111 protein-coding genes, 2 tRNA genes, 1 rRNA gene and 1 pseudogene (1 of these 115 only partly in view) are annotated in these 113,406 nt (G+C 60.3%); 55 read left to right on the top strand and 60 right to left on the bottom strand.

Translation table 11 applies throughout. From position 1 onward, the window contains the following. The first annotated feature begins 54 nt into the window (after window positions 1–54). From rrf to MJP36_RS26635, 4 genes are all read left to right on the top strand, one after another. Window positions 55–170, top strand: a 5S ribosomal RNA gene (rrf, locus tag MJP36_RS26650). Between the two features lie 151 nt (window positions 171–321). Beyond that, entirely contained in the window at window positions 322–981 is a 660-nt protein-coding gene (locus MJP36_RS26645) for a paraquat-inducible protein A (RefSeq protein WP_060754755.1), read from the top strand. Further along, entirely contained in the window at window positions 968–1,591 is a 624-nt protein-coding gene (locus MJP36_RS26640) for a paraquat-inducible protein A (RefSeq protein ID WP_060754756.1), read from the top strand. The genes MJP36_RS26645 and MJP36_RS26640 overlap by 14 nt, the downstream gene beginning before the upstream one ends. Continuing rightward, window positions 1,584–3,887, top strand: a complete 2,304-nt coding sequence (locus MJP36_RS26635; RefSeq protein ID WP_060754757.1) for a PqiB family protein — start codon at window positions 1,584–1,586, stop codon at window positions 3,885–3,887. The genes MJP36_RS26640 and MJP36_RS26635 overlap by 8 nt, the downstream gene beginning before the upstream one ends. A 186-nt stretch (window positions 3,888–4,073) precedes the next feature. On the opposite strand, the gene mksF is transcribed toward MJP36_RS26635, so the two are convergent. From mksF to mksB, 3 genes are read right to left on the bottom strand one after another with little or no spacing between them, the layout of a single operon-like run. After that, window positions 4,074–6,914, bottom strand: coding sequence for an Mks condensin complex protein MksF (mksF, locus tag MJP36_RS26630; RefSeq protein ID WP_060754758.1), 2,841 nt, complete (start codon window positions 6,912–6,914; stop codon window positions 4,074–4,076). Further along, a complete protein-coding gene (gene mksE / locus MJP36_RS26625; RefSeq protein WP_060754759.1) occupies window positions 6,911–7,618 on the bottom strand; it encodes an Mks condensin complex protein MksE in 708 nt (235 codons plus the stop codon). Before mksE ends, mksF begins: the two co-directional genes overlap by 4 nt. Then, window positions 7,608–8,885, bottom strand: coding sequence for an Mks condensin complex protein MksB (gene mksB, locus MJP36_RS26620; protein ID WP_060754760.1), 1,278 nt, complete (start codon window positions 8,883–8,885; stop codon window positions 7,608–7,610). The genes mksE and mksB overlap by 11 nt, the downstream gene beginning before the upstream one ends. Before the next feature lie 187 nt (window positions 8,886–9,072). Between mksB and MJP36_RS26615 the strand changes: the two genes are divergently transcribed. Then, a complete protein-coding gene (locus MJP36_RS26615; protein ID WP_090366982.1) occupies window positions 9,073–9,816 on the top strand; it encodes an energy transducer TonB in 744 nt (247 codons plus the stop codon). Continuing rightward, on the top strand, window positions 9,809–10,261 hold the full coding sequence (rimI, locus tag MJP36_RS26610; RefSeq protein ID WP_090366980.1) for a ribosomal protein S18-alanine N-acetyltransferase: 453 nt from the start codon (window positions 9,809–9,811) through the stop codon (window positions 10,259–10,261). The genes MJP36_RS26615 and rimI overlap by 8 nt, the downstream gene beginning before the upstream one ends. Before the next feature lie 54 nt (window positions 10,262–10,315). On the opposite strand, the gene MJP36_RS26605 is transcribed toward rimI, so the two are convergent. Next, on the bottom strand, window positions 10,316–10,720 hold the full coding sequence (locus MJP36_RS26605) for a serine kinase/phosphatase (RefSeq protein WP_244384431.1): 405 nt from the start codon (window positions 10,718–10,720) through the stop codon (window positions 10,316–10,318). A 139-nt stretch (window positions 10,721–10,859) separates the two neighbouring features. Between MJP36_RS26605 and can the strand changes: the two genes are divergently transcribed. After that, window positions 10,860–11,504 carry a carbonate dehydratase gene (gene can, locus MJP36_RS26600; RefSeq protein ID WP_010213394.1) on the top strand — a complete coding sequence of 215 codons (645 nt, stop codon included), beginning with the start codon at window positions 10,860–10,862 and terminating at the stop codon, window positions 11,502–11,504. Here the strand turns inward: can and MJP36_RS26595 are convergent. The 4 genes from MJP36_RS26595 to MJP36_RS26580 form a co-directional block, all read right to left on the bottom strand. Continuing rightward, the gene (locus MJP36_RS26595; RefSeq protein ID WP_060754764.1) at window positions 11,501–12,025 is read right to left on the bottom strand and encodes a hypothetical protein; all 525 of its coding nucleotides are present in this window, start codon (window positions 12,023–12,025) and stop codon (window positions 11,501–11,503) included. The genes can and MJP36_RS26595 overlap by 4 nt on opposite strands. 146 nt (window positions 12,026–12,171) lie before the next feature. Beyond that, the gene (locus MJP36_RS26590) at window positions 12,172–13,341 is read right to left on the bottom strand and encodes a hypothetical protein (protein ID WP_244384430.1); all 1,170 of its coding nucleotides are present in this window, start codon (window positions 13,339–13,341) and stop codon (window positions 12,172–12,174) included. A gap of 122 nt (window positions 13,342–13,463) precedes the next feature. After that, window positions 13,464–15,164 carry an acid phosphatase gene (locus tag MJP36_RS26585; protein ID WP_244384429.1) on the bottom strand — a complete coding sequence of 567 codons (1,701 nt, stop codon included), beginning with the start codon at window positions 15,162–15,164 and terminating at the stop codon, window positions 13,464–13,466. A gap of 140 nt (window positions 15,165–15,304) precedes the next feature. Beyond that, window positions 15,305–16,723 carry a short-chain fatty acid transporter gene (locus MJP36_RS26580; protein ID WP_161548344.1) on the bottom strand — a complete coding sequence of 473 codons (1,419 nt, stop codon included), beginning with the start codon at window positions 16,721–16,723 and terminating at the stop codon, window positions 15,305–15,307. A 186-nt stretch (window positions 16,724–16,909) separates the two neighbouring features. Here MJP36_RS26580 and MJP36_RS26575 point away from each other — a divergent pair, with 186 nt between their 5' ends. Then, window positions 16,910–18,199, top strand: coding sequence for an MFS transporter (locus tag MJP36_RS26575; protein WP_060754768.1), 1,290 nt, complete (start codon window positions 16,910–16,912; stop codon window positions 18,197–18,199). A gap of 3 nt (window positions 18,200–18,202) precedes the next feature. Here MJP36_RS26575 and MJP36_RS26570 read toward each other — a convergent pair whose 3' ends face one another. Then, window positions 18,203–19,573 (bottom strand): GntT/GntP/DsdX family permease, encoded by a 1,371-nt coding sequence (locus MJP36_RS26570; RefSeq protein ID WP_060754769.1) that lies wholly within the window; start codon window positions 19,571–19,573, stop codon window positions 18,203–18,205. Window positions 19,574–19,789: 216 nt separating this feature from the next. Here MJP36_RS26570 and MJP36_RS26565 point away from each other — a divergent pair, with 216 nt between their 5' ends. The 4 genes from MJP36_RS26565 (at window position 19,790) to MJP36_RS26550 (ending at window position 26,304) form a co-directional block, all read left to right on the top strand. After that, a complete protein-coding gene (locus MJP36_RS26565; RefSeq protein ID WP_090366966.1) occupies window positions 19,790–20,695 on the top strand; it encodes a cation diffusion facilitator family transporter in 906 nt (301 codons plus the stop codon). Window positions 20,696–20,803: 108 nt separating this feature from the next. After that, on the top strand, window positions 20,804–22,024 hold the full coding sequence (locus tag MJP36_RS26560; RefSeq protein ID WP_244384428.1) for a TolC family protein: 1,221 nt from the start codon (window positions 20,804–20,806) through the stop codon (window positions 22,022–22,024). Window positions 22,025–22,044: 20 nt separating this feature from the next. Then, window positions 22,045–23,151: an efflux RND transporter periplasmic adaptor subunit gene (locus tag MJP36_RS26555; protein WP_244384427.1), complete on the top strand. Its 1,107-nt coding sequence runs from the start codon at window positions 22,045–22,047 to the stop codon at window positions 23,149–23,151. 18 nt (window positions 23,152–23,169) lie between these two features. Further along, window positions 23,170–26,304, top strand: a complete 3,135-nt coding sequence (locus tag MJP36_RS26550; protein WP_244384426.1) for a CusA/CzcA family heavy metal efflux RND transporter — start codon at window positions 23,170–23,172, stop codon at window positions 26,302–26,304. Window positions 26,305–26,314: 10 nt separating this feature from the next. Here MJP36_RS26550 and MJP36_RS26545 read toward each other — a convergent pair whose 3' ends face one another. The 3 genes from MJP36_RS26545 to MJP36_RS26535 all read right to left on the bottom strand — a co-directional run bounded on the left by MJP36_RS26545 (window position 26,315) and on the right by MJP36_RS26535 (window position 30,027). Next, a complete protein-coding gene (locus MJP36_RS26545; protein ID WP_244384424.1) occupies window positions 26,315–27,700 on the bottom strand; it encodes a heavy metal sensor histidine kinase in 1,386 nt (461 codons plus the stop codon). Beyond that, complete coding sequence (locus MJP36_RS26540; protein ID WP_060754775.1) at window positions 27,697–28,371, bottom strand: heavy metal response regulator transcription factor; 675 nt, start codon at window positions 28,369–28,371, stop codon at window positions 27,697–27,699. The genes MJP36_RS26545 and MJP36_RS26540 overlap by 4 nt, the downstream gene beginning before the upstream one ends. Before the next feature lie 336 nt (window positions 28,372–28,707). After that, on the bottom strand, window positions 28,708–30,027 hold the full coding sequence (locus MJP36_RS26535) for an OprD family porin (RefSeq protein WP_244384422.1): 1,320 nt from the start codon (window positions 30,025–30,027) through the stop codon (window positions 28,708–28,710). 225 nt (window positions 30,028–30,252) lie between these two features. On the opposite strand from MJP36_RS26535, the gene MJP36_RS26530 reads away from it, so the two are divergent. The 3 genes from MJP36_RS26530 (at window position 30,253) to MJP36_RS26520 (ending at window position 32,638) form a co-directional block, all read left to right on the top strand. Next, window positions 30,253–30,585, top strand: a complete 333-nt coding sequence (locus tag MJP36_RS26530) for a DUF2790 domain-containing protein (protein WP_060754777.1) — start codon at window positions 30,253–30,255, stop codon at window positions 30,583–30,585. Window positions 30,586–30,687: 102 nt separating this feature from the next. Continuing rightward, window positions 30,688–32,004: a methyl-accepting chemotaxis protein gene (locus MJP36_RS26525; RefSeq protein ID WP_090366959.1), complete on the top strand. Its 1,317-nt coding sequence runs from the start codon at window positions 30,688–30,690 to the stop codon at window positions 32,002–32,004. Window positions 32,005–32,056: 52 nt separating this feature from the next. After that, window positions 32,057–32,638, top strand: coding sequence for a flavin reductase family protein (locus MJP36_RS26520; RefSeq protein ID WP_161548337.1), 582 nt, complete (start codon window positions 32,057–32,059; stop codon window positions 32,636–32,638). A gap of 130 nt (window positions 32,639–32,768) precedes the next feature. Here the strand turns inward: MJP36_RS26520 and MJP36_RS26515 are convergent, their stop codons facing one another. Continuing rightward, window positions 32,769–33,578: an AraC family transcriptional regulator gene (locus tag MJP36_RS26515; RefSeq protein ID WP_060754780.1), complete on the bottom strand. Its 810-nt coding sequence runs from the start codon at window positions 33,576–33,578 to the stop codon at window positions 32,769–32,771. A gap of 190 nt (window positions 33,579–33,768) precedes the next feature. On the opposite strand from MJP36_RS26515, the gene MJP36_RS26510 reads away from it, so the two are divergent. The 4 genes from MJP36_RS26510 to ddlA all read left to right on the top strand — a co-directional run bounded on the left by MJP36_RS26510 (window position 33,769) and on the right by ddlA (window position 36,419). Then, complete coding sequence (locus MJP36_RS26510; protein ID WP_090366957.1) at window positions 33,769–34,332, top strand: DUF2975 domain-containing protein; 564 nt, start codon at window positions 33,769–33,771, stop codon at window positions 34,330–34,332. Window positions 34,333–34,339: 7 nt separating this feature from the next. Further along, the gene (locus tag MJP36_RS26505; protein ID WP_161548336.1) at window positions 34,340–34,561 is read left to right on the top strand and encodes a helix-turn-helix domain-containing protein; all 222 of its coding nucleotides are present in this window, start codon (window positions 34,340–34,342) and stop codon (window positions 34,559–34,561) included. 80 nt (window positions 34,562–34,641) lie between these two features. Then, window positions 34,642–35,280: a LysE family translocator gene (locus tag MJP36_RS26500; RefSeq protein ID WP_205345172.1), complete on the top strand. Its 639-nt coding sequence runs from the start codon at window positions 34,642–34,644 to the stop codon at window positions 35,278–35,280. Between the two features lie 44 nt (window positions 35,281–35,324). After that, window positions 35,325–36,419, top strand: a complete 1,095-nt coding sequence (gene ddlA / locus MJP36_RS26495) for a D-alanine--D-alanine ligase (RefSeq protein ID WP_244384420.1) — start codon at window positions 35,325–35,327, stop codon at window positions 36,417–36,419. A 27-nt stretch (window positions 36,420–36,446) separates the two neighbouring features. Here ddlA and MJP36_RS26490 read toward each other — a convergent pair whose 3' ends face one another. The 8 genes from MJP36_RS26490 to MJP36_RS26455 form a co-directional block, all read right to left on the bottom strand. Next, a complete protein-coding gene (locus MJP36_RS26490) occupies window positions 36,447–36,761 on the bottom strand; it encodes a helix-turn-helix domain-containing protein (RefSeq protein ID WP_090366954.1) in 315 nt (104 codons plus the stop codon). Between the two features lie 71 nt (window positions 36,762–36,832). Next, complete coding sequence (gene pgeF / locus MJP36_RS26485) at window positions 36,833–37,558, bottom strand: peptidoglycan editing factor PgeF (RefSeq protein WP_244384418.1); 726 nt, start codon at window positions 37,556–37,558, stop codon at window positions 36,833–36,835. A gap of 21 nt (window positions 37,559–37,579) precedes the next feature. Continuing rightward, window positions 37,580–39,409 (bottom strand): gamma-glutamyltransferase, encoded by a 1,830-nt coding sequence (gene ggt / locus MJP36_RS26480; protein ID WP_244384416.1) that lies wholly within the window; start codon window positions 39,407–39,409, stop codon window positions 37,580–37,582. Between the two features lie 36 nt (window positions 39,410–39,445). Further along, complete coding sequence (locus tag MJP36_RS26475; protein ID WP_244384414.1) at window positions 39,446–40,225, bottom strand: PhzF family phenazine biosynthesis protein; 780 nt, start codon at window positions 40,223–40,225, stop codon at window positions 39,446–39,448. A gap of 94 nt (window positions 40,226–40,319) precedes the next feature. Continuing rightward, on the bottom strand, window positions 40,320–41,153 hold the full coding sequence (locus tag MJP36_RS26470; RefSeq protein WP_244384412.1) for an EamA family transporter: 834 nt from the start codon (window positions 41,151–41,153) through the stop codon (window positions 40,320–40,322). Window positions 41,154–41,361: 208 nt separating this feature from the next. Then, window positions 41,362–42,636 carry a glycoside hydrolase family 68 protein gene (locus MJP36_RS26465; RefSeq protein WP_060754790.1) on the bottom strand — a complete coding sequence of 425 codons (1,275 nt, stop codon included), beginning with the start codon at window positions 42,634–42,636 and terminating at the stop codon, window positions 41,362–41,364. Between the two features lie 427 nt (window positions 42,637–43,063). Further along, a tRNA-Met gene (locus tag MJP36_RS26460) sits at window positions 43,064–43,140 on the bottom strand. 224 nt (window positions 43,141–43,364) lie between these two features. Then, a complete protein-coding gene (locus MJP36_RS26455) occupies window positions 43,365–43,916 on the bottom strand; it encodes an RNA polymerase sigma factor (RefSeq protein WP_060754791.1) in 552 nt (183 codons plus the stop codon). A 262-nt stretch (window positions 43,917–44,178) separates the two neighbouring features. Here MJP36_RS26455 and sctW point away from each other — a divergent pair, with 262 nt between their 5' ends. Genes sctW through sctU form a run of 11 tightly spaced genes read left to right on the top strand, consistent with a single transcriptional unit; the run spans window position 44,179 to window position 54,319 of the window. Further along, entirely contained in the window at window positions 44,179–45,243 is a 1,065-nt protein-coding gene (gene sctW, locus MJP36_RS26450) for a type III secretion system gatekeeper subunit SctW (protein ID WP_244384410.1), read from the top strand. Further along, on the top strand, window positions 45,240–47,333 hold the full coding sequence (gene sctV, locus MJP36_RS26445; RefSeq protein ID WP_060754793.1) for a type III secretion system export apparatus subunit SctV: 2,094 nt from the start codon (window positions 45,240–45,242) through the stop codon (window positions 47,331–47,333). The genes sctW and sctV overlap by 4 nt, the downstream gene beginning before the upstream one ends. A 34-nt stretch (window positions 47,334–47,367) precedes the next feature. Further along, on the top strand, window positions 47,368–48,267 hold the full coding sequence (locus MJP36_RS26440; RefSeq protein ID WP_178126859.1) for an FHA domain-containing protein: 900 nt from the start codon (window positions 47,368–47,370) through the stop codon (window positions 48,265–48,267). Then, window positions 48,264–49,622 carry a FliI/YscN family ATPase gene (locus MJP36_RS26435; RefSeq protein ID WP_060754795.1) on the top strand — a complete coding sequence of 453 codons (1,359 nt, stop codon included), beginning with the start codon at window positions 48,264–48,266 and terminating at the stop codon, window positions 49,620–49,622. Before MJP36_RS26440 ends, MJP36_RS26435 begins: the two co-directional genes overlap by 4 nt. Then, a complete protein-coding gene (sctO, locus tag MJP36_RS26430; RefSeq protein ID WP_090366946.1) occupies window positions 49,609–50,037 on the top strand; it encodes a type III secretion system stalk subunit SctO in 429 nt (142 codons plus the stop codon). Before MJP36_RS26435 ends, sctO begins: the two co-directional genes overlap by 14 nt. Continuing rightward, a complete protein-coding gene (locus tag MJP36_RS26425) occupies window positions 50,034–50,495 on the top strand; it encodes a type III secretion system HrpP C-terminal domain-containing protein (RefSeq protein WP_060754797.1) in 462 nt (153 codons plus the stop codon). The genes sctO and MJP36_RS26425 overlap by 4 nt, the downstream gene beginning before the upstream one ends. Continuing rightward, a complete protein-coding gene (locus tag MJP36_RS26420; RefSeq protein WP_060754798.1) occupies window positions 50,492–51,505 on the top strand; it encodes a FliM/FliN family flagellar motor switch protein in 1,014 nt (337 codons plus the stop codon). Before MJP36_RS26425 ends, MJP36_RS26420 begins: the two co-directional genes overlap by 4 nt. After that, entirely contained in the window at window positions 51,502–52,155 is a 654-nt protein-coding gene (sctR, locus tag MJP36_RS26415; protein ID WP_244384408.1) for a type III secretion system export apparatus subunit SctR, read from the top strand. The genes MJP36_RS26420 and sctR overlap by 4 nt, the downstream gene beginning before the upstream one ends. A gap of 7 nt (window positions 52,156–52,162) precedes the next feature. After that, the gene (gene sctS, locus MJP36_RS26410) at window positions 52,163–52,426 is read left to right on the top strand and encodes a type III secretion system export apparatus subunit SctS (RefSeq protein ID WP_060754800.1); all 264 of its coding nucleotides are present in this window, start codon (window positions 52,163–52,165) and stop codon (window positions 52,424–52,426) included. A 10-nt stretch (window positions 52,427–52,436) separates the two neighbouring features. Then, window positions 52,437–53,225 (top strand): type III secretion system export apparatus subunit SctT, encoded by a 789-nt coding sequence (gene sctT / locus MJP36_RS26405; RefSeq protein ID WP_244384406.1) that lies wholly within the window; start codon window positions 52,437–52,439, stop codon window positions 53,223–53,225. After that, window positions 53,222–54,319, top strand: coding sequence for a type III secretion system export apparatus subunit SctU (gene sctU / locus MJP36_RS26400; RefSeq protein WP_060754802.1), 1,098 nt, complete (start codon window positions 53,222–53,224; stop codon window positions 54,317–54,319). The genes sctT and sctU overlap by 4 nt, the downstream gene beginning before the upstream one ends. A 1-nt stretch (window position 54,320) precedes the next feature. Here sctU and MJP36_RS26395 read toward each other — a convergent pair whose 3' ends face one another. The 18 genes from MJP36_RS26395 to MJP36_RS26310 form a co-directional block, all read right to left on the bottom strand. Next, window positions 54,321–54,692 (bottom strand): transcriptional regulator, encoded by a 372-nt coding sequence (locus MJP36_RS26395; RefSeq protein ID WP_104995450.1) that lies wholly within the window; start codon window positions 54,690–54,692, stop codon window positions 54,321–54,323. Next, complete coding sequence (gene hrpT, locus MJP36_RS26390; protein WP_060754804.1) at window positions 54,689–54,892, bottom strand: HrpT family type III secretion system protein; 204 nt, start codon at window positions 54,890–54,892, stop codon at window positions 54,689–54,691. Before hrpT ends, MJP36_RS26395 begins: the two co-directional genes overlap by 4 nt. Beyond that, window positions 54,889–57,021, bottom strand: a complete 2,133-nt coding sequence (gene sctC, locus MJP36_RS26385; RefSeq protein WP_244384403.1) for a type III secretion system outer membrane ring subunit SctC — start codon at window positions 57,019–57,021, stop codon at window positions 54,889–54,891. The genes hrpT and sctC overlap by 4 nt, the downstream gene beginning before the upstream one ends. Window positions 57,022–57,035: 14 nt before the next feature. Next, a complete protein-coding gene (locus MJP36_RS26380) occupies window positions 57,036–57,443 on the bottom strand; it encodes a type III secretion protein (RefSeq protein WP_161548323.1) in 408 nt (135 codons plus the stop codon). Next, window positions 57,430–57,666 carry a hypothetical protein gene (locus tag MJP36_RS26375; protein WP_104995453.1) on the bottom strand — a complete coding sequence of 79 codons (237 nt, stop codon included), beginning with the start codon at window positions 57,664–57,666 and terminating at the stop codon, window positions 57,430–57,432. Before MJP36_RS26375 ends, MJP36_RS26380 begins: the two co-directional genes overlap by 14 nt. A 104-nt stretch (window positions 57,667–57,770) precedes the next feature. Next, window positions 57,771–58,331 carry a type III secretion system stator protein SctL gene (gene sctL, locus MJP36_RS26370; protein WP_244384400.1) on the bottom strand — a complete coding sequence of 187 codons (561 nt, stop codon included), beginning with the start codon at window positions 58,329–58,331 and terminating at the stop codon, window positions 57,771–57,773. A 7-nt stretch (window positions 58,332–58,338) separates the two neighbouring features. Then, window positions 58,339–58,920 carry a type III secretion protein gene (locus tag MJP36_RS26365; protein ID WP_234016604.1) on the bottom strand — a complete coding sequence of 194 codons (582 nt, stop codon included), beginning with the start codon at window positions 58,918–58,920 and terminating at the stop codon, window positions 58,339–58,341. Beyond that, entirely contained in the window at window positions 58,913–59,686 is a 774-nt protein-coding gene (sctJ, locus tag MJP36_RS26360; protein ID WP_090366930.1) for a type III secretion system inner membrane ring lipoprotein SctJ, read from the bottom strand. The genes MJP36_RS26365 and sctJ overlap by 8 nt, the downstream gene beginning before the upstream one ends. Before the next feature lie 7 nt (window positions 59,687–59,693). Beyond that, on the bottom strand, window positions 59,694–60,056 hold the full coding sequence (locus MJP36_RS26355; protein WP_244384395.1) for a hypothetical protein: 363 nt from the start codon (window positions 60,054–60,056) through the stop codon (window positions 59,694–59,696). Between the two features lie 418 nt (window positions 60,057–60,474). Then, the gene (locus tag MJP36_RS26350) at window positions 60,475–61,389 is read right to left on the bottom strand and encodes a sigma 54-interacting transcriptional regulator (protein WP_104995456.1); all 915 of its coding nucleotides are present in this window, start codon (window positions 61,387–61,389) and stop codon (window positions 60,475–60,477) included. 325 nt (window positions 61,390–61,714) lie between these two features. After that, window positions 61,715–62,815, bottom strand: coding sequence for a redox-regulated ATPase YchF (gene ychF / locus MJP36_RS26345; RefSeq protein ID WP_060754813.1), 1,101 nt, complete (start codon window positions 62,813–62,815; stop codon window positions 61,715–61,717). Window positions 62,816–62,837: 22 nt separating this feature from the next. After that, window positions 62,838–63,422 (bottom strand): aminoacyl-tRNA hydrolase, encoded by a 585-nt coding sequence (gene pth / locus MJP36_RS26340; RefSeq protein WP_003171596.1) that lies wholly within the window; start codon window positions 63,420–63,422, stop codon window positions 62,838–62,840. 166 nt (window positions 63,423–63,588) lie between these two features. Then, window positions 63,589–64,185 carry a 50S ribosomal protein L25/general stress protein Ctc gene (locus tag MJP36_RS26335; protein WP_060754814.1) on the bottom strand — a complete coding sequence of 199 codons (597 nt, stop codon included), beginning with the start codon at window positions 64,183–64,185 and terminating at the stop codon, window positions 63,589–63,591. Between the two features lie 137 nt (window positions 64,186–64,322). Next, on the bottom strand, window positions 64,323–65,264 hold the full coding sequence (locus MJP36_RS26330) for a ribose-phosphate pyrophosphokinase (protein WP_003171603.1): 942 nt from the start codon (window positions 65,262–65,264) through the stop codon (window positions 64,323–64,325). Window positions 65,265–65,310: 46 nt separating this feature from the next. Then, window positions 65,311–65,385 (bottom strand) — tRNA-Gln (locus tag MJP36_RS26325). A gap of 37 nt (window positions 65,386–65,422) precedes the next feature. Then, window positions 65,423–66,226, bottom strand: coding sequence for a 4-(cytidine 5'-diphospho)-2-C-methyl-D-erythritol kinase (gene ispE, locus MJP36_RS26320; RefSeq protein WP_218580446.1), 804 nt, complete (start codon window positions 66,224–66,226; stop codon window positions 65,423–65,425). Window positions 66,227–66,275: 49 nt separating this feature from the next. Beyond that, window positions 66,276–66,893, bottom strand: a complete 618-nt coding sequence (gene lolB, locus MJP36_RS26315; protein WP_244384393.1) for a lipoprotein insertase outer membrane protein LolB — start codon at window positions 66,891–66,893, stop codon at window positions 66,276–66,278. Between the two features lie 4 nt (window positions 66,894–66,897). After that, on the bottom strand, window positions 66,898–68,622 hold the full coding sequence (locus tag MJP36_RS26310) for a tetratricopeptide repeat protein (RefSeq protein WP_090366918.1): 1,725 nt from the start codon (window positions 68,620–68,622) through the stop codon (window positions 66,898–66,900). Between the two features lie 182 nt (window positions 68,623–68,804). Here MJP36_RS26310 and hemA point away from each other — a divergent pair, with 182 nt between their 5' ends. The 6 genes from hemA to MJP36_RS26280 all read left to right on the top strand — a co-directional run bounded on the left by hemA (window position 68,805) and on the right by MJP36_RS26280 (window position 74,172). Then, window positions 68,805–70,094: a glutamyl-tRNA reductase gene (gene hemA / locus MJP36_RS26305; RefSeq protein WP_060754818.1), complete on the top strand. Its 1,290-nt coding sequence runs from the start codon at window positions 68,805–68,807 to the stop codon at window positions 70,092–70,094. Next, a complete protein-coding gene (gene prfA / locus MJP36_RS26300) occupies window positions 70,091–71,173 on the top strand; it encodes a peptide chain release factor 1 (protein WP_060754819.1) in 1,083 nt (360 codons plus the stop codon). The genes hemA and prfA overlap by 4 nt, the downstream gene beginning before the upstream one ends. Continuing rightward, window positions 71,174–72,004: a peptide chain release factor N(5)-glutamine methyltransferase gene (gene prmC, locus MJP36_RS26295; RefSeq protein ID WP_104995458.1), complete on the top strand. Its 831-nt coding sequence runs from the start codon at window positions 71,174–71,176 to the stop codon at window positions 72,002–72,004. Then, a complete protein-coding gene (locus tag MJP36_RS26290; RefSeq protein WP_104995459.1) occupies window positions 71,998–72,753 on the top strand; it encodes a molybdopterin-synthase adenylyltransferase MoeB in 756 nt (251 codons plus the stop codon). Before prmC ends, MJP36_RS26290 begins: the two co-directional genes overlap by 7 nt. Beyond that, complete coding sequence (gene murI / locus MJP36_RS26285) at window positions 72,746–73,540, top strand: glutamate racemase (RefSeq protein WP_090366911.1); 795 nt, start codon at window positions 72,746–72,748, stop codon at window positions 73,538–73,540. Before MJP36_RS26290 ends, murI begins: the two co-directional genes overlap by 8 nt. A gap of 113 nt (window positions 73,541–73,653) precedes the next feature. Next, window positions 73,654–74,172, top strand: a complete 519-nt coding sequence (locus MJP36_RS26280; RefSeq protein WP_060754823.1) for an acyloxyacyl hydrolase — start codon at window positions 73,654–73,656, stop codon at window positions 74,170–74,172. Between the two features lie 311 nt (window positions 74,173–74,483). Here MJP36_RS26280 and MJP36_RS26275 read toward each other — a convergent pair whose 3' ends face one another. From MJP36_RS26275 to MJP36_RS26225, 11 genes are all read right to left on the bottom strand, one after another. Further along, window positions 74,484–74,789: a YkgJ family cysteine cluster protein gene (locus MJP36_RS26275; protein WP_060754824.1), complete on the bottom strand. Its 306-nt coding sequence runs from the start codon at window positions 74,787–74,789 to the stop codon at window positions 74,484–74,486. 54 nt (window positions 74,790–74,843) lie between these two features. Further along, a complete protein-coding gene (locus MJP36_RS26270) occupies window positions 74,844–75,335 on the bottom strand; it encodes a DUF2878 domain-containing protein (protein ID WP_244384392.1) in 492 nt (163 codons plus the stop codon). Beyond that, entirely contained in the window at window positions 75,328–76,599 is a 1,272-nt protein-coding gene (locus tag MJP36_RS26265) for an SAM-dependent methyltransferase (RefSeq protein WP_198761603.1), read from the bottom strand. The genes MJP36_RS26270 and MJP36_RS26265 overlap by 8 nt, the downstream gene beginning before the upstream one ends. Beyond that, on the bottom strand, window positions 76,586–77,395 hold the full coding sequence (locus MJP36_RS26260) for a DUF1365 domain-containing protein (RefSeq protein WP_244384391.1): 810 nt from the start codon (window positions 77,393–77,395) through the stop codon (window positions 76,586–76,588). The genes MJP36_RS26265 and MJP36_RS26260 overlap by 14 nt, the downstream gene beginning before the upstream one ends. Then, window positions 77,392–78,639 carry an NAD(P)/FAD-dependent oxidoreductase gene (locus MJP36_RS26255; RefSeq protein WP_244384390.1) on the bottom strand — a complete coding sequence of 416 codons (1,248 nt, stop codon included), beginning with the start codon at window positions 78,637–78,639 and terminating at the stop codon, window positions 77,392–77,394. Before MJP36_RS26255 ends, MJP36_RS26260 begins: the two co-directional genes overlap by 4 nt. Continuing rightward, window positions 78,636–79,418 carry an SDR family NAD(P)-dependent oxidoreductase gene (locus MJP36_RS26250; protein ID WP_060754829.1) on the bottom strand — a complete coding sequence of 261 codons (783 nt, stop codon included), beginning with the start codon at window positions 79,416–79,418 and terminating at the stop codon, window positions 78,636–78,638. Before MJP36_RS26250 ends, MJP36_RS26255 begins: the two co-directional genes overlap by 4 nt. Continuing rightward, on the bottom strand, window positions 79,415–79,837 hold the full coding sequence (locus MJP36_RS26245) for a nuclear transport factor 2 family protein (RefSeq protein WP_104995464.1): 423 nt from the start codon (window positions 79,835–79,837) through the stop codon (window positions 79,415–79,417). The genes MJP36_RS26250 and MJP36_RS26245 overlap by 4 nt, the downstream gene beginning before the upstream one ends. Then, window positions 79,830–81,272, bottom strand: a complete 1,443-nt coding sequence (gene phrB / locus MJP36_RS26240; RefSeq protein ID WP_244384389.1) for a deoxyribodipyrimidine photo-lyase — start codon at window positions 81,270–81,272, stop codon at window positions 79,830–79,832. Before phrB ends, MJP36_RS26245 begins: the two co-directional genes overlap by 8 nt. Next, window positions 81,273–82,202, bottom strand: coding sequence for a MerR family transcriptional regulator (locus MJP36_RS26235; RefSeq protein ID WP_060754832.1), 930 nt, complete (start codon window positions 82,200–82,202; stop codon window positions 81,273–81,275). Between the two features lie 5 nt (window positions 82,203–82,207). Further along, entirely contained in the window at window positions 82,208–83,167 is a 960-nt protein-coding gene (locus MJP36_RS26230) for a YbgA family protein (protein ID WP_244384388.1), read from the bottom strand. Window positions 83,168–83,279: 112 nt separating this feature from the next. Continuing rightward, on the bottom strand, window positions 83,280–84,266 hold the full coding sequence (locus MJP36_RS26225; protein WP_104995467.1) for an NAD(P)/FAD-dependent oxidoreductase: 987 nt from the start codon (window positions 84,264–84,266) through the stop codon (window positions 83,280–83,282). 226 nt (window positions 84,267–84,492) lie between these two features. Between MJP36_RS26225 and MJP36_RS26220 the strand changes: the two genes are divergently transcribed. Beyond that, window positions 84,493–85,392 (top strand): TIGR01777 family oxidoreductase, encoded by a 900-nt coding sequence (locus MJP36_RS26220; protein ID WP_244384387.1) that lies wholly within the window; start codon window positions 84,493–84,495, stop codon window positions 85,390–85,392. A gap of 14 nt (window positions 85,393–85,406) precedes the next feature. Continuing rightward, complete coding sequence (hemH, locus tag MJP36_RS26215; protein ID WP_244384385.1) at window positions 85,407–86,429, top strand: ferrochelatase; 1,023 nt, start codon at window positions 85,407–85,409, stop codon at window positions 86,427–86,429. Between the two features lie 6 nt (window positions 86,430–86,435). Here the strand turns inward: hemH and MJP36_RS26210 are convergent, their stop codons facing one another. The 3 genes from MJP36_RS26210 to algW form a co-directional block, all read right to left on the bottom strand. Next, on the bottom strand, window positions 86,436–87,155 hold the full coding sequence (locus tag MJP36_RS26210; RefSeq protein ID WP_244384381.1) for a DUF4198 domain-containing protein: 720 nt from the start codon (window positions 87,153–87,155) through the stop codon (window positions 86,436–86,438). Window positions 87,156–87,167: 12 nt separating this feature from the next. Continuing rightward, complete coding sequence (locus MJP36_RS26205) at window positions 87,168–89,264, bottom strand: TonB-dependent siderophore receptor (RefSeq protein ID WP_244384379.1); 2,097 nt, start codon at window positions 89,262–89,264, stop codon at window positions 87,168–87,170. 110 nt (window positions 89,265–89,374) lie between these two features. Then, entirely contained in the window at window positions 89,375–90,529 is a 1,155-nt protein-coding gene (gene algW / locus MJP36_RS26200) for a Do family serine endopeptidase AlgW (RefSeq protein ID WP_104995472.1), read from the bottom strand. Window positions 90,530–90,632: 103 nt separating this feature from the next. Between algW and MJP36_RS26195 the strand changes: the two genes are divergently transcribed. From MJP36_RS26195 to cysN, 3 genes are all read left to right on the top strand, one after another. After that, complete coding sequence (locus tag MJP36_RS26195; protein WP_060754840.1) at window positions 90,633–91,391, top strand: Nif3-like dinuclear metal center hexameric protein; 759 nt, start codon at window positions 90,633–90,635, stop codon at window positions 91,389–91,391. 227 nt (window positions 91,392–91,618) lie between these two features. Then, a complete protein-coding gene (gene cysD / locus MJP36_RS26190) occupies window positions 91,619–92,536 on the top strand; it encodes a sulfate adenylyltransferase subunit CysD (RefSeq protein ID WP_060754841.1) in 918 nt (305 codons plus the stop codon). Between the two features lie 9 nt (window positions 92,537–92,545). Further along, window positions 92,546–94,444, top strand: coding sequence for a sulfate adenylyltransferase subunit CysN (gene cysN, locus MJP36_RS26185; RefSeq protein WP_161548302.1), 1,899 nt, complete (start codon window positions 92,546–92,548; stop codon window positions 94,442–94,444). Window positions 94,445–94,544: 100 nt separating this feature from the next. On the opposite strand, the gene MJP36_RS26180 is transcribed toward cysN, so the two are convergent. From MJP36_RS26180 to MJP36_RS26170, 3 genes are read right to left on the bottom strand one after another with little or no spacing between them, the layout of a single operon-like run. Continuing rightward, window positions 94,545–95,444, bottom strand: a complete 900-nt coding sequence (locus tag MJP36_RS26180) for an acyltransferase (RefSeq protein ID WP_060754843.1) — start codon at window positions 95,442–95,444, stop codon at window positions 94,545–94,547. Beyond that, a complete protein-coding gene (gene pta / locus MJP36_RS26175) occupies window positions 95,445–97,544 on the bottom strand; it encodes a phosphate acetyltransferase (protein ID WP_060754844.1) in 2,100 nt (699 codons plus the stop codon). Window positions 97,545–97,604: 60 nt separating this feature from the next. Then, window positions 97,605–97,898 (bottom strand): DUF3565 domain-containing protein, encoded by a 294-nt coding sequence (locus tag MJP36_RS26170; protein ID WP_081087021.1) that lies wholly within the window; start codon window positions 97,896–97,898, stop codon window positions 97,605–97,607. Window positions 97,899–97,912: 14 nt separating this feature from the next. On the opposite strand from MJP36_RS26170, the gene MJP36_RS26165 reads away from it, so the two are divergent. Then, window positions 97,913–98,398: an FKBP-type peptidyl-prolyl cis-trans isomerase gene (locus MJP36_RS26165; protein WP_060754845.1), complete on the top strand. Its 486-nt coding sequence runs from the start codon at window positions 97,913–97,915 to the stop codon at window positions 98,396–98,398. Between the two features lie 181 nt (window positions 98,399–98,579). Here MJP36_RS26165 and rpsT read toward each other — a convergent pair whose 3' ends face one another. Then, entirely contained in the window at window positions 98,580–98,855 is a 276-nt protein-coding gene (rpsT, locus tag MJP36_RS26160; protein ID WP_244384377.1) for a 30S ribosomal protein S20, read from the bottom strand. Window positions 98,856–99,108: 253 nt separating this feature from the next. On the opposite strand from rpsT, the gene murJ reads away from it, so the two are divergent. The 6 genes from murJ (at window position 99,109) to ispH (ending at window position 106,624) form a co-directional block, all read left to right on the top strand. After that, the gene (murJ, locus tag MJP36_RS26155; protein ID WP_090366879.1) at window positions 99,109–100,647 is read left to right on the top strand and encodes a murein biosynthesis integral membrane protein MurJ; all 1,539 of its coding nucleotides are present in this window, start codon (window positions 99,109–99,111) and stop codon (window positions 100,645–100,647) included. 119 nt (window positions 100,648–100,766) lie between these two features. Further along, window positions 100,767–101,705, top strand: a complete 939-nt coding sequence (ribF, locus tag MJP36_RS26150; RefSeq protein WP_060754848.1) for a bifunctional riboflavin kinase/FAD synthetase — start codon at window positions 100,767–100,769, stop codon at window positions 101,703–101,705. Between the two features lie 14 nt (window positions 101,706–101,719). Beyond that, window positions 101,720–104,551: an isoleucine--tRNA ligase gene (gene ileS, locus MJP36_RS26145; protein ID WP_060754849.1), complete on the top strand. Its 2,832-nt coding sequence runs from the start codon at window positions 101,720–101,722 to the stop codon at window positions 104,549–104,551. Next, entirely contained in the window at window positions 104,544–105,053 is a 510-nt protein-coding gene (gene lspA, locus MJP36_RS26140; RefSeq protein ID WP_060754850.1) for a signal peptidase II, read from the top strand. The genes ileS and lspA overlap by 8 nt, the downstream gene beginning before the upstream one ends. Window positions 105,054–105,060: 7 nt before the next feature. Continuing rightward, entirely contained in the window at window positions 105,061–105,498 is a 438-nt protein-coding gene (fkpB, locus tag MJP36_RS26135) for an FKBP-type peptidyl-prolyl cis-trans isomerase (RefSeq protein ID WP_174554049.1), read from the top strand. Window positions 105,499–105,676: 178 nt separating this feature from the next. Beyond that, the gene (gene ispH, locus MJP36_RS26130; RefSeq protein ID WP_060754852.1) at window positions 105,677–106,624 is read left to right on the top strand and encodes a 4-hydroxy-3-methylbut-2-enyl diphosphate reductase; all 948 of its coding nucleotides are present in this window, start codon (window positions 105,677–105,679) and stop codon (window positions 106,622–106,624) included. On the opposite strand, the pseudogene MJP36_RS26125 reads toward ispH, so the two are convergent. After that, a pseudogene (locus MJP36_RS26125) lies at window positions 106,578–107,157 on the bottom strand (GspH/FimT family pseudopilin). The gene ispH and the pseudogene MJP36_RS26125 overlap by 47 nt on opposite strands. A 203-nt stretch (window positions 107,158–107,360) precedes the next feature. Between MJP36_RS26125 and pilV the strand changes: the two are divergent. From pilV to thiO, 5 genes are all read left to right on the top strand, one after another. Further along, window positions 107,361–107,846, top strand: coding sequence for a type IV pilus modification protein PilV (pilV, locus tag MJP36_RS26120; protein ID WP_060754854.1), 486 nt, complete (start codon window positions 107,361–107,363; stop codon window positions 107,844–107,846). Beyond that, window positions 107,843–108,550 carry a PilW family protein gene (locus MJP36_RS26115; RefSeq protein WP_161548298.1) on the top strand — a complete coding sequence of 236 codons (708 nt, stop codon included), beginning with the start codon at window positions 107,843–107,845 and terminating at the stop codon, window positions 108,548–108,550. Before pilV ends, MJP36_RS26115 begins: the two co-directional genes overlap by 4 nt. Window positions 108,551–108,557: 7 nt before the next feature. Continuing rightward, complete coding sequence (locus MJP36_RS26110) at window positions 108,558–109,088, top strand: pilus assembly PilX family protein (RefSeq protein WP_244385666.1); 531 nt, start codon at window positions 108,558–108,560, stop codon at window positions 109,086–109,088. 12 nt (window positions 109,089–109,100) lie between these two features. Further along, a complete protein-coding gene (locus MJP36_RS26105) occupies window positions 109,101–109,502 on the top strand; it encodes a type IV pilin protein (protein ID WP_060754857.1) in 402 nt (133 codons plus the stop codon). A 62-nt stretch (window positions 109,503–109,564) separates the two neighbouring features. Then, window positions 109,565–110,674 carry a glycine oxidase ThiO gene (gene thiO / locus MJP36_RS26100; protein WP_104995481.1) on the top strand — a complete coding sequence of 370 codons (1,110 nt, stop codon included), beginning with the start codon at window positions 109,565–109,567 and terminating at the stop codon, window positions 110,672–110,674. Here the strand turns inward: thiO and MJP36_RS26095 are convergent. Together MJP36_RS26095 and MJP36_RS26090 are read right to left on the bottom strand one after the other, a co-directional pair. Then, on the bottom strand, window positions 110,661–110,894 hold the full coding sequence (locus tag MJP36_RS26095) for a PP0621 family protein (protein WP_060754859.1): 234 nt from the start codon (window positions 110,892–110,894) through the stop codon (window positions 110,661–110,663). The two genes, thiO and MJP36_RS26095, sit on opposite strands and share 14 nt — an antisense overlap. A gap of 126 nt (window positions 110,895–111,020) precedes the next feature. Continuing rightward, entirely contained in the window at window positions 111,021–112,046 is a 1,026-nt protein-coding gene (locus tag MJP36_RS26090; protein ID WP_090366860.1) for an outer membrane protein assembly factor BamD, read from the bottom strand. A gap of 149 nt (window positions 112,047–112,195) precedes the next feature. On the opposite strand from MJP36_RS26090, the gene rluD reads away from it, so the two are divergent. After that, complete coding sequence (gene rluD, locus MJP36_RS26085; RefSeq protein WP_090366858.1) at window positions 112,196–113,158, top strand: 23S rRNA pseudouridine(1911/1915/1917) synthase RluD; 963 nt, start codon at window positions 112,196–112,198, stop codon at window positions 113,156–113,158. Next, window positions 113,155–113,406: the start of a peptidoglycan editing factor PgeF gene (gene pgeF / locus MJP36_RS26080; RefSeq protein ID WP_104995483.1), read on the top strand. It continues 474 nt past the right edge of the window; 252 of the gene's 726 nt are visible here — the first part of the coding sequence; the start codon lies at window positions 113,155–113,157; its stop codon lies beyond the right edge, outside the window. The genes rluD and pgeF (MJP36_RS26080) overlap by 4 nt, the downstream gene beginning before the upstream one ends.

The following is a 113,406-nucleotide window of genomic DNA, read 5'->3' as shown; positions in this document are numbered from 1 at the left end:
CATACCCAATTTGCTGAAGCGAAGCCGACTGGCTGCGACTCAGTACCCGAATTTCTTGACGACCATAGAGCATTGGAACCACCTGATCCCATCCCGAACTCAGCAGTGAAACGATGCATCGCCGATGGTAGTGTGGGGTTTCCCCATGTGAGAGTAGGTCATCGTCAAGATTAAATTCCGAAACCCCATTTGCGAAAGCAGATGGGGTTTTGTTTTGGGCGATCGAAAATTCACCGGCACTCCCCGACAAATTTGCACAGTTATTTCTGAACCAGGCCACTAGAATAGGCACCTAACCATTTTTAGAGTCTGAGCCCTACTATGCCCGATCCGGTTGATACCCTTGAGGTGTCGGATTTACCGCTGGACGATCTGGTGGCATGCCATGAGTGCGACTTGCTGATGCGTAAACCGGTACTCGCCATCGGTGAGAAGGCCCAATGCCCACGCTGCGGATACGAGTTGTACGCTCATCGCCACAATGTCGTGGAGCGAAGCCTTGCCTTGGTAATTGCCGCGCTATTGCTTTACATCCCCGCGAACTTTTTACCTATCATGCAGCTCAATCTACTCGGGCAATCCTCCGAAGATACCGTCTGGACTGGCGTCGTCGGTTTGTTTGATACCGGCATGCAAGGCGTCGCGGTGGTGGTGTTCCTGTGCAGCATGGGCATTCCCCTGCTCAAATTGCTCTGCCAGTTGGCCGTGCTGCTCAGCATCCGCTGGAAGGTCGGCCGCAGCTATGGGTTGTTGCTCTACCGCATTTACCATCATCTGAAAGATTGGGGGATGTTGGAGGTCTACTTGATGGGCGTGCTTGTGGCGATCGTCAAACTCGCTGACATGGCCTCCATCACAGTCGGCCTGGGGCTCGTCTGTTTTGTCAGTCTATTAATCGTTCAAGTGCTGCTTGAGGTGGTGATGTCGCCCCATCAGATCTGGCAGGCGCTGTCTGGAGAGGATGATCATGCGAGCGATTGATGCAGGTATTCTGATTTGTACCGAATGCCACGAACTGAACAAGCAAGACCCGGACACCGATGAGCAGCTGTGCACGCGTTGCGGTGCGCTTATCCATGCCCGTCGCCCCAACAGCCTGGCGCGCACATGGGCATTGCTGATGACTGCGGCGATCCTGTACATCCCCGCGAACCTATTGCCGATCATGACCATCAATACCCTCGGCCAGGGCGACCCCAGCACCATCATGGCCGGCGTGATCCAGCTGGTGCAGCACGGTATGTACCCCATTGCGGCCGTGGTGTTCATCGCCAGTATCCTGGTGCCCACATTCAAGTTGGTGGGTATCGGTCTGTTACTGTTTTCGGTGCAGCGCCATCAACCGCTGTCCGCGCAACAACGCATTATCATGTACCGCTTCATCGAATTCATTGGCCGCTGGTCCATGTTGGATATCTTCGTGATCGCCATCCTGGTGGCGGTTGTAAACTTTGGCCGGCTTGCCAGTGTCGAGGCTGACCTCGGCGCTGCAGCGTTCGCCAGTGTGGTGATCTTGACGATGCTTGCCGCAGTAACTTTTGATCCCCGACTGATTTGGGATAACACGGAGTCGGACGACGACCATGAGTGATTTGCCTAAAGCTAAAACCCGCCCAGCCTCCAACTGGTCGGCCATTTGGGTGTTGCCCCTGATTGCCCTGATCATCGGTGGCTGGTTGGGATGGCGTGCCTATAACCAACAGGGCATCGAGATCCAAGTCCGTTTTGAAAGCGGCGAAGGTATTCAGGTCAACAAGACCGAAGTGGTCTACAAAGGCATGACCGTGGGTAAGGTCAAAGCCATGGCTCTGGATGACGAAGGCAGCAATCGCGGTGTGATCGCTACCATCGAAATGAACAAAGACGTTGAGCAGTATCTCAAGACCAACACGCGTTTCTGGCTGGTCAAACCCAGCGTCAGTCTTGCGGGTATCACCGGTCTTGAAACCCTGGTCTCAGGTAACTACATCGCTGCCAGTCCAGGTGATGGTGAACCCACTCGCAAATTCAAGGCGCTGTCTGAAGAGCCACCGTTATCTGACGCCAAGCCCGGTTTGCACTTGACCCTCAAGGCCGATCGACTCGGCTCGCTGAATCGTGGCAGCCCGGTGTTCTACAAGCAGATCCAAGTTGGCCAGGTCAAAAGCTACCTGCTCTCCGAAGACCAGAGCACCGTCGAGATCAAGGTCTATATCGAACCGACCTACGCCCACCTGGTGCGCAAACATACGCGGTTCTGGAACGCCAGTGGCATCAGCATCGACGCCAACCTCTCCGGCGTAAAGGTGCGCAGCGAATCCCTCTCCAGCATCGTTGCCGGCGGTATCGCCTTCGCCACGCCGGAGAATCGCAAGGACAGTCCGCCGACCGACCCGAGCCTGCCCTTCCGTCTGTATGAGGATTTTGATGCGGCCGCGGCCGGTATCAGGGTCAAGGTCAAACTGACCGATTTCGAAGGCTTGCAGGCTGGACGCACCCCCGTCATGTACAAAGGTATCCAGGTCGGTAGCCTGAAAACCCTGAAGATCGATCCAAGCCTCTCCAGTGCTAACGCTGAACTGACCCTCGATCCGCTCGCTGAGGAATACCTGGTGCAGGACACCCAGTTCTGGGTCGTCAAGCCGTCCATCTCACTGGCGGGCATCACTGGTCTGGAAGCCTTGGTCAAAGGTAACTACATCGCCATCCGACCTGGCGATAAAGGCGGCGCGCCACAGCGCGAGTTCACTGCTCGTGCCAAAGCTCCGCCGTTGGACCTGCGCTCCCCAGGCCTGCACATGGTGCTGCTCACCGATAGCCTCGGCTCCCTGGATGTGGGCAGTCCGATCCTCTACAAACAAGTCAAAGTCGGCTCGGTGCAGAGCTACCAGTTCTCCCGCAAGAACAAGCAGCTTGTGATCGGCGTTCACATCGAGAAGGAATACGAAAACCTGGTCAACGGTTCGACGCGCTTCTGGAATGCCAGCGGCGTCACCCTGACTGGCGGTCTGACCGGCGGCATCCAGGTCAAGAGTGAGTCGCTGGCCAGCCTGATGGCTGGCGGTATTGCTTTCGAAACCCCGGAGCCCAACGTACCCCTGAAAAGGCGCATTCCACGTTTCCGCCTGTTCGCTGACCGTGACGCGGCCAATCAGCATGGCACCCTGGTGACCATCAGGGTTGATCGTGCCGATGGACTGCGCCCGGGCACACCGGTACGTTTCAAGGGACTGGATGTGGGCAAGATCGAGAGCGTTGACCTGAGTGCCGACATGCAATCGGTATTGCTCAGCGCACGTATCACCCAAGTGGCCGATCGGATCGCGCGCGCAGGCAGCCAGTTCTGGGTGGTCAAGCCTGAGCTGGGCCTGATGAAAACGTCGAACCTGGAAACCCTGGTCACCGGCCAATACATCGAAGTGCAGCCGGCGGCGAAAAACGCCACTGCGCAAAAGAGTTTCGTCGCGCTGGACCAGCCTCCTGAAACCGCCCACCAGGAGGCTGGCCTGAGCCTGACACTCAGCGCCGCCCGCCGTGGTTCGTTGAAGGAAGGGGTGCCGGTCACCTATCGAGAAGTCACCGTCGGCAAGGTCACGGGTTACGAGTTGGGCCAGACCGCGGACCGTGTCCTGATCCATATCCTGATCGAGCCCAAGTACGCGCCACTGGTACGTAGTGGCAGCCGTTTCTGGAACACCAGCGGTTTTGGTGTTGACTTCGGCTTGTTCAAAGGCGCTACCGTACGTACCGAGTCCCTGGAAACCCTGGTTGCCGGCGGTATTGCTTTCGCGACTCCTGACGGCGAGCGCATGGGCAACGCCGCACGACCACAGCAAACCTTTGCGCTGTTCGACAAGTTCGAAGATGAATGGCTGACCTGGGCGCCTAAGATTCCTCTGGGCAAGTAGACCGAGGCGCTGCCTTTCGCGAGCAAGCCCGCTCCCACATTCGCCCGCATTCCTACAGCGAACACTCGGTCAACTGTGGGAGCGGGCTTGCTCGCGAAGAGGCCTCCAAGGGCTCCACGCTACTCAAAACCATAAAAAAGGCCGCGATCCATCAGATCGCGGCCTTTTGCGTTTCAGCGCAGTGGATTAAACCTCATCCAACTCCGGCTCGTCCGCCTGCACGTTCATCGTTGCCTTCACCACATCGTGACGACGGATGTACTTCCAGTCCGCTTCATCGATGTAGATGCCGTTCGGCCCGCTGCCGCCTTCAAGGTCAATCGCCACCTGGGCGGACACCTGCGGCTTCACACTCGCCAGGATCGGTACGAAGCCCAGCTGCAAGCTGGTTTCCAGCAGCGCGGCCTGGTTCTTCTCGTCGATGTCCGCCGCCTCGTCGAGGTAGTACGGCAAGCGCACGCGTCCGGCCTGGTCGCGGTCCATCAAGTGCAGCAACAAGTACATGTTGGTCAGCGCCTTGATGGTCATGGTGGTGCCGTTGGACGCCGCGCCGTCGATGTCGGTGTGAATCACCGGTTGGCCGTGCACCTTGGTGATCTCGAACGCCAGCTCGAACAAGTCCTTGAGGCCCAGCTGGTTATGGTTGGCGGCTACCAGGCGTGCCAGGTATTCCTTGGCCTCTTCGTTCTTGTTGTCCTGCTCGGCGCTCTGGCTGAGGTCGAACACCGACAAGGTTTCGCCTTCCTCATACTGACCGGCACTGTGGATGATCTGGTCGATATGCTTGAGCGCCTCCTTGTTCGGCGCCAACACGATGCGAAAGCTCTGCAGGTTGGACACCTGACGCTTGTTGATCTCGCGGTTGAACAAGGCCAACTGGTGTTCCAGGCTGTCGTAGTCACTACGGATATTGCGCAGGGTACGTGCGATATCGGTGACCGCCGCACGGCGCGCCTTGCCCAGTGTCAGGGCTTCGTCGGTACGGTGCGCATAGGCGTTGATCAACAGTTGCAGGCGGCGTTCTACGTCATCTTCGCTGTCGAACTTGGCCACGCCCTTGAGGCGTACCTGCGCATACAACGCTTCGATCTGGCCATCGGCGCGCAGCAAACCTTGCCAACTGTCCTGGTAGTCATTGAGCAGTGGCAGCAGGTTGTCCATGGAGTCGTCGACCGGGTCCATGAACGGCGTGCCGAACGGCAAGTCCGCCGGCAGCAGTTGGCGACGGCGCAAGGCGTCATCCAGCGTACGCTGCTTGGCTTCCATATCCGCGATCTGACGGCCGACCAGTTGCAACTTGGCCGACAATTGCTGAACGCGCTCGGTGAAGGCATCGCTGGAGCGTTTCAACTCATCCTGGGCGGCTTCCATCTGCGCCAGGCTTTCCAGTTTTTCGCCTTCTTCGGCACTCAGGGTTTGCGTACGGCGGAAGTCTTCCAAGGCCTTTTGCGCATCCAGCACTTGCTGGTACAGCGCTTCGGTCTGGGTCTTGCTCGCCGCGCGGTCAGCAGCGACCGCCTGTTGCGTCTTGAGCTGCTTGAGTTCTTTTTCCAGGCGTTCTTTCTGGTCACGCAGTGCTGCGCGATCCGCCAAGGCTTGCAACGCCGGTGGCTCGATGTGGGAGATGTCGATGGACAGCCCCGGCACTTCGAAGCGCTCGCCCTTGAAGCCGTCGAGGATCTGCTCCAGGGATTTGACCCACTGGCCGTCCTCGTCCAGCGTGATGCCGTGCTCACCCAATGGCAGGCTGAACAGCGAACTGTTGAACAGGCGCATCAGACGTTCGACATCCTGCTGCGAGAACTCTTCACGCAGTTTGGCGTAGCTGTTGTTGTCTGCGTGGTCGAGCTGCTGCCTGACCGACTTCAAGCGTTTTTCAAGATCCCGCAGACGCTCGTCCAGATCCTCGGCGCTGAATTGTCGCGACTGCGCCAGGGCACCGGCCAATTCATCGTGGGCATCCTTGGCCGCCAGCAGTTGCTGCTCCAGCACCTTGACGTCATTGACCAAGGCAAAGCGATGCTTGAGCACCGACAACTCGCCCAACCAGCGCTGAATACCGCTGATCTCCCGCTCCAGGCGCATCAGCTCCTGGGTGCCGCCGCGCTGGTCGTTCTGCAGTGCGTCCTGCTCGTTGCGGTAGTGCTCGGCCTGGATCGTCAGTTCTTCCTTGCGCGCACTGGCGTAATCCGACCAAGTGCCCAGCAACGAATCCAGCAACGGCGACAGGCGATGCAGTTTGCCGCGCAGGATATCGCGCTGCTTCACACCATTGGACAGTGCCTCGACCAAAGGCCCGGCGGCCACCAGCGAGTTGTAGTCCTGTTCCATGCGTCGTACATCACGGAAGGCCTCTTCGCATGCAGCGATGTAATCGACACTGCCGGAACGCAGGCTGTGTTCGAACGCGTCGAGGAACAATTGCTTGAGCTTGGCCGCGGTGATTTCGCGCATGTGCAGCAGGTTGATAAACAGTGCCCGGAACGTCTTCAGGCTCTGCTCGCTGGTGGAGCGTAGCGGAATCAGGGTCAGGTCCAGTGGGATCGACGTATGGCCGCCCACCAGCAGGCGACGCAGTTCATCGGGCTTGAGTTCATAGGCTTTCAGGCCTTCGCGCTCAAGGTTGGTGAACAGCTCTTTCTGGCGCAGGCAGGTATCGTTTTTCTGGTAATGGGCCAGGTCCAGCTTGCCGGCATAGGCAAAGAACTGGTGGCCGAAACCGCCCCCCGGGCCACGTCCGACCACACCGATCACGTGGGGGCCGTGAGGCAGGGAGACTTCCACGAGGATGTAGCTGGTGTCACTGGCGAAGTAGAAGCGCCGCGATTGTTCCAGGGTGTACTTGCCGAAACTCATGTCCGACATGCGCGCCAGGATCGGGAACTGCAAGGCGTTGATCGACGCGGATTTGCCCAGGTTGTTCGCGCCATAGACCGACAGCGGTTCTTCCAGTGGGAACAAGCCCAGGCTGTAGCCGGCGGTGTTCAATAGGGCGAAGCGGCGGATGCCGTAGCGTTCCTTGCTCATGCGTCGGTCTCCTGTTCTTCTGCAATGGCACGAGCCAGGGCGTCTTCTTCGCTTTCTTCGGTAAAGTCACTGAGGTCCAGCGGGTCATCGGTTTCCAGCAGTTTTTCATCGCTGTCTTCGTCGATGATCACCGGTGCCGGCAATGGCAACACGCTGTGGATGCTGGCGGCCAGGTCGCGATCCTGCTGTACCGACAGGCACACATCAAGGAAACGGTGCATCGGCGGCAGGAAGCGGTACACGCCGTTGTCTTCGCTGGCAAAACCCAGTTGGGTCATGCGGCGCATGATTTTCTCTTCGAGTTCTTCCTGGGTCTGCACTTCGGCCTGGATAAACAGGTCGCGGTACTTCTCCAGCAACGACGGCAGCTCATCGCGGCCCAGGCTGCCACCGTCCAGCACGGCGATCGGGTCGCGGCCCTGGTCGGCCAAATGTTCGACGATGATGAAGGTGAACAACGCCAGGCGCTGCGCGGTCTTGTTCACTTGCGCGGCGGCCACGGCGGTGTCCGGCACGAAATAGTAGAAACCCCGGGTGTCGCATACCAATTCAAAGCCCAGGGCCTTGAACAGCGTGCGGTACTGGTCCTGGAAGTTTGACAATTGTGCATACAGTTCAGGGTCGCGGCGGCTGACGTGGTAACCCTTGAACAGCTCGCGAAAAATCGGCGCCAGCTGGGACAGTTCGGATAGATCAAGATGCATAAGGCGTGCTCGCAGAATTCTCGGCGGCGTCAGGCGTGGCCGGGAGCAGGGCGAATGAGCGCAGGCTGACCTGGTGCTCGTGTGTGTGGTAATCGCGGCGTTCCAGGCGTTCGCGCTTGAAACGTTTTTCCCGCGAGAGGCGCGAGAACCAGTACAGCAACTCGTCGGTGGCACCGTCCGGTTCCTGTTCCAGCAGCCAGGTCATCAGGTCCGGCATCGGCAGTGCGTCTTCGCAGCGTTCGAGCATTTCCTTGACCGTGCGCGGCGCGCGTTGGGCTTCGCCTCTGTGGGATTTGTGCGCCTTGGGGAAGCGTGCCGGTTTCGGCTCGAAATTCGCCAGGGCGTACACATAGGCTTCCACCTGGCTCGCACTGCCGAGAAAGGTGCTTTGCGGCCGGGTAAACATGGGCAACGCCGCTTGCGGCACCGCGTCCAGCCCTTTACGGCGAATCGCCGACAAGGCCAGCGCCGCGCCTCGGGTCACGGCGTTGTGCCGACGGGCTTCTTCACGCAGCGGCAACAGCAGTTCGCGCGCATGACGCAAGGTCAGCTGGGCACTGGTCTGCATTTCAAGAATGCGCGCGTGGGTGCGCAGCAGCATGTCGTCGTCCACCAGGTGACCCAGGCGCTGTTGCTCGGTGAGCAGGCGCAGCAGCACATTCTCGACCTTGCGCACGCCTTGTTCGAAGGCGCCATCGGCGTTCACCAGTTGGATCATCGGTTCGACATATTCATCCCAGGTCGCCAATACCTCGGCGTAACGCTGGCGTAGCGGGATCTGCCGGTCACTGGTCTTGGCGCGGTCGGCCACTGCGGCGAGGGCCTGTTCGTCGTTGGCGAGCTTTTTCAGCACGTCACGCACACGCATGTCGAGCAGGCGCAGTTGACGGGCCAGGTCGTGGCCGTCACGGATATCGAACGCATCTTGGATGTAGCCTGCCAGGCGTTCCAGATGGCGCAGGTAGGCTTCGATTTCCAGGCACAGGCCAAGCCGGTGCTCCTTGCGAAGATAAGCCAGGAAGTCATGGATCTGCGCATTGAGCTCGAAACGGTTCGGGCTCTTGGCGACAGGCACCAGGATATCCAGGCGAATCCATACGTCCAGCAGGTTGGTGATGTCCTGGGGCGTGCTGTCCAGTTGTTGGGCGGCCAGTTGTGCGCGCAGCTCGCCCAGGCTCAAGGTGCCTTGGTCGAAGTGTTCACACAGTGGCTCCAGTAAGGCCCAGTGTTCGGCGAGGGCGCGTAGGACGCGCTTGGGTTCGATCATGGGAATGGCCGGCTGGTTGGCGATTAAAAGTCGCGATTGTACTGCATCAGGCGCGGGATTTATCCACAGCCGGTCAGTGCGCAGTGGGCGATTGTTGCCGAACAGCGGTAGAATCCCCGCTCTTTACTTATCCACAAGTGGCCGAGCTGTGCTTATCGAGTCCCGACGTCGCGCTTACTTGACCGCCATGCAGGTGGTCAACTGGCTGCCCCGCACCGAACTGCCGTTTGCCGCGCCGTCGCGGCCTGAGCTGTTGCAGGCGCTTGAACCCTATGAGGCGTTCGAGTCATCGGGCGAAGAGGCCGCAGCGCCCGTGGCGGTGGTCAACCCCGTAGCCCAAACGCGCCCTGTGGTCGAGCGAGCGAAGATCGAAGTACCGCGCCCATCGCCCGTGACCAAGCCGGTGGTGGCTGAAGAGACTGCGCCGGTGGTCAAGGCGCCGGTAGTGCCGCCACCGCGCTTCGCCCTGCAATTACTGCGCGCCGGCCGTTGCCTGTTGCTGGTGGAACTGCCCACTGGCGAGCGTTTCCAGACCCGCGACCCGGCCTATATGCTGCTCAAGGACATGCTGCGCGCCGCCGGCCTGCCCGACAGCCCGCAAATCGTCGGCGACCCGGTGCGCTGGCCGCTGCTGGTACGCGGCACCATGGACCAGGGCCCGGAAGCGGCGCGGGATTTTGTGCAAGGCTTTGTGTCGGCGCGCCTGGAAGACGAACCCTGTGCATGCCTGTGGCTGATCGGCCTGCCCGCCGTGCGTTTCGCCGGCGAGGCCAATGCCGAAGCCTGGTACCGTGAACTGCAGGTCGAGGGCCTGGGCCTGGTCTGGGCGCTGCCGGGCCTGGAATTATTAATGGAAGAGCCACAGCGTAAGGCTGATGTCTGGCAAGCCATGCGCCGGCTGATGGCGCGCTGGAAAACGACTGATGAGTGAGGCTTTATCCTTCCGCCCGATGACCGAGGCTGACCTCGACGCGGTGCTGAAAATCGAATATGCGGCGTTCAGCCATCCGTGGACCCGCGGGATTTTCCTTGATGGCTTGGGCAAGTACCAGATCTGGCTGATGTTCGAAGGCGAGCAACAAGTCGGCCACGGCGTTGTACAGATCATCCTCGATGAAGCGCATTTGCTGAATATCACCGTCAAGCCGGAAAATCAGGGCCGCGGCCTGGGCTTGGCGTTGTTGGAACACCTGATGTCCCGCGCCTACGCCGCCAACGCTCGCGAGTGCTTCCTCGAAGTGCGGGACAGCAATACCAGCGCGTTTCGCTTGTATGAGCGCTACGGCTTCAACGAAATCGGGCGTCGGCGCGATTATTATCCCGCCGTGGGTGGCCGCGAAGATGCCGTCGTGATGGCCTGCACCCTCGTCGACTAGGGCGCAGGCCTCATGTGGGAGCGGCTTGCTCCCACATCCAGCTCCGGTGGTGTGTCAGCGGCTACCGTCTACCGGGTCGATATCGGCCAGCTCGGCCTCATCCAATCCATTGCCACCGCCAATCTCGTCTTCATCGACAATGCTCAGGTCATAATCGGCAGCGTCGCCATCGCCGGCTTCCCGAGCATCCCGCGCACCGTCTTCATGGATCAGGGTTTCCGGGCTCATGTCATCGTCGGTCGCCTCATGAGCGGCCGTCGAAGCCCCGGTCATGCCGGCCTCCCGCGCCCGTTCAGCGGGTATCAGGTGCTCGCGCTCACGCGGGGGGATCTCTTCACCTATCTGCGCCGTCGGTTCCTCTTCGTCAAAATCCAGCTCGCGCATCGAGCCCATGCGATCTTCGTTGTCATCAATCGGTTCGGGCTGCGTGGCGCCGTAGGGGCGTCGTGATTCGGTCATGGCCAATCCTCATACTGTGGGGCTTATAGTGTGTGGACAGGCGCAGCAGCCTAAAGATTCAAGCTAATTAGCACTCAGCGTGACCCGGACGACGGGTTGTCAGTCACAAAACTGCGCACCATTCCTGAGGCTTTCCCTGATGAACGAACTACAAGACTTACTTGATAACAACGAACGCTGGGCGGACGCGATCAAACAGGAAGATCCCGAATTCTTCGCCAAGCTCGCCCGCCAGCAGACGCCGGAATACCTCTGGATCGGCTGCTCCGATGCCCGTGTACCGGCTAACGAGATCGTCGGCATGCTGCCGGGTGATCTGTTCGTGCACCGCAACGTGGCCAACGTGGTGCTGCACACCGACCTCAACTGCTTGTCGGTGATCCAGTACGCGGTCGACGTGCTCAAGGTCAAACATATCCTGGTGACCGGTCACTATGGCTGCGGCGGCGTGCGTGCCTCGATGCAAGACCGCCAGTTCGGCCTGATCGACGGCTGGCTGCGCACGATTCGCGACCTCTATTACGAGAACCGTGACCTGCTGGCCCAATTGCCCACCGAAGAAGAGCGCGTCGACCGTCTCTGCGAGTTGAACGTGATTCAGCAGGTGGCCAATGTCGGCCACACCAGCATTGTGCAAAACGCCTGGCACCGTGGGCAGAGCCTGTCGATCCATGGCTGCATCTACGGCATCAAGGATGGGCGCTGGAAGAGCTTGAACACCACCATCAGTGGCTTTGAGCAGTTGCCGCCACAGTATCGCTTGCGCCCACTGGGTGAAGCCTAAGGGCTTTTGCGCATCCGCCACTGCTGCATGAACGCCTGGCCTTCGGCGTTCAGCGGCTCCTGGCTGCCGGTGATCCACCCCCGGCAGTTCAGCTCGCCACATTGGCAAGCGAACTGCCGGAACAACACGTCCTCGGTATTCGCGTAATCCATGCTCAGGATTGTGCCGGCGCGCAGGGGCTGCACGGTCCACACCTCCAGGTAGGTGGTGTCGAAAAACACGTTCGGGTTGCACGAGTGCATCAATAAGCCGGCGAACCAGCGGTCGTACAAGTGGATGCGTGACGACAACTGCAAGGTATGCAGGCGTCGCTCGCTGACCGCGTAGCCGGAGACTTTGGCGATGCGCACGCGGGCGTCGAAGGCCACGCGGGCCTTGACCCCGGCGCCGGCACCCTCAACGTCTTGCAAAACCTTGAATTGCTTGGTCGAAGGGTAACCCTGTTCGACAAGCAGTGTCTTGAAGGGGTAAAGGCAGTCATTTACAGACGCTTTGGCCTTATCCATGGCATGAGTTTTCATGACTCTCCTGGGTTAGGCTGCATCGACTTGCTGATGTTGTCTGACTACCAGTCTCGCAGCTGATGGGGGCTGCTCAAGAATCGTCGAAGTTGGATCCGGTTTCTACTGTCAAATCTGACAGTAGAAACCCGGGTTTTTTGCGTGATCTACAACGCTGGGGCTGCGAGGGTGGGGACTGGAGCGGCGGTTTTCAGTTGTTTGAGCTGGGCCTTGATGACCGGCGTGGCGCATTTGGCATTGGCTTGCTCCGGTGTCAGGTTGCGCACCGAGGTGTAGAACAGCTCACAGGTCTGCTCCTTGCGCGTGACTTGCCAGGTGTTCATGCACGCTTTAAGCAACACATTGGGATCGCCGGCCGGTTTCTGCCCCATCCCCGCTTGCCAGCAGGCGGCGCTCAAATCCTGCCCCATGACTTTCAAGCCCGCTTCATCGGCCTTTTGCTCATTACCGTCATAGGTGGCCGGGTCAGCCGCATACCAGATGTAACTGGGATGGTTGGAGCCCAGCACCGAGACTGTTTTGCCGGCGGCCGGGCTGATCTGCGCCAGGTCCAGCACACCGACGGTCTGGCCGTATTGCTGCTTGATCCAATTGCGCACCGGTGCGCCGAACGCCACCATCGGCAAGGAGCCACTTGGCGTCAGGCTCAGCTCCTGGACCATGCGTGTCTGGTAGCCGTTGAAATAGCTGTAGACGCCTTCCAGATCCTTGCCCGCGTTAGACGGTGCAGCGACGGGAGCGATATCGATGATCGTCTGGTACGCAGGCGTTTCTGTGGCCGGGATACCGTTGTCGGTGAGCAAGGTCGCCCAACGGTCGGTCGTGGCCGATTCCAGGTAGTCCTGGGCCTGGGTCAGTGAGTAGTCCGGCGGGAAGTGCAGCAGCTCAATGCTCTTGCGGTTTTCCAGGGCCATGCCCAACGGCAGGAACAGGTACCAGTTGTACGCCCACTTACCGTCGCTGTTGAGCTTGCTGGCGCCTTGGTAAGCCAGGTCGGCGGTGTCGAGCAATTTGCTCAAAGGCTGGCCGTAGTTGTCAGGCACGCCGCTGAAGGTCGCCGAGAGCTGACCCTCGTGGGTCTTCACGCTGACCTTGGCGCGGCTGTAGCCATCACGCTGCAGGCTCTGGTTCAAGTAGTGCTCGACGGTCTGTTCCAGCGACCAGGGCCGAAAGCAGATCACGTTGCAATTATTGGGGAAAGCGAACAACTGGGTGACGCGCTGCGTACTGCCTAGCGGCACTTCGATATCAGCCTGGACGGCCGCACTCCCCAAGAGTGCGGCCAGGGCAAAAGACAACCGGGTCGGTTTGAACATGCTTGATTCCTTGTCAGCGAAAGCCCGTCTGCGCGGGGTGAAAGCCCACCCCCACACAGTAGCGGCTGACCAGCAAAACTGCGTGTTAAATCGCCCGGTGTGTCGCTATTGGATAAGAAAACCTACACATTGAACTGCAATGCGTTGCTCAAGTCGCCCATGGGCTTCTGGCCACGGGCGATCATCGCGTCATCCCGTTGCTTGAGACCGTCCAGTTTCTCCAACTGGAACACCCGGGTGATCAAGCGCAGGATCGATGCTGTGTCGTACACCGTATGGTCAACCGTGCCTTTACGGGCAAATGGCGACACCACCAGCGCCGGCACCCGGCTGCCCGGGCCCCAACGGTCGCCCTTGGGCGGAGCAACGTGGTCCCACCAGCCGCCGTTTTCATCCACGGTGACCACCACGACCATGTTTTTCCACTGCGGGCTTTCCTGCAGGACTTTCAAGGCGCGGGCGATGTGGCGATCACCCGATGCCACGTCGGCGTAACCGGCGTGCATGTTCAGGTTGCCCTGGGGCTTGTAGAAGGTCACGGCGGGCAGCTTGCCGGTCTGGGCGTCGGCGAAGAATTTGTTGGTGCTGGCCTCATCGCCCAAGCCGCCGTCGCGCAGGCGTTTGTCGCGTTCAGCGCGATTTTCCGGACCTTGTTGCTTGAAATAGTTGAATGGCTGGTGGTGGTACTGGAAGTTCGGGATCTTCGGGATGCCGCCCGAATCCTTGAACTGGTCCAGGGTCGCTTGCCATGCGCCGGCATACCAGGCCCAGTCGACGTTCTTCTTCGACAACTTGTCGCCGATGTGTTCGTGGGTCTGCGGTACCAGTACGTTGGGCAGATCGGCCTTGGCGTAGTCCGGGTTTTGCGGGTCGCGAATCCAGGTCGGCCAGTAGGGCGGCGCCAAGGTATTCACGCCGTAACCATCCGGGGTCAGTGCGCTCGGGCCGAACTGCGGCGGGCCGGTCATGGCGCTGGCGGGGGACTTGTCCAATGGCTTGAGACGAGTGTCGGTCGGGTCATCGCTTTGCAGCGTGGCGATCTGGGCCTTGGCGACCGATTGCGCAGCATTGGGATAAAACGGCGCGGTAGCGCTGATCAGATACTGGTGGTTAAGGAACGAGCCACCGAATGCTCCCTGGAAGAAGTTGTCGCACAGCACAAATTCCTTGGCCACGTCCCACAGGCGCAGGGAGTAACGGCTCTGGGCGTAATAACCCATTACCAGACCACCGGAATCGGCCCAGGCGACGAAGTTATCGTTCTTGCCGCCGTTGATCTGCATCTGGTTTTGATAGAACACGTGCCACAAATCACGGGTGACCAGGCTCAGCGGCAGGTCTTCGGCGTTCGGCCCCTTGAGGGCAAACGGTGCGTTGGGCAGGTTTTCCTGGAATTGCACTTCACTGGGATAGGTCACCCCATCCACCGTTTGTGGGCCGACTTGCAACACACCGCCCCAGGCCGGTGGCAATGTGCTCAGCAGGCTGCCGTCGCGGTCGCGTTGCTGGGTGTCTGCGGCCGACAGCGCCGACAAAGGTTTCTCTACGCCAGGGAAGTCCGCAAACAGATTGTTGAAGCTGCGGTTCTCGGCATAAATCACCACCACGGTTTTCACCTGCTCGTGCAGAGCCTTGTCCAGCTCTTGCGGCGTCAGTGGCCGCTCCACCGGTTTGCCCGGCGTCTGGTTGGCGTTGCCGCAGGCACTCAACGTCGCGCCCACCCCCAGCACCGCCGCGCCCCCCAGGAAGCGCCGGCGGCTGGTATCGACCGGCGGTTGGGCTACGGAATCGGGGGAAGGGCGTTCTTCGTGCTCGTCACTCATTGCTGGGAGTCCTTGCTGGCGAGATGTTGCAAGATATTTCGCAGGACGGTAGCAATGCAATGTGACGGAACGAAGACAGCTTCAAGTCGTAAGCTTCAAGCGACAAGCGTGACGCCGGTAACTTGAAGCTTGCGCTGCTTTTAAGGCATCACCGGCGGCAAATACTTCAACGTCGTCCCCAGCGCCCACAGCAGGAACAGCACCAACGGCGTGTGCACCAGCAGTTGCACGAACGAAAACCCGATCAGATCCCGTGCCTTCAACCCCAACACGCCCAGCAGCGGCAGCATGTAGAACGGGTTGATCAGGTTCGGCAGCGCTTCGGCGGCATTGTAGATCTGCACTGCCCAGCCCAGGTGATACTGCAAGTCATTGGCCACTTGCATCACATAAGGCGCTTCGATGATCCACTTGCCGCCGCCTGACGGAATAAAGAAGCCCAGGACCGCCGAGTACACGCCCATCAATAGTGCGTAGGTGTCGTGGGAGGCGATAGAGGTAAAGAAGGTCGAGATATGGTGCGCCAGGGTCTGGCCATCGCCGCCCTTGACCACGGTCATCAACGCAGCGATCGAGCCGTACAGCGGGAACTGGATCAGCACGCCGGTGGTGGTCGGCACGGCGCGAGCCACTGCATCGAGGAAGCTGCGCGGACGCCAGTGCAGCAGCGCGCCGACCATGATGAACAGGAAGTTGTAGGTGTTCAGCCCCGAGATCGCACTGATCGCCGGCTTGCTCGAAAACTCATGGAACAGCCAGCCGGCGGCCAGCAAGGCCAGCAGGATGGTCAGCAGCGGGCTGTGTTCCAGCCATTCGCCAGGGCGGCTCGGTGCTTGCGGCTTGGGCAGGTTGAAGGCTGGGTCGACGCCACACGCCTTGGCATCGCGGGCGCTGTTCGGCCCTGGTGCGGTGGCGTAGGCGATGATCAGCGAGACTACGATCAGCGCCAGCAACAGCACGCCGGATTGCCACAGGAAGATGGTGTCGGTGAACGGGATCATCCCGGTGATCGACAGGATCGAGGGCGGCAAGCTCGCCGGGTTGGCCTGCAACTGCGCGGCGGATGACGACAACCCCAGCGCCCACACCGCGCCCAGCCCCAAATAGGCAGCCGCACCGGCGGCGCGGTAGTCCATGCGCAAATCCGTGCGTCGGGCCAGTGCGCGTACCAGTAGCCCACCGAACACCAGGGACAGGCCCCAGTTGAGCAAGGAGGCGACCATGGAAATCAACGCCACCCAGGCCACGGCCGAGCGGCCGTTCTTCGGGATACGCGCCAGCCGGTCGATCAACTTCACCGCAGGTGGCGAGCTGGCCACCACATAACCACCGATCACCACGAAGGCCATCTGCATGGTGAACGGGATCAAACTCCAGAAACCGTCACCAAAAGCCTTGGCGGCTTCAGTGGGCGCGGCGCCCATGCCCAGGGTCGCCACGGCCACGATGATCACGGCGAGGGCGGCAAACACCCAGGAGTCAGGAAACCAGCGCTCGGCGAAATTGGAGCAGCGCAGGGCAAAGCGGGCATAGCGGCTTTCTTCGATAGCATCGGCCACGAGTCATTCCTCTTGTATTTATTATGAGGTTCGGCAGTTTTACGGCATGTTCCGCTACGGCTATTGATATGGGAATGCAGTTATCTTCATCGATCAATGAGGAAAACAAATATATCTGTCGTGATTGCCATCATTGGGCTCAGCTCATAACCTGCACGCCATTTTGTTTGTCTGCCGAGCTTTCACATGACTGCCACCTTCTCTTCACAGGCGCAGCGTTTTTCCCGCTCCGACTACAAAACCCTGGGCCTGGCCGCCCTCGGCGGCGCCCTGGAAATCTACGACTTCATCATCTTCGTATTCTTCGCGCTGACCCTCAGCCAACTGTTCTTCCCGCCGGAAATGCCGGAGTGGCTGCGCCTGCTGCAAAGCTTCGGCATCTTCGTCACCGGTTATCTCGCACGCCCGCTGGGCGGCATCCTGATGGCGCATTTCGCCGACCATCTGGGACGCAAGCGTGTGTTCAGCCTGAGTATTCTGATGATGGCCTTGCCGTGCCTGCTGATCGGGATCATGCCGACGTACGCGCAAATCGGCTATTTCGCACCGCTGATTCTGCTCGCCTTGCGCGTGCTGCAAGGGGCGGCGGTCGGCGGCGAAGTGCCCAGCGCCTGGACCTTTGTCGCCGAGCACGCCCCGATCCATCACCGCGGCTACGCCCTGGGTTTCCTGCAAGCCGGCCTGACCTTCGGCTACCTGCTTGGTGCCCTCACCGCGACGCTGCTGGCGCAACTCTTCAGCCCCGCCGAAATCCTCGATTACGCCTGGCGCTTCCCGTTCCTGCTCGGTGGTGTGTTCGGTGTGATCGGCGTCTGGCTGCGCCGCTGGCTCAGCGAAACCCCGGTGTTCCTCGAAATGCAGGCACGCCGCCAGGCCGCTGCCGAACTGCCGCTGCGCACCGTGCTGCGTGAGCATCGCGCCGTGTTGCTGCCGGCGATGATCCTCACGTGCGTACTGACATCGGCCGTGGTGGTACTGGTGGTCATCACCCCGACCATGATGCAGAAAACCTTCGGTATGAGCCCCAGCCACACCTTCGCCTTGAGCGCGTTGGGCATTGTTTTCCTGAACATCGGCTGCGTGCTCGCCGGCCTTTTGGTCGACCGCATCGGCGCCTGGCGTGCGGTGCTGGTCTACAGCCTGCTGCTGCCGATAGGCATCGCGGTGTTGTACGCCAGCCTGATCGCCGGTGGTGTATGGCTGGGCGCGGCATACGCCTTGGCGGGCTTGAGTTGTGGCGTAGTCGGTGCGGTGCCGTCGGTGATGGTCGGGCTGTTTCCGGCGCAGGTGCGGGTGTCGGGGATTTCCTTTACCTACAACATTGCCTACGCACTATGGGCGAGTACCACGCCGCTGTTGCTGATCGCGCTGATGCCGACCAGTCCGTGGATTTGTGTGGGTTACTGTGCGGTGATGGGGGCGGTGGGTGTGGCGAGTGTGGCGCTGTTTGGCAAGCGCCACACCTTGGCTGCCTGAAGCTCAGGTCAGAAAATGCCAGAGCAACAGCGTCCCGATCAAACCTACGACCGACACAATAGTCTGCAGTACCGACCACACCCAGATCGTCTGCTTGAGCTGTAAGCCGAAGTACTCACGCACCATCCAGAACCCGGCGTCGTTGACGTGGCAGAAGAACACCGACCCCGCGCCAATCGCCAGGGCTACCAATGAGCTCTGCGTTGCCGCCAGCCCGGCCATCATCGGCGCGAGAATGCCGGCTGTGGTGGTCGTGGCGACGGTCGCTGAGCCGGTGGCCTGGCGCAAGGCCACGGCGATCAGCCAGGCGAGTAAGAGATAAGGCATGTGTGCGCCTTCGGCGACCTTGCTGATGGTCTGGCTGACACCGGCGTCGAGCAGGGTTTGCTTGAGGCCGCCGCCGGCGCCGATCGTCAGCAGCAGTACGGCGATGGGTGCGAGCGCTTTGCGCAGGGTGTTGCCGACATCGGCGCGGGGCATGCCGGCGGCCCAGCCCAGGCAGATCACAGCGGCGATCACGGCGAGGCCGAGGGCGATCAGTGGTTCACCGAGGAACTTCAAGGTCAGGCCGATGCTGCTTTCTGCCGGCAGCGCAACTTTGGCCAGGGTGCTGCCCAGCATCAGAATCACCGGCAACAGAATGATCAGCAACGACACCCCAAAGCTCGGCTGGCGCGGGGCCTTGGGCGGTGCGCTGAACAGCGCGCCGATATCGGCCGGTTCATCCACGTGCAGACGTTTAGACAGCCAGTTGCCATAGATCGGGCCAGCCAGCATCACGGCCGGTACCGCCAGGCAGAAGCCCAGCAACATGGTCAGGCCCAGGTCGGCGTGCAACGCGCCCACCGCAATCAGCGGCCCGGGGTGTGGTGGCATCAGGGCGTGCAGGGTGGTCATGCCCGCGAGCGCCGGGATGGCGATTTTAAGCAGAGGCTGGTTCGAACGCTTGGCCATCACGAAGATGATCGGCACCATCATCACCAGGCCCACTTCGAAGAACAGTGGCAGGCCGATGACCATCGCCACCAGGGCCATTACCCACGGCAATGACTTGCCCTTGCCCAGCCCGAGCAACGTGGTGGCGATGCGGTCGGCTGCGCCGGATTCGGCCATCAATGCGCCGAGCATCGAGCCCAGCGCAATGATGATGCCGGCCTCACCGAGGATCGCCCCGGCGCCTTTGCTGAAGGCTTTGGCAACTTCTTCCGGCGGTAACCCGGCGCCGACACCGGCGATAAAGGTGCCGATCAGGATCGACAGGAACGGCGGTAATTTGGTTGCGCTGATCAGCACGATGATGCTGGCGATGGCCAGCAGGACGCAAAACATGAGGCGTGTGTCGTGAACCATCCACGCAGCAGTCGATAACTCCAAGAGGGAACTCCTTATCGAACAGGTTGGCTAATATGTTTCTTTTTGTTTCCTGCTCGAAAAGCATACCCGATAGAGCGGTTCCACAGCGTTCATGAGCGATTTTGGTGCGGCCAATGTAACGGCGAGCTGGCGAGCGGATGACAAGTTTGCAATGCAGGTCCGAAGATCTGGCCTATAGCTCTATGATCGACGGACACCCTCACAGGAAGACATTTCATGAGTGCAGGACATAGCCACGCCCAAGTACGCGCCGGCCACGAAAGAAAACTCTGGTTTGCCCTGGGGTTGACCGGCAGCTTCATGATCGCCGAGGTGATCGGTGCCTTCATCACCGGCAGCCTGGCACTGTTGTCGGACGCCGCGCACATGATGACCGACGCCTTGGCCCTGGCGATTTCCCTGGTGGCGATCCAGGTCGCCAAGCGTCCCGCCGACCGCAAGCGCACCTTTGGCTACGCCCGTTTCGAAATCCTGGCGGCGGCGTTCAATGCGCTGCTGCTGTTCGCCGTGGCGTTCTACATCCTCTACGAAGCCTATCAACGGTTACAGGCGCCCGCCGAAATCCAGTCCACCGGCATGCTGGTGATCGCGGTGCTGGGGTTGGTCGTCAACCTGATCTCCATGCGCCTGCTCAGCGCCGCCAGCGGCGAGAGCCTGAACGTCAAAGGCGCGTACCTGGAGGTCTGGAGCGACATGCTCGGTTCCATCGGTGTGATCATCGCGGCGGTGGTGATCATGTTCACGGGGTGGGGCTGGATCGACTCCGTGGTCGCGGCGGCGATTGGTTTCTGGGTATTGCCACGCACCTGGACCCTGCTCAAGGAAAGCATGAACGTGCTGCTGCAAGGTGTTCCGGAGGGCCTGGATATCGATCAGATCGAGCAGGCCATTGGCAATGTACCCGGGGTAAAGGGCGTGCACGACCTGCATATCTGGGCCCTGACCAGCGGCAAAAATGTGCTGAGCACCCATTTGGTGGCGGACGCGTCGAAGGGCACCGAGCAACAAATCCTTAGTGCGGTCACGGAAATGCTGCATGAACAATTCGATATTTCCCACGCGACCATTCAGGTCGAAGGGGAGGGTTTTCAACATGACGAGCACGACGAGGTTCACGCCTGATCCCGGCTAACGGATTTGTAATGTTCCACCCACCGCTCTGATAAGTAACGAAAGTTACATTGCCCCCGCTGGGAACCTCAGCGACTTCATGGGCGTGGAACTTTCGTTATGGCAATTTCCGTAAGAGCATTTTTAGGCGCGATGACGTTGTGGATGGCCGCAAGTGTCGCCCAGGCGCAAACCCTCACCCTCGACTCAGCCTTGCAAGCCGCATTCGCCAACAACCCTGAACTGGCGGCTGCGCAATGGGAAATCGAGATTGCCCAGGGCGGTCGCCAACAGGCCGGCTTGATCCCCAACCCGGTGGCCTCCTGGGACGCGGAAGACACCCGCCGCAACAGCCGCACCACGACCGTCAAACTCAGCCAGACCCTGGAGCTGGGCGGCAAGCGCGGTGCGCGAATCGACGTGGCGACCCGCGCCCAGGACGCCGCCGCGCTGTCCTTGGAGCAGCGCCGCAACGGCCTGCGCGCCGAGGTGATCGACAGCTATTACAGCGCCCTGCGCGCCCAGGAGCGTCTCGACCTCGCGCAGCGCTCGATGGCCTTGGCCGAGCGCGGCCTGGTGGTTGCCAACGGTCGTGTCAACGCCGGTAAATCCTCACCGGTGGAGGCCACTCGCGCCCAGGTACAACTGTCCGAGATTCGCCTGGAATTGAACCGTGCGCAGGTCGGCCTCACCGATGCCTACCGTCGTTTGGCCGCCAGCACCGGCAGCGCCGCGCCGGACTTCCAGGGCGTGGCCACGCAAAGCCAATCCTCACCACCTTTGCCGTCCTCTGCGCAATTGCTGTCACGCTTGGAGCAAACCACCGAGCTGCGTCTGGCCGAGTTACAGATTCTGCAAAGCGAAGCCAGTGTGGGCCTGGAGAAAGCCCAGCGCATTCCCGACCTCGACGTGTCGGTCGGCAGCCAATACGACGCCAGCGTGCGCGAGCGGGTGAATGTGATCGGGGTGTCGATGCCGATCCCGCTGTTCAACCGTAACCAGGGCAACGTGCTCGCCGCCAGCCGCCGTGCGGACCAGGCTCGCGACCTGCGCAATGCCACCGAGCTGCGGCTGCGCACCGAAACCCGTCAGGCGCTGGACCTGTGGCAAACCGCAAGCACCGAGGTGCAAGCGTTCAACCAGCAGATTCTGCCGGCGGCCCAGCGCGCGGTCGACAGTGCCACCCGTGGCTTCGAGATGGGCAAGTTCAACTTCCTCGACGTACTCGATGCCCAGCGCACCTTGATCGCTGCACGCACCCAATACCTCACGGCGACCGCCCAGGCCACCGACGCCTGGGTGCGTATCGAACGGATCTACGGCGACCTCGCCCGGTTTTGATTTTTTCTGGAGTCTTTTTGATGAACAAGAAACATGGCATGGCGCTCGCCGTCGCCCTGGGCCTGATGCTGTCGGGCTTTGCCTGCGCCGATGAAGAGGAAGGCAAGCTCGAACTCACTGAGGCGCAGATCCAGGCCGCCGGTATTCAACTGGCGCAGGCACAGCCCCGTGCGCTCAGTACGCTGCTGACATTGCCGGGAGAAGTGCGCTTCGACGAAGACCGCACCTCGCACATCGTCCCGCGTGCGGCTGGCGTGGTGGAGGCGGTCAAGGTCAATCTCGGGCAGTCGGTGCAGAAGGGCGAGCTATTGGCGGTGATCGCCAGCCAGCAAATCTCCGATCAACGTAGCGAATTGGCCGCCAGCGAACGTCGTGTCGAGCTGGCGCGCACCACCTTCCAGCGCGAGCGCCAGTTGTGGAAGGACGAGATCTCCGCCGAGCAGGATTACCTGCTGGCACGCCAGACCTTGCAAGAAGCCGAGATCGCCCTGAACAACGCTCGCCAAAAGATGAACGCCCTCAGCGGCAGCGCAGTCTTGGTCGGTGGCAATCGTTACGAGCTGCGCGCACCGTTTGCCGGTGTGGTGGTGGAAAAACACCTCGGCGTCGGCGAAGTCGTCAGCGAAACCAGCAACGCGTTCACGCTCTCGGACCTGTCCCAGGTGTGGGTCACCTTCGGTGTGTTTCCCAAGGACCTGAACAAGGTGCGCATCGGCAAACCGGTGAAAGTCAGCTCCACCGAAATGGGCACCGATGTGCTCGGCACGGTGGCCTATGTCGGCAACCTGCTCGGTGAGCAAACGCGCACCGCCACGGTGCGCGTGAGCGTGCCCAACCCCGACGACGCCTGGCGCCCGGGGCTGTTTGTAACAGTGCAAGTGGCCACCGATACCTACCAGGCCAAGGTCACCGTGCCGCAAACCGCGATCCAGACCGTCGAGGACAAACCCTCGGTATTTGTGCGCACCCCGGACGGCTTCATCACCCGTCATCTTGAACTGGGGGTGAGTGAAAACGGCTACGTCGAAGTGCGCAAAGGCCTCGATGCCGGGGCACAGGTGGCAGCCGTCGGCAGCTTCATCCTCAAGTCCGAATTGGGCAAAGGCTCGGCCGAACACGCCCATTGATCCTGCGAGTGATTTCCCATGTTTGAGCGCCTTATCCAATTCGCCATCGAGCAGCGCATCATTGTGCTGCTGGCGGTGCTGTTGATGGCCGGTGTCGGCATTGCCAGCTATCAGAAGTTACCCATTGACGCCGTGCCCGATATCACCAACGTGCAGGTGCAGATCAACTCGGCAGCGGCCGGGTTTTCGCCGTTGGAAACCGAGCAGCGCATCACCTTTCCTATCGAAACGGCCATGGCCGGGCTACCGGGGTTACAGCAGACGCGTTCGTTGTCGCGTTCTGGTTTGTCCCAGGTCACGGTGATTTTCAAGGATGGCACCGACCTGTTCTTTGCCCGCCAATTGGTCAACGAGCGTCTGCAAGTGGCCCGTGAGCAATTACCCGAGGGTATCGAAACGGCCATGGGGCCGATTTCCACTGGCCTTGGTGAAATATTCTTGTGGACCGTCGAGGCCGAGGAGGGCGCACTCAAAGACGACGGTACGCCCTACACGCCGACCGACTTGCGGGTGATCCAGGACTGGATCATCAAGCCGCAACTGCGCAACGTTCCGGGCGTAGCGGAGATCAACACCATCGGTGGTTTCGCCAAGGAATATCAGATCGCGCCCGACCCCAAGCGCCTGGCGGCCTACAACCTGACCTTGGGCGATTTGGTCACGGCGCTGGAACGCAACAACGCCAACGTCGGTGCCGGTTACATCGAACGCAGCGGTGAGCAGTTGTTGATTCGGGCGCCGGGGCAAGTGGCGTCCATCGACGATATTGCCAACATCGTGATCACCACCTCGGACGGTACGCCGATCCGCGTGCGCAATGTGGCTCAGGTCGAGATCGGCCGCGAACTGCGCACCGGCGCAGCCACTGAAAACGGCCGTGAAGTGGTGCTGGGCACGGTGTTCATGTTGATCGGTGAGAACAGCCGTACCGTATCCCTGGCGGTGGCGAAAAAGCTCGAGGAGATCAACCGTTCGCTGCCCGAGGGGGTGGTGGCCGTTACCGTCTACGACCGCACCAACCTGGTGGAAAAAGCCATTGCCACGGTGAAAAAGAACCTCTTTGAAGGCGCGCTGCTGGTGGTCGCGGTGCTGTTCCTGTTCCTGGGCAATATCCGCGCGGCGCTGATTACGGCCATGGTGATTCCCCTGGCGATGCTCTTCACCTTTACCGGCATGTTCACCAATAAAGTCAGCGCCAACTTGATGAGTCTCGGCGCGCTGGATTTCGGCATTATCGTCGATGGTGCGGTGGTGATCGTCGAGAACGCCATCCGCCGTCTGGCCCACGCGCAGCACCGTCATGGGCGCTTGTTGACCCGCAGCGAGCGCCTGCATGAGGTGTTCGCTGCGGCCAAGGAGGCGCGGCGCGCACTGATCTTCGGGCAACTGATCATCATGGTGGTGTACCTGCCGATCTTCGCCCTGACGGGTGTAGCCGGCAAGATGTTCCACCCCATGGCGTTCACCGTGGTGATCGCCCTGCTTGGCGCGATGATCTTGTCGGTGACCTTTGTGCCGGCGGCGATTGCGCTGTTCGTTACCGGGAAGGTCCAGGAAGACGAAAACCTGGTAATGCGCAGTGCGCGCCGGGCCTATGCCCCGGTGCTGGATTGGGTGATGGCTCGTCGCTCGCTGGTGTTCGGCCTGGCGGTGCTGACCATCATCGCCTCCGGGGCGGTCGCCAGCCGCATGGGCAGCGAGTTTATCCCCAGCCTCAGTGAAGGCGACTTCGCCCAGCAGGCCTTGCGCGTACCCGGCACCAGCCTGACGCAGTCGGTGCAGATGCAGCAGCAACTGGAAAAAACCTTGCTGGCCCAGGTACCGGAAATCGAGCGGGTGTTTGCCCGCACCGGCACGGCGGAAATCGCCTCCGACCCGATGCCGCCGAATATTTCTGACAGCTATGTGATGCTCAAGCCGAAGGAGCAATGGCCCGATCCGAAGAAGTCCCGCGAGGCGCTGATTGCCGATATCCAGCGTGCCAGTGCGATCGTTCCGGGCAGTGCGTATGAACTGTCGCAACCGATCCAGTTGCGATTCAACGAACTGATTTCCGGGGTGCGCAGTGATGTGGCGGTGAAGGTGTTTGGTGACGACATGGCCGTGCTGAACAAGACCGCCGAGGAAATTGCCGAGACATTGAAAAAGCTCACGGGCGCCTCGGAAGTGAAGGTGGAACAGACCTCCGGCCTGCCGGTGCTGACTATCAACATCGACCGCGACAAGGCCGCGCGTTTTGGCCTGAATGTGGGCGATGTGCAGGACACCATTGCCGTCGCGGTGGGTGGGCGGCAGGCTGGAACCTTGTACGAAGGCGACCGTCGTTTCGATATGGTTGTGCGTTTGTCCGACGCGTTGCGCACCGATATCGAGGGGCTTGCGCGACTGCTGATCCCGGTGCCGGCAATGGCCGGAACCGCAGCGGGGTCATTGGGCTTTATTGCCTTGTCCCAGGTCGCCAGCCTGGACCTGGTGCTCGGCCCGAACCAGATCAGCCGCGAGAACGGCAAGCGCCTGGTGATCGTCAGTGCCAACGTACGGGGGCGGGATATCGGTTCATTCGTCGAAGAGGCCGAGACGGCGATCAGCCGCCAGGTGAAGGTGCCCGCCGGTTACTGGACCACCTGGGGCGGCCAGTTCGAACAATTGAAGGAAGCCTCCGAGCGTTTGCGTATCGTGGTGCCGGTGGCGTTGCTTCTGGTGTTCGGGCTGTTATTCATGATGTTCAACAACCTCAAGGATGGTCTGCTGGTGTTTACCGGGATTCCGTTTGCGCTGACCGGCGGAATCATGGCCCTGTGGTTGCGGGATATTCCGTTGTCGATCTCGGCGGGGGTGGGTTTCATCGCATTGTCCGGGGTGGCGGTGCTCAACGGGCTGGTCATGATTGCCTTCATCCGCAACCTGCGGGAGGAAGGGCGTTCATTATCAAACGCGGTCAACGAAGGGGCACTGACGCGCTTGCGCCCGGTGCTGATGACTGCGTTGGTGGCCTCTCTCGGGTTTATCCCCATGGCACTCGCCACCGGCACCGGCGCCGAGGTGCAGCGGCCGTTGGCGACGGTGGTGATCGGCGGGATTATTTCATCGACGCTGCTGACCTTGCTGGTGCTGCCGGCGCTGTATCAATGGGCGTACCGCAAGGAAGAATGACCCTTGCACTTCACGTGAATGGGAAGACCAGGCGAAACAGCGTGAAACCACCGGGCAGGCTGCGTACGTCGGCCTGCCCCTGGTGCAAGGTCATGATCGACCGCACGATGGCCAGCCCCAGGCCGGTGCCGCCCTCGTTGCGGGCGCGGCTGCTGTCGACGCGGTAGAAACGTTCGAACAGGTGCGGCAGGTGCTGGGCTTCGATGCCTGGGCCGGGGTTGCTCACCGATACCGACACCTGGTTGCCATAGGTTTCCACCAGCAACGAAATATGCGAGCCCGCCGGGCTGTGGCGGATGGCATTGGACAGCAGATTGGACAGCGCACGCTGGATCATCAGGCGGTCCCCGAGTACCTGGGCGTCGCCGCTCAAGGTCAGGGTCAATTGTTTGTCTTCGGCACTCAGCGCAAACAACTCCATGACCCGATGGGCTTCAGCCGCCAGTGGGACCGCCGTGAATGAGGCGCGTGCCGCCGGGTGGCTGACCTGGGCCAGAAACAGCATGTCGTTGACGATGCGTCCCAGGCGTTCCAGTTCTTCGGTGCTGGATTCCAGCACGGCCTTGTATTCCTCCGGCGGTCGTTGGCGTGACAGGGTCAGTTGGGCCTTGCCCATCAAGTTGGTCAGGGGCGCACGCAGTTCGTGGGCGAGGTCATCGGAGAATTGCGAGAGCTGCTGCACCCCAGCGTCCAGGCGATTGAGCATCACATTGAAGCCTTGAGCCAGTTCGCCCAGTTCCTTGGGCAAGTTATCGATGGACAACCGATGGGTGAGGTCCTGGGTGGTGACTTTGGCGGCCACATGACTGAACTGCTTCAATGGCGCTAGCCCGCGCTGCACCAGCCACCAGGCACCCATGCCGATCAGGATCAGCAACATGGGCAGCGCGATGATGGTGGCACGCAGGTAGGCGCTGAGCAGTGCCTGGTCGTCCATGCGGTCCAGCGACAGCAGCACCCGTACGCGTTCGCCGCTGGCCAGGCGCATCAGGCTGGAGGCGCTGAGTACCTGGTTGCCATAGCTGTCCGTCCAGTTCAGGTAGCCGAGGGTTTCCCGAGGCTTGAAGTCGGTCAGCAGCGGTTCTTGCGGCTTGGCACCGACGCTCAGCAGTACGCTGTTGTTGGGCGCGGTGCCGACGATAGTCAGGTAGAAGTTGTCGTGGCCCATTACCAGGTCCATCAGCGAATGTGGCCGGGCACGAATGGCATGGGTATCGAGGCCCAGGGCGAGGCTGTGCTGGATCTGTTCCATCTTGCTTTCCAGGCCCTTGCGCGCCAGTTTTTCCAGCTCATGGGTCAGGGCCAGGTAGGCCAGGGTCGCCAGCAGCACGACCAGGCCCGCGCCCATCAGGCTGACGGTCAGGCCCAGGCGCATCGACAGACTGCCGGTTTTCATGGGCGCGCCTCCAACACGTAGCCCACACCGCGGATGGTGTGGATCAGCTTGACCTCGCTCTGGTCATCGACCTTGGCACGCAGGCGGCTGATGGAGACTTCCACCACGTTGGTATCGCAGTCGAAGTTCATGTCCCACACTAGGGAAATGATCTGCGTGCGGGTCAGTACTTCGCCGGTCTGGCGCATCAGCACCTGCAGCAGGGCAAACTCCTTGGTGGTCAGGTCAATGCGCCGGTTGCCGCGATAGGCACGATGGCGGCGAGGGTCCAACTCAAGGTCCGACACGCGAAACACTTCAGGCTGTTGAATATGTTCGCTGCGCCGCAGCAGCGTGCGCACCCGCGCCAGTAACTCGGGAAATTCGAAGGGCTTGACCAGGTAATCATCGGCGCCCATGTCCAGGCCCTTGATCTTGTCCGCCAGTCGGCCACGGGCGGTCAGCATCATCACGCGCTGGGTGCCGTTGCGGCGTAATTGCTCCAACACTTCCCAGCCATCTTTGCCGGGCAGGTTGACGTCGAGAATCACCAGTTCATACGCGTGTTGCCCGGCCAGGTGCAGGCCGTCAATGCCATTGCTGGCGCAGTCCACCACATAGCCGCTTTCGTTCAAGCCTTGCTGCAGGTAGTCGGCGGTTTTTTGTTCGTCCTCAACCACAAGGATACGCATGGGGGGTTACCTATCACGAAGAGAAAAGAAGGCCATTTCCTTATGGGCTGTGCGTTGGGGGAGTAGGAAAAGTCTGAACCGTGAAGTAGCTTCAGGGTCAACTGCGACCATCGGCCGCACAAAGCCGGGCTCAAAAAAAACGCCCCAGGCGGGGCGTTAAAAATCCATCTCTTTCCAAAGGAGCTACACAAAAGCTTCAGAGATGAATGTGCTCGGTGAATAAGTTGAGGCCAGTATAGGAAGATCAACTTAACGAGAAGGTGAGGCCAATATTACAGTTTTGATAACTGGGAATTTGTGAACAGATGTTGGTCAACGGCGAACGAATGTAATCACTTACAGCGCTACCAGTGGATATTCGGCAATCAAGCGAACTTCCTCCAGGTCCGACTCAAATGCACTGGAGCGCACGCTGGCCTGGCGCAGGCGCAATGACAGGTCTTTCAAGGTGCCACTTTGCACCACATATTTGGCCTCGATATCCCGCTCCCAGCGACGCTGGTCGGTCAGCGGGTTACCCGCTGCATCGCGGCGCATGTAGACGGCGTTGGCGTTGCTGTAGTCGGCACCCGTGCCTTTACCGTAGCGGGTCATGAACGACAGGCCGGGGATACCGAACGGCTGCATGTCCAGGTCATAGCGCAGCATCCAGGAGCGTTCCTTGGGCGCGTTGAAGTCGCTGTACTGGATCGAGTTATTGAGGAAGATCGAGTCTGATTGGCGCAGATAATCAAAGTCGTCATCGCCGTTGTTGCGCTGATGCGAGACGGCTACGCTGTGGGCGCCGATCTTGACCCCGAGCCTGGCACTCCAGATGTTGTTATCGAACTCACCCAGGCGTTTTTTGCCTTCGTCCACCGCTTTGTAATAGTTGAAGTCGCCGAACAATGAGACGTCATCGTTCATCGGGTAACTGGCGGCGCTGCCGAAATAATATTGATCCCAGGCGTCCTTCAAGCGGCTGCTGTACAGGCTCACACTCAAGTGTTTGTTGAGCTGGTAATCACCGCCGAAGTAGCCGATCCAGGGCGAGTCCACCTTGCCTGCATAGAAGGTCGCGAAACCGTTGTTCATGCCGCTTTCGTTGGGTTGGCTCATGCCGCTCAAGCGCCCGCCTTGCAGGCTCAAACCCTCGATGGAGGTGTTTTGCGCGGTCACGCCACGAAAGCTTTGCGGCAGTAAACGCGAGTCGCCGTACGCCACCACGGGGGTGAGCGGGAACACATCACCGGCCTTGATCACGGTGTCGAGTACGCGCAATTTCACCGCGCCGCCAACTTTGCTGTAGTTGTTTTCAGGGTGGTTGTCGCTATCCACCGGCAGCACGCCGAACGAGCCCTTGCCGCCGCTGCGGCCGCTGCCCGAGTCGAGTTGCAGGCCGTACATGGCGAACGCATCCAGGCCGAACCCCACCGTGCCTTGGGTAAAACCGGATTCGAATTTGCCGATCAACCCCTGCGCCCAGGCCGCGGAATAACCGTTGCCGGTGGGGCTGGATTGGCCCTTGCGATCATCTCGGTTGAAGTAAAAATTGCGCGCTAGCACGTTGACACTGCTGCCTTCGATAAACCCTTCGGGCTTGTCCTCAGCAGCCACGGCGGTCAGGGGCAATGCGGCGATCAACGAAAAGGGAAGGGTGTAGTGGCGGATATTCATGGTTCGCTCCTGGGGCTTGGCAGTTATCGGCTTCTTATGGGGGCGGGCGTTCTTATTGATCTGGCCCAGGCTGATAGTTGCAAACCTCAGATAACGGGAAAGTGGCTCCAACATTACAATTCTGGAAAGTCATGGCCACCTAACAAATAAGTAATGTTGTCGTGAACATGGCGTCAGGGTTGGCTGGTTAATCTCGGCACTGAACTTTCAGACGAGGAACCGGTAATGAACTTTTATAAAATTGGCCTGGGTGTATTAACGGCTATCCTGTCTTTTGGCGCATTGGCCGAAGGCGGCGGGGATCGTACGTTCGCTCTGATGATGGAGCGCAATGAAAAGGCTATGGCCGATTACGCGGCCAGGGTCGGCAAGCCGGCACCCGAGGTACAGGCGTATCGCTACGGCATGAAGCTGGACATCGCCAACGTGGTCAACGTGACGCCGCCCATCCGCTCGTGCAACCCGGTGCCGTCACGCATGACCTATGAGGACTCCACGGGCAAGCTCAATACCCTGGAGTATCAAGTGATGGGGGTGTGCCGGAACAATGGCGGCTGACCGGCCAGGAATATAGTTGGATCTGAGGTGAAACCCTCTTCAGAAAACGCCGGCCGCGCCGATGCAGAAAATACCCTGTCATCATTTGATCATTGGTGCCCCATGTTCACGACCCGTTTGAAGCAGGAGCTGTCGGCTCTTCGCGAAGAGTTGTCCAGCTTGCAACAGGTTAAAGAGAGCCTGGAAAGCGAAATGATCGCGATCACCCTGGACCCGCAAGGGCGCATCGCATCGGTCAACGCCCTCTTTCTTCAGGAGATGGCTTATCAAGGTACGCAACTGTCGGGGCGCTTGATTGACGAGTTGTTTCCGGCACATGTACGCGACAACGAATTCCAGCAGCGTTTCAAGAACGCACTGGTACGCGGTGAACACTATGCCGGCACCGTGCGCCTGATGCGCGGCAATGGCAAGGAAGCATGGCTGCGCTCGATCGTGCAGCCGGTGCGCAGTTCGGACGGGCGCATCAAATATTTCTCGATCGTCTCCAGCGACCTGACCCGTACCATCGAGGCCTCGCGTGAGCATGAAAACCTGATCACGGCGCTGGTGCGCTCCACCGCGGTCATCGAGTTTGACCTCGACGGCCATGTGCTGACCGCCAACGACCGCTTCCTCAATGGCATGGGCTACAGCCTGGCGCAGATTCAGGGCAAGCATCACCGCATATTCTGCGAGCCGGAGGAATACAACAGCGCCGAATACCAGCATTTCTGGACGCGCTTGAAGGCCGGAGAATTTATCGCGGCGCGCTTCAAGCGTGTCGACAGCCAGGGTCGTCTGGTGTGGCTGGAAGCGACCTACAACCCGGTGCTGGATGCCAATGATCGAGTGTACAAAGTGGTCAAGTTCGCCACGGTGATCACCGACCAGGTCAACCGGGAGCAGGCCGTGGCCGAGGCCGCCAACATTGCCTACAGCACCTCGCAGCAAACCGACAGCAGCGCTCAGCGCGGCACCACTGTCGTGACGCAGGCGGTGGGGGTGATGCGTGACCTGGCCAAGCACATGCAGCAGGCCGGCGAAGGCATTGAAGCGCTGAACGAGCAGTCCCAGGTGATCGGCAGCATCGTTAAGACCATCAGCGGTATTGCCGAGCAGACCAACCTGCTGGCGCTCAATGCGGCCATCGAGGCGGCCCGTGCCGGTGAGCAAGGCCGTGGTTTTGCGGTGGTGGCGGATGAAGTTCGTCAGTTGGCATCACGTACCAGCAAAGCCACTGAGGAGATTGTCGGTGTGGTGCGTCAGAACCAGGATATGGCCCGCGATGCGGTCGCCCTGATGACCGATGGCCGCGTGCAAGCCGAACAGGGGCTGGCGCTGGCGTCCGAGGCGGGTACGGTGATTGTGGAAATCCAGGACGGCGCGCAGAAAGTGGTCAGCGCGGTCGGGCAGTTCGCCAATCAGCTGTCGAGCTGAGCATAGGGCTCAGGTATCGTAGGTTCTTTCTTGCATGAAGAGCCGACCTTCCATGAGTCCTACCCATCGTCGCCCCGTTCCTCTGTCCAAAGCTTATCGTTTGCTTAACCACGGGCCGACCGTACTGGTGAGCGCAGCCTTTGAGGGCAAGCGCAATATCATGGCTGCAGCCTGGGCCATGCCCTTGGATTTCGAACCGCCGAAAGTCGCGGTGGTCCTGGACAAATCCACCTGGACCCGCCAATTGCTCGAAAGCGCCGGCACCTTCGTGCTCCAGGTGCCCTGTGTGGCCCAGGCTGACCTGGTGCAGACGGTCGGTAATACGACCGGCGCTGAAACCGACAAGTTTGCCGCCTACGGCCTGCAAACCTTTAGCGGGGAGCACACCGAAGCGCCGCTGCTGGAAGGCTGCGTGGCCTGGTTGGAATGCCGCTTGTTACCCGAACCCCACAACCAGCAGACCTACGACCTGTTTCTGGGCGAAGTGGTTGCCGCCTACGCCGATGTGCGGGTGTTCAGCGAGGGGCATTGGCATTTTGAAGGGCATGATGAGCTACGCACCTTGCACCACATTGCCGGCGGGAATTTCCTGAGCATCGGCGCACCGGTTGTCGGGCGTCAACTGGTGCCCTGAACCCACCCTCTGTAGGAGCGAACTTGCTCGCGAAAAACGTCAACGATAACGCGTGCTGCCTGGATGAGCGCGGTGCCTGTGAGTTTTTCGCGAGCAAGCTCGCTCCTACACATAAAGCGAGCCAGTTTTTTCAGCGCCCGAGCATCTTCACCCAGCGCGACGGCGGCATGCCGTAGGTGCTGCGAAATTGCCGGGTCATATGGCTCTGGTCGGTGAAGCCGGCGGTCAGTGCCGCGTCTACCAACGATTGCCCCTGGGCCAGCAGGCTGCGTACCAGGTCCAGCCGCCGCATGGTCAGGTAGCGATAAGGGCTGGTGCCGAACAACAAGCGAAAATCCCGCGACAAGGCCCAGCGATCACGCCCGCAGTGGTCGGCCATTTCATCCAGGGTAATGCTGCGGCCCAGCGCGCTGTGGATAAATTCCCGAGCGCGCTCGGCGGCGACGTAATCGAACGACTTGCGGCTGACAATCACCCCCGAGGCGGCGTTCAGTGCCTGGGCCAGGTCGTACAGTGCGTCCTGCTCCTGCATCGGGTCGATCGGGCAATCGAGGCTTTGCAGCAACACTTCGCTGGCGCGAAATAACCGTGGGTCTGTCGACAGGCCCTTGTGGATAAACGGTAAAGGCCGGCCTCCGAGAATCTGCTGGATCAACGCCGGTTCCACATAAATCATGCGGTACTTGAAGCCTTCCACGCTGCTGGCGCGGCCGTCATGGGTTTCATCCGGGTGAATCACCATGGTCGTGCCGGGCAGGCTGTGGGTCATGCAGCCCCGGTAGTGATAGCTCTGTACGCCAAACAAAGTGCGCCCGATCGCATAGGTGTCATGGCGATGGGGATCGAATGCAAAGCCCGCAAAGTACGCCTCGATACGGTCCAGGCCGCTGGCGTGCGGGGCGCGGTGCAGCCAGTCGAGGGTGGAGGTGGGTTGGCCCATGGTGACTTGTCACAAATAGAGGTGGAAACACGTTAACCCAGTCTGTGCAGGTTGTGGGGCGTGGTCTTGAACGATTGTGCAGGTTTTTTTGGGGAGGATGAGCGATTTTAATCGTTTATCGGTAAATTATTATTGTTTTACGATAATAAATTCGCTATTTTGCCTCGACATTAATTCAACGAGGTTGTTTATGAACACTCAACGTCTTGCCCTGCTTAGCCAACGAATGTCAGTGATCACATTGTTGCTGATTGTCGGCATGCTGGTCCTGAACGCGGCTGTGTGGTTGTTTCCAACCTTGAGCTCCTCTACTGGTGGGCGAGGCTTCAGTTTTGCGCTGAGCGATCGCCTGATCCAGGGGCGCATGGACCAGGTAGCCCTGTTCCCGCTATGGCAAACCCTGGGCGCCATTGTGCTGTCGAGTATTCCGCTGATGGCCTTGGCGAGTGGCTTGAATCATCTGCGCAAGCTGTTCCAGCGCTATTCGCGGGGTGAGTACTTTTCCAGCACGGCCGCTTCGCACTTGGGCAAGGTTGGGAAAGCCGTCGCGATCTGGGTCTTGCTGGACTTCCTATGCGAACCATTGCTGAGCGCCTGGATAACAATGACCTTGCCGGTCGGCGAGCGATTGATCACCCTGAGCGTGACGGCGCCCAGCGTTGTGGCACTGTTTCTGGCCGGTTGTATCGCAGTGATTGCGCGTATTCTGTGGCAGGCCAGTGAAGTCGATTCCGAAAACCGCACCTTTGTCTGAGATTGAAATGCCCATTGTGATTGAGCTGGACGTCATGCTTGCCCGGCGCAAGGTCAAATCCAAGGACCTGGCGGCCGCCATCGGGATTACCGAACAGAACCTGTCGTTGCTCAAACAAGGCAAGGTCAAGGGTATACGGCTGGGAACGCTGGATGCCATCTGCGCCTATCTGCAGTGCCAGCCCGGTGATCTGTTGGTGCATATGCCGGAACCTCCGGTCGAGCGGTAGCGGCTAACTATTTTTCGAACAGGGATCGGCTTATGCTGCTTTCACACGGATTGGCGATTTTTTCGAGCAGGGGTCAGTTTATGGAGCTTTCACACTGGGTCTATACCGCGCCATTGCTCTCGTTAGCGTTGCTCTGGATAGTTGCCGTCGTCACCCCGGGGCCGAATTTTTTCAACATCGCCCAGTTAGCCGCCAATGCCTCGCGCCGCCATGGTGTGGCGGCCTCGGCAGGTGTCGCCTCGGGTACGGTGCTGTGGGGAGTGGCCGGTGGCCTGGGCATCAAGTCGTTGTTTACGGCGGCGCCCATGTTGTACCTGGCGTTCAAGATTATCGGTGGCTGCTACCTGATTTACCTGGGGCTCAGGCTGTTCAAACGTTCGGTACCGGTCGCGGGCCGGAACCCGCTGGCGGATGGGCAGCGACGCTCGCTGTTGTCGGCTTGGCGGCTGGGTTTGCTCGGTAATTTGTCCAACCCGAAGTCCGCCTTGTTTGTCGCGACGATCTTCGCCTCGACCATGCCTCCTTCGCCCTCGCCGTTGCTGCTGACGCTGGCTGTGATCGTCATGGCCAGCTTGTCGTTCAGTTGGTATTGCGCCGTTGCACTGGTGTTTTCCAGTGAGCGCATGGCCAACCTCTACAGTCGTTCGCGCAAGTGGCTCGACCGTTTTGCCGGTGGTTGCTACGTACTGTTCGGTGCACATCTGGTGGCGAATCGCTAACCGCCCGTGTTAAGAAGCCTTACTTTCAACTGTGAGGCTGGGTCATGAGCAAGGTGCGGGTGGGTATTATTTTTGGTGGCCGTTCGGCCGAGCACGAAGTCTCTCTGCAATCGGCGCGCAATATCGTCGACGCCTTGGACCGTACGCGCTTCGAGCCCGTCCTGATCGGCATCGACAAGGCCGGCCACTGGCACCTCAACGACACGTCGAACTTCCTGATCAACCAGGAAAACCCGGCATTGATCGCCCTCAACCAGTCCAATCGCGAACTGGCAGTGGTGCCAGGCAAGTCCAGCCGGCAAGTCGTGGAAACCTCCGGGCAGGGTATGCTGGAACACATCGACGTAATCTTCCCCATCGTCCACGGCACCCTGGGTGAAGATGGCTGCCTGCAAGGTTTGCTGCGCATGGCCGATATGCCTTTCGTTGGCTCCGATGTGCTCGGCTCGGCGGTGTGCATGGACAAGGACATCAGCAAGCGCCTGCTACGCGATGCCGGTATTGGCGTTACCCCGTTCATCACCCTGACCCGTGGCAATGCGGCGCGCACATCCTTTGAAACGGCCGTCAACAAACTGGGCTTGCCGATGTTCGTCAAACCCGCGAACCAGGGGTCTTCGGTGGGTGTGAGCAAGGTTGCCAGTGAAGCCGAGTACCACGCAGCCGTCGAGCTGGCTTTGGGTTTTGATGAAAAAGTGCTGGTGGAATCCGCCGTTCAAGGCCGCGAAATCGAATGCGCCGTATTGGGCAACGACAACCCCATCGCCAGTGGTTGTGGCGAGATCGTGGTGAGCAACGGCTTCTATTCCTACGACAGCAAATACATCGACGAGCAGGCCGCCCAAGTGGTGGTGCCGGCCGCTATCAGCCATGACGCCAGTGAGCGTATCCGCCAGTTGGCCATCGAGGCATTCGGGGTGCTGGGCTGCTCCGGGCTGGCCCGGGTCGATGTGTTCCTCACCGACGACGGCGAAGTGCTGATCAACGAAATCAACTCACTGCCCGGCTTCACCCGCATCAGCATGTACCCCAAGCTGTGGCAGGCGGCGGGGATGAGCTACAGCGAGCTGGTGAGCCGCTTGATCGAGCTGGCATTGGAGCGCCATGCCGGGCGCAAGGGGCTCAAGATCAGTCGGTAGTCATCGACCGACAGCTCAGTAGCGTCATCAGGCGTTACTGAGTACTTCCCGGAAAACGTCTGGCCGTATGGCTGCTATGTGCAGCAGTGAGCGTGCGGCCCCGGAAGGAGAGCGACGCCCTTGTTCCCACTCTTGAAGTGTTCTTACCGAAACCCCTAAAAGCTCGGCAAACTTGGGTTGTGACAATCCGGTTTTACTCCTGGCTTCTGCGGCTTGAGTGATCTCAACCTGATGCACAGCGCCGTAATGTCCCGCTTTAACATCCTGTATGGCGGCCAGTAACTCTTCGCCAATATTACGTTTGGCGTCACGTTCCTTCAGTTGCTTCTCAGTGAGTGGCATGGTTCATGTCCTTTGCGATTTTGTGCAGGATATGCGCTGGAATATTCTCGGTATCCTTTGTAGGTTCTCTCTCACCGGTCTCGGCGAGCAATCCACGAATAGATCAACGTCTTCGGTTCCTGCGGGTGATGAGTTCTTCGGCGGTAGCTGGCGAAGGTGGGTGATGTGCAATAAGTGCACACCTTACTGACCTCGATCTGCTCACGCTTGAGTCCCGCCGCTTGCAGAAGCATCACCCCATACCCGCTCAAATCGAACCAGGCACTTCCCGCTTGCCTGGCATACGGCGGTGTAATCCGGGGTGGCAGCAATGGGGTCGGTTGCGCAAAGCTCCATGGCGCCAGACCATCACGCCACAAATGGCCTTGATCGATCTGGAACTGCCCGATAAACCCCTCGCTCACTTCATAACAGCACGGCTTGATCGACGGTCCGATGGCCACTCGCAATTGGTCCACGGGAATGCCTTGGTCGGCAAAGCGTTGCACCGCGTTGGCGATGATCCCGCCTTGCAGTCCCTTCCAACCGCCATGCACGGCGGCAACCATTGCGCCGTTTTCCGAGGCGATAAGCACCGGCAGGCAGTCGGCTGTAATCACCGCAATCGTCTGATGCTCGCGGGTGAACACGCCGTCCGCCTCAAGGGTGTTGGCCACCTGATCGGCCTGCCATTCAATCACCGAGGCGCTGTGCACCTGCTTGCAGATGAACACGGTTTCTGGCCGTAGCGGATCATTGATCGAGCAAAAGCCATGGTCGACGCCGGGGACGGCGCCGAGATTGTCTGCCTGCTGCACAGGATGTCTCCGCTGAAAAAATTAGTCGCCGACCGCTTCGCCTTCACGCCGAGGGTCCGCGCCGCCGCTCAGCGACACCTTGCCCTGGGCATCCCGCGTGCGCACGATGGCCTGGATGCCGCTGGTCATCTCAATCTCGCTCAACGTATGGCCTTTGTCCTGCAACGCCTGTTTCAACCCTGGGCTGAACAGGCCGGCCTCCAGTTCGGTCGCGCCGTTGCGGCTGCCGAAGTTCGGCAGGCTGATGGCGGCTTGCGGGTCGAGGTTCCAGTCGAGCATAGCCACCAAGGATTTGCTCACATACTCGATGATCTGTGAGCCGCCCGGCGAGCCTACTGTGGCCAGCAATTCACCGCTCTTGCGGTCGAACACCAGGGTCGGTGCCATGGCCGAACGTGGGCGTTTTCGCGGCTCGACGCGGTTGGCCACCGGCTGGCCGTTTTCTTCGGGGATGAACGAAAAATCGGTCAGCTGGTTGTTCAGCAGAAAGCCTTGGACCATCACGTGCGAGCCGAACGCCGCTTCCACCGTGGTGGTCATCGATACGGCGCCGCCCTGGTCGTCCACGGCCACCACTTGTGAGGTGGAGATACGCAGCGGCGAACGGTCCGGCGCGTACGCCACCTGGATGCCCGCAGGTCGGCCCGGTTTGGCGATGCCCATGCTGCGCTCGCCGATCAGCGTGGCGCGTTGGGCCAGGTAGTCCGGTGCGACGAGGCCCGCGACGGGGACGGGGGTGAAGTCTGAATCGGCCACATACAGTGCGCGGTCGGCGAAGGCCAGGCGACCGGCCTCGGCGATCAGGTGCACGGCTTCGGGGCTGGGCTCAAGACCGGCGGGCGAGGCACTTTTCACGGGTGCCATCGGCGCGATGGTCAGGCGCGGGTCGCGAGCCTCCACGGCCTGCAACGTGCCGAGGATTTGCGCAACGGCAATCCCGCCCGAGGAGGGGGGCGGCATGCCGCACACGCGGTACTGTCTGTAGTCGGTGCAAAGCGGTGTGCGCTCCTTGGCGACATAGCCCTTGAGGTCGGCCTGCGACAGGCTGCCCGCATTGCGATTGCCCTGGACCTTGCGTGCGATCTCGTCGGCGATCGGGCCGTGGTACAGCGCGTCGGGTCCTTCCTTGGCAATGCGCTTGAATACACTCGCCAGTGCCGGGTTTTTCAACAGCGTGCCGGTGGCTTTAGGCGTGCCATCGGCGTTCAGAAAGTAGGCCGCCATGTCAGGCGACTGCGCGATGTAGCGGTCGGCGGCAATCAGCGCGTGCAAGCGGGGGGATATCGCGAAGCCCTGCTCCGACAAACGAATGGCGGGCTCGAACAGCTTGGCCCATTGCAGGTGGCCGGTTTGCTTGTGTGCCATTTCCAGAGCACGCAAGACGCCCGGCGTGCCGACCGAACGCCCGCCGATCTGCGCCTCGGGAAACGCCATGGGAGTGCCGTCGGCCTTCAAGAACAAGCGCTCGGTCGCACCGGCCGGCGCCGTTTCGCGACCGTCGTACGCGTGTACGGTTTGCCCATCCCAGAGCATGATGAACGCACCGCCGCCGATGCCGGACGACTGCGGTTCCACCAGGGTCAGCACCGCCTGCATGGCGATCGCCGCATCAATGGCCGAGCCTCCTTGGCGCAACATCTCACGCCCGGCTTCGGCCGCCAACGGGTTGGCGGCGGCGGCCATATGGCGCTCGGCGTGTTGCGTCACAAGATCGCTGCGGTAGCCCGAACCCAGCTCCGGTGCTGGAGGTTGTTCAGTGACGGGGGTGTGACAGCCGGCCAGGGCGAAGGCTGCGGCAACCATTGACAGTTGACGGCGGGAAATCGAAAGCACGCGCTGAACTCCGTTCATTGTGAGAATGATCTGTTGTCCTTGGGTGGCTCCTTTTTACAGGTAAATCGTGCCCTTGAGGTAGAGCACTGCGTGCCCGGCGATAATCACGCGGTCGCCCTTGAGTTCGCAACGCAGTTGTCCACGACGGTTGCCTCCCTGTTCGGCGGTCAATTGCGACTTGCCCAGGCGCTCGGCCCAGAATGGCGTCAGCGAGGTGTGCGCAGAGCCGGTGACAGGGTCTTCATTGATACCGACATTCGGGCCGAACCAGCGAGAAATGAAATCAAAGCGCGTGCTTTTGGCCGTCACCGCAATTCCGCGTTTAGGCAGGCCCTTGAGGCGGGCAAAGTCCGGCTTCAGGGCGGCGACCTGGGCTTCATCGTCCAGCAGCACGATGTAGTCATCGGTGGCATACACCTCGGCGTGCTCAACCCCCAAGGCGTTCAACAGGCCGGCGGGTGGCTCACAACGCTCGGGCTGCTTGGCCGGGAAATCCATCGCCAGTTCGTCGCCATTGCGCGTTACGCGCAACTCACCGCTGCGGGTGGCGAAGCGCAACACATCCGGTGCATCCGGCAACTGGTGAATCAAGACCCATGCCGCCGCGAGCGTGGCGTGGCCGCACAGGTCTACCTCGACTTCCGGGGTCAGCCAGCGCAACTCGTAAAATCCATCACGGGGCACGAAGAACGCGGTTTCCGAGAGGTTGTTCTCGGCGGCGATGTTGTGCAGTTGCTCATTGGTCAGCCATTCGGTCAGCGGGCAGACCGCCGCCGCGTTACCGCCAAAGGGATGTTGGCTGAAAGCATCGACCTGGTAGATATCCAATTTCATCAGGAGCACTCCGTGTAGGGGAGGCCGGACACTAACAGTGGGTCCCCAGAGCGTCAAAATACAGATATGAAGTTTTTTTGAGCGCAAACGCTGTTCAACCCAGGCGCAATACCATCGCCCCGCCTGCAATGATGCAGGCGGCGAGGAGGCGAGCCCGCGTCAGATGCTCTTTGAGTACCCATGCGCAGATCATCACGCCAAACAGGATGGAGGTTTCCCGTAGCGCAGAAACCGTGGCGATCGGTGCCGCAGTCATCGCCCACAGGGCCAGGCCATAGGACGCCAGTGTGCCGAAGCCGCCCACCACGCCAAGGTGCCAGTGGCGCCTGACGTATTCAATGAAGACGCCGCGCCGCGTGGCCAGGGCCCATGCGCAAAGCGGGATGCCGGTCAGCAGGAATATCCACAGGGTGTACGCCGCCGGCGCGCCGGATTTACGCACGCCCACGCCATCGATCAGGGTGTAGCCCGCGATCACGCCGGCGTTGATCAAGGCCAGAACCACGCCTTTTCGCGAACCTGCCGAAGGGACGGCGGCCATGCTCAGGATGCCGAGGGAGATGATTGCGATGCCGAGCCAGGCGAATGCCGACAATGCCTCGGACAACAGCAGCACGCTCACCGTCGCTACCAACAGTGGCGCGGTACCGCGCATGATCGGATAGGTCTGGCTCATGTCGGCCACGCGGTAGGTCGAGGCGATGAGGGCGAAATACAGCACCTGGAAAACCACTGATGCCCCTATGAACGGCCAACTGCCTCGGGCCGGGGGCTCCAGGAACGGGACAGTCGTCAACGCGATCAGCGAAGCGACTGAGGCGATCATGCAGGTGGTCAGGAGCTTGTCGGCCCCCCCTTTGACTACGGCATTCCAGGTGGCGTGAAGTGCGGCGCCCAGCAGAATGATGGCGAATACGTCGAGGCTCATGAAGGGCGTTCCGGCTGCGCTCAAGGGTATGTCAGACAGGCAAGAGTGTGATGAAGTAGCTCACAAAGAGGAAGAGACCCGTTACGGGCTGCATCCTTGCAGCCCATAACGGGTCGGTGTTGCAGTGAGCCGGGCGGGATACTCGATCCTATCCACAACGGGCTCTTTATCGAATTCGAGCCCGCTGCCCAAACACCCTGTTTCGCTATTATTGGAGTGCTACATCGAGCATAGGCGGAATGTAACCGTAGTCATACTCGGCCACCACGAACGTCTGCTGTCCTTTGATCTTGATCCCCACCGTCGGTGCTTCGGTACCGCCGATACGAATCTGTTTGCCGGTTTCGTCGGTCGGCACGCTGTCGATAAACGAGGTCACCAGGCCGTTGGGCATCACACAGTGCGAGTAGGTCTGGAACGGCTGGGAGGACGGGTTGCCCAGCACCAGGCCGGAACCGTTCAACGGCACGTAAGGGCCGAACAGCGAATCGGCGACGAAACCGTACACCCCGTCCGGCCCGGTCACGCCGTCGGCATAGGTAAAGGTGTGGCTGATGGTGAACAGGTAGTACTTGCCGTCCTGGAACACGAAGTGTGGGCGTTCGGTCTGGTCGTTGACGCCGACCGCGGTCAGCAGCGGCGGCAGCATTTCCCAGTCGTCTCCGTCTTCGTCACGGGCCACGGCGATACCGACGCAGGCGGTCTGGAAGCGCGAGTTGCCGACGTCTTCATAACCCGGCGGCACATCGCCGATTTCGGCTTTCCCGACCTTGTGTGAACCGCGCTCGCCGGCCACGTTGCCTTCAAACAGCATGTACAGCTTGCCGTCGTTGGGGTCACGGAACGGCCAAGGATCGCGAAAGCCCCAGAAGGCGTTCTGCGCTTCGGTTTGATACATGTGGCCGTCGGCTTCGAACAGCGGCTTGACCTTTTCAAAGCCGACCATGCTGACACCATGCTCGGTCGTCACCACTCGACCACGCACCTTGACGATGGTCGCGCCTGGCGTGACGGCGGTGTAGTACAGGTCAATGTCCCCCTTTTCGTTCAACAGGATTGGCGTGCCGGCCCATTCGCGAGCGGTCGGCGAGACCCCTTCGGCCATCACCCGGCCACCGAGTTTCCAATCCTTGCCGGTACGGGAAAACCAGTAGTACATCTTTGCCCGGCCATGGCGGTCGTTCCAGTCGCGGGTGATGTCGTAGTTACCGTTCTCGTCGATGTACTCCGGGTCGTTAGGATGGCGATCCGCGGTCAGGGTGAAGATCACCGACCAGCCATCGACGGAGGTCACGTTTCCGTCCAGGTCGCGCAGCGGCATGGTGTCCCAGATGAACACCTCATTGCTCAATACCGGGAAATCCGCACTGACCAGTGGCTGGGTCGTAGTGGGATCGTCCGCGTGGACTTTCAGCGCATCGGCCCGAGTCCAGAGGCTGGGTTGATGGGGGATCTTGCCGAATTTTTCGGTGTTGCTTTTCATGGGTAATACCTCGTCCGTGAAGGAAGTTATAAAAAATACTGTATGCGCATACAGTGATTTCATCTTAGGCAAACCGGTTTTTGGGGTCAAGCGTAAATTTGCATTTGTGCATAATTTGACTTTTTACACAGGCTGATACGTTTCAGCTTGATGCGTTTCTAGAAGTTAGCTTTAAGCCTGATCGGCGACGATGCCTGCATGATATTCGCGGCAGAGAACTGTGGTGCGTTGGTCTGGACGTGGGCGGGCATCTTCAAAGCCTGGAGTACAGGCATGATCAAGCAGCCAGGTTGGCGAGTGTCGTATTGGAGAGGGGGGAGTTTGACTTCGCTGGACCCGCATGGATGTCCAGAAACAAGAAAGCCCGCACGAGGCGGGCTTCTTGAGGTGATTCATAGACTGCTGTAGACATCTATGGATCGGTACTTGGTGGCTACACAGGGACTTGAACCCCGGACCCCAGCATTATGAATGCTATGCTCTAACCAACTGAGCTATGTAGCCAAGTGGCGCGCATTATTCGCGTAGAACGGGAATGCGTCAAGCGTTTTTGTTGAAAATTTTTCTACGCTTTCAACTGTTTAACGAAAATCGGGCTAAACAGCGACGAGTGGCGGGTTGGGCGTCAGGTTTCGGCGGGGTGGACACGGCCTTGCTGTCGCGCATGAAAAGGCTTGATCGAGTTGGGCTGATATCCCTGTCGCCCAACGATGGTCAGCTAGTCTGGCTTAAGGTCGCAACGGCGTGTGGGTGACACGCTTGAGTTGTTCACGTGCTCGTGACAGGCGCGAGCGAACAGTGCCGATGGGGATGTCCAGCGCGTCGGCGGTGTCCTGATAGCTGCCATCCGTCTCCAGCGAGGCATACAGGGTTTTGCGCATTTCCTGCGGCAGGTCCTTGATGGCTATCAGGGTTTTTTCCAGCCGGCGATTGACCTCGAATTCCCAGTCCAGATTACGGCTGTCCTCCTGGCCATGCCACAGCGCCTCGTCGAATTCGCAATGCACCGGTTTGGCATACAGGCGCCGGAAGTGGTTGCGAATCAGGTTCTGCGCGATTCCGCACATCCAGGTGCTGAGTGTCGCCTGGCCGCTGTAGCGCTCGCGGTTACGCCAGGCTTCCAGGTAGGTGAGTTGCAGAAGATCGTCCGCATCTTCCGGGTTGAGCACGCGCTTATGAATGAAGCGCCGGAGTTTTTTTTGTTGGTCGTCCGTCAGGTGGAGCATGAATTGAGGCGAGCTGCCAACAAGATGAGCGAGGGCACCAATAGGGATATCCATGATTTTTTCCTCTGGGTGGACACGGTCGAAGTGGTTTCGACGTGACCCCTTTTGCACTGGCTGTGCCAAAGGAAAAAAAGTTTTAATTCATTGATTTATAAGTAGATATTTATTTTTTGTGCTGAGTTTTGTGCAGTCGTTTGCAAAAAGCGGGGATGCTGTTGTGCGGGTATTTTCAAAAACGCCGCAGGGGTAGTTTCGATGGAACCGTATGGCGCGCGCCTGCCACATAGGGACACAAACTCCCTGTCCTGGCCCGCCCATGAAAGTCGAACCGTTCAACGATGTGCAACCGATCCTGAACCCGGATCAACCCCGCATCGGCGTTACCCAAACGCAGGCCGGTGCCACGGCTATCGACGACATTGCCCAGATATTCAACGAAGAAATGGCGCTCAATGGCGTGGCTCTGGGCCGCCGTTCGATTGGGCGGCAGGTCACACCGATTGAGCACATCACCCAGCTCTATGAACAACTGGGCCATCCTGCCCAGGCGTCATTGGCAACCGTTGCTCGCCAGGTCCGCATGCAACTGTTGCTACAGCCTGGTATCGACACATTGCTCGAGCTGACTGGCCGCGATCCTGCGCGCACCTTCGTGGTACTTCAGCGGGTGGCGGCCGAGGCGCAAGCTGAAGCGCGCAAAGTCGAGGCGGCCCTGGCGCGAGATGCACTCGCAAAGTTGGAAGTCCGCTTCAAGCGGGAAATCCAGGCCGGGCTGAATATCGCACTGACGCTGCAGCAGGCCAGTGGCGACCCAGAGGAACGCCAAGCGGTGCGTGCGTTGTATTACGCCAGTGTGGTCACGCGCCAATCCCTGGCGTTCATGATGCAATCGCTGCTCGGGGTGTACGGTGGCGAGCAGTTTGGCGCCGGGCTCAACCTGATGCGTCGTGCTTTGGCCGACGATATCGCCGCCCACACGCCTTCGGTACCCACGGCACAACTGCGTACGTTGCTGCTGGGTTTGCAGAGCTGCAGCCAGCTGGGCGGGGCGTTATCCAATTGCCAGGCGTTGATCCAGCGCCTGGATGCGGAACTGGATGCGGTAGGCCTGCTGCAACGGCTTCTGGGTTATGCCGGCACCGGTATCGAATCGGCGGAAGTCCAGCGGCTAGCTTGCGATTTTGGCGGCGCGCTACCGGCTGCCCAACTGGTGTCTCTCAACGGCTTGTACCCGGTGATGCAACGTTTGCCCCTGGCGCTGTGGCGTGACAGCCGTGGGCGTGAAGAGGCCCTGCATAACATCTTGCTGGTGATGGACGAATTCACCCGTGCCGAGCGCGGTCATCTGCACTTCGACGGTGAGTCGAGGAGCCTCCCGTGACGGTGCTGGCCGCCATCAACGCTGTGCTGCTCAAAGTGGCGCAGCGTGCTGAAGTGTTAGGCGCGGTGGTGGTCATGGCCATCGTGTTCATCTTTATTGTGCCGTTGCCCACCTGGTTGGTGGATATCCTGATCGCACTCAATATCTGCATTTCCTGTTTGCTGATCGTGCTCGCGCTGTACCTGCCCGGGCCGTTGGCGTTCTCGTCGTTCCCGTCGATTTTGCTGCTGACCACAATGTTTCGCCTGGCATTGTCGATCGCCACTACGCGTTTGATCCTGCTGGAGCAGGACGCGGGTGACATTGTCGAAGCCTTCGGCAATTTTGTGGTGGGCGGTAACCTCGCGGTGGGCCTGGTGATTTTCATGATCCTGACCCTGGTCAACTTCCTGGTGATTACCAAGGGCTCCGAACGGGTCGCCGAAGTCGCCGCGCGCTTCAGCCTGGATGCCATGCCGGGCAAGCAGATGTCGATCGACAGCGATTTGCGCGCCGGGCTGATCGACGGTGGGCAAGCTCGCGACAAGCGCGAGCAGTTGTCCCGCGAAAGCCAGCTGTTCGGGGCCATGGACGGGGCCATGAAGTTCGTCAAAGGCGACGCCATTGCCGGCTTGATCATCGTGCTCATCAACCTGCTGGGTGGCTTCTCCACCGGGATGTTCCAGCATGGGATGAGTGCGGGAGATTCGATGGCGTTGTATTCGGTGCTGACCATTGGCGATGGCCTGATCGCACAGATTCCGGCGCTGCTGATCTCCCTGACCGCCGGCATGATCATTACCCGTGTGGCACCGGATGGGCGCAAGGGCGCCAATAACATGGGCGCCGAAATTGCCCGGCAGATGACCAGTGAGCCCAAGAGCTGGATGATCGCCTCGGTAGGCATGCTCGCCTTCGCCGCGCTGCCGGGCATGCCCACGGTGGTGTTTATTCTGATCTCGCTGATGACCGGCAGCCTGGGCTACTACCTGGCGCGTCAGCGCCAGCGCGAGGCTGCCCCGCCGCCCCAGGCTGAAAAAGTGGTGCGGCCCGAGGAAAACGGCGACGAAGACTTGCGCGGTTTTGATCCGTCACGCCCCTATCTGTTGCAGTTCCACCCGACGTTGTACGCAACGCCGCAGGTCATCGATATCGTTCATAAGATTCGCCAGGCCCGGAACGGGCTGGTCACAAGCATCGGCCTGACGCTGCCGCCGTTTGAAGCCGAATTCGATGACTTGCTGGCGCCTGACGAGATGCGCTTCTGCGTGCACGAAGTGCCGGTGATGGCGGCGACCCTGAGTGATCGCATCGCCGTTGAATACGCATCGCTGACGCCACCCTTGGAGCGAGGCGAGAGAGGGCTTCCTGAGCGCGATGAGCAGGACTGGTTATGGCTTGCTCCCGATGACCCTTTATTGGACGACCCCCAGGTCGAGCGTTTCACTGCCCCGAGCCTGATCATCGAGCGCATGACGCGAGCGATGATGCTTAGCGGGCCGCGGTTTCTCGGTATCCAGGAGAGCAAGGCAATTCTCAGTTGGCTGGAACACAACCAGCCGGAACTGGTGCAGGAACTGCAACGCATCATGCCGCTTTCGCGGTTTTCGTCAGTGCTGCAGCGCCTGGCCAGCGAAGGCGTGCCGTTGCGTGCGGTGCGCTTGATTGTCGAGTCGTTGATCGAGTACGGCCAGCATGAGCGCGAACCGGATGCCTTGGCCGATTACGCGCGCATTGCCCTCAAGTCGCAGATCTACCACCAATACAGCGAGCCCGATGGCCTGCATGCCTGGCTGCTGTCGCCCCAGACTGAAAACATCCTGCGCGAAGCGTTGCGCCAGACCCAGAGCGGCGTGTTCTTTGCCCTCGACAACGAGAGCAGTGCAGCCCTGATCAACCTGCTCAACCAGGCATTTTCGGCGCGGCCCAAAAGCAAGAGCGTGATGCTGGTGGCACAGGATCTGCGCAGTCCCTTGCGCACCTTGTTGCTGGACGAATTCAGCCATGTACCGGTGCTGTCCTTTGCCGAGCTGGGGAGTACTTCCAAGGTCAGGGTGCTGGGGCGTTTTGACCTGGGCCAGGACGAGTTGATGCGCGGAGCAGTGGCATGACACCGCCGTTAATGCTGACACCACAGGTGCGATGATGTTCGAGCTGCGGGTACTCGATGGACTGCAAAAAGGCGCCGCTTTGCCGTTGTTTGGTGAGCAGTGGAGCCTTGGCGCCCACGCGGATGCCGACCTGCTGCTAAGGGACCCGGGTATCACCGAGCACCACGCCCGTTTGCAACTGGTCGACGGACATTGGACGGTGCAGGCCGAAGCGGGGCTGTTGCAAGACAGCGACGGGCAAGTGCTGGCGCAGATCGGCGACCTGGCACTCGATACGCCTTTTGTGATCGGTGCCGTGCGCTTGTGTGTGGTGCCGGCTGATCAGCCTTGGCCGCAGGCGCCGCCTGACCGGCCAACACCGTTGGCGCCGCCGCCTGAACCCGCCCAGCGGCTGGTGCTGTCGTCGATCTCCCCGTTGCAACAGAAACGTTTGATCAGCCTGGTGTTGCTGTGTGCCGTGGTCATCGTCGCGATCGGTATCGTCTCGACGCCAGGGCGCGGGGCACAGGCGTCGCTGATGCCCGCCGTGGAGCAAAAGCAGGAGCTGATCTCACCCTTCGAGGTGCGGCAGCAGTTGTTGAAGATGCTCAGCGAACGTGAGTTGGCCCAGCGGGTCAGCTTGCAGGTGATCAATGCCCAGATTGTCCTCAACGGCGATGTTTCCCAGGAAGAGGTCGAGCTGGTCGCCCGCATGCTCAGTCGTTTCGCCGAGCAGTTCGACACCGCCGTGCCGGTGATCAGCCGCGTGCAGGTACGCGATAACACACTCCCTTTCAAGATCCTCCAAATCGTCGGCGGCGTCAGCGGCCACGTGGTGCTGGAGCATGGCGTCCGGTTGTTCGTGGGCGACGAACTGGATGGCCTGCGGTTGGTGTTGATCGACAACAACAAAGTGATTTTTGACGGTACGCAACGGTATGAGGTGCGCTGGTGAACAACTCGATACAGGCGCGCCTGGAAGCGTGGCGGCTGAACCAGTCACACGCGTTGACCCGCTTTGCGCCCGTTTCGATGCGCGGTCGCATACAGCGCGTGAACGGCATGCTGTTGCAATGCCGGTTGCCTGACGCACGTATTGGTGACTTGTGCCAGGTGGAGAAAAAACCGGGTGATTGCATGCTGGCCGAAATCATCGGGTTCGATCAGCAGGACGCGGTGCTCAGCGCCCTGGGTAACCTGGAAGGTGTACGCGTAGGCGCCAGTGTTGAGCGCCTGGGCGTGCCACACCGAGTGCAAGTCAGCGAGGCGCTGCTGGGGCAGGTGCTGGATGGCTTTGGTCGGCCTATTGCGGGGGACGGCCCCAGTGCGTTTGTCGTGACCGACACGCTCGATGCCAGCACTGTATTGTGCGAGGCGCCGCTGCCGACCGAGCGACCGAGGATCAATCGGGCGCTTGCCACCGGGGTGCGTTCGATCGATGGCCTGTTGACCTTGGGCGAGGGCCAGCGCGTGGGCCTGTTTGCAGGGGCCGGTTGTGGCAAGACCACCTTGTTGGCCGAGATTGCCCGCAACGTGGACTGCGATGTGATTGTGTTCGGCCTGATTGGTGAGCGAGGCCGCGAGCTGCGTGAGTTTCTCGACCATGAGCTGGATGACGCATTACGCGCCAAGGCGGTATTGGTCTGTGCCACCTCCGACCGTTCCAGCATGGAGCGCGCCCGCGCCGCTTTCACCGCAACGGCGCTGGCCGAAGGGTTTCGGCGCAAAGGCCAGCGGGTGTTGTTGCTGATCGATTCCCTGACCCGGTTCGCCAGAGCCCAGCGCGAGATCGGCCTGGCGGCCGGCGAACCCCTGGGGCGCGGGGGCTTGCCGCCGTCGGTGTATAGCTTGCTGCCGCGGTTGGTGGAGCGGGCCGGGCTGACGCGAGACGGTGTGATTACCGCCATCTACACGGTGCTGATCGAACAGGACTCCATGAGCGATCCGGTGGCCGATGAGGTTCGCTCCCTGCTCGATGGTCACATCGTGCTGTCGCGCAAGCTGGCCGAGCGTGGCCATTATCCGGCGGTGGATGTACTGGCCAGCTTATCGAGGATTTTGAGCAATGTGGCCGAGCCCGCACATATCCGGGCCGGCACCGCGCTGCGACGCTTGTTGTCGGCGTATCAGCAGATCGAGCTGATGCTCAAGCTGGGTGAGTATCAGCCCGGCAGTGATGCCTTGACCGATATGGCCGTGGACAGCCGTCAGTCCGTCGATGGTTTTCTGCGCCAGGACTTGCGAGAGCCATCACCTATCACGACGACCCTGGAGCAACTGACGGAGCTGACAGCGTATGTCCCCTTCTGAGTCACTGAGCGTTGAAGTCGAGACACTGCGGCGCTTGCGTCGGCATCGCGCGGATCGTGTCGAGCGAGCGTTGAGTGCCGCCCAGCGAGCCCAGCGAACCCTGCTCGAACAGATCGCGCAGGCGCAGCAGGCGCTTGAACACACACGCCTCGAAGAGGCGCGGCAATGCGCACAACTGCTGAGTCAGCATCAGGGGCAGGTCATGACCTTCAAGGCGTTGAAAGATTGGAGCGCCCAAGAGCGCAACCTGTCGGCCGGCACCCAGCGTGAAGAAGACCATCTACACGCCTTGCATGAGCAAAAGGCGCAGCAGGCCGAGCACATCAGCAGCGTGCAGAAGCAGGTCAGCCAATGTTTGCGTGAGGTCGAAAAGCTTCAGGAACTGGCCAGTTTATTGATTCAGGAGGAGGCGTGACTCAGGTGCCGGCAGACAAGGTCGAGCGTCCGCGCCTGCGGGAGCTTCGTGAGGCGCGTGAGGCCGGGGCCGGCGTGGCTATCCCTGAAGAACAAGGGCAGTTGTTCCGCCGGCTATTCGCTGATGAAGGTGAGCCCACGGGCTATGGCAGCCACGCTGCGGCGGGACGAAGCGCAGCCGCAGAGATCGCCATGATCGAGACATTGACCGAACAGTTGGCCCCTCGGTTACACATCGCTTCGCAGTGGCCGCTGGAAGCGATGCTGTACGTGCCTCGGCTGGGGCGGATTCAGACCCGTATCCGCCGAGAGCAGGGCGCCTGGAGCGTTGAGTTGGAGGCCGAGCAGGACACGACGACGCGTTGGCTCAGTGGTGTGCGACAGCGCTGTGAGGATCGGATTGCCCAGGCCGTTGGCCAGCCGGTCAGCCTGCATCTGGCGCATCTGGAGCGCACGTGATGATGCCGCCTCTGGCCTTGCGCCCGGTGCAGGGTGACGTGGTCGCTGCGCTGCGTCGGTTGGGGGGCGGGTTGCGCCTGCCCTTTGAGGTCGACGGCCAGCGCGGGGAGTTGCGGCTTGAGCCCGCGCGCGCACCGGAAGGCGTAACGCCGTTGTGTTTTGAAACGGCCTGCGGGGTGCTGGCGTTCGGTGAGCCTTCGCCGCAGCTCAGCCTGTTGGGCGAGTGCCCGGTGACACTGGCCCAGGCCGGCAATGATCCGGACTCCTGGTTCTGGGCCCTGTTTGAACAACATCTGAGCCCACAGGTTCGCGCGTTGTTCGGCTACCTGCGTTTATCCCCCGCGGTGCCGGTGTTGGACTTCGGTTGTCGGCTGTGGGTGTGCCTTGGCGCATCCAGGGTCGCGGGTTTTCTGTGGATGTCTACGCATAGCTTCCTGGCACTGTGCGAGGCCGGGCCTTGGCAGCCGACAGCCGCGCCGATGCCGGACCGATTCCAACTGACGCTCGCGGTCACGCTGGGGCATTTGCGTTTGTCGATCGCGCAGCTGTGCAGCGTCCGCGAAGGCGACGTCGTGGTGCTCGAACACACCTATTTTCAAGTGCAGGGCACCGGTTACTTGCCCGTCGGCAAGCATCGCCTGCACGGGTGCATTGACGATGCAAGCGGGTCGCTGTGCCTGACCGTGACTTCAATAGAGGAAACAACTGTGGATGAAGATTTGGTTGCTCATCACGCTCCGCAAGGCGGGGACGACCGACCGGTGACGGATGTGTTCGGTCATGAGCCATTTGATGAGTTGAGCATGGCGCTCAATGTGCGCTGCGGCACGCTGAACCTGAGCCTCGGCGAGTTGCGCAACCTCGCCCCCGGCGCCGTGTTGGGGATAACCGGATACGCTCCCGGCATGGCCGGGCTTTACTATGGCGACCGGCCCATCGGCCAGGGCCAGTTGGTTGAGGTGGATGGGCGGCTCGGCTTGCAGTTGTCCCGTGTGGTGTTCTCCCGATGACCTTTCAAGGCGTGGACCCGCTCGTTCTCGCGCTGTTTCTGGGTTCATTGTCGCTGATGCCGATGTTGTTGATCGTCTGCACGGCGTTCTTGAAGATCGTCATCGTGCTGATGATTACCCGCAACGCCATCGGCGTGCAGCAGGTACCCCCGAGCATGGCGATCAATGGCATCGCCCTGGCGGCGACGCTGTTTATCATGGCGCCCGTCGGCTATGAGGTGGCGCAGACGCTCAAGGTGTCACCGCTGGACTTGAGCAGCGTGCGGACGATGCAAGAGACTGGCCTGGTGGCCATCCAGCCGTTGCGCACGTTCATGCAGCGCAATACCGATCCGGATGTCCTGACCCACCTGAAGGAAAACAGTGCGCGCATGTGGCCGCCGGAAATGGCGCAGCAGGTTCAGCGCGAAGACTTGATCCTGTTGATGCCGGCCTTTGTTCTCTCGCAGTTGCAGGCGGGTTTCGAGATCGGCTTCCTGATCTACATCCCGTTCATCGTCATCGATTTGATCGTCTCCAATCTGCTCCTGGCATTGGGCATGCAAATGGTCTCGCCCATGACCATCTCGCTGCCGCTCAAGCTGCTCCTGTTCGTCCTGGTGTCCGGATGGTCGCGTCTGCTCGACAGCCTGTTCCTTTCTTATCTCTGAGTGGCCTATGGAACCGATCGTGCTGTTCAAGCAAGGCATGTTGCTGGTGGTGGTCCTGTCGGCGCCCCCGTTGATCGTGGCGGTGGTGGTCGGTGTGCTGACATCGCTGGTGCAGGCGTTGATGCAAATACAGGATCAGACCCTGCCCTTTGGCATCAAGTTGGTCGCGGTAGGCGTCACGCTGATATTGACCGGGCGTTGGATTGGGGTGGAGTTGATCCAACTGATCAACCTGACGTTCGACATGATCGCCCGTTCGGCACTGAACTGAGGTTACCGGCTTGCTGCTTCTCGTTGATTACCTGCCCAGCCTGCTGGTAGCCATGGCGCGCATCTATCCCTGTGCTTTTCTGGTGCCTGCATTCTGCTTCCAGCACCTTAGGGGGATGCCTCGACACATCATCGTCATGGTCCTCGCGCTGATTCCGGCACCCGGCATCTACAGCGTGCTCAAGGGCCAGGACTACTCGGCCGTGATGATCGGCGGGTTGGTGTTCAAGGAGCTGGTGCTGGGGTTCCTGCTCGGGATCTTGCTGGCCATGCCGTTCTGGATGTTCGAGTCAGTGGGCGCCTTGCTGGACAACCAGCGTGGCGCCCTGGCCGGTGGTCAGCTCAACCCTTCGTTGGGGCCGGATGCTACGCCCGTGGGCCACCTGTTCAAGCAGTTGGCGATCTACCTGTTGATCGCGACCCTCGGGCTTGGCGTATTGACCCAGGTAATCTGGGACAGCTACCTGGTGTGGCCGCCGACGGCGTGGCTGCCGGCGGTGGCGGTGAATGGCTTCAGCGTATTCCTCGGGCTGCTTGGCGATACGTTCATGCACATGATGCTGTATGCCGCACCGTTTATTGGCGTGTTGCTGTTGCTGGAATTCGGCGTCGCCTTGCTCGGGTTGTATAGCCCGCAACTGCAAGTGTCGACCCTGGCGCCGCCGCTCAAAAGCCTGGCCGGGTTGATGATCCTGATTTTGTACTTTCCCCTGTTGCAGGATTTGATCGTCGGTCGCATGAGCCTGCTGGGTGATCTCAAACACGCCCTGGGCCTATTGCTTCAGGGCTCGACGCCATGAGTGACTCCGGTGAGAAAAAGCACGCGGCGACGCCGAAGAAGTTGCGTGACCAACGTCAAAAAGGCCAGGTCGCGCAGAGCCAGGATGTCGGTAAATTGCTGGTGTTGACCGCCTTGAGCGAGATCGCCTTGTTCACGGCCGAACCCAGCATGCAACGCTTCCAGCAGCTGATGGTGCTGCCCATGTCGCGAATGGGCCAACCCTTCGCACGCGCTTTGGAAGAGGTGTTGCTGGAAAGCCTGATCGTGTTTTTTGCGTTTGCCCTGATGATGGCCGGCGTGGCGATCAGCGTGAAGTTGATCAGCAGCTGGATGCAGTTCGGGTTGCTGTTTGCGCCACAGAGCCTGCAGCTCAACTTCAGTCGCCTGAACCCTCTGAGTCAACTCAAGCAGATGTTCTCGGCCCAGCAGGTCATGAACCTGTTGATGAGCCTGGCCAAGGCCCTGCTATTGGGCGTGATCCTGTATGCCGTGATCGGTCCGTCCTTGGGAACCCTGATCAAGCTGGCCGGTAGCGACCTGCAAACCTATGTCCAGGCGCTGATTGTAGTGTTCCGCCATCTACTGCATGCCTGTCTGGGCTTGCTGTTGGTCTTGGCGTTGATTGACCTGGCGTTGCAGAAGCATTTTTTTGCCAAGCGCATGCGCATGACCCAAGTGGAGGTACTCAAGGAATACAAGGATATGGAAGGCGACCCGCACGTGAAGGGGCAGCGTCGCTCCCTGGCTTATCAACTGGCCCAGGAAGAACCCAAGGTCAAGCTGCCCAAGCTGGAGGAATCCGACATGCTGGTGGTCAACCCGACGCACTTTGCCGTCGCCTTGTATTACCGCCCAGGCAAGACACCGCTGCCGTTACTGGTGGACAAGGGCACGGATGCGCAGGCACGCGCGTTGATCGACCGAGCGAAAGCCGCCGATGTCCCGGTGGTCCAATGCGTCTGGCTGGCCCGTACGCTGTATGAGCGAAAGCTGGGGATGGGGATTCCTCGCGAAACCTTGCAGGCGGTCGCCTTGATCTACCGGACCTTGCGTGAGCTTGACGCTGAAGCCAAGCGCGAAACCCTGGAATTGCCGGGACTGGAGCGGCGTTGATTCAGCGAGCGGCGCGCCGGTCCAGCGTCTCGAGATTGGCCAGCGAGAGCAGGCGGCTGATGGTTGCGTCGAGCGCCTGGCGCTGTGTCGGCAGTGCATGCCAGATCACCAGGTTGCCCCCGGCGTCCAGGTAGACAAAGCAGCCACTGAAGGCCACTGCTTGTTCAAACCGGCGCTCAAGTGCCCGCTGCAATTGTCGGGGTTGCAAGACGTCGCGGTTCACCTGCAGGGCCAATCCCGGACCGGCAGCCGTATCCATGGCGTAGATGGCAATGCCGGGGCCGACTGGCAGGTGGGCGCCAGGGCCGCCCACCCATGCGTCGCGGAATGCCTTGCGACGCTGCTGGTTATCGGCAAGTGCGTGGGGCGTCATCGTTCCAGCGATATCGTCTGGTAATCCGAACGCTCGCCTGACGGGCCCGACTCGGCCCGCATCTGCGGTGGCCACCAGACCACCAGCGTGTGCTTGCCTGACTGCGGACGTGAGCACGAGTCGCCTTGGCAGGTCGGCGTGCAGCCGGCGACGAGTAGTGCCGCACCGATGAGTGTGGAGCACAACAGTAAAGGCTTCATTGCGGTTGGTTCCGGGTTGGGGTGAGCAGGGAAGGGCGGGAGACGCCGATGTGTTCGTCTTTCACCACTGGACGCATGGCAATAAAGACCTCGGCTTCTTCACCCGGCTTGAGCCAGGCTCGCGGCCAGACGCTGACGGCCAGGGTGTGTGAGTTACTGCACTCCTTTTCATCAATACGTACGTTGCGGTTGAACTGGTTGCGCAGCACGACGACGGCCACGTTGAAGTCCGGGCCGGTGTACCACTGGCTGCGGTCGGTATTGAGCGCCAGCAGATCGCGTGTGGCGCATAGGGTATTGAGCCCCAAGGGCAAGGGGGCCGTCTTGAAAGGCTTGGGTACCTGGCCGCTCACCAGATGCGCAAGGGTGCTGGTGATATCGCTGCGCTTGATCACCGGTTGATGAGGGGCATAACGCCTGGCCAAGGGTTTGAGGGCCGCTTGCAACTCGGCTTGATCGTCTTGTGGCAGGTAGCGCGAAGGGTCGGCCTGATCGCCGATGACCCGCGGGGTCAGGATGAACAGCCTTTCGCGGCGATTGTTCTGGCGTTCAGTGGAGGAAAACAAGGCCTTGCCCAGCAGGGGAATATCCCCCAGCAATGGGACTTTGTTGTGCTTGTCGGTGCTTTCGCTGACGTGGAAGCCACCGATCACCAGTGAGCGTTTCTCCGCCATCACCGCCTGGGTACTGACTTTGCCGCGGCTCACATCCGGTGTTGTGCTCAGGGGGTTGGACTCATTGAAGTTACCGTCTTCGATGTCCACCAGCAGGTGGATCTGATGCTTGCCCCGGGACGTGATGACCCTGGGCACGACCTGGAAGCTGGTGCCGACCGTGACGGGCAAAATGGTTGCGTTCTCGGTGCCGCCGACCAGGTATTGAGTGCGGTTGAAATCGATCACCGCGGGGTGGTTTTCCAGGGTCAGGACCGACGGATTCGAGACCAGGGTCGCCAGGCCGCGGCTTTCCAGGGCCCGTATGTCTGCGTAGAACCGGTCGCGATTTTCAAATGAAAGTTGTGATGACGTACCGGGGCTCGTGTTCACGCCGCCTCGGAAGCGGCTGTTCTGAAACCCCCAGTTAACCCCGAATTCACGCAGTTGAGTGCGCTCGATATCCAGGATGATTGCGTCGATTTCCACCAGCTTGCGCGCTACGTCGAGTTGGGCAATCAGGTCGCGATACATGGCCTGGCGTTCGGGCAGGTCATAGATCAGTACCGCGTTGTTGCGCACGTCCGCCTCGACGCGGATTTTGCCGCTGCCGACGGGCGCACGCGGCGTGACCATGGGGCCAGTGCCTGGGGGCTCCGAAGGTGCCGTGGTGCCCAGCATCTGCCCCAGCAACGGGTTGCTCAAGCGAGCGCCGCTCGCCGCGAGCGGTGCGGGTGCGGAAGGGGGCGTGGCACGGGATGACAAGGCTGACGCTGGGCGCGTTTCCAATAGCCCGCGCAGCATATTGGCGACGCCGGGGACGCTGTATTTTTCGCCACGATAATCAATCTGCCGGTCTGCGGCATTGGCAAACTTCAGAGGAAACGTCAGTACGCTCTGTTTTTCATCGGGCGACCGGCGCTGGCTGGCGAACTGTTTGATCTGCTCGATGTAGCGTCTGGGGCCGGAAACCAATATCACACCGTCCTCGGGGAGCTCGCCCCAGCCGAAGCGGCTTTCCAGCAAGCCGATATCAGTCAATGCCTGCTTCAAGTCCGCGATGGTTTCCGAGGAGACCTCGAGGCGTGCGGATTCCTGTTGGTCCAGGGTGCTGATGTACAAAGTGTTGTTGTACAAGTACCACTGGAAACGATGCTCAACGCCCAACCTGTCGAGCAGCGACTGGGGGGTATTGGCGCGGATCTTTCCATTGACGACACCCTCCAGCAGGCCCTCGATCTGCAACTGCGTGCCGAAGGTCTGGGCGAAGTCTTCAAGTACCTCGCGCAAAGGCTTGTGTTCGGCTTCATAGGCATACGCGGTATTTTTCCATTCGCTGGGAATGGCGGCCTGCGCGCTTTGCCAAGGGATCAGCAACCATGGCAGAACGAGCAGGCCGCGCCAGCCGGAGCGCTTTGCAGTTAACCGGGGCGAGGGGGCATGCAAGCCATCAGGCTTGTCGGAGGTATTGTTCATAAGGCGTTCTCTGATTAAGGCGAAAGCGGATGTCGCGAGGCGGGGCGCGGCGCACGGGCAGGGCGTGCAAGGCGGGCCATGACTGCCCGCCAGGTGTCACGCTGATTGAGCAGCGCCTCGAGGCTTTTCTGCACCTGCGTCGGGTTTGGCGCGTCGTGCAGGCACTCGAGCAACCACAGCGCGCCATGGACCGGGTCTTGGGCGAGCGCCCCTGGAAAATGATGCAAGCTGGCGGCGCCCGGACGCATCCAGTTCTCCAACTGGGCATTGGTGGGCACGTGCTGAGTGAGTTCAACGCCCAGTACCAGCGCGCCGCTGTCACGTTGCAGGACGATACGGCTATCGCCTTCAGTCAAGGTGATCTGCGGATCGGAACCGCTCAACCAGCGCGCCAGGTCATCCTCACCTTCAAGGGATTCCATCAAAGACGATCTTCCCTTTATCGGCCATGTGATTGGTCATCGCGAAGGTTGAGGTCATCAGTTGGTTGGCATCCATCTTGAGCTCAAAGGCCTGTTCCAGTAAGGCCGCGAACGTTTCGTTATCGAGCGGCTCTTCTGAGGCTTTCTTCATCTGTTCGAGGTGGCGGTTGACGGTATCCAGTTCCCTGTATTGCCGTTGTTGCTGGCGGTAATCAAAACTCATGGTCGGCTCTCCGGTGGCTTTGCCGCTATAAGTGGCTAAAGGCTGGTAACGGTTCCACGCCAAGAGTTTTGAAAGGCAATGTAATCAGCGTTGCCGGAAATTCCTTACCTGCCGCGGGACACGGGCTCAAGCAATAGCAGGCCATCAACGGTAGAGCGCCACTCGATGTGGAAGCTGCCTTCGTCGGTTTCCAGTATGAGTGTCTCGGCCGCCAGGGAGTCATCAAGGCGCAGGCACCAGGGGGCCTCAGTGTGAAGCTGCAGCCATTGCTCGACCTGCACGTGGTCCTGTGGGTGGCAGACCAGGTTGGCTGCGATTGCCGGGACTTGCGTGTTCAGCAGTTTTTTAAGCAAGGCGTTGAGGCGCTCGGCGGGAGGTGTCAGCTCCAGCAGGCTGATCAGCGCCTGATTGGTGACGGAGGTGGCAATCTGCTCGAGGCGCTCGCAAATGGCCTGGCGTTCTACTTCCCAGCGTTCGAGCTGGCGATTGGCACGCTGCCAGAACTCGACCTGGGCCTGTTCAAGCAATTGCTCGCTGTGTGCCTGAGCCTGGCGCAGCAGCGCGTCGGCTTGGGCCTGGGCGTTTTCGAGCAACTGCTCGGCCTGTCGGCTGTCGGCAAGGACAGCTCGGGGAATCAAGGCATGCGGCAGGCTTGCGGTGGGCATCGACAGTTCAATCTTGCGTCGGCATAACATGGTGCGGGGGCACTCCGGAGGGGGCAGCGTGAAAGTCGTCTTCCGCCGCAGCGGTGGCACGCCAGATGACCGCCTGCCAGACAGTGTCCAGTTTGCTTCCCACTTGCGGTAGGTATTGGCTTTCGAGTTCCAGTACCCGACGGCGCGCAAAACTGAGGCGCAAGCGTTGCCACACGGTGTGATCGACCCAGGCGCGCAGATGATGCAGAGGGTCTTCACTGGGTTGTCGGGACGAGGAGGGCAGGGCCATGGATAGGCGGGCGCACCACTGGCGCTGGTCATGATTCAAAGCGGTATCGCGCTGTGGGTGGTAAATGCCGTCGACCAGGGTCAGCATCAACGCTTGTTGTTCAGGCGGTGCCAGTACCATCCGCAATAGCGCTGCAGAGGGCTGGATCGGCAGGCAGGGCGTGATGCCCAATGCGCGACTGATCAGCTCATGCCGGCCGCGGCATAACGCCAGGCTGGCGGGTGAGTTGAGATCGAAGGCGACCCATGGATGCTGCGAACGGCTCCAGGGGCAGGCCCACCAATGCACCCAGTCACGGATATCAGGCATGTGGTGGGGAGCTCGAAGGTGATGCGGTTCGCGTCTTGCGAAGCCATAGAGCAGCGGCAACGAGTGACACTATCAAGAGGATCAGCAAGACCGTCACACAGATCTGCCAAAAGGCCAGGTCAGCCTCGGGTACTAGAAACGCGCCGAAGTAGACCAGTCGTTCGCGCTCGATATAGGTCGCGGCCGGCACGAACGTAACGGTGAGTTTTTGCGGGTTGTCCGCCGTGGTGCTCATGCCGGGGATGCTGCTGGCAACCATCCTGCGCACGCGTGGCCTGATGTTGTCCGGCTCCAGCCTTGGATCGTGCTTGATAAAGACCGAGGCTGAAGCCGGTTGTACGGGTTCGCCCGGCGCTACACGCTCGGGCAGCACAACATGGACGCGGGCAACGATGACCCCATCTATGTTGGATAGCGTCGCCTCCAGTTCCTGGGACAAGGCATAGATATAGCGTGCACGCTCTTCCAGCGGGGTGGAGATGACCCCTTCCTTGCGAAAAATTTCACCGAGTGTGGTGCGCGCGGTTTTTGGCAGCCCTGCCGCCTCCAGCGTTCGAACCGCACGGGCGATATCGCTTGTGCGGACCCGTACCACGACACCGTCTTTTTCCAGCGCTTTCTGGGCACGGATATGCTTGTCCGCCAGTTCGGCGATCACATCGTTGGCTTCCTGCTCGGACAGTTGGCGGTGAAGGTCAATGCGTTCGCCACAGCCGCTCAGCATGAACATCAGCGCAAGTAATAAATAGATGAAACGCGTGCGCATTAGCGGCCTACTGCAAGTTGGTGGTTTTTTCTACCATCGAAACGCAGTGCTTAATGATTTTCACCGACACGGTCAGGACCTCTTTGCTTTCAGCCAGCGCCTGCGGGACTTGAACTGATTTTATCGAGTTCTTGTTTTTCACCAGGTCGCTCAAACCCTTGGAGACATCGTTGGCACGCGTTCTCAGATAGTTGGATTGCTCGGCCAGAAAGTGCGTGCCGATGGTGGGGGGTGGTGTTTTCACGCTGTCATTGGTTGCCAGGGCTGACGCAAAAAAGTGGCTGTCGATGGTGCTTTCAGCGCCCGTCGTGGCTTCGGCGATTGGAAGCGGTGTGGAAGGCGGCGAGGCCCACTCGTTTTTTAAAAGCATGTAATCTCCACCCATTGCACGAGATTGATAACGAAGAGAGTTGCCTCCCTTGCAAACCAGGCAAAGGAGGCAATAGGGTCAGGGCCTGTTCGCGCCTATTTGCTGCATTATTTTGGTGAGTTTTTCGACAAGAATACTGGTGCGGGTGAGCTCGACGTTTTCCGCATTCTTAGTTTCTTGCAGTTCCTTTGTCTGGAGTATTGCCTGTTCGTTTGTGAGACGTCCGAGTGAGGAAACATTGTTAATAGACATATGCAGTACCTTTTTAAGATTGGATCTTGCTAAGTGCTCAGCACTGTGTGTTTAAAAGCTAGCGAGCTAGTGCTCATGTTATGGGTGGCGGAAGAGGCTTCAACGGTTCCTGATGAGTATTGTTTAGTTATTTCTGGATATTTCGTCGGTGTTGTCTGTTAACGGCCTAGTTGAATATGTTCAGGTGTTTCAAACGGTAGTAAAGCGTGCGCTTCGGGATTCCCAGTTCCACCGCCACACTTTCCACACAATCGGCATGACGTTTCAGGGAGGCCTCAATCAGTGATTTCTCGATTTGTTGCAGTTTTTCCTTGAACGGTTGCACCCTCTGCTCCACCAGCGGTTCGCACAGGGGCGGCAAGCCCAACACAAAGCGCTTTGCCGCTGAACGCAGCTCCCGGATGTTGCCGAGCCAGCCGTGACACAGCAATTGTTGGAACAACGTAGGGGAAGGCGTCGGTGCGGCGCATTTGAAGTGCTCGGCTTCCTGTTGAACCATGCTCAAGAACAACGGAATGATTTGCTCCTGGCGAGTACGCAGCGGTGCGAGGCGGATGCTGACAACATTGAGCCGGAAGAACAGATCGCGCCTGAAGGTACCTTGTTCAACCATGTCATGCAGCGATTGCTGGGCAGAGGCGATCACACGCATGTCTACCGGGATGAAACGGGTCGACCCCAGGCGTTCCACTCCGCGAGACTCCAGTGCACGCAATAGCTTGGCTTGCAGCGCGAGGGGCATGCTATCGATTTCATCCAGATACAACGTGCCTAAATGCGCGGCTTCAATAAACCCGGCACGTGACTGCACCGCGCCGGTATAAGCGCCGCTGTTCACACCGAACAATTGGCTTTCCGCCAGGCTTTCCGGAATCGCTGCGCAGTTCACGGCGACGAAGTTTCCTCGACGCCCGGATAAACGATGAACGCGTTGGGCCAGTGTGTCTTTGCCAGTCCCCGTTTCTCCTAATAACAGAATGTCAACATTGAGTGTTGCAGTGCTATTGATTGTATGCTCGATATCGGAACTTTCAGTGAGTGGATGGTCTGTTTCGTGTTCTTCTTGAAAGACGGCCGACATAGTGTGGATGCTCTACTCTCACGTTTAATTCACTGTGGGTGGCGCAAATGATAAAGGCCACTCAGTAGAGCTTAAATTGCGAAGAATGTCATGAGTTCTTCAATGGATAATCGCAGGAAGTAGAGTGGGAAAAGTTGGATTGAGTGAGCGGTTAAGTTGTGCAAGTGCTTTTTTGTTTTTAACGCCGCACAGCAAGTAAGAATAATCTTAAAGTAGTGATGAGTGGAGGGAAGTAACAGCTTGTTTGTGGTTTTAAATCCAACGCCCACAAAAAAGCCGATGCATTGCATCGGCTTGATGTTGTAGCGAAGTCTTGCGGTAATGCTTACACGTTAAAACGGAAGTGCATCACGTCGCCATCCTTGACGATGTATTCCTTGCCTTCCAGGCGCCACTTACCGGCTTCCTTGGCACCGGCTTCACCCTTGTACTGGATAAAGTCGTTGTAGGCGATCACCTCGGCGCGGATGAAGCCTTTTTCAAAGTCGGTGTGGATCACACCCGCAGCCTGTGGCGCGGTGGCACCGACCTTGACGGTCCAGGCACGGACTTCTTCAACACCGGCCGTGAAGTAGGTCTGCAGGTTGAGCATTTCGTAACCGGCACGAATCACGCGGTTCAGACCCGGCTCTTCCAGGCCCAGGGCCTCAAGGAACATGTCTTTCTCTTCGCCGTCTTCAAGCTCGGCGATTTCCGCTTCGATCTTGTTGCACACAGGCACAACCACTGCGCCTTCTTCCTCGGCGATGGCCTTGACCACGTCGAGCAGCGGGTTGTTCTCGAAGCCATCTTCGGCGACGTTGGCGATGTACATCACAGGCTTGGTGGTCAGCAGGTGGAAGCCTTTGATCACGGCCTTCTCATCCGCGCCCATGTTCTTCATCAGGCTGCGTGCCGGCTTGCCTTCGGTGAAGTGAGCGATCAGTTGCTCCAGCAGGCCCTTCTGGACCACGGCGTCCTTGTCACCGCCTTTGGCGTTGCGTGCGACTTTCTGCAGTTGTTTCTCGCAGCTGTCTAGGTCAGCGAAGATCAGTTCCAGATCGATGATCTCGATGTCGCGTTTCGGGTCGACGCTGTTGGAGACGTGAATCACGTTCTCGTCTTCGAAGCAGCGGACCACATGGGCGATAGCATCGGTTTCACGGATGTTGGCCAGGAACTTGTTGCCCAGGCCCTCACCTTTCGAGGCACCGGCCACCAGGCCGGCGATGTCGACGAATTCCATGGTGGTCGGCAGGATGCGCTTCGGATTGACGATAGCCGCCAGTGCGTCCAGGCGAGGGTCCGGCATCGGCACGATGCCGCTGTTGGGCTCGATGGTGCAGAAGGGGAAGTTCTCCGCCGCAATACCGGACTTGGTCAGGGCGTTGAACAGGGTGGATTTGCCGACGTTGGGCAGGCCGACGATGCCGCAATTGAATCCCATGGTGTTTTCCCCTCGGTAAGAGTCAGGCCTTCTGGCTGTGCAGGTTTTTCATCGCACGGTTCCATTCACCGGCGAAGATATCCGGCAGCACGCCGAGGGCAAAGTCGATGCTGGCATCGAGTTTTTCCTGTTCGGCGCGTGGCGCACGACCCAGGACGAAATTTGAAACCATACTGGCGACGCCTGGGTGGCCAATGCCGAGCCGCAAGCGGTAGAAATTATTCTGATTACCCAACTGCGCAATGATGTCGCGCAGACCATTATGCCCACCATGCCCGCCGCCCAGCTTGAGCTTGGCGACACCGGGAGGCAGGTCCAGTTCGTCATGGGCCACCAGGATTTCTTCGGGTTTGATCCGAAAGAAGCCCGCAAGCGCCGCGACGGCCTGGCCACTGCGGTTCATGTAGGTGGTGGGAATCAGCAGACGAACATCCTGACCTTGATGCGAGAAGCGTCCGGTCAGGCCAAAATATTTGCGATCGGCCGCAAGGTTCACACCTTGTGCGTGGGCGATACGCTCAACAAAAAGGGCCCCTGCGTTATGCCGGGTCTGTTCGTATTCGGCGCCTGGATTTCCCAGGCCAACGATCAGTTTAATGGCAGTCACGACAGGGGCCCTTCTTTTGGAGTTGTGGATAAGATCGCCAGACCTGAGTGCGGCGAAAGTGGACGACATTACATCATTTACTCAAGAGTAAACGCCGCGTTATCGCCCGCTTTCTCGCTACGTCTCGGTCCGCGATGTTTCCTCAAGCTCCGGCAATACAGAGTAATTACTCTGCAGCGCCTTCTTCAGCTTCTGGAGCAACGCGTGGAGCGTGAACGTTGGCAACAGCTTTGTCATCACCGTGAGCCAGTGCAACGAACTCAACGCCTTTTGGCGCCTTGATGTCGGACAGGTGAACGATGGCGCCGATTTCCAGAGCCGACAGGTCGACTTCGATGAACTCAGGCAGGTCTTTCGGCAAGCAGGTCACTTCGATTTCGTTCAGAACGTGCGAGATCTCGCCGCCTTTCTTGACCGGAGCTTCTTCACCAACAAAGTGCACAGGCACGATCGCGGTCAGTTTCTGGCCGGCAACAACGCGAACGAAGTCAGCGTGCATGATGAATTGCTTGGACGGGTGACGCTGCATCGCTTTAACGATGACGTTCTGCTTGGCGCCATCGACGTTCAGCTCGATCACGTGGCTGTAGGCAGCTTCGTTTTCGAACAGCTTGGCGATTTCTTTGGCCAGGATGGTTACGGATTCAGCAGGCTTGTTGCCACCGTAAACAACAGCAGGGATGTTGGCGGCGTGACGCAGGCGGCGGCTCGCACCTTTCCCCAGGTCAGTACGCGCTTGGGCGTTCAGAGTAAAGTCAGTCATTTTGTATCTCCAAAATAGCCATTATCGAGGGGCGTTTGCGACCAGCGCCGTACTCGATATGGGCAAAAAAGCCCCGCCCCGACAGGATGCCGGGGCGGGGCGCTTTTCGTCAGTGAGGTGTTCCTAAGGTTTAACCCTTAACGGAACATCGCGCTGATCGATTCTTCATTGCTGATGCGGCGAACCGCCTCGGCAACGACCGGTGCGATATCCAGTTGGCGGATACGCGCACAGGCTTGAGCGGCGGCGGACAACGGGATGGTGTTGGTCACCACCAGTTCGTCCAGCACGGAATTCTCGATGTTCTCGATCGCTCGGCCCGACAGCACAGGGTGTGTGCAGTAGGCGAAGACTTTAGCCGCACCGTGCTCTTTCAAGGCTTTCGCCGCGTGGCACAGGGTGCCGGCGGTGTCGACCATGTCATCAACCAGAATACAGGTACGCCCTTCGACATCACCGATGATATGCATCACTTCAGAGTGATTGGCTTTTTCACGGCGTTTGTCGATGATCCCGAGGTCCACGCCCAGGGATTTGGCAACAGCCCGTGCACGCACGACGCCACCAATGTCCGGGGACACGATCATCAGGTTTTCAAAGCGCTGATCTTCGATGTCATCCACCAATACTGGGGAGCCGTAGATGTTATCTACCGGAATATCGAAGAACCCCTGGATTTGGTCAGCGTGCAGGTCAACCGTGAGAACACGGTCGATGCCTACCACGGTCAGCATGTCAGCAACGACTTTCGCGCTGATAGCCACACGTGCGGAACGCGGACGGCGATCCTGACGGGCATAACCAAAGTAAGGGATTACAGCTGTGATTCGAGTCGCTGAGGAGCGGCGGAAGGCATCAGCCATCACGACGAGTTCCATCAGGTTATCGTTGGTCGGAGCGCAAGTCGGCTGAATAATGAAGACGTCTTTACCGCGAACGTTTTCATTGATCTCGGCTGTAATTTCGCCGTCGGAAAACTTGCCGACAGAGATGTCACCGAGAGGGATATGCAGCTGACGTACGACACGTCGAGCCAGATCGGGGTTAGCGTTCCCCGTAAAGACCATCATCTTGGACACGCGCAGTACCTAGAGGCTGAGGGTAACCTGGATGAGTATTAGAAAATGGCAGGGGCGGCTGGATTCGAACCAACGCATGGCAGGATCAAAACCTGCTGCCTTACCGCTTGGCGACGCCCCTGTATCTGTTGCAACGAGTGCCTAACACTCGGTTCCTTTTAGAGCAGACTTTGCAGCTTGCGATGCAACATAGAAACGTTGCTTCCCTTTGCTACAAACCCTGTAAGGGTCTCTGTAAGAAGGGCCGAGACTTTATCAGCTTCAGCTTTGTTTGGGAAGCCCCCAAACACACAACTTCCAGTTCCGGTTAATTTTGCTTCGGTAAAATTACCTAACAAATTCAAAGCGTTACGTACCTCTGGATAACGCCTTGCTACAACCGGTAAGCAGTCATTTCGACTGTTTCCCTTGGGAACGGGGCGCACTTTAATGGGAGAAGAGTTACGTGTCAACAACGGATCTGAAAAAATTTCTGCTGTACTTACAGATACTTGCGGAACAAGCACGACATACCACGGCTCTTCGGGGTATTCCGGCGTGAGTTTCTCCCCCACGCCCTCAGCAAAAGCGGCCCGTCCGTGCACGAAAACCGGGACGTCGGCGCCTAGCGTCAGGCCCAGCGCGGCCAGGCGATCAAGGTCCCAGCCCAGTTGCCACAAGTGATTCAGACCCAGCAGTGTGGTCGCGGCGTTCGAGCTGCCACCACCGATTCCGCCGCCCATGGGCAGAATTTTATCGATCCATATGTCGATGCCCAGTGAGCAACCGGATTGTTCCTGAAGTTTTTTGGCCGCTTTCACAATCAGGTTGCTGTCGTGGGGCACACCTTCGAATTCGGTGTGCAAGCGGATCACACCATCGTCGCGCACGGCGAAGGTGAGTTCATCGCCGTAGTCGAGAAATTGAAACAGTGTCTGCAATTCGTGATAGCCGTCTTCACGGCGACCGAGAATGTGCAGCATCAGATTGAGTTTGGCAGGCGAGGGTAGGGTCAACTTATCTACGGTCACGTTATTGCCCCAGCTTGCGCGGTTGCCAGTCCTTGATCACCAGGGTGACGTCCAGGTCTGTGCCATGCAGCTTGATACGCTCCGGCAGCCAGTAGCCGCCCTGTTCTACATAGCTGAGGTACTGGACCTGCCAGCCATCCTGCTCCAGTGACGCGAGGCGGCTGTCGCCATTGAGGCTCAGACGGCTCTTGCTGTCCGGTGCGGGCAAGCCGCGCACCCACCATACAAGGTGCGACACGGGCAGTTTCCAGCCAATCTGTTCTTCCAGCAGCGCCTCCGGCGATGCCGCTTCATAGCGCCCCTGGTTGGCCACTTCAAGGTTCACCTGGCCGGGCCGACCGGTCAGGCGAGCTGCGCCGCGACCGAGCGGGCCGGACAGGCGAATATCGTAGTAGTCCTGGCGTTGCAGCCAGAACAGCGTGCCGCTGCCCGAATCTTTCGGCGCGCGCACTCCGACCTTACCCTCTATCTGCCAGCCATCAATGCTGCTGAGCTGGTTTTTGTGCTGTTTCCATTGCCCTGGGTTGCCCTGGCCTTCAACGGATTCGCGGCTACCGACACCCGCGCAGCCGGCGAGCAGGGCAATAAGACTGAACACTACAATGTGGCGCAAGAACATAAGCTTAAAGGGTCTCGGATCCGGTCAGGCGCTTGATGGTGCCGCGCAGGATAGGGCTTTCGGGTTGTTCCTTGAGGAATTTTTCCCAGATTTGTCGCGCTTCGCGCTGCTTGCCGTTGGCCCACAGCACTTCACCCAGGTGGGCGGCGACTTCCTGGTCGGGGAAGCGTTCCAGTGCCTGGCGCAGCAGGCGTTCCGCTTCGTCCAGGTTACCCAGGCGGTAATTCACCCAGCCCAGGCTGTCGAGTACGGCCGGGTCTTCCGGGTTGATCTTGTGCGCTTGCTCGATCAGCGCCTTGGCTTCGTCGTAGCGCGTGGTGCGATCAGACAAGGTGTAACCCAAGGCGTTAAGTGCCATGGCGTTCTCGGGGTCGCGCTTGATGATCAGGCGCAGGTCTTTTTCCATCTGTGCCAGGTCATTGCGTTTTTCCGCCTGCATGGCGCGGGTATACAGCAGGTTCAGATCATCGGGGTATTGCAGCAAGGCTTGTTGCAGCAATTTCCAGGCGCGCTCGCCCTGCTTGTTGGCGGACAAGGTTTCGGCCTGGATCAAGTACAGCTGGATTGCGTAGTCCGGTTCGGCATCGCGGGCCGCAGCCAGGCGTTTTTCCGCTTCATCGGTACGGCCGTTGCTCATCAGGATATCGGCCTGGCGCAACTGGGCGGGCAGGTAGTCGTTACCTGGGCCGACCTGGGCGTACTCCAGCAGGGCGGCCTGGGGATCATTGCGCTCTTCAGCAATACGGCCAAGGTTCAGGTGCGCCGAATCGACGTGGCTTTCCCGCGCAATCAGCTCCTCCAGATAACCCTTGGCTTCGTCCCAGGCCTTGGCTTCCAGGCACACCAGCGCCAGGGAATAGCGCAGCTCGTCATCGTCCGGGTACTGCTGGACCAGGTTGGCGAACTGGACTTTGGCGTCCTCCATGCGGTCCTGCTCGACCAGCATTCGCGCGTAGGTCAGGCGCAGGCGCTTGTCGTCCGGGTATTTCTTGATGCTTTTTTCCAGCAGTGGAATCGCTTCCTTGCCGCGATTGAGGTTCTGCAGCAGGCGTGCGCGCAGCAGGATCGGAGCGATCTCGCCCTCTTCCGGCGGGTTCTGTTCCAGCAGTTTCAAGGCTGCGTCGGCTTCGTCATCCTGTTGCAACAGCAACGCCTTGCCGAAAATCAGCTGGCTGTTCTTCGGATGCTTTTGCAGCAGGCGGTCGAAACCCTTCATCAGGCCATTGCGCGTGTCCTGGTCGGTATCGGCGGCCGACAGCGCGAGGAAGTCGAAATGGGTGTCACCCTTGCCTTGTAGGACTTTCTCCATATAAACCATGGAGTCGTCATAGCGCCCGGCGCGTGCCAGTTGAACCGCCGCGGCCCGCTGGGCTTCCAGGTCGTCCGGGGCGTTTTTTGCCCAGATCAGCGAGCTGTCCAGCGCAGCCTGGTCGGCGCCCAGGTATTCGGCGATGCGAAACGCCCGCTCGGAAATGCCGGGGTCCTGGGTATTGATCGCTTGGGTCACATAGTTATCCAGCGCAATATCGAAACGATTTCGCTGGCCGGCCAGTTCCGCCGTCAGCAGGCTGTAGACCGTCTCTTCACTGAACGAGGAGTAAACCTTGGGTTTTTCAGGGGCGGGAGTGCTGTCTTCCACCGGTGGCGTACCGTCCGGCGATACGGGTGCCATGGCCTGGCAGCCGCTGAGGAAGACAAAAGCAAGGAGCAACGCGGAGGATCTATTCATATAGGAAGAGGACGACTAACCTGCGGTCGGATCATCATGACACAAGCCTTCGGCCAAACATAACCGAGTCTCAGTGGATGCCTTTATAGACACAAGGCATTAGGACAATAGCCTACGGTGGTTGTTCTGAATCATTCGAAGTAGGACAATTGTCGGCTTCCCGACATCATCAGCGATATTGAATGGCCTTCCTCGCACTCGGTATTAACCACAAGACTGCTACCGTAGACGTGCGCGAGCGCGTGGCGTTTACGCCAGAGCAGTTGGTTGAGGCCTTGCAGCAGCTCTGCCGGCTCACCGACAGCCGCGAAGCTGCAATCCTTTCGACCTGCAATCGCAGCGAGCTTTATATAGAGCAGGAGCATCTTTCAGCGGATGGGGTACTGCGCTGGCTGGCCGATTACCACCATTTAAGCCTCGACGACCTGCGCGCCAGCGCCTATGTGCACGAAGAAGATGCGGCAGTTCGTCACATGATGCGCGTCGCCGCAGGGCTCGACTCGCTGGTGTTGGGCGAACCGCAAATCCTCGGCCAGATGAAGTCCGCCTATGCCGTGGCCCGCGAGGCCGGCACCGTGGGGCCGCTGCTGGGCCGCCTGTTCCAGGCCACGTTCAATTCGGCCAAGCAAGTGCGCACCGACACGGCCATCGGCGAAAACCCGGTATCCGTGGCGTTTGCCGCCGTCAGCCTGGCCAAGCAGATTTTCAGTGACCTGCAGCGCAGCCAGGCGCTGCTGATCGGCGCCGGTGAGACCATCACGCTCGTCGCCCGGCACCTGCACGACCTGGGCGTGAAACGTATCGTGGTGGCCAACCGTACGCTTGAGCGCGCGAGCATCCTGGCCGAGCAGTTCGGTGCGCACGCCGTTCTGCTCTCGGACATTCCGGCCGAACTGGTGCGCAGCGATATCGTGATCAGCTCAACCGCCAGCCAGTTGCCGATCCTGGGCAAGGGCGCGGTGGAAAGCGCACTGAAACTGCGCAAGCACAAGCCGATCTTCATGGTCGATATCGCTGTTCCCCGCGATATCGAACCCGAAGTCGGCGAGTTGGACGACGTTTACCTCTATAGCGTCGACGACTTGCATGAAGTGGTCGCCGAAAACCTCAAGAGCCGCCAGGGCGCTGCCCAGGCCGCAGAGGAAATGGTCAGCGTCGGCGCCGAAGATTTCATGGTGCGCCTGCGTGAACTGGCAGCGGTGGATGTACTCAAGGCGTATCGTCAGCAGAGCGAACGCCTGCGCGACGAGGAGTTGGCCAAGGCCCAGCGGTTGCTGGCCAACGGCAGCAGTGCCGAAGAGGTGTTGATGCAACTGGCCCGTGGCCTGACCAACAAGTTGCTGCATGCACCCAGTGTGCAGTTGAAAAAGCTTACCGCCGAAGGCCGCCTTGATGCGCTGGCCATGGCCCAGGAACTCTTTGCCCTCGGTGAGGGCGCGTCAGATAGCTCTTCGGATAAAAAACCGCAATGAAAGCGTCACTGCTCAATAAACTGGATGTGCTCCAGGACCGTTTCGAAGAACTGACCGCCTTGCTCGGCGATGGTGAGGTCATCTCCGATCAGACCAAATTCCGCGCCTATTCCAAGGAATACGCCGAAGTCGAGCCGGTGGTCGCCACCTATAAGAACTTGCTGAAGGTGCAGGCCGACCTCGAAGGCGCCCAGGCGCTGCTCAAGGACAGCGACCCGGACATGCGTGAAATGGCCGTGGAAGAAGTCCGCGAGGCCAAGGAAAAGCTGGCCGAGCTGGAAGGCGACCTGCAACGCATGTTGCTGCCCAAAGATCCGAACGATGGCCGCAACGTGTTTCTCGAAATTCGCGCCGGCACCGGTGGTGACGAGGCGGCGATCTTCTCCGGCGACCTGTTTCGCATGTACTCGCGTTATGCCGAACGTCGTGGCTGGCGCGTGGAGATCCTGTCCGAGAACGAGGGCGAACACGGTGGCTATAAAGAAGTCATCGCCCGGGTTGAAGGCGACAACGTCTACGGCAAGCTCAAGTTCGAGTCCGGCGCGCACCGTGTACAGCGGGTTCCTGCGACTGAGTCCCAGGGCCGCATCCACACCTCGGCGTGTACCGTGGCGGTGTTGCCCGAGCCGGACGAGCAGGAAGCCATCGAGATCAACCCGGCGGACTTGCGCATTGACACCTACCGTTCGTCGGGTGCCGGCGGCCAGCATGTGAACAAGACCGACTCGGCGATCCGGATCACCCACTTGCCGTCGGGGATCGTGGTGGAGTGCCAGGAAGAGCGTTCCCAGCACAAGAACCGTGCGCGAGCCATGTCCTGGCTGTCGGCCAAACTCAACGACCAGCAGACCAGCGCTGCCGCCAACGCGATTGCCAGCGAGCGTAAATTGCTGGTCGGGTCGGGTGACCGTTCCGAACGCATTCGTACCTACAACTTTGCCCAGGGCCGGGTCACCGACCACCGCGTCAACCTGACCCTTTATTCCCTCGACGAAATTCTTGCCGGCGGCGTTGAAGCGGTGATCGAGCCGTTGCTCGCTGAGTACCAGGCTGATCAATTAGCGGCGATCGGTGAATAAATGACCATCATCGCCAGCCTGCTGCGCGCCGCCGACCTGCCCGACTCGCCCACTGCGCGCCTGGATGTGGAACTCTTGCTGGCGGCTGCCCTGGGCAAATCGCGCAGTTACCTGCACACCTGGCCGGAGAAAATCGTCAGCAGTGAAGACGCGCTGACCTTCGCCGGTTACCTGCAGCGCCGCCGCAGCGGCGAGCCGGTAGCGTATATCCTCGGCCAGCAGGGCTTCTGGAAGCTGGACCTGGAGGTCGCGCCCCACACGCTGATCCCGCGTCCCGAAACCGAACTGCTGGTGGAAGCCGCCCTGGAACTGTTGCCCGCATCGCCCGCCAAGGTCCTCGACCTGGGCACCGGCAGCGGCGCCATTGCCCTGGCCCTGGCCAGCGAGCGGCCGGCCTGGCAAGTCACCGCTGTCGACCGGGTATTGGAAGCCGTGGCCCTGGCCGAGCGCAATCGCCAGCGCCTGCACCTGAAGAACGCCAGGGTGTTGAACAGCCATTGGTTCAGCGCCCTGCAAGGCGAGCGCTTTGATCTGATCATCAGCAACCCGCCGTATATCGCCGACAACGATCCGCATCTGGTCGCCGGCGATGTGCGTTTTGAGCCGGCCAGCGCACTGGTGGCGGGCCACGATGGCCTGGATGATTTGCGGTTGATCAGCCAAGCGGCGCCTGCTCACCTGAATGCCGGTGGTTGGCTGTTGCTCGAGCATGGTTACGATCAGGCGGCCGCCGTGCGTGACCTGTTGCTGAGCCAGGGGTTCGAACAGGTGCACAGCCGCATCGACCTTGGCGAGCACGAACGCATCACCCTGGGGCGCCGGCCATGCTGACCGACCAGGAGCTTTTGCGCTACAGCCGACAGATTCTGTTGCAGCATGTCGACATCGAAGGTCAGTTGCGCCTGAAAAACGGCCGGGCGCTGATCATCGGCCTCGGCGGGCTGGGCGCGCCGGTCGCGTTGTACCTGGCTGCTGCGGGCGTGGGCCAATTGCACCTGGCGGACTTCGACACGGTCGACCTGACCAACCTGCAACGCCAGATCATCCACGACACCGACAGCGTTGGGCAGACCAAGGTCGATTCAGCCATGCGCCGCCTGACGGCCATCAACCCTGATATCACCTTGCTTGCCCACCGTGTGGCGCTGGATGCCGATTCGCTGGCGGCGGCGGTGGCGAATGTGGATGTGGTGCTCGATTGCAGCGACAACTTCTCTACCCGTGAGGCCGTTAACGCAGCCTGCGTCGCCGCTGCCAAGCCATTGATCAGCGGCGCGGCGATTCGGCTTGAGGGGCAATTGTCGGTGTTCGATCCGCGTCGCGCCGACAGCCCGTGCTACCACTGTTTATATGGGCACGGCAGCGATACCGAACTGACTTGCAGCGAGGCCGGCGTCGTCGGGCCTCTGGTGGGGCTGGTCGGTAGCCTGCAAGCGCTGGAGGCGTTGAAGCTGCTCGCCGGTTTTGGTGAGCCGTTGGTGGGCCGCTTGTTGCTGGTCGATGCCTTGACCACACGGTTTCGCGAACTGCGGGTCAAGCGCGACCCGGGCTGCAGCGTGTGCGGGACTCAGCGTGGATAAGGGCGCGCCTATCGGTGTGTTCGACTCCGGCGTCGGCGGCTTGACGGTGCTGGATGAAATTCAACGGTTGTTGCCCCATGAGTCGCTGCTGTATGTCGCGGACTGTGGGCATATCCCCTACGGCGAGAAAAGTCCGGCGTTCATTCTCGAGCGCTCCCGCACAGTCGCCGAGTTTTTCCGCAAGCGCGGCGCCAAGGCGTTTGTGATCGCCTGCAACACCGCGACTGTCGCCGCGGTCGCTGACTTGCGCCAGGACTACCCCGACTGGCCTCTGGTGGGAATGGAGCCCGCGGTCAAGCCAGCGGCTGCCGCTACGCGCAGCGGCGTCGTCGGTGTGCTTGCCACTACCGGTACCTTGCAAAGTGCCAAGTTCGCCGCCTTGCTCGACCGCTTCGCCACCGACGTGCGGGTGATTACCCAGCCTTGCCCGGGGCTGGTGGAGTTGATTGAAACCGGCGACCTCGTCAGCCCTGCGCTGCGCACTATGTTGCAGGGTTATGTCGAACCGCTGCTCAACGCCGGCTGCGACACCATTATTCTGGGCTGCACCCACTACCCATTCCTCAAGCCGTTGCTGGAGCAGATGCTCCCGCCGAGCATCATTCTGATCGACACCGGCGCCGCCGTGGCACGTCAGCTCAAGCGATTATTGGGCGAGCGCGACCTGATAGGCACTGATAAGCCTGAACATGCGCAGTTCTGGACCAGTGGTGATGTCGATCATTTAAGAAATATCTTACCGACACTATGGAAATATCCTGGCGTTGTGAGTAGTTTTGGCTCGTGAAAAATTCGTGAAAAAACCTCGGTTAGAAGCTGAACTTCTGACACTACGCAGGCTTCTATACCGAGTTAGCCCTTACATATCACTCTAACTCCGTTCTTAAAGGACTGTTTCTTATGAAGCGTTTGTTCGCTTTGGCTACGATTGTGGCCGCTGTGGTGGGACACTCTGTTTCGGCCCAGGCCGCCGGCCTGGAATTCGGGGTGGGGGGCACGAGTGATTCGACGATGACCTATCGCCTGGGTCTGACTTCCGACTGGGATAAAAGCTGGTGGCAGAGCGATACCGGCCGGCTGACCGGTTACTGGAGTGGCGCCTATACCTATTGGGACGGTGACAAGCGCGCCAGTGTAAGCAGCGTGTCGTTCTCACCAGTGTTTGTGTATGAGTTTGCCGGAGAGTCGGTCAAACCCTACATCGAGGCTGGGGTCGGTGTGGCGCTGTTCTCGCGCACGCGGGTCGAGGACAATAACATCGGCCAGTCCTTCCAGTTCGAAGACCGGTTGGGCTTTGGCCTGCGCTTTGCGGGTGGGCATGAAGTGGGTATCCGTGCCACGCACTATTCCAACGCTGGCATCAGCAGCAACAACGACGGGGTGGAAAGCTACTCGCTGCACTACACCCTGCCGTTGTAATTCTTCAGAACACTGCCAAACCCCTGTGGGAGGGGGCTTGCCCTAATGCCTGTCAGTTAAGCGATAGAGCGGACGATGGATAACCTGTGGGAGGGGGCTTGCTCCCGATAGGCCGCGCAGCGGCCTCAAAAATGGGCCTGCTACGCAGTCCATCGGGAGCAAGCCCCCTCCCACAATGACCGCGTTAAGCCTTAACTGACTGGCATCAGGGCTTGCCCCCGATAGCGCGGGTTCAGTCAATGCATCTGCAACTGACACCACGCAATCGACCGCAAGCCCTTCCCGCATTCTGCTCTGCGCTCATCTCAACATCAGCGATACGCGGTCGCAATCCCTTCACGCTCGGTCAGGCATTCCGGCGCTCCCATCTCGAACTCCCGGCAAATCAGCGGTCGCCTGTCGTAAATGGTGCACATCATCGTGTCCCGATCCAGCGCCGCACACCAGCCGTCGTCAAGGCGCAGCATGACTTCGCCGCCCCATTCATCGGTATCGATATAGCGCTCCGGCACACCGGTATCGGTGATCAGCATGACTTCCAGCTGGCAACAGCAGGCTGCGCATGTCGAACAGGTGACGGCGGGTTCGGTGATCTGGGTATGGGGGATGTGGGTCATAGGTGCGCAGTGTAAGGCAAGCGCATGATGTGCGTATGAATGCTCTGACAGACGTCACTGCTCCAGTTGCCGTGCGATCCAGTGCAGCAGTGGGAACAGCGCCGCCCACAGCAGCGCCAGGCCGATGAGGGTGAGTGTCGTGCCGTAACCGAAACGCACGCCCGCCAATTGGCTGCCGGCGTAATAAGACAACGGCCCGCCGATCGCCCCCAACAGGCTCGCCCGCCACCACGGCTGAGCGCTCCAGGCCAGGCAATGCCGCAGGGTGGTTGCCAGCAACGCCCACAGCAGCATCAGCCAAAACGGAATCAGTGGCCCTGGAAAGCTGAAGTGAAACACCCCGAACGTACGCAAGAAGGTATCGATCACGATGCCCAGCAAGGCCACGGCAAGGATCACCTGGCCTTCCTGGGACCATGAACTGGTCCATAACAAGTGGATGGCCAGCACCATGCCTCCCACCAGTAACCAGTGACTGTCACCGCCGAGCACGCAAGCAAACCAGCCGCACTGGAATAGCACGGCGTTTGCCAAGGGTTTAAGCACTGAAACGCCCGAGCAAGGGCGGGGTGATCGCCGCCGGTTTGGCCAGCAGTAACTGCGCGGTGCCAATGGTTCGTTCCATGAAGCCTCCTTCGCAGTAGCACAAGTAGAACTCCCACAAGCGCAGGAAGTACTCATCGTAGCCCAGCTCGGAGAGCCGGCCGTGAGCGCGGCGCAGGTTCTCATGCCACAGGCGCAGGGTGCGCGCGTAATGCAGGCCGAAGTCTTCCATGTGCAGCAGGTTCATGTCGGTGTCGCGGCAGACGATCTGCAGCATGTTTTGCACGCACGGCAGGGCGCCACCGGGGAAAATGTAGCGTTGGATAAAGTCGACGCTGCGCTTGGCCTGTTCGAAGCGTTGCTCGCGAATGGTGATGGCTTGCAGCAACATCAGGCCCTGCGGCTTGAGCAGGTGGGCGCATTGCTTGAAGTAGGTGGGCAGGAAACGATGGCCGACGGCTTCAATCATTTCGATGGACACCAGCTTGTCGTACTGGCCGCTCAGGTCGCGGTAATCCTGCAGCAACAGGGTGACCTGGCCCTGCAATCCCAGCGCCTCAATGCGTTTCTCGGTGTAGGCGAACTGCTCTTTGGACAACGTCGTGGTGGTGACCTTGCAACCGTAGTGCTGCGCCGCGTACAGCGCCATGCTGCCCCAGCCGGTGCCGATTTCCAGCAAGTGGTCGGTGGGCTTGAGTGCCAGTTTCTGGCAAATGCGTGCAAGCTTGTTCAGTTGCGCCTGTTCCAGGGTGTCATCGGGCGTGAGGAATTGGGCTGCCGAATACATCATGGTCGGGTCGAGGAATGCTTCGAACAGGTCATTGCCCAGGTCGTAATGGGCCGCGATATTCTTCTGCGAGCCTTTGCGGGTATTGCGGTTGAGCCAGTGCAAGGCCTGGGTGAACGGGCGGGCCAGGCGCGCCAGGCCGCCCTCCATGGCGTCGAGCACCTCCAGGTTGCTGACCATCACTCGCACCACGGCGGTCAGGTCCGGGCTGCTCCAGTAACCATGAATGAACGCCTCACCGGCACCGATAGAGCCGTTGGCCGCCACCAGGCCCCACACCGCCGGATCGAGGATGTGGATTTCCCCAAGCAAATGCGCTTCCCGTGCGCCGAATACCTGCCGTTCGCCGTCCTCGATCACCACCAGTTGACCGTGGCGCAGTTGGCTGAGTTGACGCAGCACGCCTTTGCGCAGCAGGGCGCCGGTCATGCCGTTGACGTTCATGCGGTGGGGCTTGACCGATAAGCTAGGGGATTTCATGGCGGTGATCCTTGGTATACCCGACTGCAGTGCGAGAGGCGCCATCGGCGGCCTGATGGGAAAAAATCGGTGTGCGTTTGAGCAGCAGGCGCAGCGCCTGCCAGTAAATCGCCAGGCAGGTCTTGGCGGTCATCCAGGGAAAGCGCCACAGGTAGCGATGCAGGCTGGCGCGATCCAGTGCTTGGCGTTGCAGGCTCAAGGTGGCGTCGAAGACCTTTTGCGCGCCCTGCCAATCAGCCATATGCACGCCCAGCCTGGCGCCGGGAGGGCTGAAACTCATGCGATATTCCAGGTCTCGGGGCAAAAACGGCGACACATGAAACGCCTTGGCTACGGCGAAGTGCTGGTGCTCACCGGCATCGAGGGGCTGGGCCGGCAGTACGTAGTGGTAGCGTTCGCGCCACGGGGTGTTGGTCACTTCACACAGGATGGCGGCCAGTGATCCATCGGCCTCGTAGCAATAGAAGAAGCTCACCGGGTTGAACGCCAGGCCCCAACTGCGGGCCTGGGTCAGCAGGCAGATAGCGCCTTGGGGTGCGCGCCCCAGCGCCTGGCCGACTTGCTGGCGCACGGCGTCGCTCAAACTCATGCCATGGCGAGTGAACTCACGCAGGTAATCCTGCTGACGAAAACCGAAGGGGGCCAGCCGACCGGCGCCGGCCAAGGGGGACAGCCCGAGTACTTGGTGTTCTTCGTTCAAATCCAGGTACAGCAGGCCGATGCGGTAGCGAAAGGCATGGCCTTTGGGCGCAAACCGGCGATGGGCGATCCAGCCGCTGTACAAGGCGCTGTTCACAGGCTTTCTCCAAAGGCTTGCGCCACGCGCAGGGCACTGACCACGCCGTCTTCGTGAAAACCGTTGGCCCAGTAGGCGCCGCAATAAAAGGTGTGGCGCGCGCCGTGCAACTCTTCCCAGCGCGCTTGTGCAGCCACTGCCGCCAGGCTGTATTGCGGATGGGCATAGGTGTAGCGCCCGAGGATCTTCAGTGGGTTGATCATCGGCGTCTGGTTGAGGCTGACGCAGAAGGTCGTCTCGCTGTCGATGCCTTGCAGGATGTTCATGTCATAGGTCACGGCCGCCTGCGTCTGCGCATCGCCGGCCAGCCGGTAGTTCCAACTGGCCCAGGCCAGCTTGCGCTCAGGCAACAGGCGCGTATCGGTGTGCAGCACCACATCGTTGTTGGCGTAGGGCAGGGCGCCAAGGATCTCCTGTTCGGCCTGGCTCGGGTCGGCGAGCAACGCCAGGGCTTGATCGCTGTGGCAGGCCAACACTACCCGGTCAAAGGCCTCGCTGCCGGCAGGGCTGTGGATAACCACGCCCTCAGGCGTGCGCTCGACCTTATGCACAGGGCAATTGAGGCGGATCCGCTCGCGAAAGCCTTGGGTCAACGGTTCTATGTAACGGCTGGAGCCACCTTCGATCACGCACCACTGCGGCCGTTTGTTTACCGACAGCAAACCGTGGTTCTTGAAGAAACGCACAAAGAACTGCAAGGGAAACCCCAGCATATCCGCCAGGGACATCGACCAGATCGCCGCGCCCATCGGCACAATGTAGTGCCGGATGAACCTTTGGCCATAACCGCCCGCTTCCAGATAAGCCCCCAGGGTCATCTCGGCGCTGATGCGCTGCTGTTGCAGGTCCAGCGGCGCCTGATGGTTGAAGCGCAGGATGTCGCGCAGCATGCCCCAGAATCCTGGCGACAGGATGTTGCGGCGCTGGGCGAAGAGACTGTTGAGGTTATTGCCGTTGTACTCGAAACCGGTGTTCTGATCGCACACCGAGAAGCTCATCTCAGTGGGTTTGAATTTCACCCCAAGCTGCTCCAGCAGGCGAATGAAGTGGGGGTAGGTCCAGTTGTTGAACACGATGAAACCGGTGTCCACCGCATAGTGCTTGCCCTCGACCGTCACGCTGGCGGTGTGGGTATGTCCGCCAATACGGTCGCCGGCCTCGAACAGGGTAATGTCGTGGCGACGGTTGAGCAGGTAGGCGCTGGTCAGCCCGGCGATGCCGCTGCCGATAATGGCGATCTTCACAGGTCGTCCTTCTGCGGTGGCGGGCTGCGCAGCATGCGTTTGCCGATGATCAGTTGCGCACGGTTGGGCAGTTTCGACAACGGCCACAACGTGGCGATGAACAGCGCGGGAAAGGCGATTTCCAAAGGCCGTTTGGCAAGCTGACCGAAGATATGCTTCGCCGCTTTGTCGGCGGACCAACTCAAGGGCATCGGGAAATCATTGCGTTCGGTCAGTGGCGTGTCGACAAAGCCCGGGCTGATCACCGTCACGTCGATATTCTCCGGCGACAGGCTGATGCGCAGCGCTTCGAACAAGTAGCGCAGCCCGGCCTTGGACGCACCATAGGCCTCGGCGCGGGGCATCGGCAGGTACGTCACCGCGCTGGCTACCCCCACCAGATGCGGACTCTGGCCTTTGCGCAAGAGCGGCAAGGCGGCCTCGATGCAGTAACTGCTGGCCAGCAGGTTGGTGCGTATCACGTACTCGATGATCGATGAGTCGAACTGTTTGGCATCGACATATTCACAGGTGCCGGCGTTGAGGATCACCGTGTCCAGCGAACCCCAGGCCGCCTCGATCCGCTCGCCGATCTCGCGTACGGTCTGGCTGTTGGTCAGGTCGCCGGCCACTACCAGCACCTGCCCCGAATAACGTTGGGCGAGTGCTTCCAGCGGGCCTTTGGTGCGCGCGCTCAGTGCCACGTGGGCACCGCTGTTGAGCAATTCCACGGCGAGCGCGGCACCGATGCCACTGCTGGCGCCGGTCAGCCAATAACGGCGGGGCGGTGTAGGGCTCATCCCAGTCTCCTCTTCAGCCAACGGATCAATCGGCCGAATAGCGGCAAGTGTTCATAGAGCAGTGCGCCTGCATCAAAATAGTCGCGATGGCGGTAGACCTTTTCGTGCCACAGCAGGTGTGAGCAGCCTTGTACGTTCACCTCCTCACCGTGGTTCAGGCGTGGGTGGCGAAAACTCATGTTCCAGCGCAGGTAGCCTTCGCCTTCCGCCACTTGGTCAAACCCCTGGAAGTCAAAGCGCAACTGGTTGACATGGCTGTACAGCTGGGTGAAGTAACGGTGCATTGCGGGGAGCCCGTGGACTTCGTGCAGCGGGTCGGCGAACACAATGTCCGGGCTGTACAGGCTGTCGAGCCGGTGCAGGTTGTGCTTGTCCAACGCGGCGAAGGCCTCGGCGAACCGTTGCAGGAAATCACTCATGTTCAGCGGCCTCCTGGCGTTGCGGCAGGCTGCGGAACGCGGCCAGTGCGCGCTCGCGGGAGTATTTCAGGTCGACCATCGGGCGCGGGTAATCGGCCACGCCGAACAGGCCGCCGACGGACTCCGGGTTGTGCACTTGTTTTTTATTCAGCGCGGCCAGTTCCGGCAGCCAGCGCTTGATGAACACACCCTCGCCGTCGAATTTTTCCGATTGGCTCAATGGGCTGAAAATCCGGAAGTACGGCGCCGAGTCGGTACCGGTGGAGGCGCTCCACTGCCAGCCACCGTTATTGGCGGCCAGGTCGCCGTCGATCAGGTGACGCATGAAAAAGCGCTCGCCCTCACGCCAGTCGATCAACAGGTTCTTGGTCAGGAACATCGCCACGACCATGCGCAGGCGGTTGTGCATCCAGCCGGTTTCCAGCAATTGGCGCATGGCGGCGTCGATGATCGGCAGGCCGGTGCGTGCTTGCTGCCAGGCGGCCAGTTCCTTGGGCGCGTGGCGCCAGGCCACGGCTTCGGTTTCGGGGCGGAAGGCGCGATGGCGCGACACCCTTGGGTAGCCGACGAGGATATGTTTGTAGAACTCGCGCCAGAGCAGCTCGTTGATCCAGGTGATAGCGCCGATGTCGCCGCTTTCGAATTCACCCTGGTTGGTTTGCAGCGCGGCATGCAGGCATTGGCGCGGCGACACCACGCCGGCGGCAAGGTACGCCGATAGCTGGCTGGTGCCGGGTTTGGCCGGGTAGTCGCGTTCGTCCTTGTAGTAGCTGATCTGTTGATCGGCGAAAGCATCGAGACGGCGGCGGGCCTCGTCCTCACCCGCAGGCCACAGGGCACGCAAGCTTTCACTGGGCGTTTCGAAGCCTTCAACGGTGGTCGGCACTGCATCACTGTCGAGCTTGAGTGGCGCCTGGGCTTCTGGTGTGGGCACGATCGGCGGCAAGGCGCTGTGCAGGCGGGTATAGCAGACTTTGCGGAACTGGCTGAATACCTGAAAGTAGGTGCCGGTCTTGGTCAGTACACTGCCTGGCTGGAAAAACAGTTGGTCGAGGTAGCTGTGGAACGTCACGCCGTCGGCTTCCAGGGCCTTGGCCACTGCGGCATCGCGGCGGCTTTCGTGGATGCCGTATTCCTCGTTGACATGCACCGACGCGACCGACAGCTCCCGACACAGTGCGCTCAGCACGCCCGGTACCTCTTCCCAAGTCGCAGCTGTGCGAATCAGCAAAGGAATATTCAGCGTGCCCAGCGCCTGGCTCAAGTGCTGCAGGTTGCGCAACCAGAAGTCGACTTTGCACGGTGCATCATCGTGAGCCAGCCATTGTTCGGGCGTGATCACGTAGATGGCCGCGGTCGGGCCTCGCCGGCATGCGGCAGCCAGGGCGGTGTTGTCGTGTAGGCGCAGGTCGGTGCGCAGCCAGATCAAATGCATTTAGACAATTCCACGCTGGATCAATAGCTGATGAGCCGACAACGGGTCTTCGGCCACGAACAATTGCGGGGTATCACGGCTCAACGCGACCAGTTCTGCCTGGTGGATGCATACCGTGGGGCCGGCAATCAATAGAGGGCAAGCAACGCCGCTCAAGTGTTTGGGCAGCGCCGCCAACTGAAGCGATTTGCTCGAATACAGCACCACGGCGCGGGGTTTCAGGTGAGCCACGGCCAGCGCCAGTTCGCCGGCCGGCAGTGGCCAGTCGAAGACTTCCACCGGGCAGTCGGCGCTGCTGGCCAGCCAGGCGCACAGCCACAGGTGCGGCTCCACGGGCAAGTCGGAATGGTTGATCAGCAGCAACGGGGCGCCATGCAGTTGACGATTGTTGTGATAGATGCGCGCGCCGAACTTGCTGCGCAGCCATGACAGGAAAAACACCCGCTCCATTTGTGCGCCGAGTTGGCCCTGCCACTTTTGCTCCAGTTCATTGAGCAGCGGCAGCATTAATTGCTCGCACAAGGTCCGTGGCGGGTACAACGCCATGGCCTGGTTGAACGCATCGTCGACCCGGCGCTCGGCCAGCTCGCTGATGGCCTGCACCAGTGTCTGGCGCAGGGCGTGCCATTCGTTTTCGACGGCGTCAGGCGGAGATTGGGCTGAGTCGATCAGGGATTTCACCTGGCTGACCGGCACGCCGCGATTGAGCCAGGTCAGAATGGTGTGGATACGTTGGACATGCTCGGCGCTGAACAGCCGGTGGCCCTTGGGCGTACGCTGCGGCACGATCAGGCCATAACGGCGTTCCCAGGCGCGCAGGGTGACCGGGTTGACACCGGTCTGGCGCGCCACTTCACGGATCGGCAGCCAACCATTTTGCAGGGCTTGCGCGATGTCCTCTCCGGGTTCGTCTAGCAGGGCAGCTTTCATATGAGTCAGATCGCGTTTCGCAGGCTGAGGTTTTCCGGGTGCGGTTGCAGGTACGCCTGCTGCGCGATATAGCGGTCCGGATGTTGGCGAAAGTGATGCTTGAGCAAGGTCAGCGGCACCACCAGCGGCACGATGCCGTGGCGGTATTGGCCGATGACCGTTTGCATTTCTTGCTTATCCTCGGCGCTGATGGCCTGTTTGAGGTAGCCGCTGATGTGCTGCAGCACGTTGGTGTGGGTGCCACGGGTGGCGCATTTTTTCAGGCCGGTCATCAACTCGCTGAAATAGCCGGCAGCCAGGTCTTCCAAGTCGATGTCCTTGGTCATGCTGCCCAGGAGGTGGCCGAGGCTTTTGTAATGCGCCGGGCTATGGGCCATCAGCAAGTATTTGTAGCGCGAATGGAAAGCCAGCAGGCGATGGCGGGTGAGGCCGTCAACCAATAGCTGTTGCCAACTGGCATAGACGAAGACGCGGGTCAGGAAGTTTTCTCGTAGCACCGGGTCATTCAGGCGGCCGTCTTCCTCCACCGGCAGGTTGGGGTGACGTGCGCAAAACGCGTTGGCATAAATGCCCCGGCCGCCGCCATCGACGGGCGTGCCGTTGTCGCGGTAGACCTTGACCCGCTCCAGGCCGCACGACGGCGATTTCTGCATGAAGATGTAGCCGCACAGGTCGGTATGTTGCTCAGCCATTTGCTGGCCATAATCATCCAGCGGCTGGGTGACATTCAGTTCGCGGCGTACCGTACCGACGGCTTGCGGCTGTGCCGGGTCGCCTACCAGGCGAATCGGTTCGCGGGGGATGCCCATGCCGATCGCCACTTCGGGGCAGAGCGGCACAAAGTCGAAATAGTCGGCGAGGGTCTGGCTGCACAACAGGGATTGTTTGTGTCCGCCATTGAAGCGCACGTTCTCGCCGAGCAGGCAGGCACTGATGGCGATCTTCGGTTTTGCAGTGCGGGACATGACCAAACCTCTGTGAAATTCCTGTACAAGCCTTGGAGGCTCGTACAACTACATTCATCATAGGTTTAATATTGTACAAATCAAATGTTTTGTACAATTTTTTAAGCGTGAACTACGCCATATGTTCGATCAGCCGTCGCGCTGCTTCCTGGCCACTGAGCCAAGCCCCTTCCACTCGACCCGACAGGCACCAGTCGCCGCATACGTACAGGCCCAGGTCAGCGTCGGCCAGTACGCCGAACTCATGGCTGCTGGACGGCCGGGCGTACAACCAGCGGTGCGCCACGCTGAACGACGGCGCGGGCATGGCACAGTGCAGCAGTTCAGCGAAGGCGCCGTGCAAGTGCTCGATCACAGCTTCCTTGGAGAGGTCCAGATGAGCTTTGCTCCAGGTGCTGGTGGCGTGCAGCACCCAGGTGTCGAGCGCGCTGTCGCGTCCCGGCTTGCTGCGATTGCGTGCCAGCCAGTCGAGAGGGCTGTCTTGGACGAAGCAGCCTTCCATGGGGGTATCCAGAGGCTGGTCGAACGCGAGGGCGATGGCCCAGGTCGGGTCCATTTTTACCCCGGCGGCGGCACTCGCCAGCTTGGGCGCGGCGGCCAGCAGAGCCGTTGCTTGAGGGGCCGGCGTGGCGATCACCACGTGGCTGAACGGGCCGTGATTGCCGCCGTCGGCGTCCAGCAGGTTCCAATGGTGTTCGCCTTGAAACACTTCGGTGATGCGGCAACCAAACTCGACCGGCAGGTCGTCGAGCAAGGCGCGGGTGATGGCGCTCATGCGCGGCGTACCCACCCAGCGGCTCTGTTCATCGGGGGAGGGGCTGAGCTGGCCGGACTTGAAGTTGTACAGCTGCGGTTTCCATTGTTCGGCCCAGCCATTGCTCTGCCAGCGCTGTACTTCGTTGACGAAACGTCGGTCGCGGGCGGTGAAGTATTGCGCGCCCATGTCCAGTGAGCCGGCATCGCTGCGCTTGCTGGACATGCGCCCGCCACTGCCACGGCTTTTATCGAAGAGTTGTACGGTGTGCCCCGCGTCTTGTAACGCTCGGGCGGCGGAGAGACCGGCGATGCCGGTGCCGATGATCGCGATGGGAACAGTCATGGAAGGCCTCGTTTACCGTTGGGTACAGCCTACGCCGACACTAATAGCTGTACAATATTGTTTTTTGGTATAAGTTTTGGCGTAACTGTTCTTACAACGTGACCTATGGTTAAAGCAGAGGCTTGGAACCCTGCGGTTCTAGGCCACGGCTACGCCCGATAACAAATGAACCCTGCTTATAAAATAGACCAGTGGCGGGCGGCAAACGTTACATGAGGAGCGTCTTATGCATATTTTGCTGACCGGCGGTACTGGTTTGATCGGTCGCCAACTCTGCCGCTATTGGCTCGCTCAAGGCCATCGCCTGACCGTGTGGAGTCGTGACCCGGAGCAGGTCGCCCGACTCTGTGGCGAGCAGGTGCTGGGTGTCGGCAGCCTGCAAGAGGTTATCGGCGCGGTGGACGCTGTCGTTAACCTGGCCGGCGCGCCGATTGCCGATCGCCCATGGACGAAGAAGCGCAAGACGCTGCTGTGGAGCAGCCGTATCAGCCTCACCGAAACCCTGGTGGCATGGATGGAAAGCCTCGAGCAGAAACCGGCCGTGTTGATTTCCGGTTCTGCGGTGGGCTGGTATGGCAATGGCGGCGAGCGCGAGCTGAGCGAGGCGAGCGGTCCGGTGCAGGATGATTTTCCCAGCCAACTGTGTATCGCCTGGGAAGAAACGGCACTGCGCGCCGAAGCATTGGGCCTGCGCGTGGTGCTGGTGCGCACCGGCCTGGTGCTGGCAGCCGAGGGCGGCTTTTTGTCGCGGCTGCTACTGCCGTTCAAGCTGGCGTTGGGCGGGCCGATCGGCGATGGTCGGCAGTGGATGCCGTGGGTCCATATCAAAGATCAAATCGCCCTGATTGATTTTCTTCTGCACAAGCCTGACGCCGGTGGTCCTTATAATGCCTGCGCCCCTCACCCGGTGCGTAACCGCGAGTTTGCCAAGACGCTGGGCCAGGTGCTGCACCGCCCCGCATTCATGCCGATGCCGGCCTTGGCGTTGAAGGTTGCTCTGGGCGAGTTGTCCGGGTTGTTGCTGGGCGGGCAGAAAGCCGTCCCCGAACGGCTGCTGGCCGCCGGTTTCACTTTTCAGTTCACTGATTTGCACGCGGCCCTGGAAGATATTTCCAGCCGCCTCTAGAGATAGGATGTTGCATGACGGATCACGCGTTGTTACTGGTCAACCTGGGCTCACCGGCGTCCACTTCGGTGGCCGATGTGCGCAGCTACCTCAATCAGTTCCTGATGGACCCCTACGTGATCGACCTGCCGTGGCCGGTGCGGCGTTTGCTGGTATCGCTGATCCTGATCAAGCGGCCCGAGCAATCGGCCCACGCCTATGCCTCGATCTGGTGGGAAGAAGGCTCCCCGCTGGTGGTGCTCAGCCGTCGCCTGCAGCAGCAGATGACTGCGCAATGGACCCAAGGCCCGGTCGAGCTGGCCATGCGGTATGGCGAGCCCTCGATTGAAAGCGTGCTGACCCGAATGGCCAGCCAAGGTATCCGCAACGTCACCCTGGCGCCGCTGTATCCGCAGTTTGCCGACAGCACCGTAACCACCGTGGTGGAAGAGGCGCGGCGTGTGGCGCGGGACAAAAAGCTCGACGTGCGCCTTGCCATCCTGCAGCCCTTCTACGACCAGCCCGAATACCTCGATGCCTTGGTCGCCAGTGCCAGGCCGCACCTGCAGCAGGACTACGATCACCTGCTGTTCAGTTTTCACGGCCTGCCGGAGCGGCACCTGAAGAAGCTCAACCCAAGCCATGCCTTTGATGGTGCTACGGACTGCTGTGCCAACGCGTCACCCGAAGTGCGGGCGACTTGTTACCGTGGCCAGTGCTTCAGTGTGGCGCGGGAGTTTGCCGCGCGCATGGGGCTGCCCGAAGACAAGTGGTCGGTGGCTTTTCAATCGCGGCTGGGCCGGGCGAAGTGGATCGAACCCTACACCGAGGCGCGCCTTGAGACCCTGGCTCAGCAGGGGGTTAAAAAGCTGCTGGTGATGTGCCCGGCGTTTGTTGCTGATTGCATCGAGACGCTGGAAGAGATCGGCGATCGCGGGTTGGAACAATTCCGCGAAGCGGGGGGCGAGGAGTTGGTGTTGGTGCCGTGCCTCAATGACGACCCGCAATGGGCAGTGGCGCTCAACACGTTGTGCGAAAGAGCGCCGTTGGACCTCTGAACACCCTCACTCGTGGTGAGGTTCGCCGAGGAACGTCAGCGAAGTGAATAACCCACGTGTCGCCACGTCGGGGTTGTCCTTGAGCGGCACGACCACCTGCGCGGCGATCACGTTCAAGCCCTCATTGCGCACCAGCACCTGGGCACGTCCGTCCTTATCGGTTTCGGTGCTCAAGGTGTTCGGTGCGTTGCGATAATCGCCCACCAGCTTGACCCCGGCCACCGGCTTGCCGTCGAGCAGCACTCGCACGGGCAATGATCGACCCGGGCCGACAGTCAGCGGGTCGGCTTCCGGCAGGATCAGCAACTTGAGCGCGTCCAGCTTGGGCAGCTTGGCGCCAGGTGTGTAGATCGCCAGGCTGTACTTGAAGGTCTGCGTCGACTCAATGGCTCCAGGCACCTGGGTACGCCCTTTGTTGATCCACTGTTTATCCGCCGTTTGCGACCACATGCCGTTATCCAGCGCCACTGCCAATACTGCCGGTGCCTTGAGCGGCTTGAGGCGTGCGTGATCGTCAAGGCGCTGCACAGTCACCGGGATCATTTTGCCGCTGGCGTCGTAGGCCCAGGCGCCGCTGATTTTCTGGGCCTTGAAAGCGTTGTCCTCGGCGCCATGGCCGTAGATCACTTCGATGTTGCCGCGACGTTCTTCGGTCCACAGGCCGTGTGCCGATACCTGAGTGGCGAACAGCAGGCCAACCAGGGCGAGGGGTTTGAGTGGGTGCATGATGGGGTCCTTTTACAAGTTGAGGGTCAAGCTCAGGGTCAGGTTGCGCGGCTCGCCGGGTGTGACCCAGTAGGTGCTGTAGGAGCGCTCGTAGTATTTTTCATCGAACAGGTTGTTGAGGTTCAGGCCCACGGTCACCTGCTCGCTGGCCTTGTAATGGGCCAGCAGGTCGACGGTGTGATAGGCCGGCAATTCGAAGTGGCTGCCCGCTTCCCCGGAGCGGTCACCGACATAGGTGAATGCCGCGCCCAGGTCCGAACCGCGCAGCGCGCCATCCTGGAATTCGTACACACCCAGCAGGCTGGCGCTGCGCTTGGCCACGCCGAGAATGCGGCTGCCGGTTGGAATGGCTTTGTCACCCTGGGTGACTTCGGCATCGATGTAGGCGAAGGCACCGATGACTCGTACGGCGTCGCTCACTTGCCCGCTGGCTTGCAGGTCAAAACCTCGGCTGCGGGCCTTGCCCATGGCGCGCTGGGTGTCGGTGGCCGGGTCCAGGGCCAGGACGTTTTCCTTGTCGATATGGAAAGCGGCCAGGGTGGTGCTGAGGCGGTCGTCGAACAGCTCGCTCTTGATACCCACTTCATAGCCCACGCCTTCTTCCGGCTTGAAGGATTTGCCGCCGGCATCCAGGCCATTGTTGGGTTTGAACGACGTAGAAGCGTTGGCAAACAGGCCGACTTGCGGTGTGAGTTGGTACAGCAGGCCGGCGCGCTGGGTCAGGGCGTCATGGGTTTGCCGGCTCTTGGCGTGATTACGCGTGAAGTCCTCGGTGCTTTGTTCCACATGCTCCAAGCGCGCGCCAAGCATGCCGCGCAGGCGTTCAGTGAAGACGATCTGATCCTGCAGGTTCAGCGCCTGGCTTTTGACCTGTTCATAGAAGTCTGTGCCGGAGCGCGTGCCGTTGGGTTTGGGCTGGCCATACACGGGGTGGAAGACGTCTATGGCGTAAGGGCTGCCGGCAATCGCGGTGACACGTTCCTTCTTGCGATAGTCCTCGTACTCGGTGCCGATCAGCAGTTCGTGTTGCCAACTGCCGATATCGAACCGGCCGCGCAGTTCCAGTTGGGTGATGCTGTCGTGCCACCCGGTGGAGCGCTCCCGGTAGCGGCGGTTGACGGTGTGGCCGTCGGCGTTCAGTGCTCGGCTTTCCGAGGCATCGCCCCACAGGCTGCCTTGTTTGTAATGGCTGGCCAGGCGCAATTGCCAGGTGTCGTCGAGGGTGTGTTCGATAGCGGCCTGGATCCGATTGTTGTGGTTGCGGATATTGCCGTCGTTGGGTTCGCCCAGGAATGTGGAGCGGGACATGCCGGTGTTGGCGACGATGCCGCGATCGAATGTCGAGCTGTGGCGTACGAATTCACTTTCTACCAGCAGGTGGGTGTCTGGCGTCAGTTGAAAGCTGAAGGACGGTGCGACAAACACCCGCTTTGCATCCACATGATCGCGGAAACTGTGGTTGTCCTCCACCGCCAGGTTGACCCGCGACAGTGCGTTGCCTTCGCTGTCCAGCGGCGTATTGACGTCTATGGCGGTACGGTAGCGGTCCCAACTGCCGGCGCTGGTTTGCAGGGTGGTGAAGGCATCCGGTTGGGGTTTCTTGGTGACGATGTTGACGGTGCCGCCCGGGTCCCCACGCCCATACAGGCTGGCAGCAGGGCCCTTGAGCACTTCAATGCGCTCGATATTGGCCGTGTCCGGTGTACTCGGGTAGCCGCGGTTGGCGCTAAAACCGTCCTGGTAGAACTCGGAGGTGGTGAAGCCTCGCACGCTGTATTCGTAGAGCGTCAGGCCGCCGAAGTTGTTTTGCTTGGACACGCCGCCTGCATATTCCAGGGCGCGTTCAACGCTGTGGCTGCCCAGGTCCTTGAGCACCGTGGCAGGAATCACGCTGATCGATTGGGGGATGTCGCGAATCGCGGTGTCAGTTTTGGTCGCGCTGGCGGAGCGCGTGGCGCGATAACCTTCAACCGGACCTGTGGCGGATTCATAGGCGTCGGTGGTGACGCTGATGGCATCCAATTCAACGGTATTGTCTTCGGCGTAGGCGGGGTCCAGCAGCAAACCCAAGGCCAGGCCGGCCAAGGGCACAAACTTTCGAGACGACATGGTAGAGCGTTCCAATAGCAATATTGAAACAATATAACATGTCTAATGAGAATGAATTGCTTTGAAACATCCGTTTACAGGTGCCCGCGAACGGGCACCTGCGATGTGACTTATCCCTCTTCCTTCATCGGCGCGGGCGGCGGGCGCAGGCCAATTTCCGCCGACAGGTTGATCTCTTTACCGTTGCGCATGACCTGGATCGTCACCTTCTCGGTCGGTTTGATCCGTGCCACCTGGTTCATCGACTTGCGGCCATCACCGGCCGGCTCGCCATCGATACTCAGGATCACATCGCCCAATTGCAGGCCGGCTTTCTGGGCCGGGCCGTCGCGGAAGATCCCCGCCACGACAATGCCGGGGCGACCGGTCAGGCCAAAGGATTCGGCCAGTTCCTTGGTCAACGGCTGGACTTCGATCCCCAGCCAGCCGCGAATCACCTGGCCGTGTTCGATGATCGACTTCATCACTTCCATCGCCAGTTTTACCGGGATCGCAAAACCGATGCCTTGGGAGCCGCCGGACTTGGAGAAAATCGCGGTGTTGATGCCGGTCAGGTTGCCATTGGCATCCACCAGCGCGCCGCCGGAGTTGCCCGGGTTGATCGCCGCGTCGGTCTGGATGAAGTCTTCGTAGCTGTTGAGCCCCAACTGGTTACGCCCGGTAGCGCTGATGATGCCCATGGTTACCGTCTGGCCAACGCCGAACGGGTTGCCGATGGCCAATGCCACATCACCCACGCGCAGCCCTTCCGAGCGGCCGATGGTGATCGAGGGCAGGCTCTTCAAATCGATCTTCAGCACCGCGAGGTCGGTTTCCGGGTCGCTGCCGACCACGCGGGCCAGGGTTTCACGGCCATCGCGCAGGGCCACGACGATCTGGTCGGCGCCGCTGGTCACGTGGTTATTGGTAAGGATGTAGCCTTCGGGGCTCATGATCACCCCGGAACCCAGGCTCGACTCCATGCGGCGCTGCTTGGGGTCGTTGTCACCGAAGTAACGGCGGAACTGCGGGTCTTCAAACAACGGATGCGCCGGCTTGTTGATGACCTTGGTGGTGTACAGGTTGACCACGGCAGGCGCGGCGATGACGACAGCGTCCGCATAAGTCACCGGGCCTTGCACCACCGAACTGGTTTGCGGCGCCTGCTGCAGGTTGACATCAAGGCTGGGCAAGCCCACCCACTGGGGATAACGCTGAATAATCAGCATCGCGATCAGCACGCCAGCCAACAATGGCCATCCAAAAAAACGCAGTGCCTTGAGCATCAAGTAAGTCCTGACAGGTTGCAGGGGGCGGGAGAGCGCCCATAATGTCGCGCATTATACGAGGCTGCGAGCGCCTCGGAACGGGATATTTAGGAGTCTTTATATGGCCGTCCCCCTTACCACCCTCGTCGAGGAAGCGGACCGCTACCTTGCCAGCGCAAAAATTGCCGATTACTGCCCCAATGGCCTGCAGGTGGAGGGTCGCCCGCAAGTGCGGCGCATCGTCAGTGGCGTGACCGCAAGCCAAGCCCTGTTGGATGCTGCCGTCGAAGCCGAGGCTGACTTGGTGCTGGTGCATCACGGGTATTTCTGGAAGGGTGAGAACCCGTGCATCACCGGCATGAAGCAGCGCCGCCTGAAAACCCTGCTCAAACACGACATCAGCTTGCTCGCCTACCATCTGCCGCTGGACCTGCACCCGGATGTGGGCAACAACGTGCAGCTTGCCCGCCAACTCGACATCACCGTCGAAGGCCCGCTGGACCCGAGCAACCCCAAGGTCGTCGGTCTGGTCGGTTCCCTCGTCGAGCCCTTGTCGCCCCGTGATTTCGCGCGCCGTGTGCAGGACGCCATGGGTCGCGAGCCGCTGCTGATCGAAGGCAGTGAAATGATCCGCCGTGTCGGCTGGTGTACCGGCGGTGGCCAGGGCTATATCGACCAGGCGATTGCTGCGGGTGTCGACCTGTACCTGAGTGGCGAAGCGTCCGAGCAGACCTTCCACAGTGCGCGGGAAAACAACATCAGCTTCATCGCCGCCGGCCATCACGCCACCGAGCGCTACGGGGTGCAGGCGTTGGGTGATTACCTGGCGCGGCGGTTCGCCCTGGAACATTTGTTCATTGACTGCCCGAACCCGATTTGAGTCATGCGACGGGGGGCTTGCCGGTGCTGGCAGTGTGTCAGTCTGAGAAGGGTGGCTGAGCCGCCGCTATCGGGAGCAAGCCCCCTCCCACATGCCAAACCTGGGGGTATATTCATATACCGTTTCGATCTAGTTGGCGCCCTGAATAGAAGAAGGTGCTGTGCTAGCATGCCTGGCTCGAACACGGCCCGCTGGCCGTCCATAAGATCGTTTTTCCGTGAGTAACCATGGTCGACAAACTGACGCATCTGAAACAGCTGGAGGCGGAAAGCATCCACATCATCCGCGAGGTCGCCGCCGAGTTCGACAACCCGGTGATGCTCTACTCGATCGGTAAAGACTCCGCCGTGATGCTGCATCTGGCGCGCAAGGCGTTCTTTCCGGGCAAGCTGCCGTTCCCGGTGATGCACGTCGACACCCGCTGGAAATTCCAGGAGATGTACAAGTTCCGCGACCAAATGGTCCAAGAGCTTGGCCTGGAACTTATCACCCACGTCAACCCGGATGGCGTGGCGCAGGGCATCAACCCATTCACCCACGGTAGCGCCAAGCACACCGACATCATGAAGACCGAGGGCCTCAAGCAGGCCCTGGACAAGCATGGTTTCGACGCAGCCTTTGGCGGTGCCCGTCGCGATGAAGAGAAATCCCGCGCCAAAGAGCGCGTGTACTCGTTCCGCGACAGCAAACACCGCTGGGACCCGAAGAACCAGCGCCCCGAGCTGTGGAACGTCTACAACGGCAACGTCAACAAGGGCGAGTCGATCCGTGTGTTCCCGCTGTCCAACTGGACCGAACTGGACATCTGGCAGTACATCTACCTGGAAGGCATCCCGATCGTGCCGCTGTATTTCGCCGCCGAACGCGATGTGATCGAGAAGAACGGCACGTTGATCATGATCGACGATGACCGCATCCTTGAGCACCTCTCCGACGAAGAAAAAGCGCGAATCGTCAAAAAGAAAGTACGTTTCCGTACCCTTGGCTGCTACCCGTTGACGGGCGCGGTGGAGTCCGAAGCCGAGACGCTGACGGACATCATTCAGGAAATGCTCCTGACGCGAACTTCCGAGCGCCAGGGCCGTGTCATCGACCACGATGGTGCCGGCTCGATGGAAGACAAAAAACGTCAAGGTTATTTCTAAGGGGCTGTCATGTCGCATCAATCTGATTTGATCAGCGAGGACATCCTCGCCTACCTGGGCCAGCACGAGCGCAAGGAAATGTTGCGCTTCCTGACCTGCGGCAACGTCGACGACGGCAAGAGCACCCTGATCGGGCGCCTGCTGCACGACTCCAAGATGATCTACGAAGATCACCTGGAAGCCATCACTCGCGATTCGAAGAAAGTCGGCACCACCGGTGACGACATCGACCTGGCCTTGCTGGTCGACGGCTTGCAGGCTGAGCGTGAGCAGGGCATCACCATCGATGTTGCCTACCGCTATTTCTCCACCGCCAAGCGCAAATTCATCATCGCCGACACTCCCGGCCATGAGCAGTACACCCGCAACATGGCCACCGGTGCATCCACCTGTGACCTGGCGATCATTCTGATCGATGCGCGCTACGGCGTGCAGACCCAGACCCGTCGCCACAGCTTTATCGCCTCGTTGCTGGGGATCAAACACATCGTGGTGGCCGTCAACAAGATGGACATCAATGGCTTTGACCAAAGTGTATTCGAGCAGATCAAGGCCGATTACCTGAAGTTCGCCGAGGGTATCGCCTTCAAGCCGAGCACCCTGGCATTTGTGCCGATGTCTGCGCTCAAGGGCGACAACGTGGTGAACAAGAGCGAGCGCTCGCCCTGGTACACCGGCCAGTCGCTGATGGAGATCCTCGAAACCGTCGAGATCGCCAACGACCGCAACTACACCGATTTACGTTTCCCGGTGCAGTACGTCAACCGTCCGAACCTGAACTTCCGTGGTTTTGCCGGCACCCTGGCCAGCGGCATCGTGCATAAGGGCGACGAAGTGGTGGTGCTGCCTTCGGGCAAGAGCAGCCGCGTCAAATCCATCGTCACCTTCGAAGGCGAGCTGGAGCACGCAGGCCCGGGCCAGGCCGTGACCCTGACCATGGAAGACGAGATCGACATCTCCCGTGGCGACCTGCTGGTACATGCCGACAACGTGCCGCAAGTGACCGACGCCTTCGACGCCATGCTGGTCTGGATGGCTGAAGAGCCGATGCTGCCGGGCAAGAAATACGACATCAAGCGCGCCACCAGCTATGTGCCGGGTTCCATCACCAGCATCGTGCACCGCGTGGACGTGAACACCCTGGCCGAAGGCCCGGCGAGTTCGCTGCAACTCAATGAGATTGGCCGGGTCAAGGTCAGCCTCGACGCCGCCATTGCCCTGGACGGCTACGACAGCAACCGCACCACGGGTGCGTTTATCGTCATCGACCGTTTGACCAATGGCACCGTGGCTGCCGGCATGATCATCGCGCCGCCGGTGGGGCATGGTGGTGCGGCGCAGCACGGCAAATTGGCGCATGTGTCCACCGAAGAGCGTGCGTTGCGCTTCGGCCAACAGCCGGCCACCGTGTTGTTCAGCGGCCTGTCGGGCGCCGGCAAAAGCACCTTGGCCTACGCGGTTGAGCGCAAGCTGTTCGACATGGGGCGTGCAGTGTTCGTGCTGGATGGCCAGAACCTGCGTCACGACCTGAACAAAGGGCTGCCGCAGGACCGTGCCGGTCGCACTGAAAATTGGCGGCGTGCCGCCCACGTGGCGCGCCAGTTCAACGAGGCCGGCCTGCTGACCCTGGCCGCGTTCGTTGCGCCGGATGCCGAAGGCCGTGAACAGGCCAAGGCGCTGATCGGCGCCGACCGCCTGCTGACCGTCTATGTGCAAGCGTCGCCGCTGGTGTGCGCCGAGCGTGATCCGCAAGGTTTGTACGCTGCCGGTGGGGATAATATCCCTGGCGAATCCTTCCCGTATGACGTGCCGTTGAACGCCGATCTGGTGATCGACACCCAGGCCCTGTCGCTGGAAGAGAGCGTCAAGCAAGTGCTGGAGCTGTTGCGTCAGCGCGGCGCGATCTAAAAATGTGGGAGGGGGCTTGCTCCCGATAGCGGTACATCAGCCATTACCATTTGTGGCTGATCCACAGCTATCGGGAGCAAGCCCCCTGCCACAGGTTTGATTACCTTTTGCCTGGGTGCTCTGTGTGCAGCTTGTCCAGCAGCGCATCCTTGTCCTTCCAGAGTTGGTTGATCCAGCCCTGGAATGCGGTTCGATACTCCTCATCCTGCTCATAATTCCTGCCGATGAATGCGGCCGGGATTTGCACCTCTTCAAACTGCACAACAACGTCCTGCACATTCCCGCACAGCAAATCCCAGTACCCCGGGCGGCCGGCCGGGTAGTGGATGGTCACATTGACCAACGACTTCAACTGCTCGCCCATCGCATCCAGCACAAACGCAATCCCACCGGCTTTAGGCTTGAGCAGGTAGCGAAAGGGTGAATTCTGCTGCGCGTGCTTGCCAGGGGTAAACCGTGTGCCTTCGGCAAAGTTGAAGATGCCCACAGGGTTGTCACGAAACTTCGCGCAAGTCTTGCGGGTGGTTTCCAGGTCTTTGCCTTTCTTCTCCGGGTGCTTTTCCAGGTAAGCCTTGGTGTAGCGCTTCATGAACGGGAAGCCCAACGCCCACCACGCCAGGCCAATCACCGGTACCCAGATCAGCTCCTGCTTGAGGAAAAATTTCAACGGGCGAATCCGCCGGTTGAGCACGTATTGCAACACCATGATGTCGACCCAGCTCTGGTGGTTGCTGGTCACCAGGTAGGAGTGTTGGTAGTCCAGGCCCTCAAGGCCGGACAGGTGCCAGCGTGTACGCTGCACCAGGTTCATCCAGCCTTTGTTGTTGGTGACCCAGGCTTCATGGGTGTGGTTCATCAGCCACTCACTGAAGCGCTTGGCAAACGGCAGCGCCTTGAACAGGGCCACGATAAACAGGAACGAACACAGCAGGATCGTGTTCAACGCCAGCAGCAGCGAAGCAATGACCCCGCGCACGGCGGCAGGTAGAAAATCCAGCATTTAAATATCCATGGGGCGGTTGGCGGCTTGGATCGCAGTCAGTGCGATGGTGTACACGATGTCGTCGACTTGAGCGCCGCGTGGCAGGTCGTTCACCGGTTTGCGCAAGCCCTGGAGCATCGGCCCCAGGCTCACACAGTCGGCGCTGCGCTGCACGGCCTTGTGCGTGGTGTTGCCGGTGTTCAGGTCCGGGAACACGAAGACGGTGGCTTTACCGGCGACCTGGCTATTGGGCGCCAGCTGCCGAGCGACGGTTTCGTTGGCGGCGGCGTCGTACTGCAACGGGCCATCGATCAGCAGCGAGCTTTGCTGTTCGTGGGCGAGCAGGGTGGCCTCGCGGACTTTTTCCACCTCCTCGCCGCTGGCTGAATCACCGCTGGAGTAGCTGATCATCGCCACGCGCGGGGTGATGCCGAACGCGGCGGCCGAGTCGGCGCTTTGCAGCGCGATCTCGGCCAGTTCGGCCGCGCTCGGGTGCGGGTTCATGACGCAGTCGCCGTACACCAGCACCTGTTCGGGGAACAGCATGAAGAATACCGACGACACCAGCGTGCAGCCCGGCGCGGTCTTAATCAGCTGCAGGGCCGGGCGGATGGTATTGGCGGTGGAATGAATGACGCCGGACACCAGGCCGTCCACTTCATCCAGCGCGAGCATCATGGTGGCGATCACCACGTTGTCTTCCAGTTGCTGCTCGGCCATCGGCGCGTTGAGGCTCTTGCTCTTGCGTAGCGCAACCATGGGTTCGACGTAGCGCTGGCGAATCAGGTCCGGGTCGAGAATCTCCAGGCCCTCGGGCAATTCGATACCCTGGGCGCGGGCGACGGCCTCCACATCCGAAGGCTTGGCCAGCAGCACACAGCGCGCTATGCCGCGGGCCTGGCAGATGGCGGCTGCTTGTACGGTCAGCGGTTCGCTGCCCTCGGGCAACACGATGCGCTTGTTGGCGGTCTGGGCGCGTTGGATCAGCTGATAACGGAACACCGCCGGCGACAGGCGCATTTCCCGTGGCGTACCGCAACGTTGGTGCAGCCAGCGTGCATCCAGGTGGCTGGCGACGAAATCGGTGATGATCTCGGCGCGCTCGCGATCGTCGATCGGGATTTCCTTGTTGAGGCTGTTGAGCAGGTTCGCCGTGTCGTAGGAACCGGTGCTTACCGACAGCACCGGCAGCCCGGCCTGGAGCGCGCCACGGCACAAATCCATGATGCGCGGGTCGGGCAGGGTGTCGCTGGTCAGCAGCAGCCCGGCCAGGGGCACGCCGTTGATCGCCGCGAGGCTGACGGCGAGGATGATGTCGTCGCGATCACCTGGCGTCACCACCAGCACGCCAGGCTTGAGCAGTTCCACAGTGTTGCGCATGGTGCGCGCGCAGATGATGATTTTGGTCATGCGCCGGCTTTCATAGTCGCCGGCGTTGAGGATCTGCGCGCCCATCAGGTCGGCGACGTCGCGGGTGCGCGGAGCGTTGAGCTCGGGCTGGTAGGGGATGCAGCCGAGCAGGCGGAAATCCCCACTGCGCAGTAACGGCGAATGTTCTTTCAGGCGCGCCGAGAAGGCTTCCATGCTTTCGTCGGTGCGCACTTTGTTGAGGATCACGCCCAGTACCTTCGGATCTTTCGGGCCGCCGAACAGTTGCGCCTGCAATTCGACCCGGCCGGAAAGCTCGGTGAGTACTTCGTTCTCCGGGGCGGACACGAGGATCACCTCGGCATCGAGGCTTTTGGCCAGGTGCAGGTTGACTCGCGCCGCGTAGCTCGCGCTGCGGGTCGGCACCATGCCTTCGACGATCAACACGTCCTTGCCCACGGCGGCTTGCTGATACAGGGTGATGATTTCCTCGAGCAGCTCATCGAGCTGGCCGTCGCCAAGCATGCGCTCAACGTGGGCCAGGCCCAGGGGTTGGGGTGGTTTCAGGCCGTGGGTGCGCGCCACCAGTTCGGTGGAGCGCTCGGGGCCTGTGTCGCCAGGGTGCGGCTGGGCAATCGGTTTGAAGAAGCCGACTTTCAATCCGGCTCGCTCAAGGGTACGCACCAGCCCGAGGCTGATGGAGGTCAGACCCACACCAAAATCGGTGGGCGCGATAAAAAAAGTCTGCATGCGAATTCTCTGGAGGTGCATGGCTTCGGTGGTGCTCTATGGTTGAGCACCTGCCGGGAATCAGGCATCAAGATTATCGTTATTCGACCCTTGCGCACACCAGCCGCAGGCAAAGGGTTGGCCTATTTTTTCAAGGCGTTGCGTGGTATCGAGTACCCAGCCTCGGGACTGCCAGGGTGGCTGGTGCCGCAGGTGCTGGGTGTGGCCGCAGGAGAGCTCGGCGACCCAATGCTGATCGTCATCCTGGTGGAACCCGATGATGAGGGATACCGTTGGTCGGTCCCGTTGGTCCGGGTTCTGTTCGCTTTCGGGCAAATCCTTGTTTAGACTTGTCCGTTCTTCATTCTTATGCAAAAGGTCTCGCCCCCATGACGATCGCCGCTAACAAGGCTGTCTCCATCGACTATACCCTGACCAACGACGCTGGTGAGGTCATCGACAGCTCAGCCGGCGGCGCGCCGCTGGTCTACCTGCAAGGCGCAGGCAACATCATCCCGGGCCTGGAGAAGGCCCTGGAAGGCAAGAGCGTCGGCGATGAGCTGACCGTTGCCGTTGAACCTGAAGATGCCTACGGCGAATACTCCGCCGAACTGGTCAGCACCCTGAGCCGCAGCATGTTCGAAGGTGTCGACGAGCTGGAGGTGGGCATGCAGTTCCACGCTTCCGCACCGGACGGCCAAATGCAGATCGTCACCATCCGCGATCTGGATGGCGATGACGTGACTGTCGACGGTAACCACCCTCTGGCTGGCCAGCGCCTGAACTTCAAAGTGAAGATCGTTGCCATCCGCGACGCCTCCCAGGAAGAAGTGGCTCACGGTCACGTGCACGGTGAAGGCGGTCATCACCACTGATTGATGCATTGATCGGCTGGTAGCAAAAACGCCCCGACTGGTTCGGGGCGTTTTTTTGCCTGCATTTCATGGTGGGCGGGTTTCTATGATTTTCAGGCACAAACAAAAATGCCCCGGACCTTTCGGTACGGGGCATTTCTTAACTGTTACGCCGGTAAACCAGCGTTGCAGTTGTTACCACTTAGGCAGCAGCGACGTTCAGAGCCTTGATGTGGCCATTCAGGCGGCTCTTGTGACGAGCGGCTTTGTTCTTGTGGATGATGCCTTTATCGGCCATACGGTCGATAACAGGCACAGCCAGAACGTAAGCAGCTTGAGCTTTTGCAGCGTCTTTGGTGTCGATGGCTTTAACTACATTCTTGATGTAGGTACGAACCATGGAACGCAGGCTGGCGTTGTGGCTGCGACGCTTCTCAGCCTGTTTTGCACGTTTTTTGGCGGAAGGTGTGTTGGCCACCGTCGAGCTCCTCGAAAGACTTTTTAGGAAATAGCAAACAAAATAGGCCGCGAATCATGCCGATGACTTGTTGGGTTGTCAAGGGCGGCTGATGCGAACTGCTGAGTGGTCGATCTGAAGAGGCGGGTGATTTATTTCCGGCGCTTGACCTGTAAACTCGCGAGCTTTGGCTCTGTGCTGTTGCAGGCGCGCAGTATCGCATAAGTGGGCGCTTTGTTCGCCTGCTGTTTATCTATAGGCGCAAACTCTTTCGATGAATCTGCTCAAATCGTTGGCTGCGGTCAGCTCTATCACGATGATCTCCCGGGTATTGGGGTTTGTGCGTGACACTCTGTTGGCGCGCATTTTCGGCGCCAGCATGGCCACGGACGCCTTCTTTATCGCCTTCAAACTGCCCAACCTGCTGCGCCGGATCTTCGCCGAGGGCGCATTTTCCCAGGCCTTCGTGCCGATCCTGGCGGAATACAAGACCCAGCAGGGCGAGGAGGCAACCCGTACCTTCATTGCCTACGTCTCGGGCCTGCTGACGCTGGTTTTGATGTTGGTCACCATTGCCGGCATGCTCGCTGCACCCTGGGTGATCTGGGCCACGGCGCCGGGTTTTGCCAATACGCCGGAAAAATTCGCGCTGACCACTGATCTGCTGCGGGTGACCTTTCCTTATATATTGCTGATCTCGCTGTCATCCCTGGCCGGCGCCATCCTGAATACCTGGAACCGGTTCTCGGTGCCGGCGTTCGTGCCGACCTTGCTCAACGTGAGCATGATTATCTTCGCAGTATTCCTCACGCCTTACTTCGATCCACCCGTGATGGCCCTGGGCTGGGCGGTGCTGGCCGGTGGCCTGGCGCAGTTGTTGTACCAGCTGCCGCACCTGAAAAAGATCGGCATGCTCGTTCTGCCGCGCTTGAACCTGAAGGACACCGGTGTCTGGCGCGTGATGCGCAACATGTTGCCGGCAATCCTGGGGGTATCGGTCAGCCAGATTTCCCTGATCATCAACACTGCCTTCGCCTCGTTGCTGGTGTCGGGTTCGGTGTCGTGGATGTACTACGCCGATCGCCTGATGGAGTTGCCGTCCGGCGTGCTCGGTGTGGCCCTGGGCACGATTTTGCTACCGACCCTGTCGCGCACCTATGCCAGCAAGGACCGCCAGGAGTACTCGCGTATTCTCGACTGGGGGCTGCGCCTGTGCTTCGTGCTGGTGCTGCCCTGTGCCCTGGCCCTGGGAATCCTGGCTGAACCGCTGACGGTGGCGTTGTTCCAGTACGGCCAATTCAGCGCGTTTGACGCCTCCATGACCCAGCGCGCATTGATTGCCTATTCGGTGGGTCTGCTCGGCATCATCGTGATCAAAGTTTTGGCGCCGGGCTTCTATGCTCAGCAAAACATCCGTACGCCGGTGAAAATCGCGATCTTTACGCTGATTGTCACGCAATTGCTCAACCTTGCATTCATCGGCCCGCTGGCGCACGCCGGGCTGGCCCTGGCCATCAGTGCCGGCGCCTGTATCAATGCCGGCCTGCTGTTCTATCAACTGCGCAAGCAGCAGATGTTCCAGCCGCAACCGGGCTGGGGCCTGTTTGCGCTCAAGCTGGTGGTTGCGGTGGGCGCGATGTCGGCGGTGCTCTTGGGTTTGATGCACTTCATGCCCGCCTGGGATGAAGGGCATATGCTGGAACGCTTCCTGCGCCTGGGCCTGCTGGTGGTCGCGGGCGTTGTGGTTTACTTCGGCATGTTGCTGCTGCAGGGCTTCCGGCTGCGGGATTTCAATCGCAAGTCCCTGAACTAGGGACTTTGCCTCAATAAAACCGGTGTTTTATCGAATCAACCCACTTGGCCTGCGCTGTTGCCTGTCGTCCGGGGCCGGGTGTGGTTATAATCGACCACTTTATGAGCAAGAAGCGCGTTATGCAGCTGGTTCGAGGTCTCCACAACCTGCGCCCCCAGCATCGGGGCTGCGTCGCCACTATTGGCAACTTTGACGGTGTTCACCGTGGTCACCAGGCTATCCTGGCCCGGCTGCGTGAGCGAGCGGTCGAGTTGGGTGTGCCCAGCTGTGTGGTGATTTTCGAGCCACAGCCGCGGGAGTTTTTCACCCCGCAAACGGCGCCGGCCCGCCTGGCCCGCTTGCGCGACAAACTGCAACTGCTGGCTGAAGAGGGCGTGGACCGAGTCCTCTGCCTGGCCTTCAATCAGCGTTTGCAAAGCCTTAGCGCCGCCGAATTCGTCGACCGTATCCTGGTGGATGGCCTGGGTGTGCAACACTTGGAGGTCGGCGACGACTTCCGTTTCGGTTGCGACCGTGTCGGGGATTTCGATTTCCTGCAACAGGCCGGCGTCAACCAGGGCTTTACCGTCGAAGCCGCGCAAACCGTCGAACTGGACGGGCTGCGCGTCAGCAGCACGCAGGTGCGTAATGCACTGGCCGCTGCCGACTTCGCCTTGGCCGAGCGCCTGCTCGGTCGCCCGTTCCGCATTGCCGGACGGGTATTGCACGGCCAGAAGCTGGCGCGCCAACTGGGCACGCCAACCGCCAACGTGCAACTCAAACGCCGCCGTGTGCCGCTGACCGGGGTTTACCTGGTGAGCGTCGACATCGACGGCCAATCGTGGCCGGGAGTCGCCAATATAGGCGTCAGGCCCACGGTTGCAGGTGATGGCAAGGCCCACCTGGAAGTACACCTTTTGGATTTTGCCGGTGATCTGTATGACCGGCGTTTGACGGTGGTTTTCCACCAGAAGCTGCGTGAAGAGCAGCGTTTCGCCTCACTTGAGGCGTTGAAAACGGCGATCAATGCGGATGTCGCCGCCGCCCGTGCACTAGCCGCACCTAGCGCCCATCGCTAACCGAAGAGCCTTAAATGACCGACTATAAAGCCACGCTAAACCTTCCGGACACCGCCTTCCCAATGAAGGCCGGCCTGCCACAGCGCGAACCGCAGATCCTGCAGCGCTGGGACAGTATTGGCCTGTACGGAAAGTTGCGCGAAATTGGCAAGGATCGTCCGAAATTCGTCCTGCACGACGGCCCTCCTTATGCCAACGGCACGATTCACATCGGTCATGCGCTGAACAAAATTCTCAAGGACATGATCATCCGCTCGAAGACCCTTTCGGGTTTCGATGCGCCTTATGTCCCGGGTTGGGACTGCCACGGCCTGCCGATCGAGCACAAGGTCGAAGTGACCCACGGCAAGAACCTGGGCGCGGATAAAACTCGCGAACTGTGCCGTGCCTACGCCACCGAGCAGATCGAAGGGCAGAAGTCCGAATTCATCCGCCTGGGTGTATTGGGTGACTGGGCCAACCCCTACAAGACCATGGACTTCAAGAACGAGGCCGGTGAAATCCGTGCCTTGGCCGAGATCGTCAAGGGTGGCTTCGTGTTCAAGGGGCTCAAGCCCGTGAACTGGTGTTTCGACTGCGGTTCGGCCCTGGCCGAGGCGGAGGTCGAGTACGAAGACAAGAAGTCCTCGACCATCGACGTAGCCTTCCCGATCGCGGACGACGCCAAGCTGGCCGAGGCCTTTGGCCTGGCGAGCCTGGGCAAGCCAGCGGCCATCGTGATCTGGACCACCACCCCGTGGACCATCCCCGCCAACCAGGCGCTGAACGTACACCCGGAGTTCACCTACGCCCTGGTGGACGTTGGTGACCGCCTGCTGGTGCTGGCCGAGGAAATGGTTGAAGCCTGCCTGGCCCGTTACGAGCTGCAGGGTTCGGTGATTGCCACCACCACCGGTTCCGCGCTGGAGTTGATCAATTTCCGCCACCCGTTCTATGACCGTCTGTCGCCGGTTTACCTGGCTGACTACGTCGAACTGGGCTCGGGTACCGGCGTGGTCCACTGCTCGCCCGCCTATGGCGTTGACGACTTTGTGATCTGCAAGAAATACGGCCTGACCAACGATGACATCATCAACCCGGTGCAAAGCAATGGCGTGTATGTGTCATCGCTGGAGTTCTTTGGCGGCCAGTTCATCTTCAAGGCTGACCACGCAATCATCGAGAAGCTGAGCGAAGTCGGTGCGTTGATAAAATCCGACACCATCAAACACAGCTACATGCACTGCTGGCGTCACAAGACCCCGCTGATCTACCGCGCCACCGCGCAGTGGTTCATCGGCATGGACAAAGAGCCGGCCAGCGGCGACACCCTGCGCGTGCGCTCGCTCAAGGCCATCGAAGACACCGGCTTCATCCCGGCCTGGGGCCAGGCGCGCCTGCACTCGATGATCGCCAACCGCCCGGACTGGTGCATCTCGCGTCAGCGCAATTGGGGCGTGCCGATCCCGTTCTTCCTCAACAAGGAAAGCGGCGAGCTGCACCCACGCACCGTTGAACTGATGGAAGCCGTGGCCCAACGCGTTGAACAGGAAGGCATCGAAGCCTGGTTCAAGCTTGACGCCGCCGAGCTGTTGGGCGACGAAGCACCGTTGTACGACAAGATCAGCGATACCCTCGACGTGTGGTTCGACTCGGGCACCACCCACTGGCACGTGCTGCGTGGTTCGCACCCGATGGGCCACGAGACCGGGCCTCGTGCCGACCTGTACCTGGAAGGTTCGGACCAGCACCGTGGCTGGTTCCACTCTTCCTTGCTGACCGGTTGCGCCATCGATAACCACGCTCCGTACCGCGAGCTGTTGACCCACGGTTTCACGGTGGATGAAAACGGCCGCAAGATGTCCAAGTCGCTGGGCAACGTGATTGCGCCGCAAAAGGTCAACGACACCCTGGGTGCCGACATCATGCGTCTGTGGGTGGCCTCGACCGACTATTCGGGCGAGATGGCTGTATCCGAGCAGATCCTGCAGCGCAGTGCCGACGCCTACCGCCGTATCCGTAACACCGCACGCTTCCTGCTGTCGAACCTGACCGGTTTCAACCCGGCCACCGACATCCTGCCGGCCGAGGACATGCTCGCCCTGGACCGTTGGGCCGTGGACCGTACCCTGTTGCTGCAGCGCGAGTTGCAGGAGCATTACGGCGAATATCGCTTCTGGAACGTTTACTCGAAGATCCACAACTTCTGCGTGCAGGAGTTGGGTGGTTTCTACCTCGACATCATCAAGGATCGCCAGTACACCACCGGTGCCAACAGCAAGGCACGTCGTTCGGCGCAGACCGCGCTGTACCACATCAGTGAGGCGCTGGTGCGCTGGATCGCGCCGATCCTGGCCTTCACCGCCGACGAGCTGTGGGAGTACCTGCCAGGCGAGCGCAACGAATCGGTGATGCTCAACACCTGGTACGAAGGTCTGACCGAATTGCCGGCTGATTTCGAATTGGGCCGCGAGTACTGGGAAGGCGTGATGGCCGTCAAGGCTGCGGTGAACAAGGAGCTGGAAGTTCAGCGCGCGGCCAAGGCCGTCGGTGGCAACCTGCAAGCCGAAGTCACTCTGTTTGCCGAAGACGGCCTGACTGCCGATCTGGCCAAGCTGAGCAACGAACTGCGTTTCGTGCTGATTACCTCCACCGCGAGCCTGGCGCCATTCGCCCAGGCCCCGGCGGATGCAGTCGCCACCGAAGTGCCAGGCCTCAAGCTCAAAGTGGTCAAGTCGGCCTTCGCCAAGTGCGCCCGTTGCTGGCACTGCCGTGAAGACGTCGGTGTGAACCCTGAGCATCCGGAAATCTGTGGTCGTTGCGTCGACAACATCTCGGGTGCTGGTGAGGTTCGCCACTATGCCTAACACCAGTCGTTTCGGACGTCTGGGCTGGCTCGTGCTGAGTGTGCTGGTCCTGGTCATCGACCAGGTCAGCAAGGCTCATTTCGAAGGCTCCCTGCAGATGTTCCAGCAGATCGTGGTGATCCCGGACTACTTCAGCTGGACCCTGGCCTACAACACCGGCGCCGCTTTCAGCTTTTTGGCTGATAGCGGTGGCTGGCAGCGCTGGCTGTTCGCGCTGATCGCGGTGGTGGTCAGTGCGGTGCTGGTAGTTTGGCTCAAGCGTCTTGGCCGCGATGACACCTGGCTGGCTATCGCCCTGGCCCTTGTGTTGGGCGGCGCGCTGGGCAACCTCTACGACCGCATTGCCTTGGGCCATGTGATCGACTTTATCCTGGTGCATTGGCAGAACCGCTGGTACTTCCCGGCGTTCAACTTTGCCGACAGCGCCATCACCGTCGGTGCGATCATGCTGGCGTTGGACATGTTCAAAAGCAAGAAAACCGGAGAGACCGTCAATGACTGATCAGGTATTGGCTGAACAACGTATCGGCCAGAACACGGAAGTCACTTTGCATTTCGCACTGCGCCTGGAAAATGGCGACACGGTCGACAGCACGTTCGACAAGGCCCCCGCGACTTTCAAAGTCGGTGATGGCAACCTGCTGCCGGGTTTCGAAGCCGCGCTGTTCGGCTTCAAGGCTGGCGACAAGCGCAACCTGCAGATCCTGCCGGAAAATGCCTTTGGCCAGCCCAACCCGCAAAACGTGCAGATCATCCCGCGTTCGCAGTTCCAGGACATGGACCTTTCGGAAGGCTTGTTGGTGATCTTCAACGATGCGGCGAATACCGAGCTGCCGGGTGTGGTGAAAACCTTCGATGACGCGCAAGTGACCATCGACTTCAATCACCCGTTGGCCGGTAAAACCTTGACCTTTGATGTTGAAATCATCGACGTTAAAGCGATCTGATCAACGACGCGGTTAAAAATGTGGGAGCGGGCTTGCTCGCGAAAGCGGTCTATCAGTAACACATGTGTTATCTGGCCCACTGCTTTCGCGAGCAAGCCCGCTCCCACCTTTGATCTCTACTGTCAGGTGGGTTAGCGTCTAGCTTGAACCCAAGTGGCTGCAAGACACGAGGCACAGCATGCAAATCAAACTCGCCAACCCCCGTGGCTTCTGCGCCGGCGTGGACCGGGCGATCGAAATCGTCAATCGCGCCCTGGAAGTCTTCGGGCCGCCGATTTATGTGCGCCATGAAGTTGTCCACAACAAGTTCGTGGTCGAAGACCTGCGCGCACGCGGTGCCATCTTTGTTGAAGAGCTCGACCAGGTGCCGGACGACGTTATCGTCATTTTCAGCGCCCACGGCGTTTCCCAGGCCGTGCGTACCGAAGCTGCCGGCCGTGGCCTGAAAGTATTCGATGCCACCTGCCCATTGGTCACCAAGGTGCATATCGAAGTCGCACGCTACAGTCGCGACGGGCGTGAATGCATCCTGATCGGTCATGCCGGCCACCCGGAAGTTGAAGGCACCATGGGCCAGTATGACGCCAGCAACGGCGGTGCCATCTACCTGGTGGAAGATGAAAAGGACGTCGCCGATTTGCAGGTACACAATCCTGATCGGTTGGCTTTCGTGACCCAGACTACCTTGTCCATGGACGACACCAGCCGCGTTATCGACGCTTTGCGCGCGCGTTTCCCTGCCATTGGCGGTCCGCGCAAGGATGACATCTGCTACGCCACGCAAAACCGTCAGGATGCGGTCAAGCAATTGGCCAACGAATGCGACGTGGTTTTGGTGGTCGGCAGCCCGAACAGCTCCAACTCCAATCGTCTGCGCGAGCTGGCTGAACGCATGGCCACGCCGGCCTACCTGATCGACGGTGCCGAAGACATGCAGCGCAGCTGGTTCGATGGCGTTGAGCGTATCGGTATCACGGCGGGAGCCTCGGCTCCGGAAGTGCTGGTGCGGGGCGTGATCCAACAGTTGCAGGCTTGGGGCGCGACCGGCGCTGATGAGTTGGCCGGCCGCGAAGAGAACATCACGTTCTCCATGCCCAAGGAACTGCGGGTTCGCTCGTTGCTCTGAGCCCTGGTGCTGGATCAGTCCCGGCATAACGCCTGCTCGGTTTTATCACTGCGCAGGCTGATGCGGCCGCTGGGGGCCAGCACTACCTGATGCAGGCTTTGTGCCTGGCCCGTGTCGCATATGTGCACGGTGCCGGCACGGAAGCCTCCCCCCGTAAATACCGGCTCGCCCAATCCGCTGAAGCGCACTTGGCTCTTGACCGGCCCATTGCCGACCAGCGTTGCACGCCCGCTGTCCTGTCGCTCCAACAGTATCGGGTTGTCTTCGTCCATATGACCGCGCCCGCTGACATCCTCGATGACTCGCCAGCCCAGGCTCCAATCGTCCTCCAATGCATGAACAATCACCGCGCGATTGCGTGTGAGCGCTGCGCTGCGGGCGAAGCGCAGGCCCTGCGCCAGTGATTCGGCTGCGCTGTGTTGCTGGTGTGCGTCGAGCAATCCTTTGAAGCTGGGCGCCGCCAAATGCGCCAGCAGGCCGCTCAGCATCAGGCCCAATAGCAACTCGATCAGGGTGAAGCCTCGTTCTGTCATATGCCGTCCCTCCGTGGACGCAGCTGGTAATCCAGCGGGTAGAGACAGGTATAGCCAGCGGATGCCAGGGTTGGATGATGGCCTTTATGTCCAAAGTATTTCCCTTTGTTCCGCAAGCGGCACCGATTAAAAACCGCCGCTAGTCTTGGGTCGCACAACAGGTTTTGCCTGTTTTCCGCCCCTCGACATGGATGACGACGGTGATGCTAATCCGTACACACAGGTTTTTTCTTCGCGCCGTCCAGTGGCGCCAAACCGGCATGACCCTGATCGAGGTGTTGGTGGCGGTGTTGATTCTGGCTGTCGGTTTGTTGGGCGCTTCGGCCATCCAGCTCAATGCGCTCAAGTACACCGAGAGCGCCAGGATGACCAGCCAGGCCAGTTTCATTGCCTACGACATGCTTGATCGAATTCGCTCCAATCCCGGGATCGATTATTCGTGGTCGCGAGCTGGACCTTCGATGGCCAATGTCCCGACCGCCAGCGTGCGTGATCTGGACCTGCATGATTTCGAGGCCAATATCCTGGGTTTTGCCGGCGCAGATGCCAAAGGAGCGGTATCGACCAGCGGGCCTGAGGTCACTATCACCATCAGTTGGCAGGCGGGCAGGGGCGCAGGCGGCCCGGAAGCAAGGGAGACGTTCGTTCTCACCAGTCGCATGGTCGATGAACAAGGCGCGTTGCAATGAGCCGTCTTGTGCGCGGATTCAGCCTGGTGGAAATGCTGGTGGCGTTGGCCGTTGGGCTCTTGTTGGTGCTGGGCGCAAGCCAGGTGGTCATCAGCACGCGGCTGACGCATGCCAGTCAATTGGCGGCAATGGTCCTGCAAGACGATGCACGATTTGTACTGGGCAAGCTGACGCAGGATATTCGCCAGGCGGGCATGTTTGGCTGCCTGGCCAGCGCATTTATCGACGACGCCCCCGCCGCCCTGGAGCGACCGTTGGGGTGGAGTGCCTCGGGGAATGCGACGTCGCTGACCCTGGTCACTGCGGATGTCGGTAGTGGGGGAGGCAAGCCTGATTGGACGGTGGTATCCGACTGCAAGACGGTTGCCCGGGCATATGCTGGAGCATCACCCGCGCCGGCGCCTGGGCAGATCCGCTTTGCGCTGCGCCAGCTCACCTACACCTTTGAATCCGGCCAACTGAAAGTCAGCACCCCGGCGGCGCCGGCCAAAGCGGTGCTTGTGGATAACGTGCGGGCGTTCGACATCAGTTTTGGCATGGCGGCCAAGCCCGCATCAACAAGCGTGGTGCGTTACGACAGCAACCCTGCCGACGAGTCGTTGATACGCAGTGTGCGCATCCTCATGACATTGCAAGACCCGACAGGGCGTGTCAGGGACCAGACCTACAGCGTTGTGGCTGCGCTGCGAAATCGCCAGGGGTAGGGCCGTGATGAAGATAAGTGGCGGTATTCATTGGCGTCAGGCAGGGATGGCGTTGTGGATCAGCCTGGTATTCCTATTGCTGTTGTCACTGGTTGGTTTGTCATCGATGCAAGGTGCGATATCCCAGCAAAAAGTCGCGGGCAGCTTGTGGCATCGCAACCAATCTTTTCAAAGCGCCGAAAGCGGCCTCAGGTTGGGGGAGCTGGCGGTAAAGCGCGTTGGCGGTGGGCTGCCCGAATGTCACTCGATCATCACATGCTCGCCACCTGAGGAGGCGTTTACGTTGATGGGGGCCGGGACGAATCCGGTCTCGGCGGTTACCTGGGTTGCCTTCGACGCGGGGTTCTATGGCATTCAATCCATAGGCGAGGGCTTGGGGCTGGCGCATTTTCCGGCGCAAACCGCGGCGCGGCTGTTTCGAGTGACGGCCATCGGGCTAGGGGGCCAATCGCGCACGGTCCTGGAGAGCGTGTATGCCCAGGTGGACGAGGGAGGGCGGGCGCGGTTTCAACGAATCCTGTGGCGGCAACTTCAGTAAAGGAGCAAACGGATGAGCACGGATAGCCAGGGATTTACCCTGATCGAGTTACTGATTGCCATGGCAATCATTGCGGTGTTGGCCACGGTCGCTTATCCCGGATATACCGGGCATGTGAAAAAGGTCTATCGCAGTCAGATTGCCGCACTGTTGACCGAACAGGCCCAGTATCTGGAGCGCTTTTACGCCCGGAACGGTACTTTTATTGATGCAGAGGACGTCAGTGCGGGTAATGATCACTATAGAATCAGCGCTGTATTGAGTGCCCAGGATTTTGCCCTGCTTGCCACGCCCTCCGTCTATTCAGTCATGGCGGACGACGCATGCGGTGAATTCAGCTTGAGCAGTACCGGCGTGCGAAGCAACCCGGGAGCCAAGCCGGAAATGTCGCGCAAGACGTGCTGGGGGCAGTGATGAGAGTGCTGGATGAATGGGCGCTGTGTGCGCCAATCCCTATATATCGGCTGGATCAAATGATGGCAGAGCAACAGCGAGTGGTGATTGTCGGCGGCGGAGTAATCGGGTTGTTGACGGCGTTCAACTTGGCCACCCAGGGGCAGTCGGTGGTACTGCTGGAGCGTGCGGGGCTTGGGCAAGAGTCTTCGTGGGCCGGGGGCGGGATCGTTTCACCGTTGTACCCCTGGCGCTACAGCCCGGCAGTGACCGCTTTGGCCCATTGGTCCCAGGACTTTTACCCACAGCTGGCGCAGCGGTTGTTTGCCGCCACCGGGGTTGATCCAGAGGTGCATACCACGGGCCTGTACTGGCTTGATCTGGAAGATGAAGCCGAGGCTTTGGCCTGGGCTGCTCGCGAGGGACGGCCGCTGAGCAAGGTGGATGTGTCGGCCGCGCACGATGCCGTGCCGGTGCTGGGGCGCGGTTATTCCCAGGCCATTTACATGGCTGATGTGGCCAATGTTCGCAACCCGCGCCTGGTCAAATCCTTGAAGGCGGCGTTGCAGGCATTGCCCGGTGTGACGATTCACGAGCAGTGTGAAGTGGCCGGTTTTGTCCTGGAGGGCGATACCGTAGTGGGCGTCGAAACGACGGCTGGCCGGGTGCTCGGCGATCAGGTCGTGCTTGCGGCGGGAGCCTGGAGTGGGGAGCTGCTGGGCACGTTGGGTCTGGCGCTGCCTGTTGAGCCGGTCAAAGGCCAAATGATCTTGTACAAATGCGCCTCGGACTTTTTGTCGAGCATGGTCCTGGCAAAAGGACGTTATGCGATCCCACGCCGTGACGGCCACATATTGATTGGCAGCACGTTGGAGCATGAGGGGTTCGACAAGACGCCGACCGAAACCGCGCTGGAAAGCCTCAAGGCTTCGGCAGTGGAATTGATTCCTGCCTTGGCTGGCGCTGAGGTGGTGGGGCATTGGGCGGGCTTGCGGCCTGGCTCGCCGGAAGGTGTGCCGTACATTGGTGAAGTGCCCGGCTTCAACGGGCTGTGGCTCAATTGTGGGCATTACCGCAATGGCCTGGTGCTCGCACCCGCGTCCTGTCAGTTGTTCACTGACTTGCTGCTGGGCCGTGCGCCGATTATCGAGCCGGCACCTTATGCGCCGGCTGGTCGTCTCAGCGCTGGCTAGGCTTCGGACCTTGTTCCAGGTGCGCCTGGGTGCAGTACCACTCTTGGCGTACGCTCAGTGCGCGATCCTGCGGCAGGTGTACGCCACAGTGCGCGCAACGCACCATCGGCGTGGCATCGGGCTCACTGGACCGTTGCTGTTTGGCGGCCGGGCTTTTGAATTTGCGCCAGAACCATACTGCGGCAGCAATGACGGCAATCCAGAACAGTAGACGAACCATGGTAAGCAGCTTCTCGACAAGGAATGCGCCAGTTTAGCCAAGGACGCAGCAGGCGCACAGCGCAATAATGCTCGCCCACAAAAAAGGGAGCCCATAGGGCTCCCTTTCTCTGATTGCCTGGACCGATCAGTCGAAAATACCGAAGGTCATGTAGCTGAACCACGAACGATCTTCCTTGCTGCCAGCGGCTTGTGGTGCCTGCTCTTCGATCACATCGCCGTTTTCGTCATGAGGCTTGAGGTCGGAAGGAATGGCGTCTTTCGCGTCCTGGAACTGCTTGATCACGTCCTGGTTGGCGCGGGTTTCGCCCGGCGGCAGCGGTGGACGGGATTCGATCAGGCCCAAGGTGTACTTGCTCAGCCATGAACGGTTATCCGCTTCGGCAACCTGAGGCACGAACTGGCCGTCTTTCAGGCTCGGGTGATCCGGGTAGTTGAGCTTCAGGGTTTCCAGGCTGGTGCTCGCCAGGGCGTCCAGGTGCAGGCGCTGGTAAGCCTCGGTCATTACCGCCAGGCCGTCACCCACGGATGGGGTTTCCTGGAAGTTTTCCACCACATAGCGGCCACGGTTGGCAGCGGCCACGTACGCCTGACGGGTCAGGTAGTAGTGGGCTACGTGGATCTCGTAGGACGCCAGCAGGTTACGCAGGTAGATCATGCGTTGCTTGGCATCCGGGGCATAGCGGCTGTTGGGGTAGCGGCTGGTCAGCTGGGCGAACTCGTTGTAGGAGTCGCGGGCAGCGCCCGGGTCACGCTTGGTCATGTCCAGCGGCAGGAAACGCGCCAGCAGGCCGACGTCCTGGTCGAACGAGGTCAGGCCCTTCATGTAGTAGGCGTAATCCACGTTCGGGTGCTGCGGGTGCAAGCGGATAAAACGCTCTGCGGCGGACTTCGCGGCTTCCGGCTCGGAGTTCTTGTAGTTGGCGTAGATCAGTTCGAGCTGGGCCTGGTCGGCGTAGCGCCCGAACGGGTAACGCGACTCCAGGGCCTTCAGCTTCGCTGTGGCGCTGGTGTAGCTATTATTGTCCAAGTCTTTCTGAGCTTGCTGGTAAAGCTCGACTTCGCTCAGGTTTTCGTCGACGACGTCCTTTGTTGACGAGCAAGCAGCAGTCATGGCGAGGATGGCGATCAGCAGCAGGTGTTTCACTTGCATGGCGGCTTGCGTCCCTATGACGGCCGCTGTCTTGGGCGGGGCCGTCCTGTTATGATGAGCGCCCCGTTGAAAGCCTCGGGGCAAAAGACGCCGTATTTAACCACAAGCGCGCAGCCGAAACCAAAGGCTGTGCCACGCCTAGTCTGAGCATGTCCGATAAAATTGAACTTCGCGCAGAGGTGCCGTCCGAAATGGGTGGCCAACGCCTCGATCAAGTCGCCGCACAATTATTCGCTGAGCACTCGCGCTCGCGCCTTTCCGCCTGGATCAAAGACGGCCGCCTGACTGTGGATGGAGCGGTTATCCGCCCGCGAGACATAGTTCATGGCGGTGCGATTCTTGAGCTGACTGCCGAGCAGGAAGCCCAGGGAGAATGGGTTGCCCAGGACATCGAGCTGGACATCGTCTATGAAGACGACGACATCCTGGTCATCAACAAACCCGCAGGGCTGGTGGTTCACCCGGCTGCCGGGCACGCTGATGGCACTTTGCTCAACGCCCTGTTGCATCACGTCCCGGACATCATCAATGTCCCGCGCTGCGGCATCGTGCACCGTCTGGACAAGGACACCACCGGCTTGATGGTGGTGGCCAAGACCATTCAGGCGCAGACGCAGTTGGTTACCCAGTTGCAGAGCCGCAGCGTCAGCCGGATCTACGAGTGCATCGTGATCGGCGTCGTGGTGGCGGGTGGCAAGATCAACGCCCCAATCGGCCGCCACGGCCAGCAGCGCCAGCGTATGGCGGTGATGGAAGGCGGCAAGCAGGCCGTGAGCCATTACCGCGTACTGGAGCGTTTTCGCTCCCACACACACGTGCGGGTCAAGCTGGAAACCGGTCGTACTCACCAGATTCGCGTGCATATGGCGCACATCAACTTCCCGTTGGTCGGAGATCCTGCCTACGGTGGCCGCTTCCGCATTCCGCCGGCGGCCAGTGCAACCATGGTTGAATCGTTGAAAAACTTCCCGCGCCAGGCGCTGCATGCCCGCTTCCTGGAGCTGGATCATCCGACGAGCGGTAAGCGCATGAGTTGGGAATCGCCTCTGCCAGACGACCTGGTGTGGTTGTTGTCGCTGCTCAAGCAGGATCGCGAGGCGTTTATCGGATGAGTGACTGGCTGATTCCTGACTGGCCCGCGCCGGCTCAGGTGAAAGCCTGCGTCACCACCCGTGCGGGCGGCGTCAGCCTGGCGCCGTTCGACAGCTTCAACCTGGGCGATCATGTCGAGGACAGCCTGGAGGCCGTCCTTGAAAACCGTCGTCGTCTCTCCGAGACCTTCAAGATTCAGCCGGCCTGGCTGCGCCAGGTCCACGGCGTGAGCGTGGTCGAGGCCGATCCCGGCCGCGTTGCCGAAGCT

It is taken from the genome of Pseudomonas palleroniana, assembly GCF_022836895.1.
GTDB lineage: Bacteria > Pseudomonadota > Gammaproteobacteria > Pseudomonadales > Pseudomonadaceae > Aquipseudomonas > Aquipseudomonas palleroniana.
The sequence above is the reverse complement of the archived record's forward strand: the minus strand, read 5'-3'. Positions and strand labels throughout refer to the sequence as shown.

Coding starts and splice junctions, on each gene's coding strand:
- MJP36_RS26645 (WP_060754755.1), top strand. CDS start 322: ATGCCCGATCCGGTTGATACCCTTGAGGTGTCGGATTTACCGCTGGAC.
- MJP36_RS26640 (WP_060754756.1), top strand. CDS start 968: ATGCGAGCGATTGATGCAGGTATTCTGATTTGTACCGAATGCCACGAA.
- MJP36_RS26635 (WP_060754757.1), top strand. CDS start 1,584: ATGAGTGATTTGCCTAAAGCTAAAACCCGCCCAGCCTCCAACTGGTCG.
- mksF (WP_060754758.1), bottom strand. CDS start 6,914: ATGAGCAAGGAACGCTACGGCATCCGCCGCTTCGCCCTATTGAACACC.
- mksE (WP_060754759.1), bottom strand. CDS start 7,618: ATGCATCTTGATCTATCCGAACTGTCCCAGCTGGCGCCGATTTTTCGC.
- mksB (WP_060754760.1), bottom strand. CDS start 8,885: ATGATCGAACCCAAGCGCGTCCTACGCGCCCTCGCCGAACACTGGGCC.
- MJP36_RS26615 (WP_090366982.1), top strand. CDS start 9,073: ATGCAGGTGGTCAACTGGCTGCCCCGCACCGAACTGCCGTTTGCCGCG.
- rimI (WP_090366980.1), top strand. CDS start 9,809: ATGAGTGAGGCTTTATCCTTCCGCCCGATGACCGAGGCTGACCTCGAC.
- MJP36_RS26605 (WP_244384431.1), bottom strand. CDS start 10,720: ATGACCGAATCACGACGCCCCTACGGCGCCACGCAGCCCGAACCGATT.
- can (WP_010213394.1), top strand. CDS start 10,860: ATGAACGAACTACAAGACTTACTTGATAACAACGAACGCTGGGCGGAC.
- MJP36_RS26595 (WP_060754764.1), bottom strand. CDS start 12,025: ATGAAAACTCATGCCATGGATAAGGCCAAAGCGTCTGTAAATGACTGC.
- MJP36_RS26590 (WP_244384430.1), bottom strand. CDS start 13,341: ATGTTCAAACCGACCCGGTTGTCTTTTGCCCTGGCCGCACTCTTGGGG.
- MJP36_RS26585 (WP_244384429.1), bottom strand. CDS start 15,164: ATGAGTGACGAGCACGAAGAACGCCCTTCCCCCGATTCCGTAGCCCAA.
- MJP36_RS26575 (WP_060754768.1), top strand. CDS start 16,910: ATGACTGCCACCTTCTCTTCACAGGCGCAGCGTTTTTCCCGCTCCGAC.
- MJP36_RS26565 (WP_090366966.1), top strand. CDS start 19,790: ATGAGTGCAGGACATAGCCACGCCCAAGTACGCGCCGGCCACGAAAGA.
- MJP36_RS26560 (WP_244384428.1), top strand. CDS start 20,804: ATGGCAATTTCCGTAAGAGCATTTTTAGGCGCGATGACGTTGTGGATG.
- MJP36_RS26555 (WP_244384427.1), top strand. CDS start 22,045: ATGAACAAGAAACATGGCATGGCGCTCGCCGTCGCCCTGGGCCTGATG.
- MJP36_RS26550 (WP_244384426.1), top strand. CDS start 23,170: ATGTTTGAGCGCCTTATCCAATTCGCCATCGAGCAGCGCATCATTGTG.
- MJP36_RS26545 (WP_244384424.1), bottom strand. CDS start 27,700: ATGAAAACCGGCAGTCTGTCGATGCGCCTGGGCCTGACCGTCAGCCTG.
- MJP36_RS26540 (WP_060754775.1), bottom strand. CDS start 28,371: ATGCGTATCCTTGTGGTTGAGGACGAACAAAAAACCGCCGACTACCTG.
- MJP36_RS26535 (WP_244384422.1), bottom strand. CDS start 30,027: ATGAATATCCGCCACTACACCCTTCCCTTTTCGTTGATCGCCGCATTG.
- MJP36_RS26530 (WP_060754777.1), top strand. CDS start 30,253: ATGAACTTTTATAAAATTGGCCTGGGTGTATTAACGGCTATCCTGTCT.
- MJP36_RS26525 (WP_090366959.1), top strand. CDS start 30,688: ATGTTCACGACCCGTTTGAAGCAGGAGCTGTCGGCTCTTCGCGAAGAG.
- MJP36_RS26520 (WP_161548337.1), top strand. CDS start 32,057: ATGAGTCCTACCCATCGTCGCCCCGTTCCTCTGTCCAAAGCTTATCGT.
- MJP36_RS26515 (WP_060754780.1), bottom strand. CDS start 33,578: ATGGGCCAACCCACCTCCACCCTCGACTGGCTGCACCGCGCCCCGCAC.
- MJP36_RS26510 (WP_090366957.1), top strand. CDS start 33,769: ATGAACACTCAACGTCTTGCCCTGCTTAGCCAACGAATGTCAGTGATC.
- MJP36_RS26505 (WP_161548336.1), top strand. CDS start 34,340: ATGCCCATTGTGATTGAGCTGGACGTCATGCTTGCCCGGCGCAAGGTC.
- MJP36_RS26500 (WP_205345172.1), top strand. CDS start 34,642: ATGGAGCTTTCACACTGGGTCTATACCGCGCCATTGCTCTCGTTAGCG.
- ddlA (WP_244384420.1), top strand. CDS start 35,325: ATGAGCAAGGTGCGGGTGGGTATTATTTTTGGTGGCCGTTCGGCCGAG.
- MJP36_RS26490 (WP_090366954.1), bottom strand. CDS start 36,761: ATGCCACTCACTGAGAAGCAACTGAAGGAACGTGACGCCAAACGTAAT.
- ggt (WP_244384416.1), bottom strand. CDS start 39,409: ATGAACGGAGTTCAGCGCGTGCTTTCGATTTCCCGCCGTCAACTGTCA.
- MJP36_RS26475 (WP_244384414.1), bottom strand. CDS start 40,225: ATGAAATTGGATATCTACCAGGTCGATGCTTTCAGCCAACATCCCTTT.
- MJP36_RS26470 (WP_244384412.1), bottom strand. CDS start 41,153: ATGAGCCTCGACGTATTCGCCATCATTCTGCTGGGCGCCGCACTTCAC.
- MJP36_RS26465 (WP_060754790.1), bottom strand. CDS start 42,636: ATGAAAAGCAACACCGAAAAATTCGGCAAGATCCCCCATCAACCCAGC.
- MJP36_RS26455 (WP_060754791.1), bottom strand. CDS start 43,916: ATGGATATCCCTATTGGTGCCCTCGCTCATCTTGTTGGCAGCTCGCCT.
- sctW (WP_244384410.1), top strand. CDS start 44,179: ATGAAAGTCGAACCGTTCAACGATGTGCAACCGATCCTGAACCCGGAT.
- MJP36_RS26440 (WP_178126859.1), top strand. CDS start 47,368: ATGTTCGAGCTGCGGGTACTCGATGGACTGCAAAAAGGCGCCGCTTTG.
- sctO (WP_090366946.1), top strand. CDS start 49,609: ATGTCCCCTTCTGAGTCACTGAGCGTTGAAGTCGAGACACTGCGGCGC.
- sctR (WP_244384408.1), top strand. CDS start 51,502: ATGACCTTTCAAGGCGTGGACCCGCTCGTTCTCGCGCTGTTTCTGGGT.
- sctS (WP_060754800.1), top strand. CDS start 52,163: ATGGAACCGATCGTGCTGTTCAAGCAAGGCATGTTGCTGGTGGTGGTC.
- sctU (WP_060754802.1), top strand. CDS start 53,222: ATGAGTGACTCCGGTGAGAAAAAGCACGCGGCGACGCCGAAGAAGTTG.
- MJP36_RS26395 (WP_104995450.1), bottom strand. CDS start 54,692: ATGACGCCCCACGCACTTGCCGATAACCAGCAGCGTCGCAAGGCATTC.
- hrpT (WP_060754804.1), bottom strand. CDS start 54,892: ATGAAGCCTTTACTGTTGTGCTCCACACTCATCGGTGCGGCACTACTC.
- sctC (WP_244384403.1), bottom strand. CDS start 57,021: ATGAACAATACCTCCGACAAGCCTGATGGCTTGCATGCCCCCTCGCCC.
- MJP36_RS26380 (WP_161548323.1), bottom strand. CDS start 57,443: ATGGAATCCCTTGAAGGTGAGGATGACCTGGCGCGCTGGTTGAGCGGT.
- MJP36_RS26375 (WP_104995453.1), bottom strand. CDS start 57,666: ATGAGTTTTGATTACCGCCAGCAACAACGGCAATACAGGGAACTGGAT.
- sctL (WP_244384400.1), bottom strand. CDS start 58,331: ATGCCCACCGCAAGCCTGCCGCATGCCTTGATTCCCCGAGCTGTCCTT.
- MJP36_RS26365 (WP_234016604.1), bottom strand. CDS start 58,920: ATGCCTGATATCCGTGACTGGGTGCATTGGTGGGCCTGCCCCTGGAGC.
- sctJ (WP_090366930.1), bottom strand. CDS start 59,686: ATGCGCACGCGTTTCATCTATTTATTACTTGCGCTGATGTTCATGCTG.
- MJP36_RS26355 (WP_244384395.1), bottom strand. CDS start 60,056: ATGCTTTTAAAAAACGAGTGGGCCTCGCCGCCTTCCACACCGCTTCCA.
- MJP36_RS26350 (WP_104995456.1), bottom strand. CDS start 61,389: ATGTCGGCCGTCTTTCAAGAAGAACACGAAACAGACCATCCACTCACT.
- ychF (WP_060754813.1), bottom strand. CDS start 62,815: ATGGGATTCAATTGCGGCATCGTCGGCCTGCCCAACGTCGGCAAATCC.
- MJP36_RS26335 (WP_060754814.1), bottom strand. CDS start 64,185: ATGACTGACTTTACTCTGAACGCCCAAGCGCGTACTGACCTGGGGAAA.
- ispE (WP_218580446.1), bottom strand. CDS start 66,226: ATGCTGCACATTCTCGGTCGCCGTGAAGACGGCTATCACGAATTGCAG.
- lolB (WP_244384393.1), bottom strand. CDS start 66,893: ATGTTCTTGCGCCACATTGTAGTGTTCAGTCTTATTGCCCTGCTCGCC.
- MJP36_RS26310 (WP_090366918.1), bottom strand. CDS start 68,622: ATGAATAGATCCTCCGCGTTGCTCCTTGCTTTTGTCTTCCTCAGCGGC.
- hemA (WP_060754818.1), top strand. CDS start 68,805: ATGGCCTTCCTCGCACTCGGTATTAACCACAAGACTGCTACCGTAGAC.
- prfA (WP_060754819.1), top strand. CDS start 70,091: ATGAAAGCGTCACTGCTCAATAAACTGGATGTGCTCCAGGACCGTTTC.
- prmC (WP_104995458.1), top strand. CDS start 71,174: ATGACCATCATCGCCAGCCTGCTGCGCGCCGCCGACCTGCCCGACTCG.
- MJP36_RS26290 (WP_104995459.1), top strand. CDS start 71,998: ATGCTGACCGACCAGGAGCTTTTGCGCTACAGCCGACAGATTCTGTTG.
- MJP36_RS26280 (WP_060754823.1), top strand. CDS start 73,654: ATGAAGCGTTTGTTCGCTTTGGCTACGATTGTGGCCGCTGTGGTGGGA.
- MJP36_RS26275 (WP_060754824.1), bottom strand. CDS start 74,789: ATGACCCACATCCCCCATACCCAGATCACCGAACCCGCCGTCACCTGT.
- MJP36_RS26265 (WP_198761603.1), bottom strand. CDS start 76,599: ATGAAATCCCCTAGCTTATCGGTCAAGCCCCACCGCATGAACGTCAAC.
- MJP36_RS26250 (WP_060754829.1), bottom strand. CDS start 79,418: ATGAGCCCTACACCGCCCCGCCGTTATTGGCTGACCGGCGCCAGCAGT.
- MJP36_RS26245 (WP_104995464.1), bottom strand. CDS start 79,837: ATGAGTGATTTCCTGCAACGGTTCGCCGAGGCCTTCGCCGCGTTGGAC.
- phrB (WP_244384389.1), bottom strand. CDS start 81,272: ATGCATTTGATCTGGCTGCGCACCGACCTGCGCCTACACGACAACACC.
- MJP36_RS26235 (WP_060754832.1), bottom strand. CDS start 82,202: ATGAAAGCTGCCCTGCTAGACGAACCCGGAGAGGACATCGCGCAAGCC.
- MJP36_RS26230 (WP_244384388.1), bottom strand. CDS start 83,167: ATGTCCCGCACTGCAAAACCGAAGATCGCCATCAGTGCCTGCCTGCTC.
- MJP36_RS26225 (WP_104995467.1), bottom strand. CDS start 84,266: ATGACTGTTCCCATCGCGATCATCGGCACCGGCATCGCCGGTCTCTCC.
- MJP36_RS26220 (WP_244384387.1), top strand. CDS start 84,493: ATGCATATTTTGCTGACCGGCGGTACTGGTTTGATCGGTCGCCAACTC.
- hemH (WP_244384385.1), top strand. CDS start 85,407: ATGACGGATCACGCGTTGTTACTGGTCAACCTGGGCTCACCGGCGTCC.
- MJP36_RS26210 (WP_244384381.1), bottom strand. CDS start 87,155: ATGCACCCACTCAAACCCCTCGCCCTGGTTGGCCTGCTGTTCGCCACT.
- MJP36_RS26205 (WP_244384379.1), bottom strand. CDS start 89,264: ATGTCGTCTCGAAAGTTTGTGCCCTTGGCCGGCCTGGCCTTGGGTTTG.
- algW (WP_104995472.1), bottom strand. CDS start 90,529: ATGCTCAAGGCACTGCGTTTTTTTGGATGGCCATTGTTGGCTGGCGTG.
- MJP36_RS26195 (WP_060754840.1), top strand. CDS start 90,633: ATGGCCGTCCCCCTTACCACCCTCGTCGAGGAAGCGGACCGCTACCTT.
- cysD (WP_060754841.1), top strand. CDS start 91,619: ATGGTCGACAAACTGACGCATCTGAAACAGCTGGAGGCGGAAAGCATC.
- cysN (WP_161548302.1), top strand. CDS start 92,546: ATGTCGCATCAATCTGATTTGATCAGCGAGGACATCCTCGCCTACCTG.
- MJP36_RS26180 (WP_060754843.1), bottom strand. CDS start 95,444: ATGCTGGATTTTCTACCTGCCGCCGTGCGCGGGGTCATTGCTTCGCTG.
- pta (WP_060754844.1), bottom strand. CDS start 97,544: ATGCAGACTTTTTTTATCGCGCCCACCGATTTTGGTGTGGGTCTGACC.
- MJP36_RS26165 (WP_060754845.1), top strand. CDS start 97,913: ATGACGATCGCCGCTAACAAGGCTGTCTCCATCGACTATACCCTGACC.
- murJ (WP_090366879.1), top strand. CDS start 99,109: ATGAATCTGCTCAAATCGTTGGCTGCGGTCAGCTCTATCACGATGATC.
- ribF (WP_060754848.1), top strand. CDS start 100,767: ATGCAGCTGGTTCGAGGTCTCCACAACCTGCGCCCCCAGCATCGGGGC.
- ileS (WP_060754849.1), top strand. CDS start 101,720: ATGACCGACTATAAAGCCACGCTAAACCTTCCGGACACCGCCTTCCCA.
- lspA (WP_060754850.1), top strand. CDS start 104,544: ATGCCTAACACCAGTCGTTTCGGACGTCTGGGCTGGCTCGTGCTGAGT.
- ispH (WP_060754852.1), top strand. CDS start 105,677: ATGCAAATCAAACTCGCCAACCCCCGTGGCTTCTGCGCCGGCGTGGAC.
- pilV (WP_060754854.1), top strand. CDS start 107,361: ATGCTAATCCGTACACACAGGTTTTTTCTTCGCGCCGTCCAGTGGCGC.
- MJP36_RS26115 (WP_161548298.1), top strand. CDS start 107,843: ATGAGCCGTCTTGTGCGCGGATTCAGCCTGGTGGAAATGCTGGTGGCG.
- MJP36_RS26110 (WP_244385666.1), top strand. CDS start 108,558: ATGAAGATAAGTGGCGGTATTCATTGGCGTCAGGCAGGGATGGCGTTG.
- MJP36_RS26105 (WP_060754857.1), top strand. CDS start 109,101: ATGAGCACGGATAGCCAGGGATTTACCCTGATCGAGTTACTGATTGCC.
- thiO (WP_104995481.1), top strand. CDS start 109,565: ATGGCAGAGCAACAGCGAGTGGTGATTGTCGGCGGCGGAGTAATCGGG.
- MJP36_RS26095 (WP_060754859.1), bottom strand. CDS start 110,894: ATGGTTCGTCTACTGTTCTGGATTGCCGTCATTGCTGCCGCAGTATGG.
- MJP36_RS26090 (WP_090366860.1), bottom strand. CDS start 112,046: ATGCAAGTGAAACACCTGCTGCTGATCGCCATCCTCGCCATGACTGCT.
- rluD (WP_090366858.1), top strand. CDS start 112,196: ATGTCCGATAAAATTGAACTTCGCGCAGAGGTGCCGTCCGAAATGGGT.